General features: G+C 67.8%; 98 protein-coding genes, 1 tRNA gene and 10 pseudogenes (1 of these 109 only partly in view). 72 read left to right on the plus strand and 37 right to left on the minus strand.

Annotated elements, in window-relative coordinates; translation table 11 throughout:
• The 5 genes from OG746_RS36910 to OG746_RS36930 all read left to right on the plus strand — a co-directional run.
• On the plus strand, positions 1-778 hold the 3' portion of the coding sequence (locus OG746_RS36910; protein WP_266722723.1) for an MFS transporter. The gene continues 512 nt to the left of window position 1, outside the view; 778 of the gene's 1,290 nt are visible here — the last part of the coding sequence; its start codon lies beyond the left edge, outside the window; its stop codon occupies positions 776-778.
• A 135-nt stretch (positions 779-913) separates the two neighbouring features.
• On the plus strand, positions 914-1,213 hold the full coding sequence (locus OG746_RS36915; protein ID WP_266722725.1) for a YciI family protein: 300 nt from the start codon (positions 914-916) through the stop codon (positions 1,211-1,213).
• 64 nt (positions 1,214-1,277) lie between these two features.
• Positions 1,278-2,318 carry a zinc-dependent alcohol dehydrogenase family protein gene (locus OG746_RS36920; RefSeq protein ID WP_266722726.1) on the plus strand — a complete coding sequence of 347 codons (1,041 nt, stop codon included), beginning with the start codon at positions 1,278-1,280 and terminating at the stop codon, positions 2,316-2,318.
• Positions 2,319-2,357: 39 nt separating this feature from the next.
• Positions 2,358-3,692, plus strand: a complete 1,335-nt coding sequence (locus OG746_RS36925; RefSeq protein WP_266722728.1) for an MFS transporter — start codon at positions 2,358-2,360, stop codon at positions 3,690-3,692.
• A gap of 61 nt (positions 3,693-3,753) precedes the next feature.
• The gene (locus OG746_RS36930) at positions 3,754-4,815 is read left to right on the plus strand and encodes an aldehyde dehydrogenase family protein (protein WP_266722730.1); all 1,062 of its coding nucleotides are present in this window, start codon (positions 3,754-3,756) and stop codon (positions 4,813-4,815) included.
• Here the strand turns inward: OG746_RS36930 and OG746_RS36935 are convergent.
• A protein-coding gene (locus OG746_RS36935; protein WP_524540550.1) for an IS5 family transposase occupies positions 4,812-5,629 on the minus strand; the annotation gives its coding sequence in 2 pieces (ribosomal slippage) (positions 4,812-5,297 and positions 5,300-5,629; 816 coding nt in all). The two genes, OG746_RS36930 and OG746_RS36935, sit on opposite strands and share 4 nt — an antisense overlap.
• A gap of 68 nt (positions 5,630-5,697) precedes the next feature.
• On the opposite strand from OG746_RS36935, the gene OG746_RS36940 reads away from it, so the two are divergent.
• Positions 5,698-6,108: an aldehyde dehydrogenase family protein gene (locus OG746_RS36940; protein WP_266722732.1), complete on the plus strand. Its 411-nt coding sequence runs from the start codon at positions 5,698-5,700 to the stop codon at positions 6,106-6,108.
• Positions 6,109-6,172: 64 nt separating this feature from the next.
• Entirely contained in the window at positions 6,173-7,564 is a 1,392-nt protein-coding gene (locus tag OG746_RS36945; protein ID WP_266722734.1) for an MmgE/PrpD family protein, read from the plus strand.
• Between the two features lie 370 nt (positions 7,565-7,934).
• Here OG746_RS36945 and OG746_RS36950 read toward each other — a convergent pair whose 3' ends face one another.
• From OG746_RS36950 to OG746_RS36960, 3 genes are all read right to left on the minus strand, one after another.
• Positions 7,935-9,098: a hypothetical protein gene (locus OG746_RS36950; RefSeq protein WP_266722736.1), complete on the minus strand. Its 1,164-nt coding sequence runs from the start codon at positions 9,096-9,098 to the stop codon at positions 7,935-7,937.
• Positions 9,099-9,416: 318 nt separating this feature from the next.
• Entirely contained in the window at positions 9,417-10,115 is a 699-nt protein-coding gene (locus tag OG746_RS36955) for a hypothetical protein (RefSeq protein ID WP_266722738.1), read from the minus strand.
• Between the two features lie 298 nt (positions 10,116-10,413).
• The gene (locus OG746_RS36960) at positions 10,414-10,623 is read right to left on the minus strand and encodes a hypothetical protein (RefSeq protein ID WP_266722740.1); all 210 of its coding nucleotides are present in this window, start codon (positions 10,621-10,623) and stop codon (positions 10,414-10,416) included.
• A gap of 166 nt (positions 10,624-10,789) precedes the next feature.
• On the opposite strand from OG746_RS36960, the gene OG746_RS36965 reads away from it, so the two are divergent.
• From OG746_RS36965 to OG746_RS36980, 4 genes are all read left to right on the plus strand, one after another.
• A complete protein-coding gene (locus tag OG746_RS36965) occupies positions 10,790-11,005 on the plus strand; it encodes a KTSC domain-containing protein (protein ID WP_266722741.1) in 216 nt (71 codons plus the stop codon).
• A gap of 53 nt (positions 11,006-11,058) precedes the next feature.
• Complete coding sequence (locus OG746_RS36970; RefSeq protein WP_266722742.1) at positions 11,059-12,912, plus strand: AAA family ATPase; 1,854 nt, start codon at positions 11,059-11,061, stop codon at positions 12,910-12,912.
• 528 nt (positions 12,913-13,440) lie between these two features.
• The gene (locus OG746_RS36975; protein WP_266722744.1) at positions 13,441-16,596 is read left to right on the plus strand and encodes a HEAT repeat domain-containing protein; all 3,156 of its coding nucleotides are present in this window, start codon (positions 13,441-13,443) and stop codon (positions 16,594-16,596) included.
• Positions 16,597-17,234: 638 nt separating this feature from the next.
• Complete coding sequence (locus OG746_RS36980; protein ID WP_266722746.1) at positions 17,235-17,696, plus strand: hypothetical protein; 462 nt, start codon at positions 17,235-17,237, stop codon at positions 17,694-17,696.
• A 205-nt stretch (positions 17,697-17,901) separates the two neighbouring features.
• On the opposite strand, the gene OG746_RS36985 is transcribed toward OG746_RS36980, so the two are convergent.
• Entirely contained in the window at positions 17,902-19,002 is a 1,101-nt protein-coding gene (locus tag OG746_RS36985) for an integrase core domain-containing protein (protein WP_266722748.1), read from the minus strand.
• A 233-nt stretch (positions 19,003-19,235) separates the two neighbouring features.
• Between OG746_RS36985 and OG746_RS36990 the strand changes: the two are divergent.
• Positions 19,236-19,913 (plus strand): annotated as a pseudogene (locus tag OG746_RS36990) (acyl-CoA thioester hydrolase/BAAT C-terminal domain-containing protein); the annotation flags it as partial.
• Between the two features lie 7 nt (positions 19,914-19,920).
• On the opposite strand, the pseudogene OG746_RS36995 reads toward OG746_RS36990, so the two are convergent.
• A pseudogene (locus OG746_RS36995) lies at positions 19,921-20,124 on the minus strand (hypothetical protein); the annotation flags it as partial.
• Between the two features lie 620 nt (positions 20,125-20,744).
• Here OG746_RS36995 and OG746_RS37000 point away from each other — a divergent pair.
• Complete coding sequence (locus tag OG746_RS37000) at positions 20,745-21,500, plus strand: DUF5131 family protein (RefSeq protein ID WP_266722750.1); 756 nt, start codon at positions 20,745-20,747, stop codon at positions 21,498-21,500.
• On the opposite strand, the gene tcmP is transcribed toward OG746_RS37000, so the two are convergent.
• On the minus strand, positions 21,497-22,609 hold the full coding sequence (tcmP, locus tag OG746_RS37005; RefSeq protein ID WP_266722752.1) for a three-Cys-motif partner protein TcmP: 1,113 nt from the start codon (positions 22,607-22,609) through the stop codon (positions 21,497-21,499). The genes OG746_RS37000 and tcmP overlap by 4 nt on opposite strands.
• A gap of 462 nt (positions 22,610-23,071) precedes the next feature.
• Between tcmP and OG746_RS37010 the strand changes: the two genes are divergently transcribed.
• Both OG746_RS37010 and OG746_RS37015 read left to right on the plus strand, forming a co-directional pair.
• Positions 23,072-23,644, plus strand: coding sequence for a pentapeptide repeat-containing protein (locus OG746_RS37010; protein WP_266722754.1), 573 nt, complete (start codon positions 23,072-23,074; stop codon positions 23,642-23,644).
• A 34-nt stretch (positions 23,645-23,678) separates the two neighbouring features.
• Positions 23,679-24,044 (plus strand): hypothetical protein, encoded by a 366-nt coding sequence (locus tag OG746_RS37015; protein ID WP_266722756.1) that lies wholly within the window; start codon positions 23,679-23,681, stop codon positions 24,042-24,044.
• Positions 24,045-24,272: 228 nt separating this feature from the next.
• On the opposite strand, the gene OG746_RS37020 is transcribed toward OG746_RS37015, so the two are convergent.
• A complete protein-coding gene (locus OG746_RS37020; RefSeq protein ID WP_266716961.1) occupies positions 24,273-25,361 on the minus strand; it encodes an IS630 family transposase in 1,089 nt (362 codons plus the stop codon).
• Positions 25,362-25,531: 170 nt separating this feature from the next.
• Between OG746_RS37020 and OG746_RS37025 the strand changes: the two genes are divergently transcribed.
• The 3 genes and pseudogenes from OG746_RS37025 to OG746_RS45580 form a co-directional block, all read left to right on the plus strand.
• The gene (locus tag OG746_RS37025) at positions 25,532-25,960 is read left to right on the plus strand and encodes a hypothetical protein (RefSeq protein ID WP_266722758.1); all 429 of its coding nucleotides are present in this window, start codon (positions 25,532-25,534) and stop codon (positions 25,958-25,960) included.
• 34 nt (positions 25,961-25,994) lie between these two features.
• On the plus strand, positions 25,995-26,444 hold the full coding sequence (locus OG746_RS37030; RefSeq protein ID WP_266722759.1) for a LacI family DNA-binding transcriptional regulator: 450 nt from the start codon (positions 25,995-25,997) through the stop codon (positions 26,442-26,444).
• A pseudogene (locus OG746_RS45580) lies at positions 26,387-26,818 on the plus strand (substrate-binding domain-containing protein); the annotation flags it as partial. The gene OG746_RS37030 and the pseudogene OG746_RS45580, both read left to right, overlap by 58 nt.
• A 564-nt stretch (positions 26,819-27,382) precedes the next feature.
• On the opposite strand, the gene OG746_RS37035 reads toward OG746_RS45580, so the two are convergent.
• The 3 genes from OG746_RS37035 to OG746_RS37045 form a co-directional block, all read right to left on the minus strand.
• The gene (locus OG746_RS37035) at positions 27,383-28,045 is read right to left on the minus strand and encodes a TetR/AcrR family transcriptional regulator (protein ID WP_266722760.1); all 663 of its coding nucleotides are present in this window, start codon (positions 28,043-28,045) and stop codon (positions 27,383-27,385) included.
• A gap of 120 nt (positions 28,046-28,165) precedes the next feature.
• Positions 28,166-29,113 carry an alpha/beta hydrolase fold domain-containing protein gene (locus OG746_RS37040; RefSeq protein WP_266722761.1) on the minus strand — a complete coding sequence of 316 codons (948 nt, stop codon included), beginning with the start codon at positions 29,111-29,113 and terminating at the stop codon, positions 28,166-28,168.
• A gap of 281 nt (positions 29,114-29,394) precedes the next feature.
• Positions 29,395-29,985, minus strand: a complete 591-nt coding sequence (locus OG746_RS37045; protein ID WP_266722762.1) for an NADPH-dependent FMN reductase — start codon at positions 29,983-29,985, stop codon at positions 29,395-29,397.
• 762 nt (positions 29,986-30,747) lie between these two features.
• Between OG746_RS37045 and OG746_RS37050 the strand changes: the two genes are divergently transcribed.
• Positions 30,748-33,237, plus strand: a complete 2,490-nt coding sequence (locus OG746_RS37050; protein WP_266722764.1) for a glycoside hydrolase family 3 protein — start codon at positions 30,748-30,750, stop codon at positions 33,235-33,237.
• A 378-nt stretch (positions 33,238-33,615) separates the two neighbouring features.
• On the opposite strand, the gene OG746_RS37055 is transcribed toward OG746_RS37050, so the two are convergent.
• Positions 33,616-34,938, minus strand: coding sequence for an MFS transporter (locus tag OG746_RS37055; RefSeq protein WP_266722766.1), 1,323 nt, complete (start codon positions 34,936-34,938; stop codon positions 33,616-33,618).
• Between the two features lie 389 nt (positions 34,939-35,327).
• On the opposite strand from OG746_RS37055, the gene OG746_RS37060 reads away from it, so the two are divergent.
• From OG746_RS37060 to OG746_RS37100, 10 genes and pseudogenes are all read left to right on the plus strand, one after another.
• Positions 35,328-36,794, plus strand: a complete 1,467-nt coding sequence (locus OG746_RS37060; RefSeq protein ID WP_266722768.1) for an MFS transporter — start codon at positions 35,328-35,330, stop codon at positions 36,792-36,794.
• A 126-nt stretch (positions 36,795-36,920) separates the two neighbouring features.
• On the plus strand, positions 36,921-38,087 hold the full coding sequence (locus OG746_RS37065; protein ID WP_266722770.1) for a flavin reductase: 1,167 nt from the start codon (positions 36,921-36,923) through the stop codon (positions 38,085-38,087).
• A 125-nt stretch (positions 38,088-38,212) separates the two neighbouring features.
• Complete coding sequence (locus OG746_RS37070; RefSeq protein WP_266722771.1) at positions 38,213-39,313, plus strand: LLM class flavin-dependent oxidoreductase; 1,101 nt, start codon at positions 38,213-38,215, stop codon at positions 39,311-39,313.
• Between the two features lie 181 nt (positions 39,314-39,494).
• Entirely contained in the window at positions 39,495-42,155 is a 2,661-nt protein-coding gene (locus tag OG746_RS37075) for a family 78 glycoside hydrolase catalytic domain (protein WP_266722772.1), read from the plus strand.
• Between the two features lie 105 nt (positions 42,156-42,260).
• Positions 42,261-43,751, plus strand: coding sequence for a glycoside hydrolase family 43 protein (locus tag OG746_RS37080; RefSeq protein ID WP_266722774.1), 1,491 nt, complete (start codon positions 42,261-42,263; stop codon positions 43,749-43,751).
• Between the two features lie 328 nt (positions 43,752-44,079).
• Positions 44,080-44,376 (plus strand): annotated as a pseudogene (locus OG746_RS37085) (ISAzo13-like element transposase-related protein); the annotation flags it as partial.
• 69 nt (positions 44,377-44,445) lie between these two features.
• Positions 44,446-44,637: pseudogene (locus OG746_RS45700) on the plus strand (ISAzo13 family transposase); the annotation flags it as partial.
• A gap of 71 nt (positions 44,638-44,708) precedes the next feature.
• Complete coding sequence (locus OG746_RS37090; RefSeq protein WP_524540519.1) at positions 44,709-45,446, plus strand: site-specific integrase; 738 nt, start codon at positions 44,709-44,711, stop codon at positions 45,444-45,446.
• 4 nt (positions 45,447-45,450) lie between these two features.
• Entirely contained in the window at positions 45,451-45,786 is a 336-nt protein-coding gene (locus OG746_RS37095; RefSeq protein WP_266722776.1) for a helix-turn-helix domain-containing protein, read from the plus strand.
• 11 nt (positions 45,787-45,797) lie between these two features.
• On the plus strand, positions 45,798-47,396 hold the full coding sequence (locus tag OG746_RS37100; RefSeq protein WP_266722777.1) for a site-specific integrase: 1,599 nt from the start codon (positions 45,798-45,800) through the stop codon (positions 47,394-47,396).
• A 121-nt stretch (positions 47,397-47,517) separates the two neighbouring features.
• On the opposite strand, the gene OG746_RS37105 is transcribed toward OG746_RS37100, so the two are convergent.
• Positions 47,518-48,555, minus strand: coding sequence for a LacI family DNA-binding transcriptional regulator (locus OG746_RS37105; RefSeq protein ID WP_266722778.1), 1,038 nt, complete (start codon positions 48,553-48,555; stop codon positions 47,518-47,520).
• 268 nt (positions 48,556-48,823) lie between these two features.
• On the opposite strand from OG746_RS37105, the gene OG746_RS37110 reads away from it, so the two are divergent.
• From OG746_RS37110 to OG746_RS37145, 8 genes are all read left to right on the plus strand, one after another.
• The gene (locus OG746_RS37110) at positions 48,824-49,783 is read left to right on the plus strand and encodes a carbohydrate ABC transporter permease (protein WP_266722779.1); all 960 of its coding nucleotides are present in this window, start codon (positions 48,824-48,826) and stop codon (positions 49,781-49,783) included.
• Positions 49,780-50,601, plus strand: coding sequence for a carbohydrate ABC transporter permease (locus OG746_RS37115; RefSeq protein ID WP_266722781.1), 822 nt, complete (start codon positions 49,780-49,782; stop codon positions 50,599-50,601). The genes OG746_RS37110 and OG746_RS37115 overlap by 4 nt, the downstream gene beginning before the upstream one ends.
• Before the next feature lie 47 nt (positions 50,602-50,648).
• Positions 50,649-51,926 carry an ABC transporter substrate-binding protein gene (locus OG746_RS37120; protein WP_266722783.1) on the plus strand — a complete coding sequence of 426 codons (1,278 nt, stop codon included), beginning with the start codon at positions 50,649-50,651 and terminating at the stop codon, positions 51,924-51,926.
• Between the two features lie 79 nt (positions 51,927-52,005).
• Positions 52,006-54,570, plus strand: coding sequence for an alpha-L-rhamnosidase C-terminal domain-containing protein (locus tag OG746_RS37125; protein WP_266722785.1), 2,565 nt, complete (start codon positions 52,006-52,008; stop codon positions 54,568-54,570).
• A 77-nt stretch (positions 54,571-54,647) separates the two neighbouring features.
• Positions 54,648-58,301, plus strand: a complete 3,654-nt coding sequence (locus OG746_RS37130; RefSeq protein ID WP_266722786.1) for a glycosyl hydrolase 115 family protein — start codon at positions 54,648-54,650, stop codon at positions 58,299-58,301.
• A gap of 66 nt (positions 58,302-58,367) precedes the next feature.
• Entirely contained in the window at positions 58,368-60,377 is a 2,010-nt protein-coding gene (locus tag OG746_RS37135) for a beta-galactosidase (protein WP_266722788.1), read from the plus strand.
• A 46-nt stretch (positions 60,378-60,423) separates the two neighbouring features.
• The gene (locus OG746_RS37140) at positions 60,424-62,442 is read left to right on the plus strand and encodes a family 43 glycosylhydrolase (RefSeq protein WP_266722789.1); all 2,019 of its coding nucleotides are present in this window, start codon (positions 60,424-60,426) and stop codon (positions 62,440-62,442) included.
• 115 nt (positions 62,443-62,557) lie between these two features.
• Positions 62,558-64,939, plus strand: coding sequence for a glycoside hydrolase family 28 protein (locus tag OG746_RS37145; RefSeq protein WP_266722791.1), 2,382 nt, complete (start codon positions 62,558-62,560; stop codon positions 64,937-64,939).
• A gap of 117 nt (positions 64,940-65,056) precedes the next feature.
• Here OG746_RS37145 and OG746_RS37150 read toward each other — a convergent pair whose 3' ends face one another.
• From OG746_RS37150 to OG746_RS37170, 5 genes are all read right to left on the minus strand, one after another.
• Positions 65,057-66,397, minus strand: a complete 1,341-nt coding sequence (locus OG746_RS37150; protein ID WP_266722793.1) for a 7-cyano-7-deazaguanine synthase — start codon at positions 66,395-66,397, stop codon at positions 65,057-65,059.
• A complete protein-coding gene (locus OG746_RS37155; RefSeq protein ID WP_266722794.1) occupies positions 66,394-67,170 on the minus strand; it encodes a hypothetical protein in 777 nt (258 codons plus the stop codon). The genes OG746_RS37150 and OG746_RS37155 overlap by 4 nt, the downstream gene beginning before the upstream one ends.
• Before the next feature lie 453 nt (positions 67,171-67,623).
• A complete protein-coding gene (locus OG746_RS37160; RefSeq protein ID WP_266722796.1) occupies positions 67,624-67,767 on the minus strand; it encodes a hypothetical protein in 144 nt (47 codons plus the stop codon).
• 417 nt (positions 67,768-68,184) lie between these two features.
• On the minus strand, positions 68,185-68,673 hold the full coding sequence (locus tag OG746_RS37165) for a hypothetical protein (RefSeq protein ID WP_266722798.1): 489 nt from the start codon (positions 68,671-68,673) through the stop codon (positions 68,185-68,187).
• Between the two features lie 355 nt (positions 68,674-69,028).
• On the minus strand, positions 69,029-69,562 hold the full coding sequence (locus OG746_RS37170) for a DinB family protein (RefSeq protein WP_266722800.1): 534 nt from the start codon (positions 69,560-69,562) through the stop codon (positions 69,029-69,031).
• Between the two features lie 56 nt (positions 69,563-69,618).
• On the opposite strand from OG746_RS37170, the gene OG746_RS37175 reads away from it, so the two are divergent.
• The gene (locus tag OG746_RS37175) at positions 69,619-70,386 is read left to right on the plus strand and encodes a transposase (protein WP_266722801.1); all 768 of its coding nucleotides are present in this window, start codon (positions 69,619-69,621) and stop codon (positions 70,384-70,386) included.
• 128 nt (positions 70,387-70,514) lie between these two features.
• On the opposite strand, the pseudogene OG746_RS37180 reads toward OG746_RS37175, so the two are convergent.
• A pseudogene (locus OG746_RS37180) lies at positions 70,515-70,736 on the minus strand (hypothetical protein); the annotation flags it as partial.
• A 339-nt stretch (positions 70,737-71,075) separates the two neighbouring features.
• Here OG746_RS37180 and OG746_RS37185 point away from each other — a divergent pair.
• From OG746_RS37185 to OG746_RS37200, 4 genes are all read left to right on the plus strand, one after another.
• Entirely contained in the window at positions 71,076-72,212 is a 1,137-nt protein-coding gene (locus OG746_RS37185; protein ID WP_266722803.1) for a nucleoid-associated protein, read from the plus strand.
• A gap of 43 nt (positions 72,213-72,255) precedes the next feature.
• Positions 72,256-73,248 carry a RelA/SpoT domain-containing protein gene (locus OG746_RS37190; RefSeq protein WP_266722805.1) on the plus strand — a complete coding sequence of 331 codons (993 nt, stop codon included), beginning with the start codon at positions 72,256-72,258 and terminating at the stop codon, positions 73,246-73,248.
• Positions 73,245-73,871 (plus strand): hypothetical protein, encoded by a 627-nt coding sequence (locus tag OG746_RS37195; RefSeq protein ID WP_266722807.1) that lies wholly within the window; start codon positions 73,245-73,247, stop codon positions 73,869-73,871. The genes OG746_RS37190 and OG746_RS37195 overlap by 4 nt, the downstream gene beginning before the upstream one ends.
• Before the next feature lie 349 nt (positions 73,872-74,220).
• Positions 74,221-74,302: transfer RNA gene (locus OG746_RS37200), tRNA-Pro, on the plus strand.
• 694 nt (positions 74,303-74,996) lie between these two features.
• Here OG746_RS37200 and OG746_RS37205 read toward each other — a convergent pair.
• From OG746_RS37205 to OG746_RS37225, 5 genes are all read right to left on the minus strand, one after another.
• On the minus strand, positions 74,997-75,926 hold the full coding sequence (locus OG746_RS37205; RefSeq protein ID WP_266722809.1) for a DUF4429 domain-containing protein: 930 nt from the start codon (positions 75,924-75,926) through the stop codon (positions 74,997-74,999).
• Between the two features lie 367 nt (positions 75,927-76,293).
• Positions 76,294-77,442 (minus strand): ATP-grasp peptide maturase system methyltransferase, encoded by a 1,149-nt coding sequence (gene tgmC, locus OG746_RS37210; protein WP_266722811.1) that lies wholly within the window; start codon positions 77,440-77,442, stop codon positions 76,294-76,296.
• On the minus strand, positions 77,439-78,419 hold the full coding sequence (tgmB, locus tag OG746_RS37215; RefSeq protein ID WP_266722813.1) for an ATP-grasp ribosomal peptide maturase: 981 nt from the start codon (positions 78,417-78,419) through the stop codon (positions 77,439-77,441). Before tgmB ends, tgmC begins: the two co-directional genes overlap by 4 nt.
• Positions 78,403-79,260: a putative ATP-grasp-modified RiPP gene (gene tgmA / locus OG746_RS37220; protein WP_266722815.1), complete on the minus strand. Its 858-nt coding sequence runs from the start codon at positions 79,258-79,260 to the stop codon at positions 78,403-78,405. The genes tgmB and tgmA overlap by 17 nt, the downstream gene beginning before the upstream one ends.
• A 4-nt stretch (positions 79,261-79,264) precedes the next feature.
• Positions 79,265-79,954, minus strand: coding sequence for an ATP-binding protein (locus tag OG746_RS37225; RefSeq protein ID WP_266722817.1), 690 nt, complete (start codon positions 79,952-79,954; stop codon positions 79,265-79,267).
• 65 nt (positions 79,955-80,019) lie between these two features.
• Here OG746_RS37225 and OG746_RS37230 point away from each other — a divergent pair, with 65 nt between their 5' ends.
• Together OG746_RS37230 and OG746_RS37235 are read left to right on the plus strand one after the other, a co-directional pair.
• Positions 80,020-80,478 carry a DNA-processing protein DprA gene (locus OG746_RS37230; protein ID WP_266722819.1) on the plus strand — a complete coding sequence of 153 codons (459 nt, stop codon included), beginning with the start codon at positions 80,020-80,022 and terminating at the stop codon, positions 80,476-80,478.
• Between the two features lie 25 nt (positions 80,479-80,503).
• The gene (locus OG746_RS37235; protein ID WP_266722821.1) at positions 80,504-81,844 is read left to right on the plus strand and encodes an NsdA family TPR-like regulatory protein; all 1,341 of its coding nucleotides are present in this window, start codon (positions 80,504-80,506) and stop codon (positions 81,842-81,844) included.
• Positions 81,845-81,855: 11 nt separating this feature from the next.
• On the opposite strand, the gene OG746_RS37240 is transcribed toward OG746_RS37235, so the two are convergent.
• Positions 81,856-81,996, minus strand: a complete 141-nt coding sequence (locus tag OG746_RS37240; protein ID WP_266722823.1) for a hypothetical protein — start codon at positions 81,994-81,996, stop codon at positions 81,856-81,858.
• A gap of 554 nt (positions 81,997-82,550) precedes the next feature.
• Here OG746_RS37240 and OG746_RS37245 point away from each other — a divergent pair.
• Positions 82,551-82,916 (plus strand): site-specific integrase, encoded by a 366-nt coding sequence (locus OG746_RS37245; protein ID WP_266722825.1) that lies wholly within the window; start codon positions 82,551-82,553, stop codon positions 82,914-82,916.
• A 623-nt stretch (positions 82,917-83,539) separates the two neighbouring features.
• On the opposite strand, the gene OG746_RS37250 is transcribed toward OG746_RS37245, so the two are convergent.
• On the minus strand, positions 83,540-85,501 hold the full coding sequence (locus tag OG746_RS37250) for a CocE/NonD family hydrolase (protein ID WP_266722826.1): 1,962 nt from the start codon (positions 85,499-85,501) through the stop codon (positions 83,540-83,542).
• A 116-nt stretch (positions 85,502-85,617) separates the two neighbouring features.
• Here OG746_RS37250 and OG746_RS37255 point away from each other — a divergent pair, with 116 nt between their 5' ends.
• From OG746_RS37255 to OG746_RS37265, 3 genes are read left to right on the plus strand one after another with little or no spacing between them, the layout of a single operon-like run.
• Positions 85,618-86,883 carry an MFS transporter gene (locus tag OG746_RS37255; protein ID WP_266722828.1) on the plus strand — a complete coding sequence of 422 codons (1,266 nt, stop codon included), beginning with the start codon at positions 85,618-85,620 and terminating at the stop codon, positions 86,881-86,883.
• 24 nt (positions 86,884-86,907) lie between these two features.
• The gene (locus OG746_RS37260; RefSeq protein ID WP_266722829.1) at positions 86,908-87,732 is read left to right on the plus strand and encodes an alpha/beta fold hydrolase; all 825 of its coding nucleotides are present in this window, start codon (positions 86,908-86,910) and stop codon (positions 87,730-87,732) included.
• Between the two features lie 46 nt (positions 87,733-87,778).
• Positions 87,779-88,387 (plus strand): TetR/AcrR family transcriptional regulator, encoded by a 609-nt coding sequence (locus OG746_RS37265; protein ID WP_266722830.1) that lies wholly within the window; start codon positions 87,779-87,781, stop codon positions 88,385-88,387.
• Between the two features lie 29 nt (positions 88,388-88,416).
• Here OG746_RS37265 and OG746_RS37270 read toward each other — a convergent pair whose 3' ends face one another.
• The 3 genes and pseudogenes from OG746_RS37270 to OG746_RS37280 all read right to left on the minus strand — a co-directional run.
• The gene (locus OG746_RS37270) at positions 88,417-89,574 is read right to left on the minus strand and encodes an acyl-CoA dehydrogenase family protein (protein WP_266722831.1); all 1,158 of its coding nucleotides are present in this window, start codon (positions 89,572-89,574) and stop codon (positions 88,417-88,419) included.
• A gap of 70 nt (positions 89,575-89,644) precedes the next feature.
• A complete protein-coding gene (locus tag OG746_RS37275) occupies positions 89,645-90,937 on the minus strand; it encodes an AMP-binding protein (RefSeq protein ID WP_323179732.1) in 1,293 nt (430 codons plus the stop codon).
• Positions 90,850-91,158, minus strand: a pseudogene (locus OG746_RS37280) (AMP-binding protein); the annotation flags it as partial. The pseudogene OG746_RS37280 and the gene OG746_RS37275, both read right to left, overlap by 88 nt.
• Positions 91,159-91,344: 186 nt before the next feature.
• Between OG746_RS37280 and OG746_RS37285 the strand changes: the two are divergent.
• From OG746_RS37285 to OG746_RS37305, 5 genes are read left to right on the plus strand one after another with little or no spacing between them, the layout of a single operon-like run.
• Positions 91,345-92,529 (plus strand): lipid-transfer protein, encoded by a 1,185-nt coding sequence (locus OG746_RS37285; protein WP_266722833.1) that lies wholly within the window; start codon positions 91,345-91,347, stop codon positions 92,527-92,529.
• 2 nt (positions 92,530-92,531) lie between these two features.
• Positions 92,532-92,984: an FAS1-like dehydratase domain-containing protein gene (locus tag OG746_RS37290; RefSeq protein WP_266722835.1), complete on the plus strand. Its 453-nt coding sequence runs from the start codon at positions 92,532-92,534 to the stop codon at positions 92,982-92,984.
• Positions 92,981-93,382: a MaoC/PaaZ C-terminal domain-containing protein gene (locus tag OG746_RS37295; protein ID WP_266722836.1), complete on the plus strand. Its 402-nt coding sequence runs from the start codon at positions 92,981-92,983 to the stop codon at positions 93,380-93,382. The genes OG746_RS37290 and OG746_RS37295 overlap by 4 nt, the downstream gene beginning before the upstream one ends.
• A 36-nt stretch (positions 93,383-93,418) precedes the next feature.
• Positions 93,419-94,246 carry an SDR family NAD(P)-dependent oxidoreductase gene (locus OG746_RS37300; protein WP_266722837.1) on the plus strand — a complete coding sequence of 276 codons (828 nt, stop codon included), beginning with the start codon at positions 93,419-93,421 and terminating at the stop codon, positions 94,244-94,246.
• Between the two features lie 50 nt (positions 94,247-94,296).
• The gene (locus tag OG746_RS37305) at positions 94,297-95,529 is read left to right on the plus strand and encodes a TetR/AcrR family transcriptional regulator (protein ID WP_266722839.1); all 1,233 of its coding nucleotides are present in this window, start codon (positions 94,297-94,299) and stop codon (positions 95,527-95,529) included.
• A 15-nt stretch (positions 95,530-95,544) separates the two neighbouring features.
• Here OG746_RS37305 and OG746_RS37310 read toward each other — a convergent pair.
• Both OG746_RS37310 and OG746_RS37315 read right to left on the minus strand, forming a co-directional pair.
• Positions 95,545-96,414, minus strand: a pseudogene (locus tag OG746_RS37310) (helix-turn-helix domain-containing protein); the annotation flags it as partial.
• Positions 96,415-96,518: 104 nt separating this feature from the next.
• Positions 96,519-97,400: an SDR family oxidoreductase gene (locus OG746_RS37315; protein WP_266722841.1), complete on the minus strand. Its 882-nt coding sequence runs from the start codon at positions 97,398-97,400 to the stop codon at positions 96,519-96,521.
• A gap of 48 nt (positions 97,401-97,448) precedes the next feature.
• Here OG746_RS37315 and OG746_RS37320 point away from each other — a divergent pair, with 48 nt between their 5' ends.
• Complete coding sequence (locus OG746_RS37320; protein WP_266722843.1) at positions 97,449-97,820, plus strand: MerR family transcriptional regulator; 372 nt, start codon at positions 97,449-97,451, stop codon at positions 97,818-97,820.
• A 297-nt stretch (positions 97,821-98,117) separates the two neighbouring features.
• On the opposite strand, the gene OG746_RS37325 is transcribed toward OG746_RS37320, so the two are convergent.
• Together OG746_RS37325 and OG746_RS37330 are read right to left on the minus strand one after the other, a co-directional pair.
• Complete coding sequence (locus OG746_RS37325; RefSeq protein WP_266722845.1) at positions 98,118-98,309, minus strand: DUF5958 family protein; 192 nt, start codon at positions 98,307-98,309, stop codon at positions 98,118-98,120.
• Positions 98,309-98,776: a winged helix DNA-binding protein gene (locus OG746_RS37330; protein ID WP_266722847.1), complete on the minus strand. Its 468-nt coding sequence runs from the start codon at positions 98,774-98,776 to the stop codon at positions 98,309-98,311. The genes OG746_RS37325 and OG746_RS37330 overlap by 1 nt, the downstream gene beginning before the upstream one ends.
• A 246-nt stretch (positions 98,777-99,022) precedes the next feature.
• On the opposite strand from OG746_RS37330, the gene OG746_RS37335 reads away from it, so the two are divergent.
• Positions 99,023-99,790: a transposase gene (locus OG746_RS37335; protein ID WP_266722849.1), complete on the plus strand. Its 768-nt coding sequence runs from the start codon at positions 99,023-99,025 to the stop codon at positions 99,788-99,790.
• Here the strand turns inward: OG746_RS37335 and OG746_RS45585 are convergent.
• Positions 99,764-100,153, minus strand: coding sequence for a DUF5958 family protein (locus tag OG746_RS45585; RefSeq protein WP_353962432.1), 390 nt, complete (start codon positions 100,151-100,153; stop codon positions 99,764-99,766). The two genes, OG746_RS37335 and OG746_RS45585, sit on opposite strands and share 27 nt — an antisense overlap.
• Positions 100,154-100,372: 219 nt before the next feature.
• On the opposite strand from OG746_RS45585, the gene OG746_RS37340 reads away from it, so the two are divergent.
• The gene (locus tag OG746_RS37340; RefSeq protein ID WP_266722851.1) at positions 100,373-100,831 is read left to right on the plus strand and encodes a hypothetical protein; all 459 of its coding nucleotides are present in this window, start codon (positions 100,373-100,375) and stop codon (positions 100,829-100,831) included.
• Between the two features lie 80 nt (positions 100,832-100,911).
• On the opposite strand, the gene OG746_RS37345 is transcribed toward OG746_RS37340, so the two are convergent.
• Positions 100,912-101,130 carry a hypothetical protein gene (locus OG746_RS37345; protein WP_266722853.1) on the minus strand — a complete coding sequence of 73 codons (219 nt, stop codon included), beginning with the start codon at positions 101,128-101,130 and terminating at the stop codon, positions 100,912-100,914.
• A 165-nt stretch (positions 101,131-101,295) separates the two neighbouring features.
• On the opposite strand from OG746_RS37345, the gene OG746_RS37350 reads away from it, so the two are divergent.
• The 8 genes from OG746_RS37350 (at position 101,296) to OG746_RS37385 (ending at position 103,403) form a co-directional block, all read left to right on the plus strand.
• Positions 101,296-101,418: a hypothetical protein gene (locus tag OG746_RS37350; protein WP_266722855.1), complete on the plus strand. Its 123-nt coding sequence runs from the start codon at positions 101,296-101,298 to the stop codon at positions 101,416-101,418.
• A gap of 142 nt (positions 101,419-101,560) precedes the next feature.
• Positions 101,561-101,722: a hypothetical protein gene (locus OG746_RS37355; RefSeq protein WP_266722857.1), complete on the plus strand. Its 162-nt coding sequence runs from the start codon at positions 101,561-101,563 to the stop codon at positions 101,720-101,722.
• On the plus strand, positions 101,719-101,937 hold the full coding sequence (locus OG746_RS37360; RefSeq protein WP_266722859.1) for a hypothetical protein: 219 nt from the start codon (positions 101,719-101,721) through the stop codon (positions 101,935-101,937). The genes OG746_RS37355 and OG746_RS37360 overlap by 4 nt, the downstream gene beginning before the upstream one ends.
• Positions 101,938-102,138: 201 nt before the next feature.
• The gene (locus tag OG746_RS37365) at positions 102,139-102,369 is read left to right on the plus strand and encodes a hypothetical protein (protein WP_266722860.1); all 231 of its coding nucleotides are present in this window, start codon (positions 102,139-102,141) and stop codon (positions 102,367-102,369) included.
• Positions 102,366-102,623: a hypothetical protein gene (locus tag OG746_RS37370; RefSeq protein WP_266722862.1), complete on the plus strand. Its 258-nt coding sequence runs from the start codon at positions 102,366-102,368 to the stop codon at positions 102,621-102,623. The genes OG746_RS37365 and OG746_RS37370 overlap by 4 nt, the downstream gene beginning before the upstream one ends.
• Positions 102,616-102,798 carry a hypothetical protein gene (locus tag OG746_RS37375; protein ID WP_266722863.1) on the plus strand — a complete coding sequence of 61 codons (183 nt, stop codon included), beginning with the start codon at positions 102,616-102,618 and terminating at the stop codon, positions 102,796-102,798. Before OG746_RS37370 ends, OG746_RS37375 begins: the two co-directional genes overlap by 8 nt.
• Positions 102,791-103,063 (plus strand): hypothetical protein, encoded by a 273-nt coding sequence (locus OG746_RS37380; RefSeq protein WP_266722865.1) that lies wholly within the window; start codon positions 102,791-102,793, stop codon positions 103,061-103,063. The genes OG746_RS37375 and OG746_RS37380 overlap by 8 nt, the downstream gene beginning before the upstream one ends.
• Entirely contained in the window at positions 103,053-103,403 is a 351-nt protein-coding gene (locus OG746_RS37385; RefSeq protein ID WP_266722867.1) for a hypothetical protein, read from the plus strand. Before OG746_RS37380 ends, OG746_RS37385 begins: the two co-directional genes overlap by 11 nt.
• Positions 103,404-103,503: 100 nt before the next feature.
• On the opposite strand, the gene OG746_RS37390 is transcribed toward OG746_RS37385, so the two are convergent.
• Positions 103,504-104,229, minus strand: a complete 726-nt coding sequence (locus tag OG746_RS37390) for a transporter substrate-binding domain-containing protein (protein WP_266722869.1) — start codon at positions 104,227-104,229, stop codon at positions 103,504-103,506.
• Positions 104,230-104,342: 113 nt separating this feature from the next.
• On the opposite strand from OG746_RS37390, the gene OG746_RS37395 reads away from it, so the two are divergent.
• Both OG746_RS37395 and OG746_RS37400 read left to right on the plus strand, forming a co-directional pair.
• On the plus strand, positions 104,343-105,053 hold the full coding sequence (locus OG746_RS37395) for a transposase family protein (RefSeq protein ID WP_266722871.1): 711 nt from the start codon (positions 104,343-104,345) through the stop codon (positions 105,051-105,053).
• Between the two features lie 172 nt (positions 105,054-105,225).
• Positions 105,226-105,428 (plus strand): annotated as a pseudogene (locus tag OG746_RS37400) (NF041680 family putative transposase); the annotation flags it as partial.
• A gap of 142 nt (positions 105,429-105,570) precedes the next feature.
• On the opposite strand, the gene OG746_RS37405 reads toward OG746_RS37400, so the two are convergent.
• Positions 105,571-107,004 (minus strand): MFS transporter, encoded by a 1,434-nt coding sequence (locus tag OG746_RS37405; RefSeq protein WP_266722873.1) that lies wholly within the window; start codon positions 107,002-107,004, stop codon positions 105,571-105,573.
• 472 nt (positions 107,005-107,476) lie between these two features.
• Here OG746_RS37405 and OG746_RS37410 point away from each other — a divergent pair, with 472 nt between their 5' ends.
• The 6 genes and pseudogenes from OG746_RS37410 to OG746_RS37435 all read left to right on the plus strand — a co-directional run bounded on the left by OG746_RS37410 (position 107,477) and on the right by OG746_RS37435 (position 114,328).
• Complete coding sequence (locus tag OG746_RS37410) at positions 107,477-108,112, plus strand: TetR/AcrR family transcriptional regulator (protein ID WP_266722875.1); 636 nt, start codon at positions 107,477-107,479, stop codon at positions 108,110-108,112.
• Positions 108,113-109,679: 1,567 nt separating this feature from the next.
• A pseudogene (locus OG746_RS37415) lies at positions 109,680-110,740 on the plus strand (AAA family ATPase).
• A gap of 86 nt (positions 110,741-110,826) precedes the next feature.
• Positions 110,827-112,659, plus strand: coding sequence for a hypothetical protein (locus tag OG746_RS37420; RefSeq protein WP_266722876.1), 1,833 nt, complete (start codon positions 110,827-110,829; stop codon positions 112,657-112,659).
• Between the two features lie 96 nt (positions 112,660-112,755).
• Positions 112,756-113,229, plus strand: a complete 474-nt coding sequence (locus OG746_RS37425; RefSeq protein ID WP_266722878.1) for a hypothetical protein — start codon at positions 112,756-112,758, stop codon at positions 113,227-113,229.
• Positions 113,230-113,348: 119 nt separating this feature from the next.
• On the plus strand, positions 113,349-113,753 hold the full coding sequence (locus OG746_RS37430; RefSeq protein ID WP_266722880.1) for a hypothetical protein: 405 nt from the start codon (positions 113,349-113,351) through the stop codon (positions 113,751-113,753).
• A 104-nt stretch (positions 113,754-113,857) separates the two neighbouring features.
• The gene (locus OG746_RS37435) at positions 113,858-114,328 is read left to right on the plus strand and encodes a hypothetical protein (protein WP_266722882.1); all 471 of its coding nucleotides are present in this window, start codon (positions 113,858-113,860) and stop codon (positions 114,326-114,328) included.
• Positions 114,329-114,389: the final 61 nt, after the last annotated feature.

The following is a 114,389-nucleotide window of genomic DNA, read 5'->3' on the forward strand; positions in this document are numbered from 1 at the left end:
CCTGCCGCCGATCCTCCTGGGGCTGTGGACCTTCTTCCGCATGGCCGACCGCCCGGCCAAGGCCCGCTGGCTGAGCAGCGCCGAATCCACCTGGCTCGACAACGAGATCAACGCCGACTACCAGGCCAGGGACGGCGCCAACGCGGAAGGAGCCGGCCATCCCGAACTGCGCGCCATCAAGAACCCTCGGGTCCTCCACCTGGCCGTCGTGTCCTTCCTCGGTGGTGTCGGCACCTACGGCATGACCTTCTTCCTCCCGCAGATCGTCGCGCAGCTGGATTCCGGATACTCACCCACCAACATCGGCTTCATCGGGGCCCTGCCCTACGTGTGCGCGGCGCTGGCCATGCTGTTCGTCGCACGCTTCTCCGACCGCACCGGCCAACGCAAGGCCGCGGTCATCGGCTGCCTGCTCACCGCCGTCGCGGGACTCGTCCTGACCATGGTCTTCCGCAACGTTCCCGTGCCGGGACTCATCGGCCTGTGCCTGTTCGCCATCGGCATCGTCTCGTACATCCCGCCCTTCTTCGCCCTGGCCACTGAAGTGCTCAGCCGCGCTCAGAGCGCTGTCGGGTTCGCAGTCATCAACTCGGTGGCCTCCCTCGGCGGGTTCGTCGGGCCGCTGCTCATCGGAAAGGTGGCCAAGGAGGGCAACACCGCGTTCGGCCTCATCGTGCCGGCAGTGAGCCTGGCCGTCGCCATCGTGCTGATGGTGTGTCTGCGGCGGGGCGGCGCCTCTGTGCATGAGGCTCCCCAGATCTCGACGGTGACCGGCTGAGAGGGCGTTAAGCCCGCTTTTGATAGCGGCCTCGTCCGGATTGGGTGAGGAACCCCGCGGGGGGAGGCTTCCGCGTCCGGCCGGGGATCTTCGGATCCACCCAGAAAATTGTTGCCACGATGAAGGAGAGCATTCGTGCCGTTCGCAATCAGATTCACCGACCGTGACGGGGTTCGCGAAATGAAGAAAGCGCTCCGTGCGGAACATCTCGAATACGTCGAATCGAACAGGTCGCGCATTATCGTGAGTGGAGGCACGTTCCCTGACGGTGATGACTTTCCTGTCGGCGGGATCATCATCCTCGACGTCGACACCAGGGCGGAAGCCGTCGAATACATCGAGAACGATCCGTTCTTCGTGCACGGCATTTTCTCCGAGTATCTCGTCGAGCGTTTCGTCAAGTTCATATTCGACGGCAAGAGGGCTGCTGGCTAAGCACGGTTCCACCGGCTTCGCCGACTGGCGATTCCGTCCATCCCAACAACCCTACGGAGTAACAATGAAGGGCGCAGTTTTCCTGGGCGACCGCATCGTTGAGCTCAGGGACTTCCCCGACCCGCAGCCCGGCCCCGGTGAGGTCGTCGTCGCCATCAAGGCGTCCGGCATGTGTGGCAGCGACCTGCACGTGTACCGAGAACAGGCAGGTCGGGCCACCACGTCCGGGGAACACATCAACGGACACGAGCCGGCCGGAGTTGTCCACGCCGTGGGCCCTGGTGTGCCACCGGACGCCGCCCGCGTCGGTGACCGTGTCATGGTCCACCACTACATCGGCTGTACGCGGTGCGACCACTGCCGCTCCGGCTGGCCTCAGATGTGCACCGGGCAGCCGTTCCGTGCCTTCGGCACCCAAGAACACGGCGGACACGCGCCGTTCATGCGGGTGCCCGCCGCGACCCTGGTCCCGCTCGATGACACGCTGAGCTTCGAGGCGGGAGCCGCCATCGGCTGCGGCACCGGCACCGCCTGGGGAGGCCTGGAGCGCCTCGGCCACATCGGGGGCAGGAACCTCGCGGTGTTCGGCCAGGGCCCGGTCGGACTCTCCGCGACCATGCTCGCCACGGCACGCGGCGCCCGGGTCGTCGCGATCGACCCGGAGCCGGCGCGGCGCGCCCACGCCCAACGCTTCGGAGCGGTTGCCGCGATAGACCCGACGGCCGACCAAGCCCCGAAGGCGCTACGGGAGTTGACCGGGGGAGACGGCGTACCGCTTGTCCTGGAGACCTCGGGCGCCTCATCGGCGATCAGGGACGGAATCGCGGCCCTCGCCCCGTGGGGGAAGGTCTGCCTGGTCGGACTCGGCGGTGAGGCGCGCTTCGGCACGGTCGACGTGCACCGCAGCCAGATGACTCTCATGACCTCCTGGACGATGTCCATCGTGCAGCAGCGCCAGTGCGCCGCTTTCATCGCCCGCAACAAGCTCCCGGTCGACGACCTCTTCACCCACCGCTGGCGCCTCGATCAAGTCGTCGAGGCCTACCAGGAGTTCGACCGGCAGGCAGCCGGAAAGGCAGCCATCGTCTTCGACGACGCCGCGTAGCAGACACCCGTCTATAGGGCCTCAACGAGGAGAGTCCGCATGACAGACGCAAGCGCCCGACGAAGGATCATCGGTGGGTCCTTCGGCAACTTCGTGGAGCTGTACGACTTCTTCGTCTACGGCTTCTCGGTGCCCATCCTGGCCTCGCACTTCTTCCCGGCAGGTGACTCCACGGCAGGACTGCTCAGTACGTTCGCGGTCTACGCCGCCGCTTTCCTGATGCGCCCCGTCGGCGGCATCCTCTTCGGCCGGCTCGGCGACCGCCTCGGCCGGGTCAGGATGATGGTGGTCACCGTGGTGACCATGGGTGCCTGCACCATGGTCATCGGTCTGGTGCCGACCTACGAACACATCGGCATCGCAGCCACCGTGCTCCTGGTCGCCGCGCGCCTCGGCCAAGGCCTGTCCATGGGCGGAGAGACCAGCGGCGCCTACAGCTTCCTGCTCGAATCAGCGCCAGAGGGCCGACGTGCCAGGTGGCTCGGATACGGCGCCGCCATGGCCTTCGCGCCCGCCGCGATCGTCGGCCTGTTCATCGTGGGCCTGCGCAGTGCCATGGGCGACGACGTGTTCCAAGACTGGGGCTGGCGCATCCCCTTCATCCTCGGCGGTCTGCTCGGACTGATCGGAGTCCTGCTCCGCGCCCGCCTCAGCGACCCCGAGGAGTTCGTCGAGGCGCGGAAGACGGAACACGTCAAGGACCCGCTGCGGGCCGTCTTCAGGACCCAGCGGCGCACCATGCTCAACGCCGGACTGCTCTCCTCGGTCAACGGCCTTGTCACCTACGCACTCAACGGCTACCTGTACACGTATCTGCTCACCGTCGTCGGCCTGGACGAGATCCCCGCGCTGCTCGTCACCTCAGCGGGGATCGCGGGCGGCGCGATCCTGTATCCCGTGACCGGCGCCATGGCCGACCGCTACGGTCGCAAACCGCTGCTCATCGCTGGCACCCTCTGGACAGTGGCAGGCATCTACCCCGCCTTCGCGCTCGCTTCCAGCGGCTCCGTCGCGGCCGCCTGCGGCGCCGCCGCCATCCTGATGATCGGCACGGCGCTCACCACCACACCACAATTCGCCGTCCAGACAGAGCTGTTCCCGACGTCGATGCGCTACTCCGGGCATGCGATTGCCACCAACCTCGGCAACGCACTCTTCGGTGGCACCGTCGCACTCATCTCGGGAGTACTGGTGAGTGCGACCGGATCCTCCGTGGCGCCCGCCTTCTACATCATGGGCGTGAGCGTGTTCGCCTTCGTCGTCGTGCTGTTCACACCAGAGACGAAGGACTTCGACCTCCGGCACTCGCGCGTCAGGGCCCCCGGTGCGTGCCACGAGGACCGCTCGGCAAAGGAGCCGACTCAAGCTGGCTGACACCACACTCGGCCCCAACTGGTCAGGAACCAAACCCCACACCGCACCATGGAGGAACTCGATGCACCGGCACACCCGCTACGACCGTCTCTTCATCGGAGGTGAGTGGGTCGAGCCCGCGACCGCAGAGCGGATCGATGTGATCTCCCCGGTCACTGAGGAGCCGGTCGCTTCCATTCCGTCAGGCTCGCCGGCCGACATGGATCGCGCGGTGGCGGCAGCCCGCGCCGCGTTCGACGGCGGCTGGGCGACCAGCCCGATCGAGGAACGTATCGGCGTCCTGCAGCGGTTGCGCAACGGGATCGAGGCGAACAGTGAGGAATTGGCGCAGCTGATCACCCAGGAGATGGGCTGCCCGATCACGCAGTCACGCACCATCCAGGTGGTCGCGCCGCTCGGCGTCCTCGACACCTACTTGAGCCTCGCGCGCGACTTCCGCTTCGACGAGGTGCGGCGATCCCTCAACGGTGCGGCCGCGCTGGTCACTCGGGAACCGGTGGGCGTGGTCGCCGCCGTCATTCCGTGGAACATGCCGTTGTCCATCGCTGTCCAGAAGATCGCGCCCGCGCTCCTGGCCGGTTGCACGGTGGTGCTGAAGCCCTCGCCCGAGGCGCCGCTCAGCTCCTACCGTCTCGTCGAGCTGCTCACCGAGGCCGGCCTACCGCCCGGTGTGGTGAACATGGTGCCCGCCGACCGCGAGGCCAGTGAGTACCTCGTCACCCACCTCGACGTGGACAAGGTGTCGTTCACCGGATCCTCTGTGGCCGGCCGCCGCATCGCCGCCCTGTGCGGCCAGGACCTGCGGCGCGTCAGCCTCGAACTGGGCGGCAAGTCAGCCGCGTTGATCCTCGACGACGCCGACTTGGACCAGGCCGTCGAAGCGCTGCGCCTCGGCTCCTTCCGCAACAGCGGGCAGATCTGCACCCTGAAGACACGCATCCTCGTCTCGCCGCGCCGCCACCAGGAACTGCTGGACCGACTGGTGGCCCTCGTCGAGTCCATGCCGCTCGGCGATCCTGGACGCCCCGAGACCCATATCGGCCCGCTGGTCAGCGCGCGCCAACGAGGGGTGGTCGAGAAGTACCTGGCCATCGCCCGCGACGAGGGCACTAAGAGCTCCTAACAGAGGCGTTGTACGTGGCGGTGGGTGATCAGACACACGGCCAGGCCGAGGAATGCTTCATGTATGTCATCGCGTCGCTCCCAGCGGATGCGCAGGCGACGAAAGCCGTGCAGCCAGGCGATCGTGCGCTCGACCACGTACCGGAAGGTGCCCAGTCCGGTGCCGTGCGGCTGGCCGCGTTCGGCGATCACCGGGCGGATGCCGCGCTGTCGTACCTGGCGGCGGTAGATGTCGTGGTCGTAGCCGCGGTCGGCGAACAGCAAGTCCGGCCGCTTGCGTGGCCGTCCGACCGTTCCCGCCACGGCGGGGACCTTGTCGAGCAGGGGCAGGAGCTGAGTGACGTCGTTGCGGTTCCCGCCGGTCAGCGACACTGCGAGCGGGATGCCCTGGCCGTCGGTGAGCACGTGGTGCTTGCTGCCCGGCCGTGCGCGGTCGACCGGGCTCGGCCCGCTTTTGGGCCCCGCCGAGCGGCCCGCACGTGCGAGGAATCGATCACCGCCCGGGACCAGTCCAGCTTGCCCGCCGACCGTAGCTTCTTCAGCAGCACCAGGTGCAGTTCGTCCCACACGCCCGCCTCGTTCCAGGCGGCGAGCCGGCGCCAGCAGGTCATGCCCGAGCCGAAGCCCAACTCCTGGGGCAGGTACTCCCATTGGATGCCGGTGTGCAGCACGAAGAGGATCCCGCACAGTGCCTGCCGGTCCGGGACCCGCGGTCTGCCCTCGACCTTCTTCGGGCCCGGCTTCGGCAGCAACGGCTCGATCATCGACCACAGTTCGTCCGACACGATCCATGGCCGCGACTGACGCTCTCCCATGACCAGACCTACGGACAGACAGACCGAAACACTCATGATCAGCAGCTTTTGTTAGAGCCTTTAAGGCGGTGGTCGGTGGCGGCCGTCCCCAGGACCTTTCGCGGGGCTGGTACGTCGAACCGACGGTGCTCACCGGGGTCGAGCCGGGCATGCGCATTGCGCAGGAAGAGATCTTTGGCCCGGTCGCCTCGGTCCTCACCTACGCCGACGAGGACGACGCTGTCGCGATCGCCAACCACTCCACGTACGGCCTGAGCGGCGCCGTCTTCACCTCCGACGTCGATCACGGCCTGGACATCGCGCGTCGGATCAGGACCGGCATGGTCGAGCTCAACGGCAACCCGTCCGGACCCGGAGCCCCGATGGGCGGCTTCAAGGGGAGCGGCCTCGGCCGGGAGAACGGACCCGAAGGCCTGGCAACGTACACCGAGTTGAAGTCGATCGGCCTGCCACAGGAAGTGGCGGACCGACTCGCGTAAGCCAGCGACGGTCGCCCGCATCAACAGCCCCTGAGCAACGAACCACCCCCACCGAGGTACCTACATGGCCTTCCCGACCAACGACATCGTCCACCACCTGGCGGCGTGCGCCGCCGAGACCCGGTACGAGGACCTTCCGCCCGAGGCCGCCGAAGCGGCCAAGAAGAGCATCCTGGACACACTCGGAGTGATCCTCGCGGCCAGCGGCACTGAGCCGGCCGTGCGCGGTGTCATCGACCTGGTCCGGGAGGGCGGCGGCCGCCCGGAGGCATCCGTCCTCGCCTTCGGCGGGAAGGTCCCGGCCATGGCGGCGGCGTTCGCCAACGGCGCCATGGCGCACTGCCTCGACTACGACGACCAGACCCCGTGGGGCCAGCACTGCTCCAGCTCGATCGTCCCGGCCGCGTTCGCGGTCGCGGAACGGCAGGGCGGTGTCCGTGGCGCCGACCTCATTGCCGCGGTCGCGGCCGGGCAGGACCTGTTCGCCCGTTTGCGCCGCAACGTCGGCTGGCGCAAGGACTGGAACCTGTCGACCGTGCTGGGAGTATTCGCCGCGACTGCGGCGGCAGGCCGCGTACTCGGCCTGTCCGGTGAGCGTCTGGCGGACGCCCTGGGCACCGCGAGCATGCAGTCCAGCGGCGTCATGGAGGTGGTCGCGGGAACAGGCAGCGACCTACGAGCCATGTACGCGGGTTTCTCCGCCAGGGGAGCGGTCACCGCAGCCCTCCTCGCCCAGAAGGGCATCACAGGTGTCCCGGATCTCTTCGAAGGCGAACACGGCGTTTTCCGCACGTACTTCGGGGGCGTCTACGACCGCGAAGCGATCCTCGCCGACCTGGGAACGGACTACCAGGGCGGCGGAACGCTCTACAAGCCCTGGCCGGCGGTCGGCACCGCCCACAGCCACATCCACGCCACCATCGGCCTCATGACCGACCACGGCCTGGCCACGGACGACATCGACGAGATCCGCGTCCACGTCGGTGACTACCACGACCTGATGTGCCGTCCCCTCGACGCCCGTAGAGCCCCGTCCACGCTCGTCGACGCAAAGTTCAGCCTCCCGTTCCTGGTGGCCGTTGCCGCCGTCCGCGGCACCGTCCGGGTGTCGGACTTCCTGCCTGAGGCGCTGCGGGACACCGAGGTACTGGACGTGGCTCGCAGGGTCGTCCCCGTACCCGACAAGAGCCTTGACTGGACGATGGAACTCCCGCCGGGGCGTGTGGAGTTGGTGCTGAGTGACGGCCGGCGTGTCAGCCGCACCGGCACCGGTGTTCCGGGTAGTACCGAGGCGCCGATGATGTGGGGCGACATCACCCGCAAGTTCGAGGACTGCGCGTCGGCGGCTGTGACTGCTCCGGGCTCGGACAAGGTCCGCAGCGCGGTGCGGCTGGTCCGTGACCTCGACGCGGTGGACGACGTCACGGAGGTGGTCCGGGCTCTCGCCGCGAACTGAGGCGAGGGCACGTCTCGACGCTGAACTCGTCCTGTGTATACGTTCGCCACGCTTCATGGCCCTGTGGGGGGCGAAACTTGTTGCTGCCGGTCAGGCTGTGTATCTGTACTCGCTGATGTCGCCGCCGAGGACTCGACTGTGCAGGAGTCGGCATTCTCCGCGAGGAACTCGGATTTGATGGCATTGCTGCAGCCGGATGCGTCCGGAGCGGTTTGTAGGAGCGCTTTCGGGGATCGCAGGTGGCTGGTACTGAGCTTGCAGCGCGGGTTGCCAGAGTTCTTGGAGGCGAGCGCCCACCGGCTGCCGTCGGGATAACGGCTCCCCTTGACATACGGATGCCAGCACCGACTGACATGACTCGATTGGGAGATCAACTCCGCTCGTGTTCCCCGCTGTCCGGTTCGCTTTCTCCGGTCAGGGTGTCCATCGCGTAGGGGTGGACGTAGCGGCCGTCGTTGAAGGGCTTGAACCAGTCGGCGAGCCCCATGGGTGCGATCCGCAGCATCTCGCCGACGGGGCTGTCCTCGATGCCGTCGGCGGCGTCGTCGTACAGCCATTCATGGTCCATGTCCTCGTACACGAGGTCGGCGAAGCAGTCGAGAGCCTGCTCGACACCGTCGTCGAGCAGGCCGAAGGTCTCCAGGCAGACCTTCGCCTCGTTCAGCAGGAGCCGCAGTGCCAGTTCCTCTGTGACACAGCTCAGCTGGGTGAAGGTGCCCTGCGTGAACCGGGTGGTCATGGCGATCATGGTGACCAGGAAGCGGCGGGCGAACTGTTCGTCGTAGCGCAGGGCGTAGCGGCGGGGCAGGTCCTCCAGGTGCCACAGCACGTCTTCGCACTCGGCGACGTTGGTGTCCGCTTCGGTGAGGGTGTGGACGTCCATGAACAGCTGGTCGATCATCACGTCTGTGGCCCAGATCAGGGCGCCGGCGGCCAGTTGAGCGTCTTCATCCGCGGTGCCCTCGTAGTCGCCGAATTCCTCATCTTCTTTGTCCTCTTCGGTGATCACGCCGAACATCTGCGGTCCGAAGGCTTTGAGCTGGGGTGCGAGGGCCAGCATCTGGCGGCGGGTCTTCTCGGAATCCGCCGCGATCTCCGCCTCACTCGGTGCGGATGTGTGGGTGGTCTGGGCCAGGTGGGCGCGTCGCGACGCTGGGTCAGGGGCGGGGGTTTCCGGGCCCGTTGCGGCGTCCAGGCTTTCCTGGGCAAGCTCCGGGTGGAGCTGAACTTCGCACTTCTCGACGGTCCACTCGGCAAGCAACTCCGTGCGTTCCAGGAGCTCTTGGACGAGGGCGCGGACTGCTTCCTCGGCGATCTCCAGCGTGGGGGCGTGCGCGAAGACCTTCAGTAGTGCGCCGCCGGGGTGGACGGCGACGAGGCTGTCGACGACCTCCACCTCCATGCCGTCCCGGCCCTCGATGCCTTCGACGGCGTCGAATCCTTGCTCCAGCAGCGCGATGGCCCCGACGCGCTGCAACTCGTCCATCTCCGGGGCGCCTTCGGAGGTCTGGGTGTCTACGGTCACGACATACATCACTCCGTCAGCTTTGCAGCACCGGGCAAGGCGGAGGGGCAGTTGTTCGGAACAGCGTGACTGATTCTCGGCGAGAGCCCGGTCCGGAACGAGCACCTGGGCGGGCCTCTTCTCCACCCGCCTCCGGATCCCGCCGCTCTGGAGGTTGGAACTGGTTTCTACCCCAGCCGAGGGCCGGGCTGTGGATCATCAACTCCAGGCCCTGGTTGAGCTTCTCGCGGTCAATGCCGGGCGACAGTTGGCGAACGGCCGCAGCCAGCCCTGCATCGTCTCGAGTTCCGGCCGCCCGTAGGTGTTCTTTCTGGTGCTCTCTCAACTTCAGAGGCCACGATGCCTTGAGTCATCTGGGATGTCGTACCCCTCAACGTCGCGGAGCCAGTAACGGGTCACGGCAGCCCTCCGCCCGATCTCCTGGGATTCAGCTACGTCCATCACTTCCCCGGAGTGCATCGCAAGCGTATGAGCGTCCTCCATGGGCTGCAGAACGGCGCGGGCCACGGCCTGTGCCGTGTCGACATCCAAAAGGCTCTCGGCCTGCCATCGTCGCAGCCGGACCTTGGCCTGCCGTGCAGCACTGCTTAGGGCTTGAGCCTCCAGCGTGCCGACTGCGTTCATTGCCTGCTCGTCCGCCGCGTTGACCTCCTGCGTGAGGTGCTTGGTGATGACTTCCTGGGCGAGGCGGGCACGCTCCTCTTCCGCATGCTGATAGTCAACCGCCACCTGTAGGGCCCGCAGGAGTTGGGCAACGCTGGGCGCCCCAGCTGGGCCGTTGGCAGAACGGTAGGTCCGGCAGGCGAGAGAGGGCACGGCACCGCTTTCGGCTAACGGATCACGGCCGTCGATCAGGACCGTTGGGGAGCCTTTGAACCAAGCTCTACGGGCCTCGGCCAGGTCGGTGATCACTCTCGTGGTGAAGTCCGTGGTGTTCAGCCCGCAGTCGTCAAGCGCCTGTCGCAGTCGCTCCTCGGTGAGCTGGCGGTGAGGACAAGCTGGCGCTACGAGGACCTCAATCTTCATGTTTCCAGGATCGCGCACCTCGGTGCCGTACGAGCCGACGGAAGTGAGGGTTTCCTGGACGTGGAGGCGGCGACCTTGGTGTCGAGGGTGGCGAGTTCGCCGTGCACCCTGCGGTAGCACCGCTACTGGTTCTCCCGCATCAGATGCAGGACCAGCGCGTGGGGCGAGCGGAGTTTGTGTGATCGGCCCGGTCCCGTCGGTCTGCAGGTGCGGGCATGGCGCCGTTTGATCAAGTCGAGACGCCGCCGCAACACGGTGTCGGGCCGGACGGACCAGTATCTGGAGCCGGTGCAGGACTTCACGGGGACACGGGCACCAGTAGAGCGGCAATGAAGGCCCAATCTTCCGGGGCGAACTTGAGCCGGCTCGCCCCGGGCTGTCCCTGAAGGACGGTGAACTGGTGGGGCAGGGCGAGGATCTCCGCGTCCTCGTCGCGGTCGCTCATCGGCAGCAACCGCAGCGCGGCGAACATGGTGGGGACGGCTAGGCAGGCGAGACAGAGTGGCACGAGTGCTCATCCTGCCGCAGCGTCGAAGCCCCTTCTGAGCCGTGCGGATGACATTTCCGGCAGCCGCACGGTCAGCAGGAGGCGGGTACTTTCTGCCAACTCCGCCCGGGCGACGCTACTATCGGTGAATCATGCAACGCCTGACACATTGGCCGCAGGAGGAGTCTTGTTGCACGAGCAGGTTCGCTCCTCGAATGTCCGGTCGGTGGGCTACAGCCCGCAGGATCAGGCGCTCGAAGTCGCCTTTCACAGCGGGGCGGTCTATCGCTACGACGGCGTGCCGACAGGCGTGCACGCGGCCTTGATGGCGGCTGCCAGCAAGGGCGGATTCCTGGCCCAGTTCGTCAAGGGCCGCTACGCCTACCGCCGCGTCTCGGGCTGACGCATACATCATTCCATCCAGGACCCGTCCACTGTCGTCGAGTTGAGGCACGCGTGCAGATCTGTTCCGTCTCCGTTGAGGGCTTTCGTTGCCTTGCGGACGTCGCCGAAGTTCCGGTTCTTTCCCAGACGGTTCTGACCGGTCAAAACGAGGGCGGGAAGACTGCTCTTCTTGACGCGCTGAACTTCTTGCTGCACGGCACAGTACTGAGCGAGAACGATCTCACCTACGTGGGCGACGGCGAGCTTCAGGAGTCAGCGGAGGATGCAGCTGCCCCGCACGCGCGCGTTCCTCAGACGGTCGTGACAGGCAGCTTCAGCCTCAGCGCCGATGAGCAGATCCGTCTCAAACTGCCCGAGCAGGTACGAGTCCGGCGACGTTACCGGCCAGAAGCGGGCATGTTCTTGGAGATCCATCGCCGTGTCTGCCAAGACCCCCAACTGCGTGACTTGGCGGAGGTGAAGCTTCCGCGGTTGAAGGAACTTGCGGCCGCACACGGGATCGATCCAGTCGGGCAGGCGAACGCCAGGGCCAGCTGGGAGCAGCCGCTTGGAGCGCTGGCCCAGCAGATGAAGCAGGTGGACGCGTGGGTGCTGGCACACTCCGAAGTGGCCGCGGCTCTGCCGACGATGGTGTATTTCAAGGGTGACTCCGTCCAGGCGCCCGAGGCCGTGATCCAGAGTCTGCTCAACTCCCGGCTGCGGGAGTACACGCGGGCCGATGAGGTATCCAAGCGAGTATCGGATCTTGAGGACTATCTCGCCGAGTCGCTGAAAGAAGACATCGACAGCATCCGCCGTCACATCGCGCAGCGCTGCACCCTGCCCTCGGTAGAGCTGGCTCCCCAAGTGCAGGTGCGCCCGGCGCTTGTAGGCGTCGAGTTGAACGTCATGGACTCCCATGGCCGCCGTTTTCCTTTGTCGTCCGCCGGCACCGGCCGCTCGCGCCGGATCTCGCTGGCCTTGTGGGAGAGCAGCAACGAACTCCTGGGGCAGCACGACGTCACGCAGGCACCCGAGTCGGATGTCCTGTTCGTCTACGACGAGCCCGACACCCATCTCGACTACGCCCATCAGCGGCGCATCATGGCGCTGCTTCAGCTACAGGCTTCGCGGCCCAACGCGCGCGTCATCGTGGCGACGCACTCGCTCAACCTGATCGACGGAGTCGACATCTCCTCCGTGGTGCACCTGCGTACCCAGGAAGGCCGGGTTCGGGCGGAGGTCCTGAACGATGACAGCGCGGACGAGGACGTGCGCCGACACCTGTCGACGATCGCGACAACGCTGGGCTTCCGCAACAGCGTCCTCCTGCACGAGCGGTTCTTCGTCGCTGTGGAGGGAGTATCGGAGACATCCGCGTTCCCCATCCTCTTTCGCAAGCACGCCAGCTTCCCGATCCAGTCTGCCGGGATCTGCCTGTGGGCCGGCGGCAGCAACGAAGGAGCGCTGCGATTCGCCCGTTTCCTCAAAGATCACGGCCGCGACGTCGCCTTTGTCGTCGACAAAGACAGCCGCACCAACCAGAGGCGCGCCTTCCGCGACGACAAGCTCAAGGAACACGGCTTCGACCTCGAGAAGGAGTGCTTCTACCTCGGCGCCCCCAATGAGCTTGAGGACCTGTTCACCGACGACGATTGGGCCGAGACGGCGAACGCACTGTGGAAGCCGAATCCCGAACGTGGCCCCTGGCAGCCCCAAGAGATCGTAGAGCTTCGGGCCGGCAAGTTCAGCTCGCAGCTGCTCGCCCTGCTCAAGGGCGGCTCTCCCGAAGGACCGCAGAACAAGGAAGACCTCATGGTCGGCATCGCAGCACACCTCGCTGCGGACCGCATCCCCGCCGCCCTGTCGACGATCTTCGACTCTCTCGTCAGTCGCGCGCAGAACGCGGGGCCGCATCTCTGGTAGCTGCGGTGGCCTGGCGCGCCGCGCGCCGTGCCTTCATGCGCATCAGTCGCTGCTGCGGCGTGGGTGCCTCCCACGTGTGTAGTCCGACCGACGCCACCCATTGGGAACCGTGGTGCCCCGGTTGGTCACCACACCAGCGGCAGCCGTCAGGGGACGGCAGCGCAGCGCTGTGCACGCGTATCACCCGACCACCCATGGAACACCGCCCGTGTACGTCGGAATACCCTCGATAAGAACACTTTCCCCGGAAAGTCATGCTCAAAGAGTGCCACCTGCCACTGACAATCGGACCAAGCCATTCCGTTTCTTGTGTCGACTGAGACTGTCGCCCGCATGACGGTTCGCTCCAGGCGCGCACGCCCCTCCCCATCTTCCAGTCATATCCATTTTTCGGTTGAAATGACCACTTAGGGTGACAGTGAATCCTCAATGCGGCATTGTAGGTCTGCAGTCCCCTCCCGATAGCATCCCCCGTGCCCGCCTGAGACAAGTGAGCGCCGCCGGTCGGTGGCGAGCAAGGAGTGCAGGATGGCTTCGGACTGGCCCGCGGAGGAAATCCGTCTCGGCGCGCTTGTCAGTCGGCGCAGTGAACGTCCCCTCACCCCGCCCCTCTCTGCCCCTGATGCACTGCCCTTCGGCGAGCTTTCCCCGCCCGTGTTCGAGCGCTTGGTTAGCGAGGTCATGTGGCTTGTCGATGGGATGAACGACATCCGCGGCTACGGGCGATCCGGACAAGATCAGGGCGGACTCGACCTCATTGGCAGGAAAAAGGGCAAGACGCACGTCTATCAAGTGCGCAGGATCGTCTCCTTGTCCGCACCCGCGCTCCGTGCAGCCGTTACAGACTTCGCCGGCCCACCCCGCACGACTACCCCCGAAGAGAAGTGGTCCGAGCGACGGTTCGACTCGGTGCGCTTTGTCCTGGCAGCCGGTTGTATCGTCGACGACACGCCGGTGGAGGACGAACTCGTCTCTCTAAAGGAGCGCTACCAGGGCGACATCGACATCGACCTGTACGATGCACGCGCCCTATCTGGGGCCTTGAGAGATCGTCCGTCCCTTGTCGCTGGCGTGTTCGGCCCGGAGTGGGCCAAGGCGTTCTGCGGGATAGAAGCGACACCAGTTTCGTCCCTACCGCATGGCTACGCGCTGTTGAATGACCCGCTCGAGCATTTGGACCTGGCCGACGCCCTGCACCGCGCTCAGCAGCTCGCGGAGACGGAAGAGCCTGGGCCGGCCGCCGAGCTCTTCGGAGAGCTGGCGGATGCACTTGAACAGGCCTCGTTTACCGGGCATGCCGCCCAGTTGCGCACTCGCCAGCGTGATCTGCTGGCGGCCGCTGGGCAGGCCGACACGGCATTCACCGTCGCGGTTCAGTTGCTGCTGGATCGGTATGACTCCGGCGACCGTATGTTTGTCGATGAGCGCTTGGAGCGGCTGGCTTCCAAAGCCGGTGGCACGGCTGCCGACATCTACAGCGTCTTGAAGGCTCTGGCCGACTGGTTCGAGCACGGCTATGCCCTACCGCCGGTGACCGCCGCACTTGAGGCTGTGGTGCGGGCCAGCGATCCACTAGCAGCCCGCTTGGTGCTGGCAGTCATCGAGCAGATCGTTGTCGACGAACATCCCGACGATCATCCGGCGAAGCTGTCGGACCTGGTTTCCCAGGTCGCCCCCGCACAGAAGGGGCTCTTGCGGTTGCGGCTGGAGTGTTGTCTGGCAGACCTGGCCGTCCGCGCCGGACAGGGCCCGGAAGACTCTTACGCCGACCTCAATCGGCGCGCTCTGGGCGGCCGCTTACAGGAACGGTTCGCAGTCTTGGTGCATATGCGCCGCGGACGAGCCCTGGCCCTGGCAGACCTCGGAGAAGAGGCCATCGAGGCCTACCGGCGCGCAGTACTGGTCGCTACCCGAGAGGGCCTGGGAGGCGATGCCCGGCACGCCCTTCGCGCCATTTCCTTTCTGTCCGACCAGTACAACCTTGGACTCAGGGAATCGTCCCAAGCCATGCTCTCGGCCCGTACGGTCGGCGCCAAAGGCGCGCGGCTCCTCGAACTCTCCTTCAGTCCAGCCGTCAGCGCGTTGGAAGGGCTGGTCGACAACAATCTTCCGGACGCCTCGCGAGCCGCGCATCAATGGTTGTGGCAAGACCGGCTCTCCGGTGCCCTGACCGACGAGAACCTCGCACACCAGCGATACGGGGAAGTCTTCAAACGCGCAGGAGAAGTGAAGCACGCCGTGCGTCAGTTCGTCCTTGCGGGCCGCAGGAAGGACGCTTGCTCCGCCGCCGAACCAGCATCCGAGTTCCTCGATGTAAGCACCCTCCTGCAGATGAGGGCTCGGTGGGTACGCAGCGCTGCCGCAGCGGTGACCGGCCAGCAAGCGGATCTCATTCCTGATGACGCTGTCGCAGGTATCGCCGCCCGCCTGACGGACATCGTCATCACGGGCTCGCAGTCGGCAGAAGGAGACATACGCACGGTCATACAGGCACTCGGAGCGCTTGCAGCGCTCGATGAGCGACTGCCGGAGGCATCAGGGCAACAGGTCCTTCCGCTGTTGGTCGGATGGATACCCAGAGAGCCGACCACTTCCCGGTTCGTAGACAAGCAGATGCTGGCTTTCCTCGGCGCCTGCATCAAGGCCGACCTGCCCTTGGCGGGCCAAGCCGCACAAGCCCTGCTGGATGCATGGAAGCTCGATATGAACGGAGCCGACGTGCTGTTGGCCGACCTTCATTCCCACCTGTCGTCAGTTGTACCAGTGGTCCGAGAGCGGGCGCAGCAGGGACACCGAGGGGCCGCAGCTCTCCTCGCACACTGGCGGGTAGACGACCCGTCGGTCGCCGAGACCGCACGGGAACTGGCCGACAGCGTGCTGGCCGAACCAGTGGGAACGGATCGCCCCTTGTATTCCGTGGGCACCACCGCGCGACAGTGCGCGGCGTTCCTCACGGTGTACTCCAACGATGAGGTCTCCGTGGGCACAGGCGAGGCGGCCGGCATCCTGCGTGAACGCGTCACAGCACACCTCCTGTTGTGGGCCGAAGACCGCACGGACACAGCTGACCGACGATCCGACGCTGTTCATGCACTGTCCATCCTCGCCGAAACCCTGCCTGCGGCCATGCGAGACACCATGTTCGAACGGATCATGTGCCTCTACGACGATCCTGGAGAGCACCCGTCCGACGCATTTGACCGACGCACCCAGCACCCCCTGAGCCGCCACAAGATCAATGAGGGAAGGGAGGGACGCCTTCCCTTAGAGGTCTTGCAGGCATCCGCCGCTCTCGCTACCACAGGCGCTCAGGCCGCCCGCGTCGAACAGCGCCTGCTGCCCCTACTGACCCGCCCCGCACAAGTGCGAGGCAATAGCCAGCTGCAGGCACAGGCCATGCTCGCACTCGACCGTTTGACGCCCGCCCCGGTGTCCCTGATGGCCACTCATGCCTCAGAGTCCATTCGGCACTCTGCCGTGGTTTGTTGGGGCCGCGCCGATCACCGAGACCCGTCCCTGGCGCGCGTGTTCGCCCAGGACGCCAACCCTGGAGTACGCCGCGCCCTGGCTCACTCCCTTGCCGACTTCTCCCCGGATGAACAGCGCAAGTACGAGGCCATTACCGAACAGCTCCGCATCGACACCAGTGCACGTGTCCGCCAAGCCGCAGCCCGTATCCCATGAGCATGGCCCTGGTAAGCGCTTGGGCTGATGCAGGGGCGAGTGGGAGAGGCGGAACGAAGCTTGCGTTGAGGGCCGGACGGGGCTGAAGAGCCTCCCACTGCTGGCAGCGTCAGGCGACAGAGCCGGGCGATACGTCCGGTGGCGTGGTGAGAGCGCGTGGTGACCACTTCCCTGCGCGTGGTGTGACGCCTGTGTCTTCAGGATGTTCCTGTCGCGCCTGAAGTTCCAGGCGAACGGCCACGCCACGACCACATCACGCTTTCGATGCCCAGTGAACTGCAGCGATCCCTTGACGAGGCGCACGGTGCGGCTGTGCGCGTTGGCTCAGTCTGGGGCGCAGCTGGTGCTCGCTGGGATGCCGTGCAGGATGCTCTTCGACCGTACGCCGGCCTGGATTACAGAGGTCCTCTGAGGGTCGGTTCGCCTGTTGCACGCAGCGGCGAGAGCCGTGAATAGCTTTGGGTGTAGCTCTTCCGCGGTGAGATCGTTCATGCCGTGAGGTCGTAGATCCGCGAGAGTATTCGCTCCCCCGGAAACCGGCCCTTTCCTCCAACGGCTTGACCTCAACCTCACTTGTGGTTTTAGCGTTCAAGGTGTTCAGCAAGCAGCACCTTCGACGCGAACTGTGAGACCCCGCGATGGAATTCACCGATGCCGAACTCCTCACCCAGCCCATGGGCTACTGGGCCGGAGCCGCCCAGCAGGCCATCGTCGGGCACATGAACGACTCCCTCGGACAGCTCGGCATCCGGCAGCCGCACGCCTGGTCCCTATTCCGGGTGGGCGAGAGCGAGGGTGAGTTCACCCGGGACGAGGTAGCCACGAAGATCGCCGAGACGCGGCCATACGTCGACGTGTCCGTCATCGAAGCAGCGATCGGGGACCTCGTCGAATGGGACTGGCTCACGGAGGACCAGCAGGGCCTGCTCATACGAACCGAAGCGGGGACCACGGCCTGGGAGCAGGTCACCGGCGAGGTCATCCCGGGCGCGCAAACGCGGCTGCGCGCGGGGGTCGGCGACGAGGAGTACGTCGCCGCGATCAAGGTGCTGCGGCGGATGATCACCAACGTTGGTGGCGATGCAGGGTTCGTCGCCTAGTCCCAGGCCGACCGGGGCCGGGATCGGGTCTGTACGGTGAGCGGTGTAACTCCCGTGTAGAGAGCGACAGTTGATGGCTGACGTGACGAGTGGCGTCGAGGCCGACAAGGCGGCCACGGTTGTTTCGGAGGCCGTGGACGATGCCCTGCTGAACGAGCTGATGGATCGGCCCCGGTGTGCGTGCCGATAATTGCGTCCATGCAGGTCAGGAAGCATGTTGGTACTCGTGGAGTACGCCGCCGAGACGATCGTGTCGGCGAACGCGAAGCGGCTTGAGCTGTGGTGGATTGAGCGGTTCCGGCACGACTCGGAGGGGTGCGGCAGCCTGCAGTGTGCGGTGGGTGCGGTGATGGTTGTAGTGCTGTTCGTACTCGCGGAGCGCTTGCCGCAGGTGGGCTTCGTTCCAGAGCAGGGTGCGGTCGAGGAGTTCACGGCGCAGGCTGCGAACCCAGCGTTCCATGATTGAGTTCATGCGTGGCGTGCGGACGGCGGTGAGCACGGTGCGGATCCCGGCGTGAGAGAGGATCTCGTCGATGACGGCGGGGTATTTTGCGTCGCGGTCGCGGATCATGAACTTGATGGCGGTGAGCTGTCCGGCGTCTTCGAGGTCCATGACCAGGTTTTTGATCGCCTGGGTGACCCAGGCGTGGGTGGGATGCGCGGTGGTGCCGAGCACACGGACGTTTCGGTGGGCGTGGTGGATGGCGGCGAGGATGTACTGACGCTGTCCGGTGAGGGTGACGGTCTCGATGAAGTCCATCGCGAGGATTGCCTCGGCCTGGGAGTGCAGGAATGTGGCCCAGGTGACGTTCGAGCGATGGGTTGAAGGATCGATGCCTTCGGTCTTGAGGATTTCCCAGACGGTGGAGGGTGCCAGTTTGATGCCGAGGAGTGTGAGTTCGCCGTGGATACGCCGGTAGCTCCAGGTGGGGTTTTTCTCGGCGAGGCGGAGTATGAGGCGGCGGACGGAAGTGACTGTGCGGGGGCGGCCGGGACGCGGGTTGCGGCTGAGATGGACGTGACGGCTATTCATGAAGTCGCGGTGCCAGCGCAGGACAGTGTCCGGGGAGACGATGAGTCGTAGCCGGCGCAGGGCGGTTCGTGGCAGCGGGGCGAGGAGAGCGGCCAGGAAGGCGCGGTCGGCCTCCTGAAAGCCGGGGCGTTGGCTGCCGAGCCGGCGTTGCAGGACGGCGAGCTGGTGACGCAGCGCGAGGATCTCGACGTCCTTGTCGTGGTCGCTCATAGGGATCAGCCGCAGGGCGGTGAAGGCGTGGGGGACGGCGATGCAGGCCAGGCGTACGAGCATGGGCAGTGATCATTGCCGACCGCTGTCGTCGGCGCGACAACAGGGCTGAACTGCGTCGACGTAATATTCGGCACCCACAGGGCCACGTGGATGTCATTGAGCGCGAGCTGACCGATCCCTGGGAAGGTGTTCTGGTCGCTCCCGTCTGCGGCAGTGGCATCGGCGTTCTGGTGCTGGCGGGTTCCAGCGGGCGCATCGAACGGGAGAGAGCGCGCATCCTCGCCGAGCAGGGCATGACGGCCTTGTCGGTCCGCTGGTTCGGCGGGCCGGGCCAGTCCCCGGGAATCTGCGAGATCCCCCTGGAGACCTTCACCACCGCAGTCGGCTTCCTCCAGAGGAACGGGGCAGAACGCATCGGCGTGCTGGGCAGCTCCAAGGGGGCCGAGGCGGCTCTGCTCACGGCCGTGCACGATCCGCGCGTGGACGTGGTCATCGCGCTGTCGCCCACGTCGCGCGTCTGGTGCAACGTCGGACCGGGGCGCGACGGAGCGCAGCGGCCGTACCGGTCGTCCTGGACCTGGCGGGAACAGGCGCTGCCTTTCGTCCCGCTGGATGATTCCTGGACTCCCGCCAAGCCGGGCAGCGGGCCGGTCGCCATCCGTGGTTGGTACGAACGCAGCGCGCTGACGTTCGCTCACCTGCTTTCTCCGGCGGAGATCGCCGTGGACCAGGCCCGGGCCGATCTCCTGCTGGTGGCAGGCGGAGACGATGCGATGTGGCCGTCCCTTCCCTTCGCCGAACAACTGGCCGGGCGCCGAAGCGTGGTTGGGGCCGCCGTGCGTGTGATCGCCCGCCACGATGCCGGCCACCGCCCGCGGCTTCCTGGTGAGAGTGCCGCGCCGGCATCCCCGCAATTCCTCTACGGAGGCACGCCCGAAGCCGACGCGGCCTTGGGAGCGGCAGCCTGGCCCCACATCCTCAACTCGCTCCGCGGCGGGGATGACCCCGTGTTGATCGCGTCCGAAGTTGAGGAAGGGTCTCTCGCTTCATCCCGTGGTGCTTGTCCGCTTTGGTTCGGGCCAGACGGTCGGATTCGGTGCCGGTCCCGATCAGGGTGGCGTTCAAGGTGAACCGGTCCACGATCGGCGCGCAGAGCCGTGGGTCGGTGAAGGTCTTGCTCCAACGTCTTCTTGTACGGCTCCATTCGCGGCGAGGTCCGCCCGGCAGCTTGCGTGGCTGCGGCACCGTCGAGGCCAGCGCCTGCCGCATCAGGCGCCGGTGTACGCCGTACTTCTTCGACAATGGCTGGATCGACAACTGCTGCTGCCAGCTGTCCCGGCGGATCTGGTCAAGCGACTCCTGCTTGGTCAAGGACATCTACAGCACCCATTGGCGGACTACAGCCACCGTGGCACCGCAAGACCCGAGGTGGGGCCACTTCGCCCCGCCACTACCGCTCGGCGCCCCGAACGCCCCTCTGCATGAGCCCAGTTGGGGTCGTCTGGGTGGAGTCGCAGAACGCCGTCCAGGTGCAGCGGCTGTCAGGCCTGGGGCATCTGAGCGTCGGCCTCACGTCCTGGGCCCTGGCGTGAACGTCCGCAGTTCCCGTCACTGGCTGGTTTTGCAGGGTCTACTACCACAAGGATGGGTACATGTGTTCGAATTGGGGAATGTCCGAGACGCCCTCGGTGCCGGATGGTTGGATGCCGGTGTCCGGTGGTGTGGGGGCTCGTTGGTCAGTCAGCGGTCCACGCACGTGCCGCCGGAGACGGGGCTCGGTTCGAGGGGATGGAGGGCCGGCCGTGAGTGATCGCAGCTCGATCGAATGGACCGAGGCGACGTGGAACCCCACGACGGGGTGCGACCGCGTCTCCAGCGGCTGTGACAACTGCTACGCGCTGGCACTGGCGAAGCGGCTGAAGGCGATGGGCTCGCCCAAGTACCAGGCCGACGGTGACCCGCGAACGTCCGGTCCGGGCTTCGGTTTGACGGTGCATCCGGACGCTTTGCGGGTGCCGTACGGCTGGAAGAGCCCGCGCACCGTGTTCGTGAACTCGATGAGCGATCTGTTCCATGCCCGGGTGCCGCTCGACTACGTACGGCGCGTGTTCGAGGTGATCGCGGACACGCCGCAGCACACCTATCAGGTGCTCACCAAGCGCGCGCGACGCCTGCGGCAGGTCGCCGACCGCCTGGAATGGCCCGAGAACCTGTGGATGGGCGTCTCCGTGGAGACGGCCAAGGAACTGGAACGCGTCGACGATCTGCGGCAGGTGCCGGCGGCCGTGAAGTTCTTGTCGTGTGAACCCCTGTTGGGGCCGCTGGACGGTCTGGAGCTGTCCGGGATCGACTGGGTCATCGCCGGCGGCGAGTCGGGGCCCGGGCACCGGCTCCTGGACGAGGAGTGGGTGGCGCAGATCCGCGACGCCTGCCAGGAAGTCCAGGTGGCATTCTTCTTCAAGCAGTGGGGCGGCCGCACTCCGAAGGCCGGTGGCCGGGAGCTGGACGGCCGCACCTGGGACGACATGCCGGATCGTCCGCTGCTTCCTGCGGGTTAGGAGGCTTCGTCGGCGACGTCGTCGGGGGCGTAGAACCGTACGGTGCTGCCTTCTGGCCAGGCGGTGCGAGCTTTGACCGGGTCGACCCGGATCGCCAACCCCTGGGCGGCCAGGTGGTCCAGGACCTTGCGCAGGTGCTTGTCCATGTGGTTCAGGCGGGCCGCCTCGCTGGACAGCGTCTCCCACCGCTGCTCGGTCCCGGCGTGCGCCCGCAGCGCGACGTCGAGGCGGTCCACGACCGAGGCCTCGTCGAACAGGGACGGTGCGTCTGCCGTGTCGGCAGAGGCACCCTGGCCGCTGTAGCTGTCCAGCTTCCACGTGACGGGCGCCCAGCACTTCAGGCCGGCTTCACTGTGGGTGGCAAGTATGAGGTGGTAGCGGGCGCTCTGGTTGCTGATCTTGATGCCGAAGCCGCCGGTGAACAGGCCCAGGTCCTGGAGGCCTTGCTGGTAGGCCGCTGCGAAGGCTTCCTTGCGGGTGCCGGCACGGCGCTCGGCTATCGCCGTCTGCCAGTGAGTGCCGCCGAAGTAGCCGGTCATCGTCTTGTCGAAGCCGTCGCGCTGGCAGAAGCGGTGCAGCTCATTGGTGAAGAGGGTGAACAGCACTTCGTCGCGGGGCCCGCCAAGGCACTGGCGGATCGAGGTGAACGGCGCGCTCTTCAGGTCGAAGGGGTCGATCAGCCACAGCACGGGGGTCTCGGGACGTCCTAGGTGGGCCAATGACGCCAGTCGGGCTTGCTGTTCGGCGAAGGCGCCAGGCGGCTGGATGCTGACCTTCAGCTGAGGCGACTGGGGGAGCTCGGTGAACTGCCGCTGGAGCTCTTCCACCCGGTCCGGTCGTTCTTCGAGACAGATCAGGTTGAGCCGGCCGAAGCGGCGGTGCGCGGTGTGTTCCAGGAACGTTTTGGCGACGACGATGGAGGAGCCGGCCGGGCCGTCGCTGTAGACGCCGGGCCCTGAGAAGGCGTCCACGATTGTGGCCTCGGGAAAGGTCTGGAGGATCTTGGCCATCCAGCACTGCAGGTAGTGCCGGTACACCAGGTGCTTGACCTGCGTGTGCGGATCGCTCTTCCAGACCGTCTGATCTCTCAGTTCCTCGACTCGCCCCATGGTCCCCTCCCAGCCCCGCAACCGTCGGACACCCAGCGTCATCTCCGGGGGACTGGTTGTCTACAACACCAACTCGGCCAAGTCCGTGGGGCATTGGCGTTGTGCCCCGTCCGCGGAGGCTGGCCTCCTCTCTCTCGGCGCTGCGCATACTCCCGCGGGCTGCCGGGGAACAGCAGATCCCGCGAACCGCTGGTGACTGCTGGGACGGGTGTTCTTGGATGGGCCCATGACGGCACTCCCATCGCCCGCCGACCCGCCCTTCGCGCAGTCACCGGAGGTGACATTCGACGACTGGAGCGAGGCATTGGAGTGCAGTGCCGCGGGCTGCTCCGGCCGGCGTCTGGCCACCTGGAGCCGGGCCAGGGGGGGGGGTGGGAGACGATCCGTACGGAGGGTAGGGATGCCGAGGTCTGCCTTCACCATGCTGCCCCCGACCAGCGCGCTGCCTACTGGGGCCGGCTCGTGCCCGGTGCCCCGGTCGACCTGCGGCGCACCCGTCTCACCGAGGCAACCCTGCACCAGCTGCGGGAATCTCTCCAAAACCGTTTCGGGGACGCGGACTTCCTTGAAGCGGAGTTCGCTCACTACGCGAACTTCCTCGGGGCAGGCTTCACCCGCAGTGCACGCTTCTCCTGGGCGAACTTCGCCGAGGGCGCCCGCTTCGGCCGGGCGGCATTCGTGCAGGGTGCGCACTTCCACGAGACGACGTTCGCTCAGGAAGCAGACTTCGCCAAAGCGACCTTTGCCCAGGATGCGGACTTCGCCGGAGCGACCTTCGCCAAGGACACGAACTTCTATCGGGCGAGGTTCGATGGTGGCGCGCACTTCAACTGGGCATTCTTCGCCCAAGAAGCCACCTTTATCGGGGTGACCTGCGCGCGGGAGGCGTACTTCGCCGGAGCGACCTTCAGGGAAGGCTGGGTGGTTACCGGCCTACGCTGCGCAACGGATCTGAGTCTGTTCCGTGCCAGGTTTGGTCTGAGACGCCATCCGCTTTCCGAACGTGATCGGCTGGTTTTGGCTGGTCAGGCATGAACTCGGGTGGCTGGCGGCAGAGTTGAGGAGGTGTGTGTTCGTCGCGCTCATGGAGGTGGCTGTGCCGTCGGTGCTCGGTCTGCTGGAGGCCCGGGAGAAGAGGGTCCGCGAAGAGGTTGCGCGGCTGCGCGAGGAGGCCGAGCGGGTGCAGACCGCGCTCGATGCGGCCCAGGCGGCATTGGACCGGCTGTCCGCGGCGCGGGAGACGGTGGCCGAGGTGGTGGCTGAACTACCGGCAGGTCAGGGTGAGTTCGTCCGGTCTGCGGTGGCCGGTTCGGTGGTGCCGCACCGGGGCGAGGGAGTCGGTGCGGCGGTGCTCGCGCCGGAGTATCAGCAGATTCTTCGTCTGCTGGTGGTACAGCGGCAGCAATTCACTGACCTGCGAATATGGCAGCCGTGAAGTCCTTAGCGTGACTCCTGGTCCGGGAATGGTCCGGATCTTGACCGATGCACACCCTGATGCGCGGAGAGCACGGCCAGCTGTGACAGGTTCACCAGCTCTCCCTCGGTTCACCTCCGCTCGAGCGGAGGTGAACCGGTATTTGGCGGTGCGGCCGGCGTCGTGCCGGTGTGCTCTCCGCGCGAGCGGAGGTGAACCGACCGTCCAGGCTGCTGAGTTCATGTCGTACTAGTGACCTGAGTCGTTAATGCGTGTGCAGTACGCGGCGAGGGTGTCGAGGATGTCGTCGGCGGTCTTCGTCCAGATGAACGGCTTGGGGTTCTTGTTCCACTCGTTGATCCAGCCGCGGATGTCCCGTTCGAGTTCGACGACGCTGCGGTGGGCCGAGCGGCGGAGTTTGCGGCAGGTCAGCTCGGCGAACCAGCGCTCGACGAGGTTGAGCCAGGACGCAGAGGTGGGGGTGAAGTGCAGGTGGAACCGGGGATGCCGCAGTAGCCACTTCTTGACCGGCTCGGTCTTGTGAGTGGCGTAGTTGTCCAGGACCAGGTGAAGGTCGAGGTCCTTGGGGACGGCGGCGTCGATGACCTTCAGGAAACGGAGGAACTCCTGGTGGCGGTGGCGGCGGTAATGCTGGGCTATGACCGACCCGGAGACGATGTCCAGGGCGGCGAACAGACTGGTCGTGCCGTGCCGGACGTAGTCGTGCGTCATCTTCGCCGGCACCGTCGGCGCCATCGGTAACACGGGCTGGGTTCGGTCCAGGGCCTGGATCTGCGACTTCTCGTCCACCGCCAGGACCAGGGCGTTCTCCGGTGGAGAGAGGTAAATGCCCACCACGTCACGGACCTTGGTCACAAACTGCGGGTCGGTCGACAGCTTCCACGTCTCCACGATGTGCGGCTTGAGGCCGAACGCCCGCCAGATCCGCGAGACAGCCGACTGCGACATCCCCGCCGCTTCGGCCATCGACCGCGTCGACCAGTGCGAATCACCCGCCGGCGGGGCCTGGTCAAGGGTTCTGGCCACCAGGGCTTCGACCTGCTCGTCCGTGATCTTCCGAGGCGCCCCCGAACGCGGCTGGTCCACCAGGGCATCCAGTCGGTCAGCGGTAAAACGTGCCCGCCACTTGCGCACCGTCTCCCGCGAGACGCCAAGGTCCTTCGCGACCTGCGCGTTCGGTCGTCCTTCCGCGCACGCCAGCACGACCCTCGACCGTAGCACCAGCGCCTGAGACGCGGTCTGCTTGCGCAACCAGCCCCGCAGCACGCGGCGTTCGTGGTCGGAGAGCTCCAGTGGCAACGGCGTCGGACCAGGCATTACCCCACCCTACAACCGCCCATGAACTTACGACTCAGGACACTAGGTCTTGCCTGATAAATGATCACCCGTGGGCTCAGAATGCCGGATGTTTGTTGACGGAGGGTGGCCACCGTCATAGGGCATCACGTCTCCCCCGTGGCGGTCCATGGCGACGAGGAGTGTCAGCGGTGTTGGAGACCTACCTGTCCTGGTACCGCGAGGGCCGGATGGACGAGTCTGAGTTCCGCTCGGTCACCGACCACTTGGCCCAGTCCGGGCTGACCGTCGAGCACCCAATGCTGGGCTGCGGGATGCTGTTGGACGTGGTGGGGGAACAGGTGAAGCTGCCCGTCGGGCGCATCCTGGAGCTTGTTGGCCTGTCGGTCGGGCCGCTCTGCATGCAGTTCTGGCTGTCGGCTGACACGGACGTGCTGCGCAATGTCAGGTACGTGGCGCCGGACACTCATGTCCTCACGTTCGTACTCGGCGGGTTGACTGCGAGTGAGCGTGAGCGGGCCACCGATGCGGTTCAGCGGCTGACCCAGTGGGAGTTGCACAGGACTGTCGCGCACATCGCACGCATCGCAGGGGTTTCCCACACGACGGTGTCGCGCTGAGCTCGGCTACCGCCCCAACCTGGCCGCCCGGGCGATGCGGACCCGCCGCACGGGGCGCCTGGCAATCCTCCTGCCCGCCGGGCAGGCCGCCGGCGCTGTGCGGATGCTCGTCGGCGCGACCGAGAAGGCCCACGCCCACGGCTATCAGATCGAAGGTGTCACCCTCGACGGGTCGGCAGAAACGCTTGCCGTCCGCATGCTCGAACTCGCCGAGTCAGGCATGTTCGAAGGAGTGCTCTCCTTGACCCCCCTCCTCGCCGACCCGCCCGGGACGGCCCCGTCGCCCACCCCCATCGTGGTGGCCGCCGAGTACGACGAAGAGCTGCGCGCCATGGGCGAGCTCGCTGACGCCACTCCCATTGCCGAGATCATCGAAGGGCTGGCCTCCGCAGGGCACCGGACGTTCCTGCACGTGGCCGGCGACCGCGACTACCCGACTGCAGGTCCCGCGAACGGGTTTACCTCGAAACCGTTCAACGCCTAGGCCTGCACTCGGCCGGCGTCGTCGGGGGTGACTGGTCACCGGAGACCAGTCGGCGCGCGATCCTCGACCTGCCCGCCGCTGAGAGAGTCACGGCGGTCATCGCTGCGAACGACATCCTGGCCGCCGCAGCGGTACGCGGGGCACACGAGCGTGGATGGCGCGTACCCGACGACATGGTGATCACCGGTTGGGACAACAACCCTGTCGGTGCCTGGCTGTTTCCGGCTCTGACTACCGTCGAGGTGGACTACGAGGAGCTCGGTCGCCGGGCCATGAACCGGCTCGTCGCGCTCCTGCGCGGCGAAGCACCCCCGAAACAGAACGGATTGGTCGCAACAGTTCTCTGGCGTCGGTCCACGGGCCATAGTGATTGAAGCCTCGTCAGCCTGCAGCGTGAGGGTGAGGGGGCGGAGTGATCGGGGCTGGTACAAGGTAAAGATCTTGGTGTTCGACTTCCCGCGGCCTTCTGCCGAGGCTGGGCGCGCCGGGAGTGGTGTCGGGCTCAGCGCCCGTGCCCACGATCATTGGGCTTGGCTGAACCGCAGCCCTTACCCGGGCAATTGTTCGCGCGGAGCAGTTAGGCCAGGCACATGTCGCTCTGGTCTTCGACCGGGTGGCCAGGCCACTGCTTTCGCCTGTCTCGGTGGAGGTGTCCAGAGTCAGGCGCGGGCAAGGGCGGCGCAGTCGGTCACAAAGCACGAGGCCCAGGGGTGTCCCGAGGGCGGTGGCTGATCTGTCTGCTTCGTGCAGTAGTCAGGTCCAGGCTGCCGGACATCGGCTGGGCCGGCGGGTTCTCCCGGCGTGGTGATGCCGCCGTTGCCATGTCATCACGTATCCGCCCGCAGCTGTCGAATCAGCGTGACCTGACCCTGACCGCCGGTACTCTCGGAGTTCCGTACTGTTCGGCACCGCCACGGCGGCCACCGAGAGTCCCGCGGTTACGCAGCGTCGGTGCGCAGGAAGGCCAGGGTCATCGCGCCGAGGTCCTCCAGCAGGGTGGACATGTCTGTGCCCTCCGCTGCCTCGACGGCCACGTCGAGGGCGAGGCCGCGAGCCAACGCGGCGTAGACCGTGGTGAAACACGAGCCCACTGCCCGCACCGGATCGGGGTGGCTGATCTCGTCCCGCCGTGACAGCAGGAGACCGATGAAACGGTCCCGGATGTCGAAGTACGACACTTTGCCCGCCCGAGCCACCTCTGGATCGACGGCCCCACGCTGGAGGAACGCTCCCAGTACCCGGCCCTGCCGTTCGAGCAATTCTGCGAACTCTGCGATCAACCGTGGCAGCAACTCTTCCAGGGGGACCCCCGCCCACCGGTCGGGCTCCGCAAGCGAGCGATGCTCTGCGAGCATCCGCTCTTGGAACCTGGACTGCGCCGCCCGCAGCAGGTCGTCCCTGCCGTCCACGCGCGTGTAGATGGAACCGATGGACACTCCCGACCGCTTGCTGACCTCCGTCAGGGCGAAGCCCGCGTAACCCTTCTCCGCCAGCAGCTCCAGCGTCGTGTCGAGGGCCAACTCGAACGAGCGCTGGCTCCGCTCCTGCTTGGGAGCTCGGATGCCGTGCGTTGCTGAGGACTGCTCGGAAGATGAAGACACGCTATGCAGTCTAGGCACCCCGCCAGCGGCCGGGGCGGGGGCGGCCCGCCCATCGTCGGCGGGCTATGCCGTCAGGGCCGCAGGGCGAGCGGGCCCCGACGCGGTGGCTGCGGGCCCCGTTCACTCGTCGAGGGCGGGCGGTCGGCCCAGCAGCGTGGCCACGAAGAAGTCGAGCGAACGGTCGACCTCTTCGAGTGACGGGCCACGGTTCAGGTGCCCGTGCATCATGCCCGTCGCGAGGTAGGTCCGGACCGGGACTCCTGATTCCTCCAGTTGTCGGGCGAGCAGGTCGCCGGACGGCCGGAGGTCGTCGTACTCGGAGAGGACGAGGCCGGTCGGGGGGAGACCGGCGAGATTCGCCGCCCCGGGCATCGCGTCAGGGGGCAGATCGGTCAGGCGGCCCGCATAGGTGTGCACCATGTGCTCGATGGACTCGGTGGTGAACCGCAGCAGCTGTGGTACGTCCCGCATTCTAGCCGCCGCCGTCTCGTCCAGGGCCGGTGCAGGAAAGTGGACGAAGGGATAGGCGAGCAGTAGGGCGGCTGGACGGAGTTCGTCCCGGTCGCGTAGCCGGATCGCCGTGGACAGGGCGAGCGCGGCTCCCGCGCTGGCACCTCCGAGGCAGATCGGGCCGGATCGAGCCGACCACTCCCCGGCGAGCCAGAGCCACGCGGCGTGCGCGTCGTCGACGGGAACCGGGTAGTGGGTGCCGTCAACGGCCAGTCGATAGTCGACGGACACCACCGATGTCCGGGCGCGGGCGGCGAGCTCGGCGGACACGAGGTGTGCCTCCGGCATGTCGAGATCCCCGCTCGAGAACCCACCACCGTGAAGCCAGAGCACCGCGCCGTGAGACGTGTCGCGTGGACTGTAGATGCGCACGGGTACTTCTCCGTGCGGGCCCGGCACCTTGCGGTCTTCGACCGAGATGTCCGGCATGGTCCACTGATCGGGATCGCGGAAGTACTCCGTGAAGCGGGCCATGGCTTCCGGGTCGGACTGAAGGTCCGCCCAGCCGAGTCCCTCCAGAAGGTGTGACTTCTTGGCGAGGAAGGGGTTGAGTGGCATAGCTGCTCCAGGCATGTCGATTGGTGGAAGGCTGACTGACATCCAGCAAAAAGCGCCAGCAAAGCGGCCTTTGTCTTCTCTCAGTACTGGCCCAAGGCGCCAGTGCCAGTGGGGAGGAGCCGGGCGCGCCACTCCACGCCTGCCGGTCGGCGAGACGTGGTGGGCACCTGCGCCGGTACATCACGAGGTGCTCCGGGGTAGTCGGCCGACTACCCCGGAGCACCGTCCACCGCGGCCCCGGTCAGGAGGGCCCGCGGAATCTGGGGAGTGCGCCTCGGTGCTCAGGCGGCCTGCACGGCCGGGGCCGGTGCGCTGAAGCGGGCGGCGAACTCGTGTACCTGGTGACCGAGGAGATCGAGCTGGGCCGCGGCGGTCTTGTCGGTACAGGTGCCGTCGGGAGTGAACAGAGGGCCCTGGCCTGAGTTGAGGGTGACTCCCAGCGGGGTGGGCCAGCCGCGCATGGCATGCACGACGTTGCGCAGGGCGGAGAGGGTGGTGCCGCATGCCTGCCAGCCGGCGGCGGTGACGACCAGGCCGACGGCTCGGCCGTCGAAGTAGACGCGGGTGTCGTCGCGGAGGTCCTCCAGGAGGTCGACGGCATTTTTGACCAGGCCGGAGATCCCGCCGTGGTAGCCAGGTGAGCCGATGACGATCCCGTCGGCTTGGCGCACCGCCTCGACCAACTGCCGCTGTTCCTTGCTGCGGTCGGGGCGTTCGGGGGCGTAGTGGGGGAGGGCTGCGAGGAAGTCGCCGCCGAAGTGCAGGGTGCGGGCGCCGCGCACCTCGGCGGCGGCCAGGGCGGTGCGGACGGCGAGTTCGCTGCTGGAGCCGACGCGGGTGGTGCCGCCGATGCCGACGACGAGGTGGCTCATGGCGATGTTCCGTTCTGGGTGGGGGCGGGGAAAGGGGGGCCTCGTGACCCGGATCGGGCAGCACCGGGCACTGTTGACTAATAACAGAATATTGATTCTGAAATCTAGGTGGGATTGGCTGCTGCGTCAAGCCGTTCGCTCTCAGCCTCTCGGAGTCGTTCCCGCTCTGCCCGAGGGTCAGGCCGCACCTGGCTCGCCGGGTCCTGGGGTCTCGCCGTTGTGCGCGGTGGACCTGCTCCTGGTGGCGGTGGGTGACGCCATCTCCTTCTGTGGATCGATCGCTGCGGGCCTGCCCCTGAAGATGAACGCCCTGGCTCCCGTGCTGCCGCGGTCATCGCGGATGTCTTGCTCGACGCCGTGGATCCGGTTGGCCGGAAGGCGGTCATCCTGGCTGGGCTCGGGGAAGGGGTCGATTTCCGGCTGTTGGCGGGCGCGACGCGGTGCGGTGCGGTGCCCCCGCGCCTCCGGTAGAGCGACCACGGTCGACTTCGCCCCCCGTGGTGAGCTGAGTTTCTGGGCGGCAGTCGAGGTCGAGCCGCACCTCCTGGTGGAACCGGGCGGCTCGTGCTGCATGCGGGACGTCATTGGGCTTCGCCCTCCCGCGCGATGTCTCCCTGCCCTCGCGCTGCCCAGGGGTGGAGGCGGGACGCCAAGTATAATAGAATTAGTATTCTAAATTTGATGTCTGCCATGCCCACTTCGCGGCGGACCGAGTCACAGGGGCGCGGAGGGCTCCGCCGCCCCGCACAGGAGGACCGCGCCATGACCGAGCCGGCATACCCCCCAAGAACCTGGGAAGCCACCCCGGAGACCGGCCGCGCCGGCCTGCCGTCAATCGGTGCTGTCGACCCTGCCGCCCGCGCTCGGCTCACCGCCGGTGCCTCAGGTTGGGCCACGCTCGCCGAACCCCGTCTCGGGTTGGAACCCGTCACGCTGGTCGATGGGCCGCTCGGCCTGGTCAGCCCAACCTTCGACGAACGCGATACCTCCCTGTTGCTGCCCAGCGGCATTGCCCTCGGTGCCACCTGGGACCCCGACGTCGTCCGCACAGTCGCCGCCGCGGAGGCGTCCGAGGCCCGCCGAAGGGGCTTCGACGCCGTCTACGGTCCCAACCTCAACCTCGCTCGCACCGGACTGTCCGGCCGTACCTTCGAGATGCTTTCCGAGGACCCGCTGCTGGCCGGGCTGCTCGGCGCTGCCTTCGTTCAAGGCATGCAGGGCCAAGGCGTGGCCTCGGTCCCGAAACACCTCGTCGCCAACGACACCGAGACCGAGCGGCAGCGCATGAGCAGCGAGGTGGACGACACCGCGCTGCGCGAGGTGTATCTGAGGCCCTTCGAACTTGCAGTCCAGGCCGGGGCCTGGGCCCTGATGGCGGCCTACAACCGGCTCAACGGGGTGCCCTGCGCCGCCAACGCCGACCTGCTGGACATCGTCAAGGCGGAGTGGGGCTTCGACGGCCTGGTCCTTTCCGACTACTTCGCCCTGCACGAGACCCCCGGCCCGGCTCTCGCCGGTTGTGACCTGGAGATGCCCGGCCCGGCTATCCACTTCGGCCACCGGCTCGCCGAGGCCGTCGAACGCGGGGAGGTGCCGCAGGAGCGGGTCGACGACGCGGTGACCCGACTGCTGCGCCTGGCCCGGCGCGTCGGCCGGCTCGACGGCGGCGCCGGACGCGCCGTAGTCCGCACCGAGGAGTACGTGCCCGCCGAACGTGCCCACGAGATCCTGGTACGCGCCGCCTCCGCCTCTTTCGTCCTGGTGCGCAACGAGGACAGCCTGCTACCCCTTGCCCCGCACGGTCTCACACGGCTCGCCGTCATCGGTCCCAACGCTGACCGCCCCTGTTACCAGGGCGCGACCTTCGGCCGGGTGCGCCCGGCCGACGGTGCCGCCACCCCCCTTGAAGCAATCCGTGCACGCTTCGGACCGACCTGCGAGATCGTCCACGAGCGCGGCGTCGACACCACGCCCGCGGCCTCCCTGGGCGCCTTGCCGGTCACCACACCTGACGGCGAACCAGGGGTCCTGCTGGAACACTTCCGGGGCGGCACCCGCGTACTCGCCGAGGCCCGCGGCGACAGCTCCTTCATCTGGTTCGGGCAGGTACCGGACGTAGGCCCGACCACCGAGCCGGGCAGGCTGCGCCTGACCGCCGTTCTCACACCGGACGAGAACGGCCCGTGGACGATCGGAGTGGGGGGATCCGGTGACACCGTGCTCACCGTCGAAGGCCGACGACTGGCCCGCCGGCCCGCCCCCGCGCCGGGCGACCTCATGGGCCAGATCGCCCGGGCCGAGACCGTCACCGGCACCGTGGACCTGCGGGCCGGGAAACCCGTCACCGTAGTTGCCGAGATGACTACCGAGGGCGGGCGGGTCCAGGCCCTCACCGTCAGCGCCGCGCCCCCGCGTACACCGGACGCGCTGGAGCGCGCCGTACGCACCGCGGAGGAGACCGACACCGTCGTCCTCGTCGTCGGCGACGAACTGAGCTCCTCCCGCGAAAGCCGCGACCTCGAGGACTCCTCCCTCCCCGCCGGGCAGCGGGAGCTGATCCGGCGGGTGGCGTGTGCCAACCCGCGCACCGTCGTCGTCGTCAACGCCGGCCGGCCCGTCGACGCCCCCTGGGCCGACGACGTCGCCGCCGTGTTGCAGACCTGGTTCGCCGGACAGGGATACGGTGAGGCGCTTGCCCGCGTCTTGGCTGGAGACGACGAGCCCGGCGGCCGTATGCCAGTTACCGTCCCCCGTACTGACGCCGACCGCTCCACCCATGGTGAGGCCCTCGACGTGAACCTCACCCGCAACTACACACCCGCCGAACCGACCGGTTACCGCCACCTCCTGGGCATCGGCACTTCCGCGCGCTTCGCCTTCGGCGCCGGTCAGGGCTACACCACCTGGCGTTATGCTCATGCCACGCTCATCAGGGCGGAGGGCGGTTCGGGGTCGTTGGCGGTGCACCTGAGGGTGGCCAACACGGGTGAGCGGACCGGTCGGGACGTCGTGCAAGTGTATGTTCGGGCGCCCGGTGAGACCGACGCCCGACTGGCCGGCTTCACCGGGGTTGCCCTGGCGGCGGGGGAGTCCGCCGAGGTGCGAGTGCGCCTCGACAGCCGTACCTGGTTGCGGTGGGACACGGAGTCGGCCGGCTGGCGGACTCCGGTGGGTGTCTATCAGGTCCTGATCGGCCGGTCCGCCGAGGATATCGAGCACACCCTCACTCGGATTGTCCCCGCGCCCCGCTGAGGCGCCGTCAGCCCGTTGCCCGCACGGATACCAGTGCATACGGGGCGGTCGCCATCCTGATCAGGATGGCGACCGCCCCGTATGCAGGCTCTCAGGGCCGAAGGCGCCGGGACATTGCCCGAGACCACGCGTCCTTGTGTAAGGCTGGGGGTGCGGTCTTTCACTGTGAGACCCGGCTGTCGGGCTGATCGTCGAGAGGTGGTTCTGCACGCGCTCGATGCGGCGGCGGGGATCCGTGCGGGGTTGAGGGCACCCTTACCCGGCAGAGAGCGGGGCTCGACTTCGACGACGAGCGAACCGCCCTTGAGGACGGTCCGCTGCCGCACCTGCACATCGCATCAGCGGCTGTCTTGTGATGCGTCCTCGATGTATGAGCGGTCAGGTGGTCTGCTCAGCCGTGGTGGGGTGCTCACGGGTGGCTTCTCCGACGCTGTGCCTCTCCATGGGCCCGGGGGCGAAGGCGGCGTCGATCTGCTCGATCGTGCGGCCCGAGTCGCGCGGTTGGAAGAGGAATCCGAGCCCCATGGCGACGGTGGTGGCCACCAGAAGAATCGTGAGCACGATCTTGGGGTCGTTGTGGAGCAGAGTGGGGGAGACGACGGTGAAGGCCGCGGCTCCTATGCGGGCGATGCCGAAGCTGATTCCCTGGGCCGTGCCGCGCAGTGAGGTCGGGAAGATCTCCTGGGACCAGACCTTGTAGTTGCCTTCGCCGGCGAAGCTGGCGCCCGCGATCACGACCATGAAACAGATGACAAAGACGGTCGCGTCCAGCGGGAGGACGACGAGGAGAAGCAGACCGGCGAGCTGCACTACGGCACCGACGGCGAACATGGCGGTCCGGGCTGTGCGATGGTCGACCAGGCGCATGAAGACGATGCCGCAGACGAGGCCGACGGGGCCGATCATGACCATGATCGACGTGACGGTGGGCAGGTCGAAGTGGAACAGGCTGATCATGGCGTACGGACCGAAGTTGCCGAAGAACTGCGTCATGACGGTGCTCAGTAGGTAGAACGCGGTGGTGAACGCAAGGCCGCCGAGGACGGGCCGGCGCATCAGCAGGGCCCAGGAGCGATCCTTCTTCCCGTTCCTACGTTCCCGCTCGGCGACCCAGACCTCGGACTCGGGCAGCCGTTGGCGCAGCGCCCAGGTGACCAAGGCGACCAAGAGCAACTGGCCGAACAGGATCCGGGGCATGAGCGTGCCGCTGAAGGCGGTGAGCTTGGCGACGACCTGCACCACGATGATGCCGAGACCCCACATCAACTGCGCGTAGGAGACCATGCGTCCGCGCTTGGCGGCCGGAGCGCTCTCCCCGACCAGGGCTAGCGAGGCGGGCAGGTCGGCGCCGGCCGCCAGGCCGGTCAGGACGACGCCGACGTAGAGCATCGGCTCATTGACCGCGAAAACCAGCCACAGGAGGCCGAAGGCGAAGACGATCAGGTCCGCGGAGTAGACCCGCTTGCGCCCGAAGCGGTCTCCGACGTGTCCGCCAACCAGCGACCCGATACCGATGGACACGGTGAGGGCGGCAGTGATCGCTCCGACCGACCACGCGCTCAGGCCGAACTGGCCCTGCCAGAGTGAGATGGACAGCGCGGTCGCGAAAAGCACGCCGCTGTCGAGATAGGAGGCGAGTCCTCCCAGTGTGGCCAGGTACCAGGGGCGTCCGGCTGCAGCGGGGGAAGGCGAGTGGGACATCGAGGCGGCTCCTCGTTGAGCGCTCTGGCCAGGCTGCCGTGTTTCGTGACAGAAGGATCCAGCCATCGGGCAATCAGAATGTTGATTCTTGATTGGGATGATGCATGGGGTCGCATCCTTTGGCTAGACCCCTGGCCAATGAAAAATCAGAAGATTGATTCTGATGGCAACGTTGGCGGCAGTGGAGAGCCAGGGTGTGCTTTGGGTGTCGGCTCGCCAGGTGAGCGCCAGCGCTCTGGGCGGGTCGGTGCGACCTGATATTCAGAATCAAAATTTTGTTATTTCGGTGAGGTGCGGCACGATGGGCCCGCACGGCGGGGTGAGCCACCCGTCGGGGAGCCGATCCCTCTCCGCACCTGATGTCGTCGTGCCGGTTATGGAGCGGATACGTGTCCTCAGCCCTGTCCGAAACGAGTCTGGTCCAGCGGCCCCGGAGGTTCTTCCTCTGCCTCATTCTGGTGACCGCCCTGGGTGCGCTCGACCACACAATCGTCGCCACGGCGCTGCCCGATATCGCCGAGGAGCTCGGCAGTCCGCAGCGCACCTCTTGGGTCGTGGCCGCGTACACACTGGCGATCACCGCAGCGATGCCCGCGGCCGGCGCGTTGGGCGACCGGTTCGGCCGCCGTCAGGTCCTGGCCGGCTCCGTTCTGGTATTCCTGATCGCCTCGGTCGCCTGCGGGCTTGCGACCGGCATCGAGATGCTCGCTCTGGCCCGGTTCTTCCAGGGGCTCGGCGGTGCCGGCCTCCTGGTGCTGCCGCAGGCCGTGGTGGCCGATGTCGTCCCGGTCCGGGAACGGGCCGCCTATCTAGGCCCGCTCGGAGCGGTCTTCGCCGTCGCCACTGTGGTCAGCCCCCTGCTGGGCGGCTGGCTCACCGACTTCGCGTCTTGGCGCTGGACCTTCTGGATCAACCTGCCGATCGGCGCGCTCGCCCTGCTGTTCGTTTTCGTCGCAGTGCCGGGCACCGGCGTGCCCGTCACCTCCGCCCGCCCCCGGTTCGACACGGTGGGCGCCGCGCTGATCGCGGTGTCGGCCGTGGGGTTCGTCCTGGTCGCCTCGGCGGCGGGGGAGACGGGTTGGACTCCCGGTGTCGCCGTCGGTGCCGCCCTTACCGCGGTCCTCACGGCGGTGACGCTGTGGTGGGAAAGTCGTTGCGCTCTCCCCGTACTGCCGGTGCGGACGCTCGTCCGGGGGGTGGTAGCCCAGTGCTGCGCGCTCGGACTGCTCGCCGGCCTCGGCCTGTTCGGCGCGCTTGCCTACGTGCCGATGTGGGTGGAAGGTATCCACGGCTCTTCCGCGACTGTGTCCGGACTCATGCTGCTGCCGGTGACGCTCGGGATCGTCGCAGGGATCAACGGTTCGGGACTGGCCGTTCGCAGGTGGGGCCTATGGCGGCCCTTTCCCGTGGCCGGCTGTGCGACGGCGATCGGCGCCGGGGCCGCCCTGGCCGTCCTCAGCAGCAGCCATCCGCCGCTCCCGGTCATCGCGCTCCTGCTGATGCTGCTCGGTCTGGGAGCCGGACTGTTCATGCAGGTCGTCGTGGTCGTCGCCCAGGACGCAGCCGGCCGGGAAGCCGCCGGTGCGGTGACGGCGGGGTTGAGCTTTCTGCGGGAGCTGGGCGTACTGGCCGGCGCCGTCGTGCTCGGGGCCGTCGCGGCGCACGGGCTGGGCGGCAGTACGGACGGCGCACGCACGGCAGCCGAGTACGGTGCGGCCTTCACGCCCGTCTTCGCGGTCACGACTGCCTGCTTTGCGGCCGGTCTGGTCGTTGCCCTCCTTCTTCCGAAAGGGCGCCTGGGGCGCCGGTCGGACGACCGGGCGTCGGGGGCCGCTGCCGCCACCCCCTCCGCGTGAGGGCTGCTCGGCGGCTTGTGAACTGGCCGCGCCAACACGAAGGCGCACGCGACCCTTTGACCGGTCAGGGCTCCCGCTCTAATCTAAAATCAGAGTTTGGATTCTGAAGTGAGGCAACGATTCGCCATGGACACGCCTACGACCGAGCCGATCGCGCCCGCCAAGTTCCGCAAGGCGCTCGGTCACTACCCGACAGGTGTCGCTCTGGTGGCATCCCGCGACGCGGCCGGCACACCGGTCGGGATGGTCGTGGGCACCTTCACCTCCGTCTCGCTCGCCCCGCCCCTCGTCGCTTTCCTTCCGGACCGCTCCAGCACCTCTTGGCCGCGCATCCGTGAGACCGGCCGGTTCTGCGTGAGTGTCCTCGGGGCCGGCCAGGAGGAGGTGTGCCGGTCGTTCTTCACCAAGGAGATGGACCGGTTCCAGCGTTACTGCGCCGACGACGCCCCGTCCGGTAGTCCCCGAGTGAGTGGAGCCGTCCTGTGGGTCGACTGTGCCGTCGAGTCGGTGATCGAAGCCGGTGACCACGACATCGTGCTCGGACGGGTCCAGGACATCGCGGTACCCGAATCACCCGCACTGCCCCTGCTGTTCCTGCGCGGCGGGTACGGCGCCCCGGCTCCCCTCTCCCTCCAGGCCGCGTCGCCGGAGCCGGGCGCACGGCTGCGGCTCGCCGACGCCGTTCGCCCGGAGGCCGAGGCCATCGCCCGCGGACTCGGCCTTGAATGCCTCGTCAGCGCGGCGGTGGACGATCACGTCGTCTCCCTCGTGGCGGCCGGTGTCGGATCCTCGCCCCACGGCAGTCCCACGCGGGTCGGCGCGGCCTTCCCGCTCGCGGCCCCCTTCGGACCGCTCTTCGCCGCCTGGGCCTCGCCGGCCGAGCAGGAGGCTTGGATCGCCAGGAACAGCCAGCTTCTGGGCGAACAGGGCGGACGCACCGCTCGTGAGGATCTCGAGGCCGTCCGGGCTCTGGGCTACCAGGTGACCACCGGCCGGGCGACCGCCGACCAGTTCGAGCGGGTGGTGGAGAACGGCGCGAGCGACACAGACCGGGCCGGAGACCTCCTCCGCCGGCTCGCCGAACGGGGCCCCGGCCCCGGCCTGCGGGTCCCGCTGCGCGAGCTGACGGACGTCACGTCCCTCGCGGCGGCGGTGCACACCGCCGACGGGCGTGTCGGGCTCTCCTTGCACCTCATCGGCTTCACCGGAAACGAGACACCCGACCGGCTGGTCGAGTGCCGCGACCGCCTGCTGGCCGGCGTCGAACGCGCTCGCGCGCTGATCGGTTCCTGACTCGGGACCTGGACTGCCCATATACCACTCACCTTGTTCCTCTGAGGTGGGCGACCGGGTGTCGCCCACCCCCTCGTTTTCCCCGACCACCCCCACGCTCGACGTGGGCAGACCAGGAGGCCACCGTGCGCTTCTCCGCATTTCTCACCACCCGCTCAGCAGGTCCGGACGAGGACCGGCGCATCACCAAGGCACTCGTCGACCATGCTGTCGACGTCGAACGCCTCGGCTTCGACGCAGTCTTCCTCCCCGACCACCACTTCACGGGCTACTGCCCGCCCGCCAGCGACCCGATGATGTTCGCCTCGTTCCTGGCCGCCCGGCTGCCCCGCCTGTACTACGGGTTCTCCGTGCAGACCATCGCGCTGCACCACCCCGTGCGCTTTGCCGAGCGCCTCAACCTCCTGGACCAGCTCACCGACGGCAAGCTCCTCGTCGGCACCGGCAGCGGCACCACCCCCGAGGAGATGATCGGCCTCGGCATCAACTTCAAGGACACGCCGGAACTGTCCAAGTCCCACCTCGCCCTGGTGCGGCAGCTGTGGGCCAAGAAGGCCGAGGACGAGCCGTTCGTGTTCGACAACGGTCACTACAAGGGCGCCGTGGTTTCCCGCATCGTCCCCGCCTCGTACACCGAAGGTGGCCCGCAGCTGATGTCGGTCGCCCTGCGCCCGTCGAGCGTCGAGCGGGCGGCAGCCGAGGCTCAGCCCGCATTCATCCCGGCCTTCACGCCACCCGCCCTGGACGATGGCGAGCCGCTGAAGCACCTGCGCACGCACTTTACGGCCTACCGCACGGCCCTGGAGGCCGCCGGACACCCGCAGGACAAGGTGGCCCGGGCGCTGGAGTGGACTACACACACGTACCAGCACGTCCACGTCGCCGAGACGGACGAGCAGGCCGAGGAGGAGTTCCAGATCCTCATGGGGCAGTACCAGGCGGCCGTCGAGCGCGAGCACGAGGCCAACCTGGAGGCCGAGAAGCTGTCCGGCGTCACCCTCAAGTCGCCGCCCAACGCCCTGGATTCCGGATGGCAGCGCACCTGGTGCGTCTGGGGCAGCCCAGCCACCGTGGCCGAGCACCTCCAGGAGGTGTCCGGGATCGGCATAGGCAACGTGCTCGGCGGATTCCTGGGCGGTCCGCTCACCCTGGAGCGTGCTGAGTTCGGCAAGAAGTCGCTCGAACTCTTCGCCACCGAGGTCATGCCCAAGTTCCGGTCGAACTGACCGTAAGGCGAAACCGACCCAGCCGACGCTTGCGCGCCGGCCCTTTCGCACCGCTCTCCCCTGTTCCCGCCCGGCACCGATCCGGAACAGCGGGACAGCGGGGACGCCCGACGCCCACACTCACTCTTGGTGACGTCGTATCACCTGCATCTCAGCAGGAAAGCACAAGGAAGGTAATCCCGTGAGCGCACCCACACGGCTTCGAGTCGAGCTCTTGGACGACGCACACGGCATCACGGAGCCCCGGCCGAGACTGTCCTGGCTGCTTCCGTCCGATTGCCGGGTGCAACACGCCTACCAGCTGCGCATGGGGGAGTGGGACTCGGGCAAGGTGGAGTCCGGTGAGAGCGTGCTGGTCGCCACCGGGGCACCGCCGCTGCGCTCGCGGGAACGCCGCGCCTGGCAGGTCCGCGTCTGGACGGACGCCGGTCGCAGCGATTGGTCGGCGCCGTCGTGGCTGGAGGCCGGCCTGTTGGAGCCGGAGGACTGGCAGGCGGCCTGGATCCGGCCCGCAGAGGAGACCGTGGCAGCCGCGGGGGAGCGGCCCGCCCATCTCCTGCGCGGGATACTGACCCTGCCCGGCGCGGTGACGACCGCGCGGGCGCACGTCACTGCCGAGGGCATCTACGAACTCTTCGTCAACGGTGTCCGGATCGGAGACGACGAACTCACCCCCGGCTTCACCGATTACCGCAGCACCCTCCAGGTGCAGACCTACGACGTCGGCTCCCTGCTCCGCCCCGGCGCCAACACCGTCGGTGCCGTCCTGTCCGACGGTTGGTTCCGCGGCGTCAACGGCATGTTCCGGGACGCCGACTGCTTCGGGACCCACACTGCCCTGCTCCTTCAGATGCATCTCACCCTGCATGACGGCACGGAGGACGTGTTCTGCACCGACGCGACCTGGACCAGCACCACAGGCGGAATCACCCGCGCAGACCTCCTGGGCGGGGTCACCGCAGACCTGCGGGCGGAACCGGTCGGATGGACCTCCGCCGTCTCCGACACCCGTACCTGGACACCCGTCACCGTGGCAGACACCGGGTACGACCGCCTGGCCGCGTCCCCCGCGCCCCCGGTCCGCAGGACCGGGTACCGCAGACCCCTGTCGGTCGTTCGCTCCCCCTCCGGCGCTCAGGTGGCCGACTTCGGCGAGAACGTCGTCGGATGGGTGCGCCTGTCCGAACTCGGCCCCCGGTGCACCCGGCTGACCCTCATTCATGGCGAGGCCCTGACCCCTGACGGGGAGGTTACCCGGCGCAATCTGCTCCCGGACCACATGCCGCCCGACTGGGAGGAAAAACTGAACCCCGGTCAGGTGGACGTGGTCGTCTCCGCCGGACGCGCAGGTGAGGTTTTCGAACCCCGGCACGCCACCAAGGGGTTCCGGTACGTGGCCGTGGAGGGCGACCTGCGTGACCTCACCCCCGACGACCTCACCGCCGTCGTCGTGCACACCGACCTGCGACCGACCGGAACCTTCCGATGCGCCGACGAACGCCTGAACCGGCTGCACGAGATCGCCGTACGCAGTTTCCTGGGCAACGCTGTCGACGTCCCCACCGACTGCCCGACCAGAGAGCGATCGGGGTGGACCGGCGACTGGGCTCTCTTCGTCCCGACGGCCGCCTTCCTCTTCGACGTGGCCGGCTTCTCCCGGAAATGGCTGCGAGATCTGGCCACGCAGCAGTTCGAAGACGGTGTCGTACCCAACTTCGTCCCCGACCAGCTGGGCCCCGCCACACGCGACCATCCCCTCATCGGGGAGAACCTGGGCTCGGCGGGCTGGGGGGATGCCGCGGTGATCGTGCCATGGGAGATCTTCCGGGCCTACGGAGACCGGGAGTTGCTGGAGCGGCAGTGGCCGTCGATGGTGGCGTGGGTCGAGCGGGCAATCCGGATGGCGCGAGAGGGACGGCATCCGAACCGCGCCGCGAACTTCCCTGAGCCCGCGCCGCACGAGGAGTACCTCTGGGACACCGGTTTCCACTTCGGCGAGTGGCTGGAACCAGGGGATCAGCCCGGCTGGGAGGAGCTGCGCGCCCTCGACCAGTCCGCGGTCGCCACCGCCTATCTGCGGCACTCCAGCTGTCTGCTGAGCCGCATCGCTGTTGTACTGGGGCGTGGGGTCGATGCTGAGCGCTTCCGTGAGATCAGCGAACACGCCCGCCTCGCCTGGCAGACCGAGTTCGTGGACGAGACGGGCCGAGTGCAGCCCGAGACCCAGGCCACCCTGGTCCGAGCGCTCGCCTTCGACCTTGTCGACCCGGACCTGCGGCCGTCCCTCGCCAATCGCCTGGCCGAACTGGTGAGAGCTGTTGGCACCCGCGTCGGGACCGGCTTCCTGGCCACGCCGCATCTTCTTCCCGTCCTCGCCGAGACGGGCTATGCCGACCTCGCCTACGAGTTGCTGCTGCAGAACACGCCGCCGTCATGGATGCACATGCTGGATAACGGGGCCACCACGGTCTGGGAGCTGTGGGAGGCCATAGACGCCGATGGTGTGGCGCACGAATCGCTGAACCACTACAGCAAGGGCGCGGTCATTTCCTTCCTGCACCGGTTCGTAGCAGGGCTGCGCGTCCTTGACGAGGGACCGGGCTACCGGCGTTTCAGGGTGCAACCGTGTCCGGGTAGCGGGCTGACCTGGGCGGAAGCCGTCCATGACAGTCCTTACGGCCGCATTGAAGTGGCTTGGCGGAACCACGGGGAAACCACCCGCATGCGCGTAGTGGTGCCCCAGGGCACCCAGGCCGAAGTCAGGCTTCCCGACGGCCGGCGTGCTGACATCGGCCCCGGGACGGCGCTCTTCGAATGGATGAGCCGTCAGGACGAAGCATGACCAGCGAGACGCACCGGCCTGAGCGGTAACCAACTCGCAACGGGGCCGACTTCTCGTTCGGCCTGATCGCAGATCAGGCGTGGCCCTTTCCCGACAGGAGAGACAATGCACCTGCCCACCCGGCCCGTCATCAGCGGCTTTCACCCCGATCCCACGATCTGCCGTGTCGACGGTACGTACTACATGGCCCACTCCAGCTTTGAGTACGCACCTGGAGTCCCGCTGTACCGGTCGGCCGACCTGCGGACCTGGGAGCACATCGGGCACGCGCTCGACAGGCCTTCGCAGCTGTCCCTCACCGGAGCGGCGGCGTCAGGAGGCATCTTCGCGCCGACGCTACGCCACCATGATGGCTTGTTCTGGCTCATCACCACGAACCTGACCGATGGCGGAGGCCACCTCCTGGTGACCGCCCAGGACCCGGCTGGGCCCTGGTCGGATCCGGTGCGGTTCCCCGACGCTCCGGGCATCGATCCAGACCTGGCCTGGGACAGGGACGGCACCTGCTACCTGACATGGTCGGGCTTCGACGACCACGGGCCCATGGGCCTGGTCCAAGCGGAGGTCGATCCCACGACGGGCAAGGTCCTCTCCGAGCCACGGCAGCTGTGGCAGGGCACCGGTGGCAAATTCCCGGAAGGGCCACACCTCTATCGCATCGGGGATTTCTGGTACCAGCTCATCGCCGAGGGCGGGACCGAGCGTGGGCACTCGATCACGATCGCTCGTGCTTCTTCCCCCGCCGGACCGTTCGAGCCGTGTCCGTGGAACCCGATCCTCACCGCTCGAGGCACCGATTCGCCGGTGCAGAACGCCGGCCACGGCGACCTCGTCGAGCGACCGGACGGGCAGTGGGCCCTGGTATACCACGGCGTCAGGACGCGGGGGACCAGTCCCGAGTGGCACGTTCTCGGGCGGGAGACCTTCGCCTCGCGGATCACTTGGGAGGACGGATGGCCCCAGGTCGGGGAGCCGGTGGAGGCGGCCTACCCGGCCATTGTGAACGAGGAACTGTCAGGCACCATCCTTCCTCCGTCCTGGGCCGCCCCCGGACGGTTTCCCGACGAGCTCCTGAAGCCGGCCGAGAACGGCTGGCGACTCACTCCCGCCGACTCCGGGGAGGCTGTTTTCGTGGGACGCCGTCAGGAGCACCTCTACGCCCGAATCCGTGCGGAGGTCCGTGTCGAGGACGGCGAGGGCGGATTGGAACTGCGCATCGACCCCCGGCACGCGGTGCGGCTGGAAGTGGCCGGCGGGCAGGTACGTGCCGTTGCCCGCATCGGCTCACTGGAGTCACTCCTCGGTGAGACCAACATCGACGGTCAAACCGACCTCACCTTGACACTCCGGATAGAGCCAGCCGACGGCCATATCTTCAGCACCGAACTGGGCCCCGACAAGCTTGTCGCCACAGTCACCGGCCGCGACGGCACCACCGAGATCGGGCGCGTCGACGGCCGGTACTTCTCGACGGAGGTCGCCGGAGGGATGACCGGTCGCTTGATTGGCCTTTTCTGTGACAGAGGTGACCTGATCGTCCGATCGTTCACCTACACGGGATCCGATGACCCCGATGCCTTGGACCGGGACGGCTGACCCGATTCGAGTATGCCCAGCGACTACCGCCGAGGAACTCTGGAGGACCACACGTCCTCGGTAGCCCGGCGGAGACGGCCGACAAGCCATATCTACCCTTGCCTCTTCCCTGGGGTGACGTATGACGTGAAGCTTCCCCTTGATCCAGGACACCTGGAGACTGGGACATGAGGTTCCAGAGGAAGTAGCTCACCAGGGGAAACAGCAGTTGGTGCGGCTCGCTGGAGGGGTCTGGTCCGGAAATGGTCCGGATCTTGGTCCGTCTCGGCTTGCGCAAGGTGTTGCTGCTGGGCGGGGCCTCCTCGGACCGGCGCTGTGATCGGCAGCGGGTCTGAACATCACGGTCTGCCACATGCCGCCAGGCACCTCGAAGTGGAACAAAATCGAGCACCGGCTGTTCTCCCACATCTCCATGAACTGGCGAGGCCGCCCACTGACCAGCCATGACGTCATCGTGAAGAGCATCGCGGCCACCACCACCCACACTGGGCTCACAGTCCACGCCGAACTCGACCCCGGTACCTACGACACCGGCATCAAGATCACTGACAGCGACATCGACGCCCTACCCATGCACCGGCACCGCTTCCACGGCGACTGGAATTACACCCTCCGCCCCTCACCCCGAAACACCGCCACAGCCAAGAACACACGATCAGTCGACAGCCGGTTCCCGCAGCCCTGCACCGGGTGTCTGTGTAACCCGGAGCTGACCGGGATGCCCGAACCGGAGCTGACCGAACTCGTCAACCAACTCGACCAGGAACTGGACGAGTTACGCGAGCAAGGGCGGCGACAGCAGCGAGGAGGCGAGCGCGTCCGGGCTCGCGGCGCAGGCGCCAAGGACAAACTGACCACCGCCGACAGAGTCCTGGCCACCGTGCTCAGATCGACGGGTTCTTCGCCTTTCTCGAGTAGCGGTACGCGGGCGAGATCCTGCGGCGTTTCGGTGCGGGGGTGGAGTCGCCGATCGATGCCTTCAACCGGCCTCGTCACCGCGGGGACTTCGGGCTGCGCATCCCGCCTTCGGCCCGTGCCACGAAGGAGTTCTTCGCTTCCTGGCGCGATGCCCTGCCCACGTCCCGGAAATACCCGGTGGCCGCCCGTAATTACGTCTTGAGCAAGATCACCTACATTTCGGGGGTCCGTGCCGCGGAGCTGTGTGGCGTGCGGATGGGCGACGTTCATTGGGAGAACGGCCAGTGGGGCCGCTTTCTCGTGCGGGGCAAGGGCTCGAAGGGGTCCGGTCCGCGCGAGCGCGAGGCGTTCCTCTTCCAGGAGGGCCGTGACCTGCTGTGGTGGTACGTCGAGGAGATCCGCGGGGAGTTCTTCGACGATCCCACCGACCCGTATGCGCCACTGTTCCCGTCCGAGCGGGTCCCCGGTGCCGTGGCCGCCCTCAATCTGCCCGTATCGCCTGCCTTGCTGCCGGACTCCTTCCGGAGGGTGCTGAAAGAGGCCTCGAAGCAGCACCTGCAGGGGCCTGTCCGGGAGCTGTTCCCGCACCTGTTGCGGCATGCCTGCGCGACACACAACTACGAAGCGGGGATGCCTCTTTGGGATGTCCAAGTCCTGCTTGGGCACACCTGGGCCTCGACGACGGTCGGCTATCTCGCCACCGCGAGGGGCGATCCCGAACGCCAGAGTCTGGAGTCTTCCCGGCGGGCGGTTCGCCGGTTGAGTGAGGAGTCGTGAACCGATGAAGTCGAACCTGCGTTGGGTCGCTGCCCGTCGCGACATCTGGCGCCCGACCCAGTTGCTCGCGGCCTTCCAGGAGGTCGGCTTCAACCCGTCGCTGAGTAAGGTGGCTGCGTTGTGGTCGAGCAAGCCGATCACGATTCGTCTGGACGACCTGGACATGATGTGCACCGCTTTGGACTGCACGGTTGCGGACTTGATGGAGGCCGAACCTGTCGCCACGGAGCTGCGGCCGGAAACCGAACAGCGCGCGGTCGGCGAGAGCGGGCCCGGGCAGCCGCGGCCGATCCCGAAGCCGGGCAGCGGGGGCCGGCGTCGTTCCATGCCGCCCAACTGACGGGACCGCACATGCCCCGCCGACAGGGAGACGGCAGCTGCGCCCATTGTCTGGCCTGGGCAAATGACCGGCTCACGCTCTGTCATGGCTGCTGCGGCTGGCGGCAGTTGCACCCCGAGGTCTCCGACTGCGAGCGCTGCGGCCGCCGCCTGCCACTCAGTAGTAGGAAGTGCCGCTTCTGCACACTGCTGCTGCGGGAGACTGCGGCAGACGTCAGCGGGATCGCCCTGACCGGCGGCGATCAGCTCTGGTTCGGCGGGGAATTCGCCCTGCGCATGAGCGATCGCTACTTGAGCGCGGGCGGATCAAGCAGGGGCCGCTTCCAGGTCAAGGAACGCCGGATGCGGGCCACCGTGCGCGACGAACGCCCCGTCTCGCCGCACCTCGTCGACCCCGCGCAGTTGGAACTGTTCCCCGCCCCGCCACGCACCTGGGCCCGGTTGAACCCGGAGGACGAGTACGCGCTCACCACGGAGGCCAAGGCCCTGCGTGATGACTTTGCCGACTATCTGCGCCGCAACGGCGTCGACCCCCGATTCGCCGGCGGCGGAAGCCTGCGCACGCTGCGGACCTTGACAGGCCGCCTCGGTGTCGCGGCACCCCTCCGCGAGGCCGATGTCAAGGCCATCGCAACTCTCAGCGAAAATCACAACGGGCGCCGCGTCATCTGCTTTCTACGCCTCCACGGCCTCCTGGAGCCCGAGCCGATCAGGAAGGCGGAACTGATCCGAGCTCGGACACTGGCCAGTTCGCTCTCCGCACCATTCGCCGCGGCCGTCCACCTGTGGATCGACGTGCTGCTCGGCCAAGGCCACCAGCCCAGCCCCGCCCTCGCGCCGGTGACGATCTACGGCGACGTCTGGAACGTTGTCCCCACGCTGAAGCTCTGGGCCATATCCGGCATCACCGACCTCAAGGAAGTGACCACCGACGACATCACCGCAGCCCTCACGGACATGCCCCCAGCCCGGCGCCGCGCTGCTCACGTCCCGCTTCGGTCCCTGTTCCGCGCCCTGCGACGCGAACGCAGAATCTTTCGAGACCCGGCACGCGGAGTCTCCCTGCCCCAGGCCGTGAAACTCCCAACCCCGCTCCCCTCGGACACCCTCAAGGGCCTGCTGGGCAAGGCCGGAGACGCCAGAAGCAAGTTCATCGTCGCCCTCGTCGCCGTTCACGCCCTCACGCACGCCGACATGCTGCCCCTGCTGCTCGAGGACCTCGACCGTGTACGCGGCCGGCTGCGCGTGCGCCGCCCAGGGCGCCGAGACCACATCGTCTATCTCGACGAGATCACCACCGAGCTGGCGACAGCATGGCTTCGCGAACGGCACCGGCGCTGGCCCCAAACCACCAGCCCGTACCTGCTGGTCAGCCGAGTGTCCGCAGCTGACGAAGCCGGGCCGATGATGACCAAGGAGGTCACCAAGGAGGTCTTCGCACGAGTCGGGATCACCGCCGGCAAGCTGCGCGAGGACCGCATCTATGACGAAGCCCGGTACACCGACGATCCTGTCCACCTGATGCGCACCTTCGGGCTGGCGACATCGACGGCGATGAAATACATCACGGCTGCTCACCCCGACAAGCACCCTGACCCGATTCAGGCTTGAACGGGCAACGAATCTGGCTGCACCGAACCGCCCCTTCCTTCACACAGTCCGGCACCACCGGCTGGGCCTCGCCACCGGTTCCGCAGGGGGCCACGCATGCCAGATGGCCTCGTAGCTCTCTCTAACCCGGCAGCGCCGACTGACGTGAGTCACTGTGGCCGGTGGAGTCGCGCCAGAGGACCGACGCGACCGGCCCACCCCTCTCTGGGGGGCTGCTGCCTTGCATGAGTGCGACGAGTCGTTGCATGGCCCGGCGGCCGAGCTCTTCATAGTCCACCTCGACCGTGGTCAGCGTGGGAGTGAGCCACGCGCCGAGCGGGTTGCTGTCCCAACCGGTAATGACGAGATCGTCGGGGACGTTCCAGCCTCGCTCCTGAGCTCCGTGTACTGCTGCGGCGGCGAGAAGATCGTTCGCTGCGACGATGGCCGTGACGTCGGTGTCGGCCGGCAGGTCGAGGACGGCCTGGCGGCTGGTCTCCGGTAGCCAGTCGCCGCCGACGACGCCGGCCGAGTGCAGGCCGAGGCGCTCGACGGTGTCGAGGTAGACCTGTTCGCGGGCGCGCACGGTCGGGTAAGTGCGGTCGCCGGCCACGTGCAGGAACGTGCGGTGTCCCGCGGCGGCGAGCCCTTCGATGATCTCGGCGATGGGGGTCGCGTCGGCGAGTTCACCGATGGCGCGCAGCTCTTCGTCGTACTCGGCCGCCACCACGATGGGCGTGGCGGGCTGCACGGCTCCGGGCGGGGAGTCGAGGAGCGGGGTCAGGGAGAGGACGCCCTCGAACATGCCGGACTCGGCGAGTTCGACGACACGCGCGGCGAGGGTGGCCGCAGGACCGTCGAGGGTGACGCCTTCGATCTGGTAGCCGTGCGTGTGGGCGTTCTCGGTCGCGCCAGCGAGCATGCGGATGGCGCCGACGGCCTGTCCGGCGGGCAGCAGGATCGCGAGGCGTCCGGTGCGCCGCGTGCGCATCGCGCGGGCGGCCAGGTTGGGCCGGTAGCCGAGTTCGTCGATGGCAGCGCTGATGCGTTCCTTGATGGAGTCACGCACCCCCTGGCCGTCGAAGCGCAGGTAGCGCGAGACCGTCGTGTGCGACACCCCTGCGGTGCGCGCGATGTCGTAGATCGTCGTTCGCCGGGGCGGGGGTGTGGAAGTGGGCACGTCCCGATGATGGCATCCAGGCGCCGGGGGCGAGGACCCCTCGCGGTCATCCATATGAACACGGTTCAAAGTCTTGACGGCTTTCGTTATCGATAACTAACGTCTCGTTATCGATAACTTTACCGCGGCTGGTAGAACGATCCCACCTCTTGGAAGGTGCTGCTGGCCTGCGGTGACGCCGGCATCGTCGTGCGTCTGGCCCTCGGGACACGCCATTGAAGGAGCTGAGCCTTGTGAGAGTCGCCTGCGCCCCACCGGACCGGTCACGATGACCGCACACCAGACGGCACCTGCCGCTTCCGTCGCGCGCACCGCGTCGCCGCCCCCGGATCGTCAGACAACCCAGGGCCCCCGGCGCCGTCGCGCCGGCCTGCGCCCGCCGGTGTGGTTCGTCGTGCCGGCCGTGCTGGTCTACGTGGCCGTGGTCATCGCGCCGAACGTCCAGGGATTCGCCTACTCCTTCACCGACTGGGACGGTTTCGGAGCCGCCGCGTCCTTCGTCGGCATCGACAACTACCGCCACGTGTTCGCCGACGACAACGCCACCGGTGCCATCGTCAACACGTTCCTGCTGACGCTTCTGGTCACCATTGGCCAGAACGTGATCGGCCTGCTCCTCGCCCTTGGGCTCAACACCAAGGTCAAGAGCCGCTACCTGTTGCGCCTGGTGTTCTTCCTGCCGGTCGTCCTCACGCCGATCGTCGCGGGCTATTTGTGGAAGTACCTGCTCATGCCGGAGGGGACGCTCAACTCCGTGCTGGGCTCACTGGGGTTGGGCAGCCTCCAGCAGGACTGGCTCGGCGACCCCGATCTGGTGCTGTATGCGGTCTGCGCGGCCGTCGTGTGGCAGGGCGCCGGATACTCCATGGTCATCTACCTGGCCGGTCTGCAGGCCGTGCCGAGCGAGGCGCTCGAAGCGGCCGCCATGGACGGTGCCGGACCGATCCGCCGCACCTGGTCGATCACCCTGCCGCTGATCAACGGCGCGATCGTGGTCAATCTGCTGCTGACCGTGCTGGGCAATCTCAAGCAGTTCGACACCGTCTTCTCGATGACCAGCGGCGGCCCGTCCGGAGCCAGCGAAACGATGGCGACGACCGTGTACAAGTCCGCGTTCCTGTACCTGCAGTACCCCAACGCCCTCGCACAGGGCGTGGTGTTGACCCTGGTGGTCGGGGTCATCGGCTTCTTCCAGTACCGCTTGACCCAACGGAAGGCCCTGGCATGAACCGATACACAGGGCGCACCTTCGCTCTCGAGCTGGTGCTGTTCGCCGTCGCGGCGATCTTCATGGTCCCGATCTTCGTGCTCATCTCGGTCGCGCTGCGCGACCCGAACAGCACGCCGGGCTTCCTCGGCTTCACCTGGCCGCTGCACTTCCAGAACCTGTCGACGGCCTGGACCGAGTCGGCCATGGGGCCGAGCCTCGTCAACAGCATTGTGATCACCGCGGTGTCGGTCGCGCTGATCATCGTCATCGCCTCCGCCGCGAGCTACACCATCACCCGGCGCACCCAGCGCTGGTCGCGCGGCGTCTTCTACCTCTTCCTGACCGGGTTCCTCTTCCCCGGGCAGCTCGCGATGCTGCCGCTGTACCTGGCGTTCTCCAAGGCAGGCCTCGTCGGCAACCCGGTGACGGTGATCCTGATCTACGTCGCCGGCCACATGCCGTTCACGGTCTTCCTGTACTCCGCTTTCCTGCGCGACCTGCCGCGCGACTACGAGGAGGCGGCGACCATCGACGGCGCCGGCCACCTGCGGATGTTCTGGACCGTTGTCTTCCCGCTGGCCCGCCCGGTCACCGGCACCGTGGCCATCCTCACCGCCCTGGGTGTGTGGAACGACTTCCTCAACCCGCTGCTGTACCTGACCGGTGGCAACACCCGCACCGCACCGCTGTCGGTCTACACCTTCGTCGGGGAGTACAGCGCCAACTGGCCGCTGGTGTTCTCGGCCCTGATCACCTCGGTGATCCCGATCCTGGTCGCCTACTTCCTCATGCAGCGCTTCATCATGCGCGGCTTCGCCTCCGGGCTCAAAGGCTGAACCACACCTCTCGCGCCCGCGCCCCTCATCCCCTGAAAGGCCGCACGATGTCATCGACGACAAAGTGCTCCACCCTGCGCACCCTTGGTGCCGCGCTGACGATGGCAGCAGCTCTGACCGCCTGCTCCACCGCCAACACCCCGTCCACCGAGGGCGGCAAGCAGATCCTGACCGTCGCCGCCAACGGCGGGACCGCGCTCAAGAGCCTGCTGCCCGCCTTCGAGAAGCAGAACCCCGGCATCAAGGTCGTGGTCAAGGACTACCCGCAGAACTACCGGGAGGTCATCGGCCCCCAGCTGGCCGGAGGCAACGCACCCGACGTCATCCAGGTGCCGCCCGGCGGAGGCAACAACGTCAGCGCCAAGCTCGCCGGCAAGCGCGGCTACTACGCCGACCTCTCCGATGCCTCCTGGGCCTCGGAAGTACCCGCCAGCGCGCGGGAACAGCTGAGCACCGACGACGGCACCCTCGTCGGAGTTCCGATGACCCTGTCGTCCATCGGCGGGATCTACAACCAGGGCGCCCTCGACAAGGCCGGGCTGAGCGTGCCGCAGACCTGGAGCCAGGTCCTTAAGCTGTGCGCGGACGCCCGCAAGGCCGGGAAGACGGCCTACGGTCTTGGCCTGTCCGACACCTGGACCACACAGATGATCCCCTACGCCCTGACCTCCTCGCTGGTCTACGGGCCCAAGCCCAAGTTCATCGACCAACAGCTCGCGGACAAGGCAAGCTTCGCCAAGTCGGGCTGGTCCACCGCCCTGGACAAATACCTGCAGATGGAGCGCGCGGGCTGCTTCAACAAGAGCCCCAACGGCACGCCCTACTCCCAGGTGCAGGACGCCATCCGCGCCGGCGACACCCTCGCCACCGTGAGCGTGGCCGCGGAGACCGGCTCCATCGCCTCCACCGGCCCCAAGGACCTGAAGCTCACCTACGCGGCGTTCCCCGCGACCGACGATCCGAAGCAGACGTTCCTGCCGACCTCGGTCGGCCCGGCGTACGGGATCAACGCCAAGAGCAGCCACAAGGACCTGGCGCAGAAGTTCCTGAAGTTCCTGGCGAAGCCCAAGACGCAGTTGGCGCACGCCAAGGCCTTCGGTGACGCCGCCGCGATGCCCGGCGACCAGCCGCAGGACAGCGAAGTGGCCAAGGTGGTCGAGCACTTCACCACAGTGAAACGAACCACGACCTGGCCGGACCGGCTGTGGCCGAGCACGACCACCCAACCGGCGCTGTTCGACGGCGTGCAGGGGCTGTTCAGCAAGCAGGACTCCGTCGGTGACGTCCTGAGCAACATGGACGGCGCCTTCCAACAGGCCCGCTAAGGGTGTGCTGCCGCAATGTCACCTGCGGCACCCGCCCCCGTCTCCACCTTCCCCACCTCTTTGAAGGACTGGCTTGAGCATGCTTCCGACCGAGGACACCCCCGGGACCGACTGGCGGCGCTACGTCCGCGGCCCCGGGCAGCCGACCGTGCGGCCGGTCGCCGTCGTATCGGTGAGCGGTGACGTCATCGGCGCCGACACCCTGGTCACCCGCAGCGGCAGCGCCACGCTCACGATGGCCCCCGGCGGGCCCGAGGCGAGCCTGGTCCTGGACTACGGGCAGAACGTGGCCGGCATCCCGTTCACCGAGGTCACCTCGGCCACCGGCGGTCCCACCCTGCGCCTGTCGTACAGCGAGAGCGCCGCCTGGGCCGACGCCGCCGACGGTGACATCGAGGGCAGCCACAACGACACCGGCAACCACGACCGGGTGGAAACCTTCCACGTCGACGCCGAGGAGCCCACCACGCTCAGCTCGGGTCTTATCCAGGGCGGTCAGCGCTACCAGCGCATCGCCCTGACGTCCCCCGGAACCCTGGTCATCAGCGACATCGGCATGCGGTACACGGCCTACCGGGCCACCGCCGAGGACTACCAGGGCTGGTTCGCGTGCAGCTCCGACCTGCTCAACCAGGTCTGGTACGACGGCGCCTACACCGTGCAGCTCAACCAACTGCCCGCCCGTACGCTGCCGTTGCCCTGGAGTGTCAGTGACGGCTCGCTGCTCGCCCGCGGGGGACACCTGGCCGTGCTGAACGACGGTGCCGACTGGAGCGACGGCACCATCGCCTTCCGGACGCAGGTCGTGGACCGGTCCGCCGGGTGGATCGTGCGCGCCTCCGACGAGGGCCGGCACGGGTACCTGTTCGTCCTGCGCGCGGCCGACGGGCCGGACCACCCCGCCCACCTGGAGCAGCTGTACGTCGACGACGGCCACGAAGACCGCCCGCAGGACAACGTGCGCCGCTACACCCCGCTGGGCCGTATCCCGCTGGAGAAGGACCCCGGCGACGGGAACTGGCACGACGTGCGCACCACAATGGACGGCGCCCTCATCACCGTCGCGATCGACGGCCGCACCGTGTGCACCCTGGACACCGCCCAACTCCCGGACGGCGTCCCGGCACGGTCGACCGGCTCGTTCGGCTTCCACCAGGCCTGGGGCTTCAAGCACCGCGTCGAGCAGGCCCGCTTGCGCGACCTGCGCGTCACCGGCCCGGACGGCAGCATCCTGTACGAGGACCCGCTCGCGGACGCGACGGCCCTCGACGCCTTCAACGGCGACGCGGTGCGCCGCCCCAACCCGCTGCCGGTGATCCTGGACGGCGGCAAGCGGGACCGCACCGTGTGGAGCGGCGACCTGCTCGTCCAGATCCCCACCGTCTTCTGCACCACGGGCGCCGAGGACTACGTGCGGGGCTCGCTCGAACTGCTCAACAGCTACCAGGAGGCGTCCGGCCAGTCGGCGGCCCGCGTACCTCCGGTGCTGCGCCCTGCCACCGGCCCCCAGCACGGGCAGACGTACTCGGCCGTCTACTCCCTGCACCAGCTGGTCAACCTGGCCCTGCACCACCTCTACACCGCCGACCTCACTCTCGCGCGGGAACAATGGCCATGGGTCCGGCGAATGCTCGCCTGGTGCAAGACCCTGGTCGACGAGCGGGGCCTGTTCGTCACCGACGAGGACAACGGCCTGGACTGGGACTGGTACGACGGCCCCAAGACCGGGGCGGTGACCGCCTACAACGCCGCCTACCACCAGACGCTGATCTGCACCGCGAACCTGGCCCAGGCCCTCGACCTGCCCGACGAGGCCGACTCCTTGCGACAGCAGGCCGAGACACTGCGGGCCGCCGCCAACAGGCACCTGTACGACGCCGAACGGCACCTGTACCGGCTCTCCGACCAGATGCCGTCGGCGATCGCGCTGGACGGCAATGCCCTGGCGGTGGTCAGCGGCCTGGCCCCCGACGGCGAAGCGGAGGCGATCCTCGCCGCGTTGGACGGCGCGCTGCCCCAAACCCCTTACGGGCCTTCGCCGTTCAGTGAGGACACCGGATTCTGGCCACAGGTCAGCCCGTACGTCTGCGACATGTACCTGCGGGCCCTGTTCTCCGTCGGCGCCACTGAGAAGGCAGTGGACCTGATCCACCGGCTGTGGGGTCACATGGCCACGGCTGACCAGCATGCGGTGGGCACCGCCTGGGAGTTGGTCGGTACCGACGGCTCCCCGGGGTTCGGCGCCAAGACCAGCCTGGCCCACGGCTGGGCCGCCGGTGCCACTGCGGCCCTGTCCGCCCACGTCCTGGGCGTCGAGCCCGCCTCGCCCGGCTTCGCCATCTGGCGGATCCGCCCGCAGCCCGGCGAGCTGACCTGGGCGCACGGCCGGGTACCGACGCCCCACGGCGGCATCAAGGTCTCCTGGACGCGCGACGGCGACCGGCTGGTGCTGGACCTGACCGTGCCCGAGGGCACCCGCGGAACCGTGACCGTCCCTCTCGCCGACGAGAAGTCGCCCCTGGAGATCACCGCGGACGCGCAGCAGGGCCCGCCGCACCGCAGCGTGTACCGCCACGGCGTACGCGGCGCCGTCGCTGATGTCGCCATCACCGCCGGAGGCCGCTACCGCGTCATCGCCGGCTGAACACCCGTAGGGCTCCGCCCCCCTGCGGGAGAGCACCGGACCACAGCAACCCCCCATTCCCAGTGAGGTCGAAAGACATGACCTACCTCAGCGATGACACCGACACCGGAGTCGTCCTGGCCGCCGAAGGCACGCCCACATCCATCGCCGTCGCCGCCACTGAGTCCGCCGCCGTCCAACGCGCCGTACAGGACTTGGCACGGGACCTGATGAAGGTGTGCGGCGCCGTCACCTCCACGGTCGACGACCCGGGCCGAGCCCGGATCGTGGTCGCCACCGTCGGCGACAGCGGCTACCTCGACGAGACGGAGACGGAGACGGCGATCCCGGTCTCCCTCGACCTCAGCGCGCTCGAGGACGAGGCGGGCCAACTGCGCTGGGAGGGCTACCTGTTGCAGGAGCTCGAAGGTCAGCTGTGGATCGTGGGCGCCGACCGGCGCGGAACCATCTTCGGCGTCTACGACCTGTGCGAGACGATGGGCGTCTCGCCCTGGTACTGGTGGGCCGACGTTCCGGTCCGCCACCGCCCCCACGTGACTGTGCGCCGCGGCACGCGGGTCGCCGACCACCCCTCGGTGCGCTACCGCGGCATCTTCCTCAACGACGAGGAGGAACTCGACGCCTGGGCCCGCCGGCACACCGACGACACCACCATCGGCCCGCAGACCTACGAGCGGGTGTGCGAGCTGCTGCTGCGCCTGAAGGGTAACTACCTGTGGCCGGCGATGCACGTCAACGCCTTCAACGCCGAGCCCGACAACGGCGGCCTGGCCGACCGGATGGGCGTCGTCATCGGCACCAGCCACTGCGACATGCTGCTGCGCAGCAACCAGCACGAATGGGAGCCCTGGCTCGCCGAACGCGGCGGTCAGCACGTCGAGTACGACTACTCCCTCGACGGCCCCAACCGTGAGGCCCTGCACGAGTACTGGCACCAGAGCATCAAGCAGAACGGCAGCTACGAGGTCACCTGGACCCTCGGCATGCGCGGCATCCACGACTCCGGATTCCACACCCGCGCCATCGACGAGGACGACTCCCTGTCCGCCGAGGACAAGCACCGCGCCCGCGTGAACCTGCTCGGCCAGGTGATCGCCGACCAGCGCCGCCTCCTGAGCGACGAACTCGGCACGGAGCAGGCCGGCAGAGCACCGCAGATCTTCGTTCCTTACAAGGAAGTGCTGCCGCTCTACGCAGACGGCCTGGACCTGCCCGAGGACATCACGCTCGTGTGGTCCGACGACAGCTACGGCCACCTGCGCCGCTTCCCCGACGAGCAGGAGCTGCGCCGCTCCGGCGGCCATGGCCTGTACTACCACTCCTCCTACTGGTCGCCGCCCTCGCGCAGCTATCTGTGGGTCTCCTCCACCCCGCCCGCCCAGATGCGCAGCGAACTGCGCAAGGCGTGGGAGCGCGGCATCCGCACCCTGTGGGTCAACAACGTCGGCCCGCTCAAGCCGCTGGAGCAGGACGTCGAACTGTTCCTGCGCTGCGCCTGGGAAGCCGGCGAGGAGACCACCACCGCCGACACCACCGTCTACCTGGAACAGTGGATCGACCGCACCTTCAGCGGCGGCCACGGGCCCCGCGTGGCCGCGATCCTGCAGGACTACGCCCAGCTGAACAATGTACGCAAGGTCGAGCAGCTGACCTCGCGGGTGTTCTCGCAGACCGCGTACGGCGACGAGGGCGGGCGGCGGCTGGCGCAGTTGCGCCGACTGTACGACGACGCGAACGCTGTCATGGCCGCCCTGCCCGAGCGTGAACGCGACGCTTTCATGCAGCTGGTCGCCTTCAAGGTGCACGCCGCGTATCTGGCGAACGCCCAGTTCTACTTCGCCGATCGCAGCACGTTGGCCTTCGAGCAGGGCAAGTTCCCGGCCGCCGATCACTGGCTGGCCGTCTCTCGCAGGTTCGACGCACTGCGCCGCGCCCTCATCGCGCACTACAACACCGTGATGGCGGAAGGCCGTTGGCAGGACATCATGACGCCCGACGCCTTCCCGCCCCCGGCCACGGCCCAGTACCCGGCGGCTCGCCCGGCCCTGACGCTCGGGGAACCCGGCCTCGGTGTCGTCGTTTGGGGAGAGACGACTCCGTGCGATCACCCGCAGCTGACGTTCTCCCCGCACGGCGCCACCGCCAAGTGGATCGAGGTGTTCAACACCGGCGCCGGAGCCGTCGAGTACACCGTCAGCAGCGACATTGACTGGATCGTCCTGCCCGAGGCAGGTGGCAGTGTGCGGACCGAACGCCGGCTTGAAGTCCAGGTCTTGGACCCGTCGCATGTCGCGGGGCGCACCGGTCATCTCGCGGTCCACAGCCCCACGGACGGGCGCAACGTGGTCGTGACCGTCCACGTCGAGGCCTCCGCCGCGCCGCGAGCGGAGCCTGACCGCCCCTGCCACCTGGAAGCCGACGGATACGTCTGCCTACCGGCCACGGCCACCGCCGCCCGCCGGGACGGAACGGCCCTGACGTGGACGGAGGTCGACCGGCTCGGACACGGGAGCGGCAGCCTTCTCGAAGCCCGTGATGTGGACGACCTGCTCGAGCGGGACGGCGACCACCGAAGTGCCGTGCTGGAGTACGAAGTTCACCTCGACACGGCCGGTGCCCACCTCCTCGAGGTGCACCGCGTTCCCACTCTCAACTCCACCGGGCGGCTGCGTCTCGCCGTCCAACTCGACGACCTGCCCGCAGCTGTGCTGGAGTCCCCGACCACCGACGAGTACCGGGGTGCCTGGACCGAGGCCGTCGTCGAGGACGTCGAGCGACTGCACCTCCGCCTGCCGTGGGCGGCCCAGGGCACGCACACCCTGAGCCTGCATGCCGTCGACTCCGATGTGGCGCTCAGCCGCCTCGTCCTCTACATCGCGCCGGCACGACACACCGCGCTTGGCCCGCCGCCCAGCCGCCGGGCTGGCGAGGAACGCCGAGACATCCCCGACCCGGCCCCCGACACCCACGACCTCACCGGGCCGGAGCAGGTGTGCCACGACCTCTACCGCATCGACCCGGACACCCTGCCGTTGCCGCCCGTCCTCCACGCGCCCCGCTCCTACTGGGACGCAGACACCGTCTTCACGCCCCACCTCGCCACGGAGCAGCAGGCATTGGGCCCTGCCCGGCACCCGGCCCGGCCCAACGGAACGAAGGACCTCCTCGCCGATCTCGCACCGGGCCCCGTCCGTGAACACGGCGGCGTGCTGGCGATCGACGTTGAAAGAGCACTCCTCGACAGCGCGGACGGATGGCTGACCCCCAGCCTCGACGAACCCGCCGTGAGCTGGACGCACACCCAGGCCGAGACCGGCGGCGGCACCGGCCTGGCCCTGCACGTCGACACACCCGGCCGCAGGTGGGACGACCCGGGCACCGCCCCAGGGCTCCACCTCGCCGTGCACATCGACACGCCGGGCACCTACCGCGTGTGGGCGCTCGTGAAGTTCGACGGTGCCGACGACGACTCCTGCGTACTGGCCGTGGACGGCACCCCGCAGCCGGTGAGCGAACAGTTCGGCGGGGGAGACCTGTTCACCTTCGCCTCCGCACAGGCGTGGGTGTGGGCCGAGCTCGCTGAACTGCCCCTGACCGCTGGCCGCCACACGCTGTCGGTGCTGGCCCGCAAGGCCCGCCTGCGCATCGACCGCCTCCACCTGAGCCGGGGCGAGGAACTCCCGCCCGGCGACGCCCAATGGCCCAGCGGAACGCACCCCAGCGTGCGATGAAGCCCCACCCCATGGCCACACCGGGCTCCACCCCGGATCACCTCTGACCGACGAAGGAAGCAGAGCATGCCGACCGACCGCACCTGGCCACTGAACATCCCCGGTCTCGCCTACGGAGGGGACTACAACCCCGAACAGTGGCCGCTGGAGACGCAGGTCGAGGACGTCCGGCTGATGCAGGAGGCCGGGGTGAACCTGGTCAGCGTCGCCATCTTCTCCTGGGCCCAGCTCGAACCCCGCGAGGGCGTCTACGACTTCGCCTGGCTCGACGCGGTCCTCGACCGCCTGCACGCGGGCGGCATACGGGTCGCCCTGGCCACGGCCACCGCCTCCCCGCCGCCATGGCTGACCCGCAAGCACCCCGAAATCCTGCCCGAACTCGCCGACGGCACCGTCCTGAACCAGGGCGCCCGCCAGTCCTACGCGGTGGCCTCACCTCTCTTCCGTACGTACGCCGTGTGCATGACCCGTAAGGTCGCCGAGCGTTACCGCGACCACCCCTCGCTGGCCCTGTGGCACGTCGACAACGAACTCGGCTGCCACGTCCCGCACGACTACTCGGAGAAGGCCGCCGCAGCGTTCCGCACCTGGCTCGAGCAGCGCTACGGCACCGTCGAGGCCCTCAACTCTGCCTGGGGAACCGCCTTCTGGTCCCAGCGCTACGACTCCTTCGATGAAGTCCTGCCGCCGCGCGCGGCACCGACCTCCCTCAACCCGAGCCAGCAGCTGGACTTCGCCCGCTTCTCCTCCGACGAACACCGCGCGCACTACCGGGAGTTGAGGAACGTACTGCGTGAGATCACCCAGCACGTGCCGACCACGACGAACTTCATGATGAACACCCACAACAAGTGGGTCGACTACTTCTCCTGGGCCGGCGACATGGACGTCGTGGCCAACGACCACTACCTGACCGCGAGTGACCCCGAAGCGCACATCGGGCTCGCCTTCAGCGCCGACCTCAGCCGCGGCGTGGCCGGCGGCGAGCCGTGGATGCTGATGGAGCACTCCACCTCGGCCGTGAACTGGCAGCCCCGCAACCGCGCCAAGGGGCACGGGGAGATGCTGCGCAACTCCCTCACCCACGTGGCGCGCGGCGCCGACGCCGTCATGTTCTTCCAGTGGCGCCAGTCCCTCGCGGGCGCCGAGAAGTACCACTCGGCGATGGTGCCGCACGCCGGCCGGGGCACCGATGTGTGGCGCAACACCGTCGAACTCGGCCGCCGTCTCAAGGAACTGGCGCCGGTGCAGGGCAGCCGCGTCACCGCGGACGTGGCCCTCGTCTTCGACTACCCCTCCTGGTGGGGCGCCGAAATGGACTGCCACCCCACCGACGCCCTCCGCTACCCGGAAGAGATGCTGCGCTGGTACCGCGCCCTGTGGCGGTGCGGCATCACCGTCGACGTCGTGTCCCCGCAGGCCGAACTCGGCGGCTACCGGGCGGTGTTCATTCCCACCCTCTACACCGTCACCGACCGCGACGCCGCCCGCATCACCGAGGCCGCGCGCGCCGGTGCCCGCGTTCTGATCACCTTCTTCAGCGGCATCGTCGACGAGCACGACCACGTGCGGCCCGGCGGCTACCCCGGCGCCTTCCGTGACCTGCTCGGCGTACGGACCGAGGAGTTCCACCCCCTCCAGGACGGCGAGACCCTCACCCTGGACGACGGCAGCCGCGCCGACCTGTGGAGCGAGAAGACCCACCTCGACGGTGCCAAGGCGACCCGCACCTGGGCTGAAGGCCCCCTGGCAGGACTTCCCGCCGTCACCCAGCACAACGTCGGCCAGGGCAGCGCCTGGTACGTGGCCACCCGCCCCGACGACGCGGCAGTCGCCGCGATCGTCGACCAGGTCCTCACCGAGGCCGAGGTCGCGCCCGCCGTCGCCGGCCTGCCCCAGGGCGTCGAGGCCGTGCGCCGCCACGCCGCGGACGGCTCCCGGTTCCTCTTCGTCATCAACCACACCGACCACGGCGTCGACGTCCCCACGCGCGGGCGTGACCTGCTCAGCGGACACAACATCGCCGACACCCTCCACGTGCCCGCGCTGGACAGCGCCGTGATCCACGAGCACTGACTCCACTCACTCATCCGACTGACTCACTCGACAGGACGGAAAGCCCATGAATGCCCTGTGGAACAACGCCGTTTCACGCAGGACGCTCCTGGCCGGAGCAGCGACCGGCGCAGCCGCACTGACCCTGGGAGCAGGAGGTGGCACCGTCGCCGTCGCCGCCCCCGCGGGCGGCGACGACCTGGAAAGGCTCTACGACTCGCTGGTCGCCGAAGTCGCGAAGGACTACACCCCCGCCTCCTGGCGCGCCTTCGCCCCCATCCACGCCGCGACCGGAAAGCTCCTCGCCGGCTCACCGACCGCCCAACAGCGCCAGGAAGCACAGACGGCGCTCGCGGCCGCCGCCGACGGACTCGTCATGATCAGGGGACTGCGCCGCCTCGTCGCCGACTACCGGACCCGCAAGTACCCCGACTACACACGGCGTTCGTGGCACGACCTGCCCGCCGCGCTCGGAGCCGCGCAGAACATCCTCAAGAGAGACGACGCCTCTCGCGCGGACGTCGTGGATGCCAAGAACGCGCTCCAGAAGGCGGCAGCCGGGCTGTCGCCGACGGCGGCCCACGCCTTCGGCGAGATACGCAACGACTCCTTCTGGCACGACACCGACGGCAACCCGATCTACTCCCAGGGCGGTGGTGTCTTCCGCTTCGGTGACACCTACTACTGGTACGGCGTCCGCTACACCGGCGCGGAGCAGTACTACAACAGCCCGACCAAGACGTACGACTCGAAGTTCGTCGCGATCACCTGCTACTCGTCCCGGGACCTGACGAACTGGACGTTCGAGAAGAACATCGCGACCACCTCCACCCGGTTGTGGGTCCCGCCGGAGAAGGAGGTGAACGACTCCACGTTCGCGCGGATGACATCCCTCGCTGACACCTCCTGGCTGGGCCGCCTCGGCGTGGTCCACAACCCGAACACCGGCAAGTACGTGCTCCTCGCCCAGATGGGCAACGCGCTCGACACGGACGGCAACAACGGAGCCGTCCTCTTCCTTCAAGGCGACCACCCCGCCGACGACTTCACCTACGCCAACATCCAGCCGCAGATCGCGGGAGTGCCCACCCAGTCCACCAAGGACCAGACGGTCTTCGGCGACGACGACGGCACCGGCTACCTCGTCTTCTCCGGCGGCGACGGCCGCGTCTACTCCTACGTCAGCAAGCTCGCCGACGCCGACTCCCTGACCATCGAACCGGCCGTCCAGATCGGCTACGTCGCCAAGGGCCGTGAGGGCAACGCGATGTTCAAGTACGACGGCCACTACTACGTGGCCACATCCGACCTGCACGGCTGGAACTCCTCCCAGTCGTACGTCATCAAGTCCAAGACCGGCGACATCCAGGGCGAGTACACCGCCGAGTACGTGCTGCCCGGCACCGAGAAGGACTACAGCCACGTCACCCAGACCGGGTTCTTCATCACCGTGAAGGGACAGCGGCAGGACACCGTCGTCTTCGCCGGTGACCGCTGGGCCGACTTCGCCTGGAACGGCCTCGGCTACAACCAGTGGATGCCCCTGTCCGACACCGGCGAAGGCCTGGCCTTCGAGTCCCTGAGCCACTGGGAACTCAACGCCGTCACCGGAGCCTGGAAGACGGGCCGCGACAACAACTACCTGCTGAACCCGGAGTTCGCCGCCGACCGGGTCACGGTCACCGAACTCACCGGCTGGACCACGCACATCGACACCGACGTCGCCACGACGCCCTTCGTCGTCAATACCTCACCCGGCGCCAGCAACACGCGCTTCGCACTGAAACTGGGCGCCACAGCCCCCTTCTCGGGCTCCCTCACCCAAGAGGTCACCGTGCCCGCGGGAGGCTACCGGATCTCGGCCAAGGCCAAGACGGCCGGCGGTCTCGACCACGCCCGTATCCGGCTCACCAGCGGCACTCACGAGCACGTGCTCGACCTGAACAAGCCCGCCACCGACTGGCACACCCTCACCCGCGAGGGCCTACCGCTGCCCGCCGGCCCCGTCACGGTGTCCATCGAAGCCCGCAGCAGCACGGGCAACCAATGGATCACCCTCGATGCCCTGGCACTGACCCGCCGGTGACACCACGCGCACAGTGACACACCTCGGGCGGACGGACACGTCCGCACATCAGCTGTCCCGCCCGTCATCCGTCCAGCAGCAGCCGTCCGTCGTCCTTCAAGGAGCCGCCTTGAACATGAAACGTCGCACGTTCGTCATCGCCAGTCTCTCCCTCGCCGGGCCCGCCGCGGTGGCGGCACCCGCCCGCGCGACCACTTCCCCTGCCGTCCGTTCCAGCGGGACGGTGGTCGTGGCCAAACACGGATCCACTCCCGCCCTGCACAACGTCGGAACCTCGACCGTCACGGTCCAACCAGGCGCCACCGTGCGCCAAGTGCTGGCACAGCTGACCTCCTCCGACTCCTCGCGACAGGCGCACAAGGTCCTCGACTCGACCGGGGCAGCCCGCTCCGACGGCAGAGTGAAGGCAGGCGACCGCCTTGTCGTACAGGCCGAGGACGGCAGATCAACACGCACCTACAAGTTCGCCCTCCACGACCCCAACGCCCCACAACGGGACGGCGTTTACTGGAACGCGGCGCTGTACGAGGAGATCGACCGGACCGTCAACACGAACACCCCGGTCTTCCCCGACCGCCGCTTCGACATCACGGCGCCCCCGTACCGGTCCCTGATACGACAGGCCACCGAGACCTACGCCGTGGGCAACGAGGCAGGCGACCCGGCAGCCACCAAGTCACCGCTGGTCTACACATCGCGCGACGTGTGGTTCTACGGCGACGCCCTCCGCGCCGCTATCCAGGACTGCCACCGAGCCGGCGGCGGCATCGTCGTCATCCCGGCGGACGCGTCCCGCAACGATGACGGCGCGTACTACACGGGCGCCATCACCCTGCTCAGCGGCGTGAACCTGCACGTGTCCGAGGGCGCAGTCGTGAAGTTCATGCGCAACAGGACCAACGAGTACTACCCGGTCGTCCGCACCAGCTACGAGGGCACCGACATGTACGGGTTCTCACCGCTGATCTACGCCCTGCACCAGCGCGACATCGCGGTCACGGGCGGCGGGACGCTGGACGGCCAGGAGGACATGTGGAACTGGCGTCCCTGGAAGAAGGGTTACTGGGGCGAGCCCTCGGTCGAGGACAAGACCACCACGGCCTCGTACGGGCAGAACGGCATCCTCAACCAGATGAACTTCGAGGACACGCCCATCGAAACACGCGTCTTCTCCGACGACGGCCACCGGCCGGCCGCGATCCCGGTGGTCCGCGACGGGCGTGTGCGCCAGGTACCGCCGCCCGCCGACGCACGACCCATGAGGTCGTCGTTCCGTCCCTCGTTCATCCAGCCCAACGACTCGACCAACGTGCTGATCGAGGGCGTACGGATCCGCAACATCCCCTTCTGGACCGTGCATCCCCTCAGCTGCACGAACGTCCTGATCCGCGACCTCAACATCTACAGCGACAAGACCCGCGACTTCGAGCTGAACTGGAACAACGACGACGGCATCGACCCCGAGTCCTGCCGCAACGTCGTCATGGAGAACAACCACGTCACCACCAGCGACGACGGTGCCGCGGTCAAGGCCGGCCGTAACGTGAACGGACGCGAGCACCGGGCCCCCAGCGAACGCATCATCATCCGCGACTCCGTCTACCGCAACGACGGAGGGGACGGCGCGGCCATCTCCATGGGCAGCGAGATGTCGGGCAGCATCCGTGACGTCTTCATCCACGACAGCGTCTTCGGCGGGCCCGACCTGTCCCTGATCCTCAAGATCAAGACCAACTCCAGCCGCGGCGGCCTCGTCGAACGCGTCTACGTGCGCGACTGCCTCCTCGAGCAGTCCAATCACGGCATGGTGCAACTCGACGCGAACTACCGGGAAACCGTGCCGTTCCCAAACGCGGACGTCTTCGACCCGACCATCCGCGACATCTACGTGGACCGGGTGAACACCGCTCCCACCATGTCCCGGGGCAAGACGACCTTCGCCCTCTCCAGCTCCGCTTCCCGGAGTCCTGTGGAGGGTGTCCACTACCGCGACTCGACCTTCCACACCACCAGCGACCTGGCGGCGGGCTTCGCCAGCGTAAAGATCATCAAGAACTTCGTGGTCGACAACGTCACCTACGTCAACCCCGACACCGGCGCCACCACCCGGTACAACACCAAGCCTCTCGATCTCCTCGACCGGACCCGAGCCGTCACCGGCACCTCGACCGACGCCGGCGTCCACCTGACCCCCGTCAGCATCGACCGGCCGGACATCATCACCCCCGTACCCGCCGACACCTTCACGCTCAGCGGCGCCGTGGACCTGACCTCCCACCCCCGCTTCCCGCAGACCGGCACCATCCGCGCCTTCCTCGACCGCAACACGACCCCCATCACCGTGCACCTCAGCGCGGACGGCACCTTCCACAGCGACCCGATCACCCTGAACGACGACCAGCCCTGGTACCGCGACCGCCACTACGTGGCCATCAACTTCTACGACGGCATCGACATCAACACGGAGGTGTACCAGGTGACACGGCACAGCCGATAGCCCGGCCAGTACGCCCACGGCCTCCCTGCGTTCCGGCACACCAGGGCATCCGGGCTCGGCAGGAATGTGCGACGGAATATCACCCCGATGTGCGCGCGTGCATGTTTCAGTCAGTGGTCAGGATGCTTGCCGGGCCCTCCTTTGGTCCGCCCAGGTCACCAGGGCCCGTAGTTCCTCTCGCCCCTTTGTCACCACTTCGAGAAGGTGCTCTGGCCGGACCTGCTGGGGTAGCGGCATGTCGGCTGCCAGGTCCTGGGCGGTGCACTCAGTGTCCAGCCAGCGCCGCAGCGCGTGCCAGTTGGTGAGTTGGGACGGGCGGACACTTGGGTTCCAGGGGTCGGCGGCGTAGGGGGTTCGGTCTTCGCCGAATGCGTGATGCAGTCCTGATCGGCGGACGATGCACGGGAAGCAGAGTCCGCAGTGTGCCAGGGGAGGGCCGCCGGCGCGGCGTGCCGGCGGGGTGCCGCAGCTGAGTGTCGCCTCCAGGACATGCTGGGGGAGGCCTGCGTCTCGCGCCTCGGCGCACACTTCACCCTTGGTGAGTGTCGCGAACGGGTTCTCCACCCGGACGGTGAAGTGGGTGTTCTGCGCGGCTTCTGTTCTTGAGATCTCGGCGATCACGCGGTTCAGGTGGTGCAGCGTCCAGGGGTGCACTGAGCGGGTCGAGCAGGATGCTGAACGGGCGGCGGTGAGCGGCGGGTTGAGGGCGAGCTGGCCGTTTTCCGGTAGGTGGACGACTGGGACGCGTTCGGCCGCTGCCGCGTGGACGGCGGTCGCCGCGTAGAGGAAGCCGCGCGAACGGGTGGAGCGTTCCAAACGGAGTCTCGCACCCTCGGGGCCCCGGGTGGTCTGGCTCTGGACCAGGCGGCGCAGGGGACGTTGGCTCACGGAGGACACGGCGTCGTACACGTGGTCCTGCAGTGTGCCGAAGTTCCGCTCTTCGAACATGGTGAGGAGCAGGGCGTGGGGGCTGTGGACCGTTGCCCGCTGTACGGCCCAGCCGAGGGAGTCGAGCCCGCCGGAGAACAGGGCGACTTCGTGGGCAAAGTGATCGGCCGGGAAGGATATCGGTCCTCCGCGGATCAACTCGCCGTCCGCAGGCCGGAAGCAGACCTCCCATCGGTCGCCGGTAACGGTCTCGAGCATGGCAGTGAGGGAGGGGAGGGCACATTGCCAGGCTGCAGGATCTGCTACGGGCACGGACAGGACGATGTGCCGGGTCCAACGGTCGAAGCTGTCCTGTCGGTTGGCGTAGCGATCAGCGGCGAAGACCGCACGAGCCACCCGCTGGAGGTCGTCCGCCCAATCGGGGGCCGGTGCGAACAGCACCCGACGGTCCGGGGCGCGTGATGGGCGCTCCCAGTAGATGGCATCGCTGAGCGGTATCCACGGCTCTGGCGGAGCCTGGGCGCCGGGACGGGCCAGCCAATGGAATCGCGTGTGGGCCTGTGGTGTCATGCGGCAGGCTCCCCCCGGTGCGATGTGTCGGCCGTCGTCCCGCCTTCGGAGTCATCCGGGTCCGTGAGCAGGCCCAGCGCCCTGCCCGCCATCTGCGGCACGAGTCTTTCCGCTGCCAGACGGAGCGCCCCGAGCGGATCCTCTGCGGTGGATGCCACTGCTTGGGCTGTGTCCACTGCCTCTTGTAGCTCTGCAGCTTCCTCGCATGGATTCGGCAGCAGACTCATCACGTGCTCTGCTACCCAGTCGGCGATGTGGTCCTCAGGGTCGACCGCAGGCAGGAACGGAACGACGAGCTTGACCTTCTCGGCAATCGCCGAGCGAAGGAACTCGGCCACCACATCTGCGAAAAACCACTGGTAGACCATGCAGAACATATCCCCGGACAGGCCGCCTGGGTGCGGAGGGGCGCCAGCCTGGGATTGCTGGTCGAGCGCCTGCACAAGCTTGCGGGCAGAGACGGCTGCGGCCCGGCGCACGGCGGCATCAGCCATGGTGCCGCCGTCGCCGCCCACGGCCCTCGTGAACCGCGTGATGAACTCGTCCCCGTTTTGGCTCAGTTCCCAGATGCTCGGCATGCTGGCGGTCAATCGTTGGCCGCCTGCACGCGCGGCCTCGTACAGGCCGAAGGCCGTCGGGTTCTCGCGGAGGGTGCGGTGGAGCACGCCTACGTAGTCGGCAGCGATGTCGTCGAGCCGTGCGATCGAGTCGGGTGTGTCGCTCTGTCGCCAGGTCGATGCTCGCTTTCCGACGCGGGTCCATTCGGCTGCCATCCCGGTACGGCCGCCCGGCCCTCGCCAGCGTGATGATGTGCCCATGCCCCACCCCTCCCGTTGGGACGAGGCATGGCCCGCCGAGCCATGGGCGTCCCGTCCTTCCAGGGGAGCAGCAACCAGCTTTCCCAGACAGGGCGCGAGTCAGCCAGATCGTGGCTGTTTCAACGGACTTGACAGCAGGAGAGGGGAACCGGTGTGCGCTTGCTGAATTCAGGAGTGTGACGCGGGCCGCCAGTGCAGTGCGGGTTCAGATCGATTTCCACGCTCAGGGCTGGGGGCGCAGATCTGGCGGAGGCCTACGTGGCCGCCGCGCGAGCTTGTGGGGTTCGAAGAGTCATCGCTGTTGCTCAGCGCGTACAACCGCTTCCCCAGCACGGTGTCCAGATGGAAGAAGCGTTTGGGCTGGGAGGCGGCACGCGTGGCGTGGCGGCGGACGTGCTTCCGGGGCGCTCAGTCGGCCCGGGCCTTGCCGTACGCGCCGCCCAGTGGCCCCGCAGCCTGGCAGTCGACCTCGATCCACATGACTGGGCTGTGGACGCGCAGGTAGAAGGCGTCGTCGTCGGTGGCGCCGATCCACGCGTGTGCCGTACGCACGGTAGGTGGCTAGCAGTTCAAGGTCGCTCACTGGGTACCTACTGGTTGCTGATCGTCTGGGTGATGTCGAGTTGTCATTGATCAGCCGGGCTGTCATGTGCGGCGGGTTGGGCGGATCGCCTCAACGAGCCTGCGGCGTACGTCGCGACCCTTGAGCCCGCCGAAAGAGGCCAGCGATGTGTGACGGAGCTGTCTTTTCGCGCCAGCCTTGGGCCCCTTGCGCGGGGTGCGGTGGGCGGTGCGGCCGCCGGACGGAGCGATGATGTCGTACATCCGGCGCAGAGCAGGATCTGCGCCATGGGCGACGGTCAGCGTCGTGGCCATCCGCGTGCGGCAATCTTCTCGTCGGCGGACAACTGGGGGCGGAACGTGCGCGTCGCTGGTTCGACTTCCAACTCTTGAGCGCCACGGGCCGGCTCAGCCGTCGGGTGACAGGAACTCGTTGTCCTCGAGCTTGCGGCTGATGATGCTCTCGCCGTTGGACAACAGTACGTGGAACCTCAGGTGTTTGCGTTCTTCTCGGTCCGTCAGACGTCCTGTAGGCAGGTAGAACGGGTGCGTTATGCCATCAAGGGCGGGCACAACGGGAGGTTCGTCGTGATCGGCATAGAATCTCTTACCCTTGATTAGTTTCGGCTTCTTGGACTTGTGCCACCTGGGATACGACACTAGCTCGATGCGCTCGACCTTCACAGAGGTGGTGCCGAGGTTGCGGAACCGCAAGATGAACAGGTAGTCGCTTGCCTCGGGGTTCCGTTCGGTGCCTGTTCGCACGCCGGCACGGAAGAGAGAGACCCCCACTTTGGGGCGAACTCGGCGGTATGTAAGAGCTGTGAAGATGACGTTGGAAGCCGCAGCACTCGCCGCACCGATGGCGATTCCTCGGGCCCACCAATCAACATCCATTGCTACGAGCCTTCCCCCAATAGATCGCCGAAGGTGAGCTGTCGGGAGTCAGCAGAGCCAGCTCCCTTGGGCTGAACGTTCTCCCTGTCCAGGGTTCCACTTGATCTGAGCGGTCTTGAGGAACTGGTGAGTGGTTGTTGCCGCTGCGATCGAGCGCCAGGTCAGGGTGCGGTCGACGGCGGTGTGCAGTTCGGCAGGGCTGGTGTAGGCGCGAACTGGCGTCCGGTCAACCCGCACCCAGACTCGCAGCAGCCCAACTTCCCCGATGCCAGCGCGCAATGTCAGGTGCGTGCCGCATCATCGCGTCCATTACCACTAAGGGTTGTCCCGCAATGCCTCAGCAGCCACAGGTGACTCACTCGCCGGTCTGGCCGTCGATGAGCTCGCGCGCGACGTCGAGGTGACCGACGTGGCGGGCGTACTCCTGAAGCAGGTGAAAGAGGATCCGCCCGAGCGAGGGGGCTTGGTCGGGTGTCTTGAAGCGGCCTCCGAGACGTGCCTTGTCGCCCAGCAGGGCAGGTGCCGTCAGCGAGTTCGCGACGGCCACTTCTGCTTGGTAGTCGGCGATGACCTGGGCGGTGGAGGTGTTGGCGGCGACCGTCCACTCCTCGGCATCTCCGCCGGGCGGATAGGCGACGATGCCCTCGGCGCCGAACCCCCAGCGCACCCATCGGCGTTCAACCCAGCCGAGGTGCTGGACCAGGCCGAGTGGCGACCAGCCGAGCGGTTCGACGGGCGTGCGCAGTTGGTCGTCGGAGAGTCCGTCGAGCTTGCGCATCAGGGCGTCGCGATACCACTCCAGGTAGCCGAGGAGCAGTTCATGGGCGTCGGAGACATCAACGGCAGGGCCATCGAGGAGTGCGGGGACCTGTTCCGGAGGCTGCTGCATCCCGCGAACGTAACGCGGGCGCGGTGCCGACTGCACGACCCTGACACGATCTTGAGGTGACTGGTGTGATCACGGCGTCAAAGCCGTCCTGGATAGCTCCGTTCACCGGGCTGAGTCCGCGCAGCTTCGCCAAGTTGATGTCCGTGGTGCGGCGTGAGGTCGCGGACGAGCCGCGGCGCGGACGGCCGTGGAGCCTGCCGTTGGAGGACCGAGTACTGCTGGTCGCGGCGTACTGGCGCACCAACCTGACGCTGCGCCAACTCGCCCCGCTGTTCGGCGTCTCAAAGTCTGCCGCCAACCGGATCATCGACCACATCGGTACGTTGCTGGCGCTCCGGCCGAGGCAGCGGTTCGCGAAGGACACCGTGCTGATCGTGGACGGCACCCTGGTGCCCACCCGCGACCACACGGTGGCCGAGCAGTCGAAGAACTATCGCTATTCCACGAACCACCAGGTCGTCATCGATGCCGACACCCGGCTCGTCGTGGTTGTCGGCCGGCCACTGCCCGGCAACCGCAACGACTGCAAGGCGTGGGAGGAATCCGGGGCGAAGGACGCCGTCGGCAGGACGATGGCCATCGCGGACGGCGGATATCCGGGCACCGGCCTGGTCATGCCGCACCGCCGCCGCAAGGGCGAAGAACTGGCCGACTGGCAGAAGACGCACAACACCTCCCACAAACAGGTCCGCGCCCGCGTCGAGCACGTCTTCGCCCGCATGAAGTGCTGGAAGATCCTGCGCGACTGCCGCCTCAAAGGTGACGGCGTCCATCACGCCATGCTCGGCATCGCCCGCCTGCACAACCTCAACCTCGCCGGATAGAGGACGGACCCCACGGCAGCCGGACGCACCCTGACCACGCCGAAGATCATTTACGGGACAACCCTTAGGCATAGAGTTACAAACGGGGCCGAGGTGGCAGTGCGAGTTAACCGCAACCATTGGTGGGTTCAGATACGTATTGCGATGCGGCGGGATGGTGCCCCCACGAAGTGACGTAGTGAGTCCAGGTCATTGGGGTCCGTTTGCGCAGGAAGCCCTGGTGGCGGTGTCGGCTGGTCGGTGAAGAGCCCAGCCATGGAGCCTTCGGAGAGATAGCGGCGGTCGAAGACCTGCCATCCGTCGTGGAGTTCGGCCAGGACCGCGGCGGCGAGCCGGTCCAGAGCAGCGGGTCTGGATGGCTGCCCTGAACTGCGTACTCAGTGCCTGCGGAATTTCACCGTTGAAGTTCGGCCACTGTTGCAGGTCCTCGGGCCGGATGCGTGACCCGGCCCGTTACGATGAGCGGCAAGGATTCTTGGCATGTGACACGGACAAGCCGGCGTCGGGCTGATGTCAGGTTGCGGGCCAGGCAATACAGCACAGAAGCACGCTGCGGACGGTGGCTGACCACTGCCCGGGCGGCGCATGGACAGCGACGTCCGGCCTCGGGGGTGCGGGCGGGGATGTGTGGGTGGGAAGTGCGTGCCGACTTTGGGGACCTTGTCATTGACCAGGCCATCGTTCATGCGGTGCCACAGCGTACGAAGGACGAGGACCCTATTCCGCTCAAACTCAGCCAGACCGCGTGCAGGCTCGATGATGGTGGGCGTACGGCGCTGCAGGGAAAGCTCCGCGACGTTCTGGACCGTCTGGGCCGTGAGGTCGTGGAGGACCCTGAGCTCAAGTCCGGTCTGCCCGACGCTGTCCGGTCGTTTCTGGGCGGTGAGCAGGAACTGGTCGAAGTCTCTGGAGAGTTGGCTCACGCGCTGCGCGACAGCCAGAACGGGACCAGCTCCTCTGGCCTCCTTCTGGTGGCCGCCGCCCGTCTCAACAACCGGCGTGCGCTACTGATGGTCAAACTGGAACACGAGACCGGCATGCAGGCCAATGAGATCGTGGCCGGTGGACTGCGCACATTCGACATGCAGTTCTTCGCCAACCTGCTGTTCACTGAGAGATCCAAGGTCTACAAGGTTGCACTTTTTTCCGAGGAGGGGCTGGCCGATTCCGGTCTTCACGGGTGGGCTGCGGATCCGCAGAAATCTGGCAAGGACGTGGCCCGGTTCTTCCTTGAGAAGTTCCTGGGATGTCGGCATCAAAACGACCCCCGCGAGCTCACTCGCCGCTTCCATGACGTGGCCATGGACTGGGTCAACAGCCGCTTCACGCACTCCGATGTGCGAGTGGACTACGTCATGGCCGTCATGGTCGCACTTCAGAACTCCACTCCCACCTTGGACCCTGCAGAGTTCATCGAGACAAATCTGCAGGAACCGCATCAAGACGACTTCTTCGAGTTCCTCGAGGAGAATGACGTCCCGTGGCGCCCCTTCGATAAAGACACTGAGCTCATCAGTAACCGACTGCAGAAGATGCGTGTGGACCTGTCCAACGGTGCATTCCTGGTGGCCCCGCTGGAAGCCGTCCAGGACGGCACGGTCGTGGTGGAGGATCTCGAAGACGGTCGCACCACAGTGACGATCACCTCAAAGCTCACCAATACCAGCAGCGGTGCTGCCATGGGCCGCCGCCCCAAGCCACCCACCCAGCCCGCAGAATTGCCCGCCCAGAACGAAATGATTCCGGGACTCGAGAGAGTGACGGCCATCCCCGCTCAAGGTACCCCGGCTCCCGTCAGCAACGAACTCCCGCCAGCGCAGGCATGAACTCCACCACCATCACGCCCCCGACGCCAGTGGCGGCCATCCCATGCCCTTGACCGCTGGAGAGGCCTTTCAGCGCTACCGGGAAGAGCGGCCGTGTATCGAGCGGGCAGCTGAGGCAACCAAAGCTCACCTTGAACACCACATCGCCCGCAGGGGCATCGATTGCCAGGTGACCGCCAGGGCCAAAGAGCTCACCAGCTTCAACGCCAAGGCTCGTTCGCCACGCAAGAACTATGCCGATCCGTGGAAAGAGATCACCGATAAGGCAGGTGTGCGCGTCATCGTGCCGCACAGCGGCTTGCTCAATCCGGCTCTGGACGTGATCAAAGACAACCTCACAGTCGTCGAGGTGCAGGACTATCGCGACGACGTCGGCAAGGAAGACCTGCTTCGCTACCCGCGTCTGCACGTCCAAGCCGTCGTGGTGGGTGGGATACAAGATCCCGACGGTGCCCCCTACGAGTGTGAGATCCAACTGCGCACCGAGGCCATCGACTTGTGGTCGCGCATGTCGCACAAGCTCTTGTACAAGCCGGGCGTCTCTCCGCCTGCTGATGTCAGTCGCTCGCTGTACCGTCTGATTGCCCTGGTCGAACTGTTCGACCTTGAGGTCGAACGGGGGTGGGACGCCTTGGCACAGCAGGATCCCGAACTCGCCCGCGGCAACCGGCTCCTCAAGATCGCCGAACATACCTATCGTACGTTCACTGACCATCCCTACAGCCGTGACCTGTCGCAGGACGTCATCGAGGTCCTGTCACAGACCATCGATGACGCCGCCGCCTACAGTGATCAACTGGCCGAGTTCACCGAACGCTTCCGTGAGCGCATCCAGCGCAACTACGCCGACTACGGTCCCACCAGCGCCCACTTTCTTCAGCATGGCCGCTACCTACTGGCCAGCCAGCCGGAGAGCTTGATCATCTTTGAGCGGCTGGCCAACGCCCGATTCCGCCTCAAGAGCACATGGAAGAAGAGCGAGCTACCGGAGACGATGCTCACCGACATGGCACAGATCTGGGGAACAGCACTATGAGCAGCTCACCACAACCGGAACCTCCGGCTCTCGCGGCCGCGACTGCAATGTTCGTAGAGGTCCTCGTGGTCGGAATCGGCGCGCTCACCGCAGCAGTGCTGCTCCTCATCGCGATCATCGGTCCTGCCACCACGGTCAAACTCGCTCCCGTAGCGGGCTCATCTGCGGCTGCCGGCGCAGGCCTTGCCGCTGCCTATGCCCTTGGTATTCTCGTCGACCGGGCAGCCGACGCCGCCCTGACACCGCACCGTCGCCGGCTGCGCAGCCGCTTCTTCCCGTCCAACACCGCCTACGCACAGGCGCGCTTGCGCCTGGCAGACTTCCCGGTCCTGGCCGCCCGCGCGGACTACGCGCGCTCCCGCATGCGGATCTGCCGCGGATGGACCCTCAACGCCCTGGCCCTGACCCTCACCGCGGACCTGGTCATATTGCGCTACTCCCTCGAGCACCGCCCGCTCGTCCTGGCAGCCACCACCACCTTCGGCGTGTCCGCTGCTTTCGGCTTCTACCGCGCCTGGCGCGCGCTTACGGTGACTGGCTACCGCAAACTCGTTGAACAGACCACGCCCACAGTCAACCAGCCACTGCCCGCCCAACCTCAGCCCAGCCCTGCATCGCCGTGAGGGATCGGCTCCCCCGGTCATTTGGGGCTGACGCAGGCTTTAGTGCCAGCGGCGGGCACGAAGCTTGTGCGGACGGTGTAACCAGCGCAGTCGGATGGGACTCAAGAGCCTCCAACCGTTGGCAGCTTCAGGCAACAGCGCCTGGCGTGAGGCAGCGGCGCCCAACGGATGCGATGCCGGCCCACACTCCATGGCGCCTTCGGAATGAGAAGAGAATTGACGGCTCGCTAAAGGCGCGTACCGTAGGAAGTAGCCAGCAACCTCCGTCGAGAGCCTCGAACGATGAACATCGCTCACGTAGTTCCGTGAACTTCCGCTCAGGCGCCAAGAGCATCTCGCAATGGCGCAATGGGGCGTTCAGGAATTCGCCTGGGAGCGCCCGCACTTGACTGGGGGTCAAGGGGTCGCAGGTTCAAATCCTGTCGTCCCGACAAGTTCGAACGATCGAACGTCGCAGGTGAAGGGCCGTTTTCGAACGGCCCTTTTTCTGTTGCTCCCACTCTCCCAGTGGGAGCGCGGCGAGTGGGAGCACGCTCCCACTGTCCCCTTACCCGGTTACTCCCACTCTGGCCGATGCGCACATATTCGATTCCTTGCGCGTGCGTTCACATCTGAGCCCGGTTTGTTACCCGCGGCTCCCCGTCCTATGGGTGGCTTTCCGGGTAAGGGCTTGCGCTCTTCGCGCTGGTGGGGGTCGCTCCCAGTGGGAGTGGGGTCGGGAGCGGCGTCCCCTTGGCCGGAATCCGGGTTATGGGGCCATGCGAAATTTTGACCCCAGTTCCGATTTAGGGTGGGCGGTATGCGGCTTTTCGGTGGTGGCCGTTGGGGGCTGCATCGAGAGGTTGAATGTGGGTGGGAGCGGTTCGGCGAGTTTCGCGCACGTTTGGGGGCTCTTGGGAGCGTGATGTCGCTGTCGCGTCAGCTCCCATTACGGAGTCTTCTCGTACCTGGACCTGATGGTCGACTTCATCGCCGTCGTCCACATGACGAGCGCGCTCCCAGGGCCCTCGTTCTCGACGCCGAGTCTGAGTTCTCGCTCGCCGGCGGGGCGACATTGGTGCGCCCGGAGCTGGCGCACCGAGGTCAGCCATCCCCCCTTTATGTCTCTGCGTAGATCACTGCAGGTCAGATACGTGCGAGCAGTTCGGCCTTCTTCGACTCGAACTCCGCATCACTCAGCACACCGGTGGCGTGCAGTTCGGACAGCTTCGTGATCTGGTCCAGTGCATCCGGCTGCGGGGGAGTCGAAGGTGAGGGGCCATGCATGGCGGCACGAATTGCGTCGGCAAGCGGCGGGAGGTCGCTGCTTCGCACACGAGTGATCCGCGACTCGTTACCTGAGACGTGGATCTTCAAGGTACCCAGGCCGAGCGACTCGCTGGTGTGCACGGAGCTGATGCGGTCCAGGGGGAAGTCGACGATCTGGCTTCCGGTGTAGCCGTTGCGGAGGAAGAGCACACACCGGTCGGTCAGGGCCACGATTCCCATGGCGTCGTCGTATTGGCCGGCCGCAAGCAACTGGACCACTTCGCCTGCGGCCAGGTACTCGGGGAGCTTCTTGATCTCGCGCTTGCTGCCCATGGTCCAGCCCAAGCGTGCCGCAGCAGCCACGATGTCTTCGCGCTCGCCGGCCGTGCCGATCTTCGCCGCCAGCTTCGCCCCCTTGGCTGCTCGCGCGTCGAGGAGTGCGTCGCCTGCTGCGGCGTAAGCGGCGGCCGAGTCGACCTGCGACGTCTTGTTCGTTTCGACTACTCCACGGAGGTATTCGTAGAGCTGCTCGAAATCCCGTCGTTGCTGGTGGGTGAACAGGACGGTGTTGGGGTCGTTGGCGGCGTCGCCGCCGCTCAGGGCGGACAGCGGCTCGCCGCCGAGCCCGAGACGCAGGCGGCCATTCTTGATCATGTTCGACGCGACGATGTCGACACCGGTTAGCGCGGCGAGTGGGATGACACGGGTCCGAACCGACTGCCTGGAGAGCTTTGCTCCCATGCCCGTTCGGGACACAACGAGATTCTCTCCTTGAATTTCGATCTTTCCGTTGTGCCCCTTGACCATCTCTACTCCTACGCCGATGAGATTCGCTGACTCGCATGCCCCACGGGGCGCCCATAGGCCAGTTCGGTGTCGATGCCGTCCGTGCGTGCGGTCGGGCGGGGTGAAGGGCGATGCCTCGTCAACTTTATGGACATGTTCTTGGTGAATTGGACGGGCGAAGGTCCTGATCCGGCACGGCGTTCGTCCTCGTTGCAGCGTGTTCGACGCCGACTGGTTGGCCTCGGGCGTGGGGCTGGCCAGGAGGCGGTCGTCGTAGCGGAAGATCGAGTCGCTCAGCGGTGTGTCGGGAAGGTCGATCTCGCGGCTTGTACTACTGAGAGTAGGGCGGCCGGGGGACTTCCTATGTGTGATGCGCCTGCGTCGTGCTTCACACGGGGAGCAGCCAGCTGGGCCCGTCGGGAGTGCCGAGCCATACGCGTTGTCGCACTCGCGTAATCGTGAGTCCGAATTCTCGGAGGTGGGGGGAGCCGGCCGCTGTCCAGACCTCGATGGCGTCCTCGATCGCGTCCCACAACTTGAGTGGTCCGCGCTGTTCGACGATCCACCCTTCGTGCTCGGCGGGACGTGTTCGTGCTTGGGAGCCGGTGGCGACGTCGAAGAGGATCTGTTCGGCGCCCGCTCCGAACCGTTCGGCCGAGGGGGCTGCGAGCTGTCCGACGAACCGGCCCGTCCAGTCGTCGAGCAGCGTCGGGTCGATGCGGCTGGGGCGTTGTTCGCCGGGCAGGAACTCGAGCCTGCCGCGCGGCGGGTGGTCGTGCGGCCGGGCCAGCATGAACGAGGTGTAGCCGGGGAGGAAGCGGCCGGTGGCCTCGCCGTTGGCGTCGACGGTCAGGCGCACGAGACCGTGTCCGAAGGACCAGCCGCCCAGGGTGACGAGGATGGTGCCGCCCGGCTTGATCTGGCGCAGCCATGGGTACGGGACGAACCGCACCGAGCATGCGGCGATCAGCCGGTCGTAGGGGGCGCCGTCGGGTGCACCGAGCAGCCCGTCATTGGTGATCAGCGTGGGGTGGTGCCCTGCGGTGTCGAGGGCGTTGCGGGCGCGCTCGGCCGCGTCCGGGTCGATCTCGACCGAGGTCACGTTCCGGGCGCCGAGCACGTTGCTGAGCAGCGCTGTGGAGTATCCGGTGCCGGTGCCGATCTCTAGGACGCGGTCGCCGGGCGTGGTTCCGGCGCGTTCGATCATCTGCACGACGAGGCCCGGCAGTGTCGAGGACGACGACGGGCTGCCTTCCACGGGGCCGGTGGCTTCCTCGGCGAGCACGCCATCGACTTGCGTCACCCACGAGTCGTTGCGGTAGGTGAGGTTGAGCCATTCCTGGGTGGGGACGCTGTCCCGGCGCAGCGCCGTCCATGCGGTCGATTCCGGGAGTCCGGTCTGCTGGAAGAGGGCGGGGCCGAGGAAGAGTTCGCGGGGCTCGGTCTCGATCGCGGCCCGCCAGGTGTTGTCGTGCAGCCAGTCGTCCTCGGTGAGGGTGGCGGCGAGTCGGTGCCGCAGGGCCTGGGCGGTGCTCATGTGCGGCCTTTCTGCAAGGTGTCGGCGAGTGCTTCGGTGATGGCCTGTCGGGTGGGGGCGTCGACGAAGGCCCATTGCCCGTTGGGGTTGCATTCCAGGAACCACCATCGGCCGTCCGCGTCGAGTGCGAAGTCGAAAGCGCTGAAGGTGAGCCCGAAAGCGTCGAGGAAGGCGCGGACGGCGGTTCGGATGGTGCCTGGGACCGGTACCGGGGTGTACGAGAGGCGGTGGTAGTCCTCGCGCCAGTCCAGGTGACCGCCGTCGATGTCGATCCGGGTCGCGAACAGTTCGTCACCGACGGCTGCGAGGCGTACGTCGGCGACCTTGTCGACGCAGGACTGAAAGAAGTGGGGGCACACGCCGATGCGTTCGTCGATCTCGGCCGGGTCGACGACACGTACCCACACGGTTCGCCCCTTGCCGTCGTCACCGGGGAGGTGAACGAGGCGAAGCGGCTTGTAGACGGCCGGGCCGCGCCGGGTGATGAACCGGCGGGCGTCGTCAGGGCTGGTCGTGATGAGGCTCTCGGGTACGTGCATGCCCACGCAGGCTGCGGCCGTGAGCTGCGCGTTCTTGTATTCGGCGTCGCGGTTGCGCCACGGGTGGTTGACGTAGAGGGTGCCGGGAAGGTTGGCGAGCACTCCCGCATACCCGGCCCGCGATTGGGAGTTGGTGAACTGTTCCTCCACGGTGACGCCGGGGCCGGTGCCGCCGTAGGGGGTGGGGCGTCGCCAGTAGACCGAGCGCACGGCGGCGAGATCGATCTGGCGCGTCGGGGTGTGAATGGCTCCGGAAAGCCCTCGGTCGGTCAGGAGCGCGCTCATCCGGGCGTCGGAGTCGAAGTCGACACCCGGGTCGAGCCGCACGACCGGGACGCCCCGGCCATGCAGCTCGTCGAGCACTAGATCCGCTGTGGTGTCCCCGAGGAAGGTCAGGGTAAGGATCGGCGACTCGCACATGTCAGTCCGACTGCTCATCCGGAATGGAGTCGGAGTCGGCGGGCGGTGGCGGCTTGCCTCCGCCCCCGTCGGAACCGGTCTGCGTCGACTGCGACGTCGCGGTGATGTTGCCCAGGGTGGGCCGGTCGATGAGCTGTCCTCTGTCGTCGCGATAGACGGTCGTCTGGCTCTCGGGGTCGAGCGTCGGTTGCGCGTACGGCAGATCGACAGTGTTCCGGTAGGGGGCAAGACGGGTCATGCCCCAGGGGATCTGTGTGTGACTCACGTGGGTCGCTCCTTGTGTGATGGGGAGATGCGGGCTTGCGGTTGCCTGGCCGCTGGCTCGTTGAGTGAGTAGCGGGAGTCGGGGGGGAGGGCTGATGATCCGGATCGGCGAGGGGGACTCTGTCGTGCGTGCCATGCCGAACAGGAGTCGGCCGCGGGGCAGCCCGGTGTCGACGTACTGGTCGGCGGCCGCCTGTGCAGCGCCCCGCAAGAGAGGGTCGAGTCCGAGGGCGACAGCGAGTTCGTTACGTTCCCTCAGCAGCCGGACGAGCCGCGGATGTGCGGGAATCTCGATGCCGAAGCGAGAGCCGGCGGGGTGAATGAGCAATCGGGTGCCGGCGTGTCTGGTGACCTTCGGTCCCGAGCCGCTCAGAGGTTTGTCGGGCGCGACAAGGCCGAGTGCGTCAGCGAGTTGACGCATGTCCTGTTCGATCGACTCGGCGGACTCATGAGGCCACCGGCCGGGCGGATGAGCAAGCAGCACGATTCCCAGCGGGTGGCCGGTGCGGTCGGCGCCGATCCATGTCCAGGCGCCGAGCGAGGCGAGCAGGCCCGGTGAGATCGCGCGGACGTCGGCCCGGGAGGGCGTCACCATGAGGTCAACGCTCCCTGTCGGTGGCGAGGGAAACTTTGAACTCCGCCCAGACCGCCTTCTCGTCGGGTCCGCCATGGGTGACGCCCCAGTCGTCGGCGATCGCCTCGAGGAGGAAGAGGCCGCGACCGTCGACGGCGTCGGCCTCAGGCTGCCGCAGGTCGGGCAGCCCTGTGGCCTGGTCGCGGACCTCGACACGTACGCGGGCGTCGTCGAGGGCGACGCGGACAACGAAGCTGAGCGCCGCCGGGTCGGCGTGTCGCACCGCATTGGTCGACAGTTCCGAGACGCAGAGCCGAACGTCGTCGTGCCGCCCGGACAGCCGCCAGGCGGACATGGCAGCGGTGACGAAGGCACGCGCTTGGGCCACCGATGCCGGGTGGGTGAGGAATTCTCGTTCGCGGGGTTGCTGCACGGCGGCCGCCTTACCTGCGCATGTCGGCGCCGCGTCCGGGCGACTGCCGTTCGGGATGCCCAACAGGAACGCGAGGCGCTGTGCGGTGCCGGCTTCGTCGCCGGTCGCTCCGAGCTCGTAGCCCCACCCGGTGACGTAGTGTCCGCCGGCGGTTCCGACGGCCTCTACCAGGTACGGGTTAAGGGGGTTGGTCACGCTTACGATGCTGTCGTCGTCATTTGTGACGGACAGTCCCCGTGCCTTGAGGTGCTCGGACAGAATGACCGAGGCGTTCGCGTCCATGAGCCGATCCCACCGCAGCAGTGGGTACCGGCGGGATACGACAACCTATGACACGGAGATGATCAATGCCTCTAGCTGTGACGATCACCGGAACCCGGACAACCGATCATCGCGAACTCACGTGGTTCAACGACGTGTTCGCCACCTACCTGGGTGCGTTCGCGGACGACGAGGCTCACTTCTACGTCGGTGGCGCCGTGGGCATCGACAGTCTCTCGCTGCTGTGGCTCGCCGGAAACGCCAAGTCGACGATCACGGTGGTCGCCCCTGGCACCGTGGCACAGCAACCGTCCGACGCACGGCAAGCGATCAGCCGATGCCGCAACCGGATCGCCGACGTCGTCGAGTTGGGCGCCGACGAACTGCACACCCCCGCCTATCACGCACGCAACCGCTGGATGGCGGACCACTCGGACATGGTGATCGGGTTCCCCCTCGAAGGACCCGAGACACCCTCGGGAACCTGGCAAACCCTCAACTACGCCTCCCAGAAGGGGAAACCTCGCCTAATCGTGCCCGTCTGACCAGTCCGAAGCGCATCATGAAGCCATGAACGCGCGGAGACACCTTGGCGCCGCCACGATGCGGAAGCTGCGGCAGTCGCGCGGCTGGTCGCTCGCAGACACCGCGCGGGCCCTCATCACTACCGCCGCACGGCTACACCAGCCCCTCGACGCCGGCGTCACCAGTGTGCAGCGATCCGTCGCCCGATGGGAAAGCATGAGCGCACCGATCGCGCCGAGCGAGCGCTACCAACTCCTCCTCGCCCACCTCTACGCCCGAGACGCCGACGGGCAGCACAGACTCGGCCGCGGCTCGGATTTCGCCGAACTCCTCGACGCACTGGCCCACCTGGGCGAAAGCGACAACCGGCTCTTCGAGCTCCGATCACTGCTCATCCGGACCAGCACCGACGCGGGCGGAGGCATGCTCGCGCTGCTCGGCCCCGCCACACAGCGCGCCATGACCGAAACCCTCCACGACCCCGCACAGCTCGACGAGGGGCTGCTCGCCGAACTGCGCGACGCCCTCGGCGAAGTGAACCGACAAGTCGGCAGCGTGCCGTTCGTGCGCCTGCAACTGCTGCTCTCACCCGTCGTCGAATCCTGCCGCCGTCTCCTCGAAGGCGCGACGCCCGAACCGCTGCGGCCCCAACTGAACGAGATCGCCGCGCAGTCGTACACGCTCGCCGCCCGCCTTGCTTTCGAAACCCGCGACGACGGCGCCTCCCGATCCCTCTACACCAGTGCCACACACGCAGCCGGAGCTCTCAGCGACCCGTGGCGCCGCGCCGTCGTGCACATGAGTCACTCCCTGGTGACCTTGTACTCGACCCCCGGGATCGACGCCGCTCGAGCGCTCGTCGACGCCGCAGTGCGTGACGCCCGTGCGGGAGCGAGCGTCACCGTACGCGCCCGTGCGCATGCGCTCCAGGCGGAACTAGCAGCACGTGCGGGGGCGGAACGGCACGCCCAAGCCGCCCTGTCCCTCGCGTGGTACGACATGGAAGGACCTCCTGAGAACGACCCGGCAACGAGCAGCTTCTCGCCCGCCCACCTACGGGGGTTCGAAGGGCTCTGCGAGCTCTACGTCGGCGACCCGGCCACGGCACACGACTACTTCGCCCGCTCGGCCGACGCGCTCGCCGCACCACGCGAGCGAGTGCAACGGGCCATCGTGTCGACCGACCAGGCGCTCGCGCGCATCAAACTCGACGAGCCGCACGCAGCAGCCGGCTTGCTCCACGAATGCATCGACACGGCAACGGAGACGGGCGGGCGAGTCGCGGCGATCCGGCTGCGTCGGGCCCGCCGTGAACTGCGCCCATGGCGCGGCGAGACCTTCGTCGCCGATCTCGACGACCATCTGATCGAGTCCCTTGGAGCGTGACCGGACAAAGACTAGGGAAGCAGTCCACCGCTCCTCCGCGCCCCTTCGCAGAGGAAGCGCTCGTGGGCGGCTTGGATCTCGTGGAGGCCGAACGTGTAGTGCGCCCGCAGACGCAGCGAGCCGGAGTCGACGAGCTTGACGAGTTCACTCAATCCCGCGCCGTCCTCTGGACTTGGCTGACGGTGGCACGGATCCCGTGAGCGGACACATCCGGTACGGGCCCGGCTTGGGTGGCGATCGACGCGTATGGCTCGCCGTCCGCCACCGCCTCGGTCACGAAAGCCCCGAAAGTGTCGAAGACCGCGTCGTGGCCTCGCACTTGAAGGTCACCGGGGTCGGTAGTGACAAAGGCGGCACCGTGCTCTTGGGCGAATGCGACCTGTGCGTCGGCAGGCCTGCTCGCCGCCCTCGCGGTAGGTAACTGAGTGCCGAGCGACTCATTCTGATGGCCCGTCACCAGGTCTCCGTACCGACCTCGGCGTCGAGTTCGGTGTGACCGACGTGATCCCGGAGCGCGGCGAGGAAGGGCATTGCGAAGGTCCGCGAGCTGACCGGAGGCGTTGCGGTTGCCGCGCGCCCGCGCTGTGCCCATGTCCGCCCCGCCCGCGTCGTACACCGCGGCCCCGCGCCGACCGGACCCGCCCGCCGCGGCGCGAAGCCGCCCGCCGTCCCCGTCGCCGCGATCGACGACCCGGCGCTGCCCGAGGTGCTGGCCGAGCTGGCGGCGGCGCGGGCCGACGAGATGGACGCCGACACCGTCAACCGGGAGCTGTCCATCGCGCGCAAGGCGATCGGCTGGTGGCAGCGCCAGGGCTGGATCCAATGCGATCCGACGATCGGCATCGAGCGGCGGCCGGCACCGCCCGACCGCACCAAGGCTCTCGCGGAGAACCAGATCGCTGCCCTGTGGCGCCTCGACGTCGCGCTGCGGGAGAAGACGCAGTGGAAGATGCTCTACGAGTCCGCCGCACGGGCCGACGAGGTGCTGTGCCTGAACGTGGAAGACCTGTACCCGCAAGACAAGCGGGGGAAGATCACCGCCAAGGGCGGGGCGATCGAATGGATTCGCTGACAGTCCGGCACCGCCCAGCTCCTGCCCCGCCTCATCGCCCGCCGCACCCGCGGCCCGCTGTTCCTCACCGACCGCAAGGCGCCGGCCGGAACACCGACGCTCGACGTATGTCCGGAGACCGGCCGGGCCCGGCTCTCCTACCGCCGCGCTGAGGAGATCTTCGAGGAGAACACCCGGCTGCCGGCCAACCCCCTCGCCTCACCCGACTACATCGAGGACCTGGACGGCTGGACACTGCACCGGCTACGTCACAGTGCCCTCACGCACGACGCGGAAGACGGCACCTCCACCCCGATGCTGCTGGCCCGCTCCCGCCACGCATCCGTCCGCTCCCTGGAGCGATACGCACGGCCCGGCGTCGACTCGGTCGCTCGGCACGTCGCCGAACGCGACCCCGCTACACGTCGCCGCACGTAGATCCGAGCGGTCGGGGCTTCAAGATCATCCCGTTGCCCCCTTGGCGCGTATCTCGGTCACACCCCCTCCTTGCCCGCTTGCCTGCCCTGAGCGACCAGCCACGCAACCGACGCAACGCCGTCCGTGTCTGGATCGCTGCCCTCTATCCGACCGCCACTCCCGACCGTCCCTGTGATCGTGCGGTGGGTGGCGGAGTTCCGCCCCGGTCAGGGGCACATGACCGCGTCGGTGCACGGGGCCCCGGTCGCGCCGGGGGCCGCGAGCGGCACCTGTACGTACGAGGCGTCGCCGCCGCCGCGCCGGATCCGGTAGACACCGCCAGCCAGGTTCACTGTCTGGGCGGCGGACGGGAGGAGAGCGGGAGAGTCGTTGGTGCCGATGGTCACGCGGATGCGGTGGCCGGCCGCGATGGTCGCCTGCGTGGGGAACACCTCGACGTCGTAACTGTTGACCGTGCCCCGCGGTGCCTGGTCGGCCGATGCGCGCGTGTGCGGGTGATACGGCACGAGCGGCGTGCCGTCCGGCGCGGACCAGGTGCGGCGGGAGTCGAGGGCGCGGTGCGAACCGAGCAGCGCGCCGCGGCTCAGCGGTGTGGAGGTGCCGTCGGGTGCGACGTCCTCGAGCCGCACCACCCACTCGCTGTCCTTGGTGTTGACCTTCGCGCTGATGTGCGCGCTGATCGGCCCGGCGATCACGCGGGGGTGCTTCAGCGGCGCCGTGGTGTAGGTCTGCGCGTACGGAGCCTTCTGGGTGGCGCGGTCGTCGGTGTTGCACGGCGAGGGCGGCAGTCCTGCCTTGTCCAGTGCGTTCTGGTCGCTGCCGAGCAGGAGGAACTGGGTGATGGACGGTGTGCACAGCGGTGTGTTGGACCATGTGATCGCGTCGGTGCCGGAGTCCGTGGGTGCTGTGGTGCTGAGCGTGTTCCCCGCGCCGAGATACATGCGCGTCGGCGCGGCTCCGGCGAACGGGTAGGTCGCGCCCTGGGTCCATGCCCCCGTCGCCCTGTCGACGGTGCGCAAGGGGGTCCTGGTCGCGGTGACGCCGTTGTCCACGCCCTTGAGCCAGTGGTCGAACCACCGGAGTGCGACGGCGTTGACCTGGATCCGGTCGGGCGAGGACGGCAGCCCCAGTTGATTGTGGTACCAGTCGCCGTAGATCAGCTGGAATCGCGGATCGGCCTTCTGGCCCGCGTCCATCGGCGCGGAGACCGACCGTCCGGCGGCGGCGTTCTGTAGGCCGGCGTAGAGGTGGGGACCGCCGCGCTGGAAGGCGTCCCGCCAGCCGCCCAGGATCATCGTGGGGACGTCGTTGGCGACGATGTCCCCGAGCACGTTGTGGGGGCTGCGGTCCTGCCAGTACGGCTCGTCGTACACGGCCGGTCCGCCCAGGGCCACTTCCGCGACCGGGAGCGCGCCGAGACCGCCGAGATGGCCGATCATCACCGAGAGGAGGCGGGTGACGTCTGCCGGGGTGCGGGCGGTCTTCAGGGCCTCCGTGAGGGCGTTCTGTTCGCTCAACGGGAGGTTCGCGAGGACGAATTCGGCCAGCAGGAGCGGGTTGGTGACTCCGCCCGGGGCCGCTACGTCCCGGTAGACGTCATCGGAGGGCACGATCGGCATGATCGCCTTGAGGGGCGATTTCGCTCCTATGCGGCCGGCCAGCAGCAACTGGTTGATGCCCGCGTACGACTCCCCGATCATGCCGACGGAGCCGGTCGAATGCGGCAGCTTCGAGGCCCAGTTGACGACGCGCGCGCCGTCGGCCGACTCCTGCGGCTGCTCGAACGACCATGTCCCGCCCGACAATCCGGTCCCCCGGACGTCGACGGTGGCGTGGATGTAGCCGTGCTCGATGAGGTCCTTGTCCATCCCCATCCCGACGTCCCCGCGTTCGGGGTCCGACTCGCCCTGGTCCTTGCCGTACGGCGTGAGCGTGAGCACGACGGGGAACGGGCCGCGGGCGGGCTTCCCGGTCGAGGGATCCGTCGGCGCGTAGACGTTCGCCTCCAGCACCACCCCGTCGCTCATGGTGATCGGGACGTTGTGGGTGATGCCGACGCCGTAGGCCGGCGGGTCGGGGAGCGCCGTCGAGGGGGGAGCGAGCGCGAGGCTGCCCGCCGCGGTGATCGATGCGATGAACAGGGCTGCGGAGCGGATGCGGCGCGGCATGGAAACCTCCTGGGCACAACTGACTAGTCAGCGCTGACTAGTTCAAGTTAGTGTGGCGCCGCCCCAACCCGCCAGGGTCGTGCAGCACTTGGCCCGAGGCTCCATCGGAGGAGCACATGACGCGCACCGAGCTCACCGCGCAGGCACATCACTCCGTTCCAGCGGTGCGACTGCGCCGCCTGCTCCCTTTCCTCCTTGCGGCGGTCGCGGCCATGACCGCCGTGTTCAACGGCGTCCAGCAGGTGCTCGTCCCCACTCAGGTCGAAGCGCTGGACTCCGCGCACAAGGTGGGAAACCTGGCCCTGCTCACGACGTTCGCCGCCCTCGCCTCGCTGGTGGGGCTTCCGTTGGGCGGCGCGCTCTCGGACCGGACCCGCTCGCGTTTCGGCCGGCGCACTCCCTGGATCGTGGTGCTCTCCGGCATCTCGGGAGTGCTGATGATCGCGATGTCCAAGAGCGCGAACCTGCTTCTGCTCGGCATCTTCTACGCGCTGTTGTGGCTCGCGTCGAACATGTATCAGGGCGCCTTGATCGCGATCCTGCCGGACCGCGTCCCCGAACAACGGCGCGGCGTCGCCTCGGCGGTCGTCGGACTCGGCACTCCTGTCGGCGTGCTGATCGGCGTGAACGTCGCCAGCCGTGTGGGGCAGTTCTGGGGCTATGCGATCACCGCTGTCGTGCTCGTCGCCGCGAGCCTGGCGCTCGTGCTGGGGGCACGGGAGGAGTCCTCGCGGGGTTTCGAGACGCAGCGCGAGGACATCGCCGCGGACCACCGCGGGTTCCGCGGCTTCTTCGAGGCGTTCCGCAGCCGGGACTTCACGTGGGCCTTCGTGAGCCGCCTCGCGCTGTTCCTCTCGTACTTCACGGTCAGCGGATACCTCTACTACACGCTGACCGACTACATCGGAGAGGACAACGTGCCGGACGGCGACGTCGGGGTCGCGGTCAGCTCCCTGCTCACGATCACCACCGTGGCCTGGGTCGTGGTGGCCACCTTCCTCGGTTGGCTCGCGGACAGGATCGACCGCCGCAGGCTGTTCGTGTGCGTCTCGGCCCTCGGGCTCGCGGCCACCTTCTGCATCCCGGTGATCAGCCCCACCTGGACCGGCATGGTCGTCTACTCGGTCTTCCTCGGCATCTTCATCGGCACCTACTACGGGGTCGATCTCGCCGTCATGTCCCTCGTCCTGCCGCACAACGACCGCGTCGGGCGGGACTTCGGCCTCCTGGCCGTCGCGACCGGCCTTCCGCAGATCGTGTCGGGCGTGCTGGCGGGCGGCCTGCTCACCTTCTTCGGCGGATACACCGCCCTCTACGTGTTCGGAATCGTCGCCGCCCTGGTCTCCGGGGTCGCGATCTCCTTCGTCAAGACGGTCCGCTGAGCGCGGGCCGGGAGAGGACACCACATGTCGTTCGTGGTCACACCGAACGGATCCCGTATCGCCTGGGACGCCTTCGGCTCCGAGGACCTGCCGCCGCTGGTGCTCATCCAGGGGTACGGCGCTCAACTCCTGGGCTGGCGACCGGAGTTCTGTGAGCTATTGGTCCAGGAAGGTTTCCGCGTCATCCGCTTCGACAACCGCGACGTCGGGCAGTCCCAGCGCTACCCGGAGGGAGGGTACGAGCTGAGCGACCTTGCGGACGACACCGCGGCCCTGCTCGACGGGCTCCGTCTCGACTCGGCCCACATCGTCGGGCAGTCGATGGGCGGCATGGTCGCGCAGGAACTCGCCCTGCGTCATCCGGACAGGGTGCGCTCACTGGGACTCGTCTACACGGCGCCGTCGCTGCGGTACTTCTGGGGGCGGGACGCGATCGAGGGGCGCCTCGACGCGGCCGCACCGGCGAGCCGGGACGAATTCGTCGCGCACTACCGGGCCGCTGAGGCGGTCTGCCGGTCGGCTGCGTACCCCCAGGACGTCGAGTGGCTCACCGACGTCGGGGCTCAGATCTGGGAGCGAGGATGGGAGCCCGACGGACCCGAACGCCAGCTGCGGGCCGTGCTCGCCACGGTCGATCGCGACGAGGTGCTGCGCTCGCTGCGGGTGCCCGCGACGATCCTGGCGGGCGACAGTGACCAGCTGATCGATCCGGCCGCGTCCGTTCGGCTGCGGGAAGTGATCCCGGAGTCGACCCTCACGATCTTCCCCGGCATGGGCCACGAACTGCCGGAGCCGCTCTGGGGCGAGATCACCGCCCTCCTGGCCGCCGGTGCGCGGCGCAGCCAGTAGGCCCGCACTGGTCGGTCACGACAGACGCCACGGTAAATTTGGTGGCATGGCACCCTCTCACTCCGCTGCGCTGCCGGTACAGAAGCGGGCATGGAACACGCGCGAGCGCATTCTGGCAGCGGCGGTCGCCTGTCTTGCCGAGGACGGATACGCCGCGACCACGACGTCGCGCATCCAGGAACGCGCGGGCGTCTCACGCGGCAGCATGCTGCACCAGTTCCCCTCGCGCGACGACCTGCTGATCGCGGCGGTCCAGCACCTGGCTCTGCAGCGCACCGGTGAGATCGATGTTCCCAAGGCCGCCGGCACCATCGACGACGCCGTCGAGCAGATCTGGCTGAGCTTCCACGGCGCCCTGTTCCGCGCCGCGCTGCAACTGTGGGCCGCGGCTCAGCACAACCCCCAACTCGCGGATGCGCTCAGGCCGCAGGAGCACGAACTGGGGCGCCACATCCGCCGTCTGGTCATCGCCCTGTTCGGACCGGAACTCGCCGCGCACCCGGGTTTCGCCGATCTCGCGCCCGTGCTCCTGTCGAGCATGCGGGGCGTCGCTCTGACCTACACCTTCGAACCACGGGATCACAGCAGCGATCCGAACCTCGCGGTGTGGAAGCGCCTGGCCCACCGCATCCTGGACGCACCGGCCCAGGGCTGACGCAGGCGCTTCCGGGGCCGCGTGCCCGTCTACAACCCCAGATCCTTGGCGATGATCGCTTTCATCACCTCGCTGGTGCCGCCGTAGATCCGGCTGACCCGGATGTCGGCGTACAAGCGGGCGATGGGGTACTCCTGCATGTAGCCGTATCCGCCGTGCAGTTGCAGACATGCGTCGATGACCCGGCCGGCCGTCTCGGTGCAGAACAGCTTGATGCGCGCCGCGTCCGCGGCCGTGAGGCTCCCGGCGTCGTCCGCGGCGATGCCCCGGTCGGCGAGGGACTGTGCCGCCTCCACCTGCGTGGCACAGTCAGCGAGCGTGAACTTGGTGTTCTGGAACTCCGCCACCGGCCTGCCGAAGACGTTTCGGTCGCGTACATAAGCCCGGGTGAAGTCGACGGCAGCGGCCGCGGAGGCGACTGCCGCGACGCCGATCGCCAGGCGCTCGCGCGGGAGGTGCGCACCGAGGTGGGCGAAGCCGTGGTCCACGCGGCCGAGCATGTCGCCGACCGGAACGCGGACGTCCGCGAAGGACAGTTCGCTGGTGTCCGAGGTGTGCATGCCGATCTTGTCCAGCTGCCGCCCGATGGAGAAGCCCTCGCTGGAGGTGTCGACGACGAGCAGGCTCAGGCCGTGGCGGCGGTCGTCCGCGGCGGGCGGCGAGGTGCGGGCGACGACCACGCACAGCTCGGAGTTGCGGGCGCCGGTGATGAACGTCTTGGAGCCGTTGAGCACGTAGTGCTGTCCGTCGTCGGACAGCCGTGCCGTGGTGCGGATGCCGGCGAGGTCGGAGCCAGTGCCGGGTTCGGTCATCGCAATGCACAGGGTGGTGGCGCCCGAGGCGATGCCCGGCAGCCAGCGCGACTTCTGCTCGTCGGTGGCCAGCCGCAGCAGATAGGGGAGGACGACGCCGGTCGACACGAAGTGGTGCCCGAGGACGACAGCCGCCCGGGCCGCCTCTTCGGCGATGACGGCCTGGAACTTGTAGCTGGTGGGACCGGGACCGCCGTACTCCTCGGGGATGTCGAAGCCGGTCACACCCAGGACGCCGAGTTTGTGGAACAGCTCGCGCGGCACGCGCTGCGCCGCGAGCCACTCGTCGTACACGGGCGTGACTTCCTTCGCGAGGAAGTCCCGGACGACACCCCGGAAGGCCTCGTGCTCGTCGTCGTAGATGGTGCGCTTCATGATCTGTTGCTCCTTGTCGGGCCGAGTGGGTCAACAGCCTTGTCGGCATGGGCGGTTGATGTGCGGCCGGTCAGAGATGGCCCGCCCGACGGGCCCCGCGCAGTACGCGCTTGAGGACCTTGCCGGCGCCGGAGACCGGGAGGGCGTCGATGAACTCGACGCTGCGGGGCACCTTGTAGTTGGCTATGTGGGTCCGGCAGAAATCGGTCAACTCCCCAGGGAGGGCGGCGGCCCCGGGGTGCAGCACCACGACGGCGTGCACGCGCTCGCCGTACGTCGGATCGGGGACACCGATCACGGCGCAGGAAGCGACGGCCGGGTGCCGGGCGAGGGCCTTCTCGACCTCGACGGAGTACACGTTCTCGCCCCCGGTGACGATCATGTCCTTGATCCGGTCGACGACGAACAGATAACCGGCGTCGTCCATGCGCCCCGCGTCACCGGTGTGCATCCATCCGCCGCGCAGCGCCTGGGCGGTTTCCTCGGGGCGGTTCCAGTAGCCGAGCATGACGTTGTCGCCGCGCACGACGATCTCTCCGACCGTGCCGGGGGGAACCTCACGGTCCTCGGCGTCCACGACGCGTACGTCGACGGCGACCGCCGAGCGGCCGGCCGAACGGCGGAGCCCCGCGACGAGGTGGTCGTCCGGCAGCAGAAGCGTTGCCACCGGCCCCAGTTCGGTCATCCCGTACGCCTGCACGAAGTCGGCGTGGGGGAAACGCTGCATCGAGCGTTCGAGGACGGCCTCGGACATCGGGGACGCACCGTAGATCACGTTGCGGACGCTGCTCAGGTCGACGGTGTCGGCGTCCGGGTGGTCGCACAGCAACTGGAGCATCGTGGGCACGAGCAGGGTGTCGGTGATCCGGTGCCGCTCGATGGCGGCCAGCACGGCCGTCGGCTCGAATGCGGGGACCATCACATGGGTGGTCTCGCGGAGCGTGCCCATCACCCAGGCGGCGAGATCGGCGAGATGGAACATCGGCGCGGCGTGCAGGAACCGGCCGCGTGTGGTGGCCACGGGATGCGTGGCCAGGGTGCCGACCGCGTTGCCGAGGAGGTTGTCGTGGCTGAGCTCAATTCCTTTGGCCCGGCCGGTCGTTCCGCCCGTGTAGAAGATCCCGAACAGGTCGGAGCCGCCGCGGTGCGCGTCCTCGGCGGGGCGTGCGCCGGCGAGGAGGTCCTCGTAGGACAGCCAGCCAGCCAGCCGGCGGGCGTGGCGCCCTCGCCCCAGTGGACGACGGTGGTCAGTGCCGGGCAGCGGTCCCTGAGGTCGTGTGCCGCCGCGGCGAAGGCGTCGTCGACGAGGAGGAGGCGGATGCCCGCGTCGTCCACGGCGAAGGCGTTCTCGGCCAGGGCCCACCGCGTGTTGAGCGGTACGGCCACCAGTCCGGCCCACGCGCAGGCGAACAGCGCTTCGTGGTAGCGGTCGGAGTTCATCGCGAGGATGCCGACCCGGTCGCCCGCCTCCAGCCCGTGGGCCCGTAGCGCTCCCGCGAGCCGGGCGACGCGATCGGCGGACTGCGCCACGGTGGTCGTGCGGTCGCCGCAGATGGTCAGCGGGCGGTCCGGTTCGCGCTGCACGACGCGGTGCAGGCAATGAGTGATGCGCAAGGCGGCCCCTTCCCTAGATGTGAATCACCATGAGTTCGTCCTGACTCACTGTGCGGTCAGTGTATTGAGGTTTGGGCGTCTCGCAAGAGCATAAGTGAATCTCCAATAGTTTTGCTGTTATGGTCCACGGCAGGCATCGAGCTCCGGGAGGACCGTATGACCGATCGTGTCTTCGTCGCGGGAGTGGGCATGGCGCCCTTCGCGACACCGCGCACCAGCGCCCCCTACGACCGCATGGCACAGGAAGCCGCTCTGCGGGCGCTCGCCGACGCGGGCGTCGCCTACGGCGACGTCCAGCAGGCCTACGCCGGTTATGTGTACGGCGATTCGGCCGGCGGGCAGAACGCCCTCTACCGCGTCGGGATGTCCGGCATCCCGATCGTCAACGTCAACAACAACTGCTCCACCGGCTCATCGGCGCTGTGGCTGGCACGCCAGGCGATCCTCGGCGGCGGCGCCGACTGTGTGCTGGTCGTCGGATTCGAGCAGATGCAGCGCGGGGCACTCGTCTCCCACTGGGAGGACCGGCCCGCACCGCTGGCCCGCTTCGAGGAGATCGCGGCCGAGGTCCAGGGCGAACACCCCGATGTCCCGTCCGCGGCACGCCTGTTCGGCGGGGCGGGGCGGGAGTACATGGAGCGCTACGGCGTCGGGCCCGAGCTGTTCGCCCGGATCGCGGTCAAGGCCCGCAGGCACGCGCGGCACAACCCCAACGCCGTCTTCCGTGACCAGGTGACCCTCGACGAGGTGCTGCAGTCGTCCATGATCTTCGATCCGCTCACCCGGCTCCAGTGCTGTCCGCCCACCTGCGGAGCCGCCGCGGCAGTCCTGGTCACCGAGGGCTTCGCGCGCTCGCGAGGCCTGCGCACCGGCGTGGCGATCTCCGCCCAGGCACTGACGACCGACACCCCGCAGTCGCACTCCGGCGACCGGATGAGCCTGGTCGGCTACGAAATGGCGCGCGCCGCCGCCGACCAGGTCTACGAGCAGGCGGGCGTCGCACCCGAGGACATCCCGGTCGTCGAACTCCACGACTGCTTCACCACGAACGAGGTGCTCAGCTACGAGGCGTTGCGGCTGACGCCCGAGGGCACGGCGGAGAAGTTCGTGCGCGACGGCGATCACACCTACGGCGGACGCGTGGTCACCAACCCCTCGGGCGGGCTGCTCTCCAAGGGGCACCCGCTCGGAGCCACCGGAGTCGCCCAATGCGCCGAACTGACCTGGCAGTTGCGCGGCGAGGCCGAAGCCCGGCAGGTCCAGGGAGCCTCGCTCGCCCTCCAGCACAACATCGGGCTCGGCGGCGCGGCCGTCGTCACCCTGTACGAGAAGGTGGGCTGAGCATGCCGATCGACGAACAGAAGGCGCTGGCCCTGGAGTTCGCGCCCTTCGAGGTCACTGTCGAGCGCGGACGGCTGAGGATGTTCGCCGCCGCCATCGGCGAGAGCGACCCCGTCCACACCGACGTCACCGCGGCCCGTGACGCCGGGCACCCCGATCTGCTCATGCCGCCCACCTTCCTGTTCTCCGTGGAGTTGGCGGCGCCGCGCCCATTCGGACACCTCGACGACCTGGGCATCGATCTGGCAACCGTGCTGCACGGAGAGCAGAGCTTCACCTACCACCGGCTCGTGCACGCGGGGGACACCCTGCGCGTGGAGCAGCGGATCGTCGGCGCGACGGCCAAGACCCCTGCCATGGACTTCCTGGTCAGGCGCAGCGAGTTCCGGCGAGGCGACGAACTGGTGGCCACCGCCGAGACCTTGACCATCGTGCGGCACGGAGGACTCGGATGACTCTCAGCACACCCCTCGTCGCGGGCACCGTCCTGGAACCGCTCCACCTGCCGCCGATCAGCCGCACCACCCTCGCCCTGTTCGCGGGCGCCTCCGGCGACGACAACCCGATCCACATCGACCTCGACGCGGCGCGCACCGCCGGTCTGGACGACGTGTTCGCCCACGGCATGCTCTCGATGGCTTATCTCGGCCGTCTGCTGACCGGCTGGGCACCGCAAGAACGCATCCGGTCCTTCGACGTCCGGTTCGTGGCCATCACGCCGCTGCACGCCCGGCCCACCTGCCGGGGCACCGTCCGCGCCGTCGAAGACGGCATCGCCGCCATCGACCTCGACGTACGCCTGGCCGACGGCACCACCACGCTGACCGGCACGGCACGCGTCGTTGCGTCCTGAGTCCGACCCATCACTCGCCCTCCGGGAGGCAGATCCATGTCCCACCTCGCGCACAAGACCGCCCTCATCACCGGATCCGGCCGCGGCATCGGCCGCGCCATAGCCCTCAAACTCGCCGCACAGGGCGCCGACGTCGTCGTCAACGACCTCGACGAGGCACCGGCCGCCGAGACCGTGGCCGCCGTCGAAGCAGCCGGCGGCCGGGCGGTCGCCTACGTCGGCAGCGTCACCGACGACGGCTTCGCCGACGCCTTCGTCAAGACGGCGGTCAGCACCTTCGGCGGCGTCGACATCATCATCAACAACGCCGGCTACACCTGGGACAACGTCATCCAGAAGATGGACGACGAGCAGTGGGACGCCATCATGGACGTCCACCTCAAGGCCCCGTTCCGACTCCTGCGGGCCGCCCAGCCGGTGCTGCGCCAACAGGCCCGCAAGGATGCCGAAGCCGGAACACCGGTGGTGCGCAAGGTCGTCAACATCTCCTCCGTCGCCGGGCTCGGTGGCAACGCAGGGCAGGCCAACTACGCCGCGGCCAAAGCGGGAGTCACCGGGCTGACCAAGACGCTGGCCAAGGAGTGGGGCCGCTACAACGTGACGGTGAACACCGTCGCCTTCGGCCTGATCGCCACGCGGCTCACCGAGGCATCCGCCGACGGCCCCGGCACCATCGACATCTCCGGCCGCCGGATCGCGGTCGGCGTGAACCCGGCGCTCCTCGCCGCCGCGGAGCAGATGATCCCGCTGGGTCGCGCAGGCACGGTCGAGGAGGCGGCGGGCGCCGTCTACCTGCTGTGCACCCCGGAATCGGACTACGTCAGCGGCCAGACCCTGGTCTGCGGCGGAGGCTGGAACAACTGACCTGCCGATAGTCTGGGCACATAAACTCGCGGTACACAGAAAGGCCCCCAGTGACGGCGCAGCAAGCCGGTACCGGTACCGACCAGCCCCTGCGCCGCACGCGCCCCTCGAACCGGCGCCAGCTGATCCTCGCCGCGGCCCGCGACCTGATCGGCGCGCGCGGGTACGAGCAGGTCGCCATGGGGGACATCGCCGAAGCGGTGACGATCAGCCCGTCCGCCCTGTACCGGCACTTCAGCAGCAAGCAGGACCTGCTCTTCGAGGTCCTGTCCTCCTCCGTCACGCCCCTCACCACGCGGCTGGAGGAGATGAGTTCGCCCTTCCGCACCGACTGGGTGGGCGAACTCGTCACCGTCGCCACCGAGCACGCCCAATCGGGCATGCTGTGGCAGCGGGAGACGATGCACCTGCCCGAGCCCCAACAGGCCCTGGTGCACGCCGAGATCCGCACCGTGGGACAGCTCGTCACCGGGTTGATCCAGCAGACACGGCCCGAGCTGGCACCCGAACGGGCCGACTACCTGGCCTGGGCCACGCTCGCCGTGCTGCTGAGCCCCGGGTCCCACCGTTCCGGCGAGACGGTGAGCCGCCCGCTGCTAACGTCGATGGTGCACACCGTGGTCCATTCCCCCGCACCGGCCCCGGCCGAGGGGACGCGCCGCGCGCCGTTGGGCCTCAAGCCGCAGTCGCGGCGTGAGAATCTGCTCGCCGAGTCCATCCGGCTGTTCTCCGAGCGCGGCTACACGCGCGTGGCCATTGAGGACATCGGTGCCGCCCTGGGCATCGCGGGCCCCAGCGTCTACAACCACTTCGCCACCAAGGGCGACATCCTCGTCACCGCCCTGACCCGTGGCTGGTCCTACCTGCTGATGGACCTCGCCGACGTCCTTGCCACTGCCCCCGACGCCGAAGAGGCCCTGAGCGGTGTGGTCGGCTCGTACGTGAAGATGTCCGTCCGGCATCCGGCGATCATCGGCCTGCTGCTGACCGAGGCACGGCATCTGCCCGAGGAGTCGCGGACGATGCTGCTTCAGGCGCAGCGCGAGTATCTGGCCGAGTGGACTGCTCTGGTGCGTGCGGTGTCGCCAACCGTCTCTTCCACCGAGGGGCGTCATCGCGTGGCGGCGGCCGTGGCCCTGGTCAACAACCTGATGCGCACCCCTCACCTCCGGGACCGCTTCGAGCTGGACCAGGTGCTCCCGCAGCTGTGCCTGTCCCTGCTCGTCCCCGGCAGCGAGGACACTCCGGCAATGGATCTTGTGGATCACGAGGGAAGTGCCTAGACGTACGAGGGCTGGACGTTGGTGGCACCTGCCCGAAAGCGGCAGACCGACGGCGCCACTGTGTGGCCGGTGGTAGCCGTAGTGGATGTTCCACACGCTGATCGCCGCAGAGCGGGCGTGCTCGCTTGTGAACTCGTGAGCGTAGAGAACTTCCTCGGCCAGGATGCGCTGATACCGCTCCACCTTGCCGTTGTGGCGAGGGGGGCACGGCTTGGTCTGCTGATAGACCTTCGCTCGCGCGAGGAACGCGGCGGCGGTCGCGCCCTTCTCATCGGCGAGGGGCTCTGTGTATGCGACTCGGGAGAAGCCGTCAATCGCCGAGTGCAGGTAGACGTAGCCACGCTTCGCGCCTGCCGACTTCGCCCGGCCTGTGGCCTTCGCCTGCTCGCTGTCGTGGCCGTGGATGCGCCAGCCTCCGCCATCCGGAATCCGACCGGCCTTCTTCACATCCAGATGCACCATATGGCCCGGCCAGCGAGCGGTGATCTTCCCCGGCTTGCGGTTGTTCTCGCCGCCGGAGTCGATGAACCTGCGTTTGCCGAGGCCGAGTCGGGTCAGGTGCCGGGTGACGGTGCGGCGGTTGACGGGGAAGCCGATGTCGGCCAACTCGTGGGTGATCCGTTGTGCGGGCCACTTGTGCTCGCGCCGCCAGATCTCGATCTTGTCGATCACCCACGCGGGCGACGCATTCGGACTCCGGCGCGGGGCCGAGGGTCGGTCTTGCAGGCCAGACTCACCGTGACTCCGCCAGCGGTTGACCCACTTCGATGCACACGCGCGGGATATCCCCAATTCGGCGGCACCGTTTGCGATCGGCCGAGTCTGGCAGCGCTCGACCAGGCGTCGGCGCCCTTCGATGGACAACGGAGCGTTGGCGTGCGCCATGGATGCCTTCCTGCCGGAAAACGAACGACGATTGCCGAACCGAGACCCCATTCAGGTCATCGAGCACGTTCGTCATGGTCTGGTGGGGCGTTCCGCCGTTCTCGTCAGTTGAACTCGGCCGCGTGGTCGATGGCCCATCTCGCGAAGGTGCCGGCCGGGCGACCAGCGAGGCGCTCAACATGATCGGTGACGCGATGGGATTCTGGTCGCCACACCGAGGCGGCGATCAGCGCCTCCACCAGTGGCTCGGGACGACCGTCGGCGAGCATCCGTGATCGCGCGAGATCAGCGGGAAGCGCCTGGAATCGCAGATCGCGTCGGAGTGCAGCACCGAGGTGAGCGATCTGGTCGGCGCGACTGAGTACCTCGGGGCCGGTCAACACGTGTGGGCCGTGGGCCAATTGATCGTGGTGTGCGAGCAATTCAGATACGGCCACATCAGCGACATCGCGCTCGTCTACGACAGCTGTGCGCGCCGTCTCCGGGCCTGAGACGACATCGCCCGCCCGCACCTGTTGCACCCAGCCACGGGCGTTGGAGGCCAGCGTGTCGCTACGCAGCACCACGGGTCGCAGACCGGCCTCGTGGAGCAGGGCTTCCATATCCGCGTGCACTTGAACGATGGGATCACTCTGACGAGCGGCTTCGTCGTCAATGGCGGTCGAGGACAGGTAGACGACACGCGGCGCCGCCGTGGTGAGTTCTACGATCAGGTCGTGGGCAGCGGCGGAATCGAGCAGTGGCCAGATCAGAAAGACCGCGTCGATGTCCACGAGCGCCTCGCGCATGGCACCGGGGTCTGTGAGGTCGCCGACCACCCACTCGACTCCTGGGCGCGCGTCGGCCTGTTCGCGCACAAGGCAGCGTACGCGCGCGCCGTGTGCTTGGAGACGGTCAACGATCTCTCGGCCGAGGTTGCCAGTCGCGCCGGTGACCAGGATCGATCGACGGTGCGGGGAGCTCGTGGGGTTGGTGGTGTCAGGCATGATCGTGACGCTATGGGTTCAGGTCGACATGAAGGCAAGGCGTGTGTGATGAAGACGATCGGGGAAGTGGCCGCAGAGCTCGGCGTTGAGGCTCACGTGCTGCGGCACTGGGAAGACGTCGGCGCACTCACCGTGCGTCGCGATGGCAACGGCTACCGCATCTATGACGACAGCGCGCTGGAACAGGCGCATACCGTGCTGAAACTGCGACGCATCGGGCTCTCATTGCCTGAGGTCGCTGCCGCGATGGCACCGACGAAGTCGGCGGCACAGGCCGTCGTGAAGGCGAAGATCGCAGCGCTCGAAAATGAAGTCGTCCACAGACAGGAGGCAATCACCTTCCTGCAACACACCGTTGAGTGTCGGCACCGATACCTCGACGACTGTCCGGACTGCGCGACCTTCGTCCGCGGCGCTTAAACCGCACTCCCGCTGGTATCGACAGCCCCGATGGTGCCCACGCCACCGTCATGAACGTCACGCCCCGCAATACCTAGATACATCTTGGTGATCGTCTTCGCGGAATGTGTGCCTGATCCCACGAGTCGTGCATCAAGCCAGTGGAGTCGACCGCGACAACCCAGTCCAAGTGGCCCGCTGTACCCGCCTGCGCCAGCAAGGCGGTGAACACTCTCTCCAGGGTGCCGTCGGCGGCCCAGGCCTGCAGCCGGTTGTGAACACCCTTCTGCGATCCAAATGTGCTGGGACCACGGCACCTCACCGGGGAGGCAAGTTGTGCCATGTGTGTCCGCAAGTGCCTTTGCAGTACGTCCGCCTGCGGCGAGTGTCGGCGACGGAGAACACTGAGACGAGGACACGGAATGCCTTGACGTGTTCATTAAGGCTTGTCCCGCAAAGATCGGTTTGAGTATCCGGCCCGGGGCACTTTGCCCCGGGCTTGCGGCTCATCAGGCGACCGTCCCACCCGCGTTGCGGATCAGCCGCTGGAGCACCTTCACCGTGGTGACGTAGTCCGCGTCGTCGATGCCCTCGTGGAGGGCGGCTCGGATCGCGGGGGCGTTGCGGGCCAGGTCGACGCGGGCCTGTTCCCCTTCCGGGGTGAGCCACAGCCGGTCCTTGGTGTCCTGGGTCAGCCAGCCACGTTCGAGGAGCCCCTCGGCCTCCGCCGCCAGGTCGTCCTCGGGACGGATGTAGGAGGATATGGCCTCCCGCAACTCGGGCAAGATCATCCCCTCGCCGTCGGGCGAGATGTCATTCACCGACAGGTTGCGCAGCAGCCAGAACTGGGGCTGGGTGTAGCCCTTTTCGGCTTGCTGGGCCCGGGTGAACGCGATGAGCGCCTCGTAGGCGACACCGGTCCAGTACGCGGCGGGCTGTCCGGCGAGTTCGGTGTCGGAGATCTGCTGGGTCGTCATGGGGTATCCCCTCCAGGTGCTTCAGCGTGGAGCCCGCACACCGTGCAGGTCATGGGGGGACCGTATGACCTCAAGTGCGGTTGAGGGCAAGCAGGTGATCTTCCGGGCGACTGTGGGGGCGGGAAAGGGCCCTGCCTCTGGTCCGCAACCTAGAAGTACTTGAGGCGTCGGCCCTTGCCATGGTCCGATCACGGGGTCGCCCGAGACTTTCCTGTAACGCCTGGTCGTAGATGGGATGATCTTGCGATGGCTGGCGTGATCACGGCACCGGAACCGTCCTGGATAGCCCCGTTTGCTGGGCTGAGCCCGCGCTGCTTCGGCAAGTTGGTGACTAACGTTCGGCGCGAGGGCGTGGCCGACAGGCACCGCGGCCGACCGTGGAGCCTGTCTCTGGAGGACCGGGTCCTGCTGGTCGCTATGTACTGGCGCACGAACTTGACGATGCGCCAGATCGCCCCGCTGTTCGGCGTCTCCAAGTCGGCGGCTGACCGGATCATCGACCACCTCGGACCGCTTCTCGCACTCCATCCAAGAAAGCGGTTCGCGAAGGACACCGTGCTCATCGTCGACGGCACCCTGGTGCCCACCCGTGACCACACGATCGCAGAGCAATCGAAAAACTACCGTTACTCAACGGCCCATCAAGTGGTCATCGACGCCGACACCCGCCTGGTCGTCGTGGTCGGCCGGCCCCTGCCGGGCAACCGGCACGACTCCCGCGGCTGGGAGGAATCCGGCGCCAAGGCCGCCGTCGGCAAGACGATGACCATCGCCGACGGCGGCTACCAAGGCACCGGGCTGGTCATCCCGCACCGCCGCCGCAAGGGCGAAGAACTCCCGGATTGGAAGGAGGAGCACAACCGCTCGCACAAACAGGTGAGGGCCCGCGTCGAGCACACCTTCGCCCGCATGAAGGACTGGAAGATCCTGCGCGACTGCCGACTCAAAGGCGACGGCGTCCACCACGCCATCCTCGGCATCGCTCGCCTACACAACCTCGCCCTCGACGGATAGGCCAACGAGCGGCACACCGCAATCGACCTTTCCCTCACCAGACCCATCAGTTACGGGACAAGCCTTAGCCGGGAGTGCTGCGAACCCGTAGCGAGGTGGATCCATGCAAATCATCGCTGAAGGGTTGGCCGTGGGCTTTACGCCGGACCGGGCGACTCCTTCACGTCCGTCTGCCGCCGTGATGTGGGCCTGCATCACGTAGCCGACCACTTCTTGCAGTACGGCCTGCCGTCCTACCGAGGAAAGGGCGGAGAACCAGGATGTCCCGTCGTCCAGAGTGCGAAGTTCTTGGGCGACCTCGTTGACGACTCGCTCGGCTTCACGCCGCAGCGCTTGCCCGACCTCACTGCTGGTCCCCGCCATCTGCCGATCATTCCACGACGTCTGGGCCGGGAACGAGCCAGCGGCGGGCAGCGTGAATCCTCCACTGATTCACGCCATGACCCACGGGAATCGGCCTAGCGGCTTCACATCGTCCGGTACTTGTGCGCCCGCCCCACCAGTGGATGAGCGGCGAGTCCTCGAGCGCCAGGGCCGGAGGTGTGTTCCGTTGGCCGAAAACGGAACGTTAGGCTCCGGTCCATGTCTGACGCAGTACCCCGTCGCCGCTACAGCACGATCACGATCACCATCCCCGGCGAGTTCACGGACCCCGACGAAGCCGCCATGGTCTACAACAAGCTCGAATACGCCATGGAGCGGGCCGGGCACCCCCACGCGCAGATCACCCTCCCGCCGGTGTTCATCACCGAACCCAAGGCGCGCGGCTACGACGGGCTCATACTCCACCGCGACACTGAATTCGGCAGCTCCTCACGTGAGTGCCGCAGCCTCGATCCGAACCGGCCCGGCGTCACCTGGGGGTCGCCGCGCCAGCTCCTGCGCGGGCTCGCATCGGGCATGGACTTCCCCACGCCCTGCCCGTTCTGCAATCCATTCGGATACAAGGTGAGCGCCGCGCTGAAGCAGGAGGACGCGTACAAAGTCGGCATCGTGCGCAGCTACTTTCTCTCCGAGGGCTGGATCCACGAGAACGACTGACGCGTCTCTCCAGCACCTTCGTCGGCCTCGGCACGCGGCAGCCACCGGCCGCGCAGGTCAGGCACGGTAACCGACCGTAGTCAGTGGGCCCAGTGGTCCGGGCCACCGCCGCGCCAGTCGATGAGCGAGGTCCGCACGACGTCCATCTCGTCCCACTCCTGAAGCCCGGCCTCCTGCATGAACGCCGCCACGTCCCGCACGGTGAAAGCGCGGCCGAGGATCGTGCCGTCCACGCGTACACGCCGCCCGCCGTCCTCGTCGGGCGGGTAGATCACTATCGGCCTCTCGGACGTCGCCATGACATCAGCCTCGCGGCCGGCCTCACGTGCCGCACGCTGACCTCTCCCACCCGGTGTGAGACCCGTAACGAACGTCATGATCAATTTCCGCTGCGCACGGCCCGCCACCTAGCGTCCTCCGGACACGTCGACAGCCGGGGGGCTAATTCGAGCGGAGCACGGCAGATGTACACGTACGCCCTGAGAGGCGTCCACTACGGCGGCGAGCCGGTCTCGAACTGGGTGGGCATACCGCTGCTCGTCCTGATAGCCGGTGTCTGCATCTGGGCCCTCTGGCCGCGCAAGTGAACGGCGGGCAGATCCCGACAGACCTGCCGTACGACATCGGCCTGGTGGTTCTGATCATGGGGTACGCCATCGTGGCCGGGGTCGCCATCCACCTGTTCCGGCGGGGGCGCAAGTGAGGCCGCGTACACGGATCACAGGGTTCGTGACCTCGGTATCCCTGACCCTCGTTTTGGGCCTCAGCTCCCTGACGGACCACGAGGTGTCGGCCTGGGAGTACGTGACGGTCATCATCGGTATGACGCTCATGGTCGTCGGGCTCGCCTTGGCCCTGCGCGCCTACCGCCGCGAGGTGAAGCGCAAGTGAAGACGCGCTCGGATACGTGGGTGGACATCCTTGCGTGGGGCGTGGCGATCGTCGTCACTGGCGGTGTCATGACGGATCCGAGGTACTCGGTCTGGGGCCGCTGGTGGGGGCTTGCCGTCGGCGTCTACATCCTCGGATGCCTGTCCTGGAGGCTCTACGTGAAGCGCCGCAAGCGCCTCGCCCGCCTCCTGCGCGACGAGGTGAAGAGCCGATGAAGTCGATCCCGCCCATCGGGCCACCGCGCAGCCGGAGGTTCCGCGCCGTCCAGATCGGGCTGTTCGCTGGCTACTGCATCGCGGGCGGCATCGAGGTTCCCGCATGGCGTTACCCGGTGCAGGGGCCTTCATCGGCGCGCTGATTGCCTCGTCCGTCTGGAACTGGTGGCGCATGCGCCGTACATGGAAGAAGGGCCCCAAGTGATCAAGCGCCTGAAGAAGCTCGCAGCGATGCCCGCTGCCAGCACGGCCAGCGGTACCGCCGCAGCGGGCGGCCTCGGCGGCAGCGCTTGGAGCGGATCCGGGTCCGACGTCGCCGTGGTCATGCCGTGGTGGCTGTGGGCCCTCTTGGGTGCTGTCCTCGGCGCGCTGATCGTGGCCACCGTCAAGAACATCCGTGACGCACTCCGTCTGGCGAAGGCGAACCGATGAAGCTGCGCCTGAAGTACCGGCTGAAGTTGATGGGGGCGCAGCCGGACCCGCCGAAGCAGCTCAACGTCCGAGAGATTGTGGTCTACCTCGCCCTCGCCGTCGTCATCTACGGCGCCATGGGGCTCATCATGGGCGACTGGCAGATGGCGATCGGCCTGGGGATCAGCGTCACCGGATCCCAGGTCATCTACCAGTGGTGGTGGCGCCGCACCGCGCAGCCCGAGTACGAAGACGTGGACGGTGGAGATGAGTAGATACCTGCGCCGCCTCGCCCTCGCCGTGGCCGTCGTCATGGCCGTGGTCCTCGTCGGCGGCCTGCTGCCGCTGTCATGGGTGAAGATCGGCGGCGGCTGGGTGTCCTTCGGCATCGTCGCCGTCCTGCTCCTCGTCCTTCAGCGGTACGTGGACAAGGGGGACGGCGATGAGTAGCCCCATCGGGCCGATAAGGCCTTTCCAGACGGAAGACCGTGACGAAGCCATGGGCTGTGCCAGCGGCTGCTTCATCGTCGTGTTCGGCGCCGTTCTCGCGTTCGTCGTCGGGATCGTCGTACAGGCGGCGTGGCAGATGCCCTTGCTGAGCCTCGTGGTCGGGGTTCTAGTCCTGGTCGGTGGGTTCTGGCTCGGCTCCCGGATCTGGCCGCGCGTGGAGCGCTATATGCCCGACCCGTACCCAGAGGACGAAGATGATCATTAACGTCCTGGTTCGGAGCATGTACGCGCTGATCTTCGGCGGCATGGTCGCCTACGTCGCCCAGGGCCTCTTCCACGACGGCTGGGTGTCCGCGGCTTTCGGTGCCGTCACCGTCGCCGTCTGCGCTGTCTGGAACCTGCGCCGGGCCACGGTGCAGCGCGACCGGCGCCTCGGCCGCACCGGCACATGTATCAGTCGGTTCCTGCTCACCCGTACCGGCCTGGTGGTCGTCCTCGTCGTACTGGCGCTGTGCGCGGCGCTCGTCATCGCGGTCGGCGACGACGACTGCCCCTCGATGGACTCCGCCGGGAAGTGCCGCATGCCCCGGCACATGAACTGGTAGCCGCACAGGCAAGAGCCGTGGGCGGGGTACATGGGACGGCGTCACTGAGCCCACGGCGCAGACCCCAAGTGGCGCAGGGTGGCGTGGCTTCCAGGCTCCGTCAAACTGCGGTGGGTGCAGCGAGCGTCGGGTCTTGGCCGGAGTGGCGCAGCGCCTTGGAGACGAAACCGGATGCCACCAGCTCGGTCACGAGTTCGTTGAGGAACCGTGTGGTCTTCGGGCTTCGCCCCCTTGTGGTGCCCACGGCCTGCCGGATCGTCATGAACGCGGGCTCCAGCAGACGCAGTTCGGCCGTCTGGGAAACGTGCACGGTCAGTGGTTGGCGGATGCCGGCCGCTACGTCCAGGTCCTCGGCATGGAAGATGTCGACCCCCTCGTCACCGCGTACCACGGTGGCGTGGTGCAGGGTGCGACTCAGGTAGAGGTCGTACGCGGACCCCTTCTTGACGCCGATGCGTACTCCGTCGCGGTCGACGTCGGCGGCAGAGGTGAATGCTGCGTCCACTGGTGCCGCGTACACCCCCTCGATGTGCACGTACGGCGTGCTGAATGCGACGTCCTTCTCGCGGTCCGGATCGACGGCCAGGAAGCACAGGTCGGCGTGACCCTCGGACATCGCGGCGTATGACTTGCGGGCCGCATCGAAGCAGTTGAACTGCACGGGCAGTTCCAGACGTGCGGCAACCTCGCGGGCGAGGTCGACAGTGACCCCGGACGGCTCGTCTGGCGTGCCCTGGGCGAGGACTGGATTGCCGAGGTTGATGGAGGCGCGCAACACCCCGGTGGGAGCGAGGTCGCGGGCAATCTCTGCATCTGTGGGCGTCATGCTCCGAGCCTAAAGCGTGTTGCACAAGGCTGTGAATTGGGCATCTCGGGTGTATGGCTGGGGTGTTGAGGGCCGAGCAGGTGTGGATAGAGACGTTCACCGGGTTGTAAGTGATGCAGTTTGCGCGGCTGCTGAGGGCGGTGCATGAACGGGGCGGTAACGGCACTCTGCGGGGTCGGCCGTGGAGTCTGCCGCTGGCCGAGCGGGTGCTGATCGTCGCGGTGTACTACCGGACGAACCTGACCATGCGGCAGCTGGGCCCGTTGTTCGGCATCTCCTCGTCGACGGTGTGCCGGGTGATCCAGCGGCTCGGTCCGCTGCTGGCACTGGAGCCCGCCTCCCGCCCGGCCGACGCGGCGAACCGGTTGTGGATCGTGGACGGCACCCTCATCCCGGTCCGGGACCGGCACGTCGGATCGTCCTCGCGCAACTACCGGTTCTCGGCGAACGTGCAGGTCATCGTGGACGCCGACACCCGCCTCGTGATCGCAACAGCACGGCCGGTGCCGGGCACCACCGCGGACGCCCACGCCTGGCGCGCCTCCGGGCTGGCCGAGCACTGCCACGGTGTGACCGTCCTCGGCGACGGCGCCTACCTCCACTGCGGGATGGTCGTGCCGCACCGCAAACGCCCCCGCCGGCCCCTCCTGCCGGGCGAGGAGGACGACAACGCGGCCCACCGCACGGTCCGCGCCCGAGTGGAACACGTCATCGGCCGGATGAAGAACTACAAGATCCTCCGCGACTGCCGGCAGCACGGCGACGGCCTCCATCACGCCGTCCAGGCCGTCGCCCACATGCACAACCTCGCCCTCACATCATGACCAGAAGACCGCGCCCACGTGCTCTGACCTGCCCGAACACGGCCTTGTGCAACACGCTTTAGGGAGTGTGCCGAAAGTGGGAGCCGGGTGCCGGTCGGCGCTACGGGCCGGTGCTCAGCGAGGTCCAAGTCCCGTTCGGCCATCAAGGAGTTCGCGGACGACGTCCAGATGGCCAGCCCGGGTCCGCCGAGGGTTCAGGAACCTCCGCCATCACCTGCACAGCCCAGCCCGTGCGCCCAAACCCGCACACCCGGCCCAGGACGCCCAATCGGCTCGAAGAACCAACGACCGGCCACCCGCTACGACGAGGGCAAATCAACTAGACGCCCTGAAAGCATCGCCGAACGTAATCAACTCAAAGCTCGCAAACCATAAGAAACAAGCTCAGCACCCGTCCGTTCTCACTTCGGTCCGCGTGTTGCCGCGGTCCGCTGGGCATCGGTCCGCAGCGGATCAGTTGTGGCGCAATAGCTGTGTCCCTGCCCTCGCGAGGGCAGGGACACAGCGTCGAGGACACTCAGGTACGTTCGGCCGTCACTGTTATGGCCTCTTCCTCCTCAGCGGCGGGCGTTGCCAGAGCGCTCGCCCTGGGGAACTTGGTGAGCAGAACAGTCAGTGCGCCCAGGAGGCCGATGGCGGCCGCCACCCAGTACGCGGCGTGGAAGCCTGCCAACTGATCGGCGGGGCTTGTTCCGCCGCCGCTTACGCCGGTCGAGACGGCGACCAGAATCGCCACCCCGATGCTGCTGCCGATCTGCTGTGCCGTCACATTGACCGCGCCGGCGACTCCGTGCTGATGGTGCGGCAGACCCTCGAGCGTGGCGGCCGTCATCGAGCCGAAGCCCACGCCTTGGCCAATGCTCATGACGACGATGCCGGGCAGCATGTGCGTCCAGTACGAGCCGTTCTCGGGCGTGCCCACCCACAGGGCGATGCCGGTGCCGATGAGGAGCAGGCTGGCGGTCATGAGGGGCTTGTAGGCGGCGGGCGACATGAAGCGTCCGGCAATCTGCGAGCTGATGATCACGACGATGCCCATCGGGACAACCGCCAGGGACGACTCGAACGCCGAATAGCCCAGCATCCCTTGCATGTACAGGGGTGAGAAGAAGAGCAGACCGCTGACGCCGGTGTAGAAGACGGCACCGGTCAGCGAGGCGGCCCTCACTGGCCTGCTGTGGAAGATACTCAGCGGCAGGAGCGGCTCGGTGCGCCCCTTCTCCCATGCGACGAAGCTCGCGAGTCCGATCAGGGCCAGCACGAGGGAGACCAGGACTTGGACTGATCCCCAGCCGGCTTCGCTGCCCTCACTCACGCCGTACACGACCAGGCCGATGCTCAGTGTCACCAGGACCGCGCCTGGGATGTCCAGTGAATGCGGCTGTCGTCGGCCTGCGGGAAGCAGCGCCCGGACCCCCGCCAGGATCAGTACGCCGACGATGACGCTGAAGGCGAACACCGAGCGCCAGCCAAGGAGGTCGGTGAGGACCCCGCCGGCGACGAGCCCGGCGCTGAAGCTCGATGCGCCGGTCGCCGCGTAGACGGCCAGCGCACGGTGCCGCTGGGGTCCTTCTGGGAAGATCTGGCTCAGGAGGGCGAGCGATGCGGGGCCTGACAGGGCCGCGCCGATCCCCTGGAGCGCGCGAGCTGCGATCAGCACCCCGACGTTCGGAGCGAGCGCGGCGCCGAGCGAGGCCAGGGCGAAGAGCCCGATGCCCACTGCGAAGATCTTCCTTCGGCCCAGGACGTCGGCGACCCGGCCTCCGAACAGGAGGAAACCGGCGAAAGCGATGGCATAGGCCGTCATGGTCCACTGCAGCGTGGTGCCTACGATGTTGTACTCATCGCCGATGGAGGGCAACGCGGCGTTGATGACCGCGACTCCGCTGACGTCCAGAGCCAGCGCCCCGGCGAGCAGGACGAGCGCCCACCGGCGTCGGTTTTCCGGCACGCCAGTCTCTGGGGCTCCTGGCTCTGGTCCGGTGTCGTGAAGTGTCACTGCGTACTCCGATGGTTGTTCGGGGACTATGGGAGTCCTGTGTGGTGAGTCGTGCGGGTGCGCCCCGAGACCGCCGCCGGAGCAGGCTCACTGGGTGAGTGGAGTCACCGACATCTGGGGCACGTTGACGTGGGATGGCAGCGCCACGACGTATGCGATGGCGTCGGCGACCTCCCAACCGCGTCGCCAAGGACCACAGACACCTGCCGTGCAGCCTCCAGCGCCGCATGAGCAGTCCCACCCGGCCGCCACGCCAGGGTGTCCCGCGTGACGTCGGCGGAACGTGGGTGCCCGGCGAGGTCTCAGTCTCCAGTGCCCTGACGTAACGCGCCGTTTCGTCATGGCACGGAAGTCTGATGCCACCTGCATCAACCTGTCAACACGATACGTAACGTCACGTCAAGCGATCGCGTACCATGGCGCCATGACGCCAGAAGCCAGCCGCCCCCCCGACCCGACCCGGCGCAACCAGCGCTCGCATCGGGCGATCCTCGATGCGACCTTCAAGCTGATCGCCCGGAACGGGTACGCGAAGGTGACCATCGAAGCCATCGCGTCCGCCGCCAAAGTCGGCAAACCGACCATCTACCGGTGGTGGCCCTCCAAGGGCGCCCTGGCCCTGGACGCCATCAACGACCGGATCGGCCACGTACTGGACTTCCCCGACACCGGCAACATCGCCGGCGACCTCGTCCACCAGATCAACGAGGTGATCGCCCTGTTCAACAGTGATGTGGGGACCGCGTTCCAAGGCGTGATCGCCGAAGGCCAGGGCGACCGGTCGGTCGCGGCCAGCTTCCGCGACACCGTCGTCGAACCCCGCATCCGGGCCTGCCAGGACCGCTTGGCCAAGGCCGTTGCCGCCGGACAGCTGCGCAACGACGTGCCCACGCGCGCCATGACGGAGATGCTCTACGCCCCGCTGTACTACCGGCTCCTTCTGGGCACCGATCCGCTCACCACCGCTGACAGCGCCGCACTGGTCGAACGCGCGCTGGAGGGCCTCCGTCCCACCTCCGCGCCATCGCCCGCTTCGGACCCGCTGGCCGCGTCGCCCTAAAGCTCACCCCATACGGGACACGCTTTAGGCGGCAGTTGCTCGATCGTTCAAGGTCGAAGGTTCAAGGGTCGGCAAGGAAGATCGCGTCCGCATTCCGCATGAGTGCGCCTTGTTGAAGCCCTTGAGGGCCCGGCTCAGCCCACCACTCAACCCCGGTTCCCATCCCTTCCGCGGTCGACCCACACGTATGTGGAGCGGGCGTGGTTCATGGCGTCCAGCCAATAGGCGTGTGGGATGCCGCCGGTGCCCGCCGAGCTCCAGGGTCAGATGGCGTGGCAAACACCGGCGAAGGGCTCGTCTTCGCGCCGGCCCGACGCCGGGGTGCTGGGTGGTCCTGCGTTGATTGAGTTCGGATCAGTGGACCTTGCCGACCCGTTGAGAGTCGAAGTCCTGCAGTACGTCGAGTCCGTCGTCCTTCCATGGGGCTCGAACCCGGCGTCCTGCTTGCACAGGAGCACCCTGCGGTGCACGTACGGGCTGGTCACGGCGCGGTCTGCCACGGCGGGCCGGGCCAGCCTGCATATCGGTGGATGAACCTGTCCCGATCTGCTGCCAACACCCCTCCGCCTCTCGCTTCGTGTCTCACTTTCCGCTCACTTCCCCTACGGCTTCCGCTCCACCTCCTTTCCCTTCCCCCTTCCCCTTCTCCTCTCTTCCTCCTCCTTCCTCTTCTCCTCCTGTACCGGTCGGCCCCCAGGAGGTCTGGGATGCCTGGGAGGCGGCACGAGGCGGAGCCGCAGGTGCCGCCGTGCCGGGCCGCCGTGCCGGGCCGGTGGTTCGGACGCGTGCTCGAATTGCGGGTTTGCCGGCGCCCGCAGGCCGCCTGGCAATCGGTCGCCCCGCGTGCCGCGCACGACGCAAAGCGTCGCCGCCTCCCGAATTCCCCGGAATTCCGGTCGTGAATTCACGAGAATTCCAGCATTACCAAGCCGGAATCCCGCTTCAGGTCGGGCCCGAGTCGAGCTATATTTAAATTGTTCCCGAAAGGCGGGAACGGGAAATGCGAAAGCAGCCCGGCGGGGGGAATTTCCGAACGGGCGGCCGAATTCAGAAAAAGGGGTGATTCGGTTGGACGGGCGGAAAGTGAACGCGGTCGAGCTGCGGCAGGCGGACGCGTTGCACTGGATCGAGTCCGGGTGAGCGTCACCGCCCCCAACACCCGCCGCAGGACCGACATCGAGTCGGTGCTCGGCGCGCACGTCACGGTCACCCTGACCGACCTCGACGGCTGACCCTCCGGCCCGGCACGGGCCCGCCGCACACCCGGCGGGCCCACCCTGCCCCCAGCCGTTCGACCGCCGCCCGAGCGCGGCAACCCCCCCCTGAGCCAGACCCCGCACCGAGACCGCATGAGGCCGGTGCCACGGCACCCCCATGCCCGAACCGGCCGCCACCACGACGGCGCGGCGGGTGGCAGGAACCCCCACCGAATTTCTCCTTTACCCAGTGAGAGGAAGGCTTCGCCATGGCCACACCCACCCCGCCGCCATCGCCTCAACCCGTCTCGACCGCCGCCCTGTTGCCCACCGCCTCGGGCAAGGCCCGCCCCGGTGAACTACGGGCCCGGGTGGCCGCGATCCTGGCCGTGAGCCCGCAGGGCCGTTACACGGTCACCGAGCTGGCCAAGCAGCTGGGGCACTCCGGGGGAGCGGTCGGCAACGCCTGCGAGACGCTGGTCACCCGGGGCGAGGCCGAACGGGTCGGCCACAAACCCCGCACCTACCAGGCGACTTCGACCACCGGGCCGCCGCCCAGCCGACCTCCAACCCCACCCCGCCCTCGGCGGCGGTGCCCCGCCCGCGCCCCGCACCCGCACCTGCGTCGGGCGGGCGCCCGGCCCCGATCACCCGCCCGAACGGGCAGACGTATCACCCGAGGGCGCTGGAGAACCTGCCCGATGTCGAGGCCCTGCAACGCCTGCGCGAGGCGAGCGTCCCGGTGTTGTTGTACGGGCCGCCGGGCACGGGCAAGACCTCCCTGATCGAGGCGGCCTTCCCCGACCTGATCACGGTGGCGGGCGACGGGGACACCACGGTCGGGGACCTGGTCGGCGAGTACACCCAAACCGATGCGGGCGGCTACGAGTTCATCTACGGACCCCTGGTGGCCGCGATGATGGAGGGTCGCGCCCTCCTCCTGGATGACGCCACCCTGATCTCCCCGAAGGTCCTGGCCGCCCTCTACCCGGCCCTGGACGGGCGCCGCCAGATCCAGGTCAAGGCGCACAAGGGCGAGACGATCGAGGCGGCCGACGGCTTCTACGTGATCGCCGGACACAACCCCGGCGTGCACGGCGCGGTCCTCACCGAGGCGCTCGCCTCACGGTTCAGCATGCAGATCCAGGTGGCCTCCGACTACGACCTCGCCAAAGCCCTGAAGATCAACGCGACGGCGGTACGGATCGCCCGCAACATCGCCACCCGGCAGGCGGGCGGCGAACTCGGCTGGGCCCCGCAACTACGCGAACTGATCGCCTTCCAGAAGATCGCCGACGTACTCGGCGCGGACGTCGCCTTCGCCAACCTGGTCGGCATCGCACCCCTCGAGGACCGGGACACGGTCGCCGAGATCGTCACCAAGGCCATCGGCCGCCCCATCACCGCCCTCGCCCTGGGCCGCCAACTCTGATCGCCCCCGGCCGGGCCGGGCACCCCTCACACCGCCCGGCCCCTGCGCACCCCGAACTCGCCTCCCCTGGAAGGGAATGACACGCCATGCCCGCATCGACGACGCTCCTGAACAGTCACCTCCAGCACACCCCGCCCGCCGTGACCGACGACGAACTGGCCGCTGCCTGCTGGGAGGACGACGGCGGCCCCGCCGCCCTGCCCCGGCGCGGCCCGCAGGCCGGGCACTGGCTGCGGATCTCGGCCGCGCTGACCGAGCGGCTGCCCGAACTCGCCGACCGCGACGACGTGATCGTCACCTGCGAACCGGGCACCCGCTCCGGCGCCCCGGCCGCCTTCATGCCCACCCTGGCCGCCCTGGAGATCGACGCCGCCCTCTTCGCCCCGCACCCCGCACACACCATCGACCCCCTCGAACCCGGCGACGAGGAGAACTACCCGGCCGCCTGGGGTGCCTTCGTCCACGAGGCCGCCCACGCCGCCCACTCCCACTGGTCCACCCCACCCGAACTGCGCGGCACCGCCCTGGGCGCCGCCTCCGCCCTGCTGGAGGAATCCCGCGCCGAGGCCGCCCACCTCAGGCGCCGCCCGCATGACCGACGCTGGCTGCGCGCCGCCGTCCACGCCCTGATCCTGGATGAGTTCACCACCCAGGCCCCGGCCGCAGGTGATGTGTGGCAGGCCGCGCACGCCGCTGGTCTCCTCCTCGCCCGCCGCGACGCAGGCATCCTCGATGAGGCGGAGACCGACCCGGTCGCCCACCTCCTCACCGCCCGCCTCGGCCGCGACCTCCTGGCCACCCTCGCCGACATCTGGAGTGCCGCACACACTACGGCCGACGACGACGAACAGGCGATGCTCGCCCACGGCCGCGCCTGGTGCCAGGCCCTGACCGCCGACCCCGACCGGCCCGCCCCCACCCCACCATTGCAAGCTGCCCCGGACACCGAACTCGCCGAAGCGATCAGCCAGTCCGTCGACGCCGTACACGCCACCGAACACGCCGCCACCCAGGCCCGTGAGCAGGCGAGCGCCGCCCAGCGCGCCCGCACCCAAGCCCGCACGTCCCAGGCCGAACACGCCCGCACCTCGGCCGCGTTGGCCAAGAAGATCTTCGCCCCCGGCGCCCGCCCCTTCGACCCGCACGACCCCGACGGGCCCGCCTGGTCCCCGCTGCGCGGCACCCGCACCCCCACCACCCAAGAGAAGGCGGCAGCAGGGCGTCTGGCCCGGGGCCTGCGGGCCGCTTCCTACCGTGAACGCACCCAGACGACGGTGGCCTCGCAGGCCCCGCCGGGACGGCTGAACATGCGTCAGGCCCTGGCCCGCGATGCCCAGCGGGCGGCCGGGGCCACCCCGACCGCGACCCCGTTCACCCGCACCGTGCACCACCACACCCCGACCCCGCCGCTGCGGGTCGGCATCGCGGTCGACGTTTCCGGCTCCATGGGCGAGGCCGAAGGACCGATCGCCTCGGCCGCCTGGATCGTGGCCCGCGCCACCTCCCTGAGCGACCCCGACTCGCGCGCCGCGACCATCGCGTACGACTGCTGCCTGACCGCGATCACCGCACCGGGCCGCACCCCGGCCCAGGTGCCGCGCTTCCACGCGAACGGCTTCGGCCACAACCTCGCCGAAGCCCTCGACGCCCTGGACGCCGCCCTCGGCCTCAGCCGCCCGGGCGCCGGACGCCTGGTGGTCATCGCCTCCGACGGCGCCTACGCCGAAGACGAACACACCGCCGCCACCACCCGCATCCAGGCCCTGCGCGCCAGCGGCTGCGCGGCCCTGTGGCTCGCCTTCGAACCCGACCCCACCCCCTGCCCTGGCACCACCCTCCTCCAACTCACCGACCCCGCCCAGGCCGCCGCCCAGATCAGTACCGCCGCCCAGGCCGCCCTCGCCACCACCCACACCTGACACACCCACACCCGGCGGGACACACCACGCCCCGCCGGGCCCCACCCCCAACCGAACAACACACCAACCTGCACCGCACCGAACGGAGAACACGTCATGACCAGCATCGCCGAACGCGCCCAGGCCGCCGCCGTCTACATCCGCCACCACACCGCCCTCAGCCCCCACGGCCAGTACCGGGGCGCCGAGCACGCCCGCACCGCCGTCCGCCTCGCCGCCGCCCTCGGCCTACCCCTCGACCAGATCACCACCACCCCCGACCACCTGCGCCGCCGCACCACGATCGGCGAGCCGGTCCTCGCGACCGCCACCTGCCCCGAGTCCGGCGACACGTACACCTTCTTGGCCCGCTTCCCTCTCTACGACGAGGACGCCTTCGAACTCCTCGGCCCCTGCCCCGAATGCGCCGCCCCGGTCCCGCTCGCCGAGATCCGCCACCTCGCCGACCTCGGCACCCACCTCACCCGCACCCTCACCCGCGAAGACTGCGACCGCCAGAACGCCCTTCCGGCCACCTTCGACGACGACCCCGCACACACCAACACCTGCCGCTTCGGCCCCTGCACCTGACACACCCCACGGCGGGCGCGGCACCACACACCGCGCCCGCCACCCGGACCCACGAACACACCACACCGACTCCGGCCCGCCGCACATCACCGGTCCAGGACACAAGGAGAGACACCGCCATGCGCGTCACCGACCGAGACATCCTCACCATGATCCTCAACGCCACGCGCGCCGACTCCGCAACGGACTGGCACCTCATCGGTGACGCCCTCTACGCCCCGGGTTCCCCGACGAATCCCCAACTCGTCATCAGCGCCGCGATCTTGCGGACCGACCGCACCAAGACCGCGATCGCCCTCACCCTCCACGCCCTGCACCACGAACACGGCGAACTGGACCGCACCCGCCTCAACTTCGACCAGGATGGCGACCCCTTCGAGGTCGTCATGCTCAACCACACCAACGGCACCGTCCGCCCGGGGCCGAGGCTGGCCACCTGGTGGCAGCAGGCGGAGGCATACCTACACCTGTGGCAGCAGGCCCCAGGAACGCAGCCCAGCCCGGCCAGCGGCCCCCGCGAGTGAATTCGCGCGCTGAACGTCCCGTGAAGGGCTGGTCGTGCCCACCCAGCCCTGCGCCACCGCACCAATGCACACCAGCCTGCCTTCACCCCGCCACGGAGGCCGCCATGACCGAACACCCCACCAGTAGCATCAAGGGCACCGCCGCCCGCAGTAAAGGCCCTGCCCCGCGCCCCAGTTCACCGCCAACCCCTGGCATCGAGAGTGAGTCACCCTCGGGTCCGGGCAGTGCCCTCCTGCACACCGTGCTCGGTCCGCACGGCTACCGGAGGCTCATCCAGCACCGCCGCCACCAGCACACCGCACTGGGCGCACTCGCCGACCTCATCTGCACCACTGCCCAGGAAGCCGACCGCCTCCACGCACAACTGCGCCGCCACGCGGCCCATGCCCACGACCGATACCGCGACGCCCTTGCAGCTCGGGGCGGGTACATCGAGAACGCAGAGATCACCGCGATCCAGCAGCACCCCGGTCACGCCGCCACCCTCTACGCGGCCCGACTCGGCCAGCAACTGCGCCAGCTGGAAAGCGTCCTGGACGCCTACCGCACTATCGAGCCCTCAACCGGCATCTGACACCTACGTGGGGTGAGCCACCGGCTCGCCCCACGCACACGCCCGCACGCGCAACTCGTCA

Source organism: Streptomyces sp. NBC_01016, assembly GCF_026341035.1.
Classification (GTDB): domain Bacteria; phylum Actinomycetota; class Actinomycetes; order Streptomycetales; family Streptomycetaceae; genus Streptomyces.

Bases quoted from the DNA above. Each gene is read 5' to 3' on its own strand.
- OG746_RS36920 (WP_266722726.1), top strand. From the start codon at position 1,278: ATGAAGGGCGCAGTTTTCCTGGGCGACCGCATCGTTGAGCTCAGGGAC.
- OG746_RS36925 (WP_266722728.1), top strand. From the start codon at position 2,358: ATGACAGACGCAAGCGCCCGACGAAGGATCATCGGTGGGTCCTTCGGC.
- OG746_RS36930 (WP_266722730.1), top strand. From the start codon at position 3,754: ATGCACCGGCACACCCGCTACGACCGTCTCTTCATCGGAGGTGAGTGG.
- OG746_RS36945 (WP_266722734.1), top strand. From the start codon at position 6,173: ATGGCCTTCCCGACCAACGACATCGTCCACCACCTGGCGGCGTGCGCC.
- OG746_RS36950 (WP_266722736.1), bottom strand. From the start codon at position 9,098: ATGTATGTCGTGACCGTAGACACCCAGACCTCCGAAGGCGCCCCGGAG.
- OG746_RS36955 (WP_266722738.1), bottom strand. From the start codon at position 10,115: ATGAAGATTGAGGTCCTCGTAGCGCCAGCTTGTCCTCACCGCCAGCTC.
- OG746_RS36975 (WP_266722744.1), top strand. From the start codon at position 13,441: ATGGCTTCGGACTGGCCCGCGGAGGAAATCCGTCTCGGCGCGCTTGTC.
- OG746_RS36980 (WP_266722746.1), top strand. From the start codon at position 17,235: ATGGAATTCACCGATGCCGAACTCCTCACCCAGCCCATGGGCTACTGG.
- OG746_RS36985 (WP_266722748.1), bottom strand. From the start codon at position 19,002: ATGCTCGTACGCCTGGCCTGCATCGCCGTCCCCCACGCCTTCACCGCC.
- tcmP (WP_266722752.1), bottom strand. From the start codon at position 22,609: ATGGGGCGAGTCGAGGAACTGAGAGATCAGACGGTCTGGAAGAGCGAT.
- OG746_RS37020 (WP_266716961.1), bottom strand. From the start codon at position 25,361: ATGCCTGGTCCGACGCCGTTGCCACTGGAGCTCTCCGACCACGAACGC.
- OG746_RS37030 (WP_266722759.1), top strand. From the start codon at position 25,995: ATGCGGACCCGCCGCACGGGGCGCCTGGCAATCCTCCTGCCCGCCGGG.
- OG746_RS37040 (WP_266722761.1), bottom strand. From the start codon at position 29,113: ATGCCACTCAACCCCTTCCTCGCCAAGAAGTCACACCTTCTGGAGGGA.
- OG746_RS37045 (WP_266722762.1), bottom strand. From the start codon at position 29,985: ATGAGCCACCTCGTCGTCGGCATCGGCGGCACCACCCGCGTCGGCTCC.
- OG746_RS37050 (WP_266722764.1), top strand. From the start codon at position 30,748: ATGACCGAGCCGGCATACCCCCCAAGAACCTGGGAAGCCACCCCGGAG.
- OG746_RS37055 (WP_266722766.1), bottom strand. From the start codon at position 34,938: ATGTCCCACTCGCCTTCCCCCGCTGCAGCCGGACGCCCCTGGTACCTG.
- OG746_RS37065 (WP_266722770.1), top strand. From the start codon at position 36,921: ATGGACACGCCTACGACCGAGCCGATCGCGCCCGCCAAGTTCCGCAAG.
- OG746_RS37080 (WP_266722774.1), top strand. From the start codon at position 42,261: ATGCACCTGCCCACCCGGCCCGTCATCAGCGGCTTTCACCCCGATCCC.
- OG746_RS37095 (WP_266722776.1), top strand. From the start codon at position 45,451: ATGAAGTCGAACCTGCGTTGGGTCGCTGCCCGTCGCGACATCTGGCGC.
- OG746_RS37100 (WP_266722777.1), top strand. From the start codon at position 45,798: ATGCCCCGCCGACAGGGAGACGGCAGCTGCGCCCATTGTCTGGCCTGG.
- OG746_RS37110 (WP_266722779.1), top strand. From the start codon at position 48,824: ATGACCGCACACCAGACGGCACCTGCCGCTTCCGTCGCGCGCACCGCG.
- OG746_RS37115 (WP_266722781.1), top strand. From the start codon at position 49,780: ATGAACCGATACACAGGGCGCACCTTCGCTCTCGAGCTGGTGCTGTTC.
- OG746_RS37120 (WP_266722783.1), top strand. From the start codon at position 50,649: ATGTCATCGACGACAAAGTGCTCCACCCTGCGCACCCTTGGTGCCGCG.
- OG746_RS37125 (WP_266722785.1), top strand. From the start codon at position 52,006: ATGCTTCCGACCGAGGACACCCCCGGGACCGACTGGCGGCGCTACGTC.
- OG746_RS37130 (WP_266722786.1), top strand. From the start codon at position 54,648: ATGACCTACCTCAGCGATGACACCGACACCGGAGTCGTCCTGGCCGCC.
- OG746_RS37135 (WP_266722788.1), top strand. From the start codon at position 58,368: ATGCCGACCGACCGCACCTGGCCACTGAACATCCCCGGTCTCGCCTAC.
- OG746_RS37140 (WP_266722789.1), top strand. From the start codon at position 60,424: ATGAATGCCCTGTGGAACAACGCCGTTTCACGCAGGACGCTCCTGGCC.
- OG746_RS37145 (WP_266722791.1), top strand. From the start codon at position 62,558: ATGAAACGTCGCACGTTCGTCATCGCCAGTCTCTCCCTCGCCGGGCCC.
- OG746_RS37150 (WP_266722793.1), bottom strand. From the start codon at position 66,397: ATGACACCACAGGCCCACACGCGATTCCATTGGCTGGCCCGTCCCGGC.
- OG746_RS37155 (WP_266722794.1), bottom strand. From the start codon at position 67,170: ATGGCAGCCGAATGGACCCGCGTCGGAAAGCGAGCATCGACCTGGCGA.
- OG746_RS37165 (WP_266722798.1), bottom strand. From the start codon at position 68,673: ATGGATGTTGATTGGTGGGCCCGAGGAATCGCCATCGGTGCGGCGAGT.
- OG746_RS37170 (WP_266722800.1), bottom strand. From the start codon at position 69,562: ATGCAGCAGCCTCCGGAACAGGTCCCCGCACTCCTCGATGGCCCTGCC.
- OG746_RS37190 (WP_266722805.1), top strand. From the start codon at position 72,256: ATGCCCTTGACCGCTGGAGAGGCCTTTCAGCGCTACCGGGAAGAGCGG.
- OG746_RS37195 (WP_266722807.1), top strand. From the start codon at position 73,245: ATGAGCAGCTCACCACAACCGGAACCTCCGGCTCTCGCGGCCGCGACT.
- OG746_RS37205 (WP_266722809.1), bottom strand. From the start codon at position 75,926: ATGGTCAAGGGGCACAACGGAAAGATCGAAATTCAAGGAGAGAATCTC.
- tgmC (WP_266722811.1), bottom strand. From the start codon at position 77,442: ATGAGCACCGCCCAGGCCCTGCGGCACCGACTCGCCGCCACCCTCACC.
- tgmB (WP_266722813.1), bottom strand. From the start codon at position 78,419: ATGAGCAGTCGGACTGACATGTGCGAGTCGCCGATCCTTACCCTGACC.
- tgmA (WP_266722815.1), bottom strand. From the start codon at position 79,260: ATGGTGACGCCCTCCCGGGCCGACGTCCGCGCGATCTCACCGGGCCTG.
- OG746_RS37225 (WP_266722817.1), bottom strand. From the start codon at position 79,954: ATGGACGCGAACGCCTCGGTCATTCTGTCCGAGCACCTCAAGGCACGG.
- OG746_RS37230 (WP_266722819.1), top strand. From the start codon at position 80,020: ATGCCTCTAGCTGTGACGATCACCGGAACCCGGACAACCGATCATCGC.
- OG746_RS37235 (WP_266722821.1), top strand. From the start codon at position 80,504: ATGAACGCGCGGAGACACCTTGGCGCCGCCACGATGCGGAAGCTGCGG.
- OG746_RS37250 (WP_266722826.1), bottom strand. From the start codon at position 85,501: ATGCCGCGCCGCATCCGCTCCGCAGCCCTGTTCATCGCATCGATCACC.
- OG746_RS37255 (WP_266722828.1), top strand. From the start codon at position 85,618: ATGACGCGCACCGAGCTCACCGCGCAGGCACATCACTCCGTTCCAGCG.
- OG746_RS37260 (WP_266722829.1), top strand. From the start codon at position 86,908: ATGTCGTTCGTGGTCACACCGAACGGATCCCGTATCGCCTGGGACGCC.
- OG746_RS37265 (WP_266722830.1), top strand. From the start codon at position 87,779: ATGGCACCCTCTCACTCCGCTGCGCTGCCGGTACAGAAGCGGGCATGG.
- OG746_RS37270 (WP_266722831.1), bottom strand. From the start codon at position 89,574: ATGAAGCGCACCATCTACGACGACGAGCACGAGGCCTTCCGGGGTGTC.
- OG746_RS37285 (WP_266722833.1), top strand. From the start codon at position 91,345: ATGACCGATCGTGTCTTCGTCGCGGGAGTGGGCATGGCGCCCTTCGCG.
- OG746_RS37290 (WP_266722835.1), top strand. From the start codon at position 92,532: ATGCCGATCGACGAACAGAAGGCGCTGGCCCTGGAGTTCGCGCCCTTC.
- OG746_RS37295 (WP_266722836.1), top strand. From the start codon at position 92,981: ATGACTCTCAGCACACCCCTCGTCGCGGGCACCGTCCTGGAACCGCTC.
- OG746_RS37300 (WP_266722837.1), top strand. From the start codon at position 93,419: ATGTCCCACCTCGCGCACAAGACCGCCCTCATCACCGGATCCGGCCGC.
- OG746_RS37315 (WP_266722841.1), bottom strand. From the start codon at position 97,400: ATGCCTGACACCACCAACCCCACGAGCTCCCCGCACCGTCGATCGATC.
- OG746_RS37320 (WP_266722843.1), top strand. From the start codon at position 97,449: ATGAAGACGATCGGGGAAGTGGCCGCAGAGCTCGGCGTTGAGGCTCAC.
- OG746_RS37325 (WP_266722845.1), bottom strand. From the start codon at position 98,309: ATGAGCCGCAAGCCCGGGGCAAAGTGCCCCGGGCCGGATACTCAAACC.
- OG746_RS37330 (WP_266722847.1), bottom strand. From the start codon at position 98,776: ATGACGACCCAGCAGATCTCCGACACCGAACTCGCCGGACAGCCCGCC.
- OG746_RS37335 (WP_266722849.1), top strand. From the start codon at position 99,023: ATGGCTGGCGTGATCACGGCACCGGAACCGTCCTGGATAGCCCCGTTT.
- OG746_RS45585 (WP_353962432.1), bottom strand. From the start codon at position 100,153: ATGGCGGGGACCAGCAGTGAGGTCGGGCAAGCGCTGCGGCGTGAAGCC.
- OG746_RS37340 (WP_266722851.1), top strand. From the start codon at position 100,373: ATGTCTGACGCAGTACCCCGTCGCCGCTACAGCACGATCACGATCACC.
- OG746_RS37345 (WP_266722853.1), bottom strand. From the start codon at position 101,130: ATGGCGACGTCCGAGAGGCCGATAGTGATCTACCCGCCCGACGAGGAC.
- OG746_RS37350 (WP_266722855.1), top strand. From the start codon at position 101,296: ATGTACACGTACGCCCTGAGAGGCGTCCACTACGGCGGCGAGCCGGTC.
- OG746_RS37370 (WP_266722862.1), top strand. From the start codon at position 102,366: ATGAAGCTGCGCCTGAAGTACCGGCTGAAGTTGATGGGGGCGCAGCCG.
- OG746_RS37375 (WP_266722863.1), top strand. From the start codon at position 102,616: ATGAGTAGATACCTGCGCCGCCTCGCCCTCGCCGTGGCCGTCGTCATG.
- OG746_RS37380 (WP_266722865.1), top strand. From the start codon at position 102,791: ATGAGTAGCCCCATCGGGCCGATAAGGCCTTTCCAGACGGAAGACCGT.
- OG746_RS37385 (WP_266722867.1), top strand. From the start codon at position 103,053: ATGATCATTAACGTCCTGGTTCGGAGCATGTACGCGCTGATCTTCGGC.
- OG746_RS37390 (WP_266722869.1), bottom strand. From the start codon at position 104,229: ATGACGCCCACAGATGCAGAGATTGCCCGCGACCTCGCTCCCACCGGG.
- OG746_RS37395 (WP_266722871.1), top strand. From the start codon at position 104,343: ATGCAGTTTGCGCGGCTGCTGAGGGCGGTGCATGAACGGGGCGGTAAC.
- OG746_RS37410 (WP_266722875.1), top strand. From the start codon at position 107,477: ATGACGCCAGAAGCCAGCCGCCCCCCCGACCCGACCCGGCGCAACCAG.
- OG746_RS37420 (WP_266722876.1), top strand. From the start codon at position 110,827: ATGCCCGCATCGACGACGCTCCTGAACAGTCACCTCCAGCACACCCCG.
- OG746_RS37425 (WP_266722878.1), top strand. From the start codon at position 112,756: ATGACCAGCATCGCCGAACGCGCCCAGGCCGCCGCCGTCTACATCCGC.
- OG746_RS37430 (WP_266722880.1), top strand. From the start codon at position 113,349: ATGCGCGTCACCGACCGAGACATCCTCACCATGATCCTCAACGCCACG.
- OG746_RS37435 (WP_266722882.1), top strand. From the start codon at position 113,858: ATGACCGAACACCCCACCAGTAGCATCAAGGGCACCGCCGCCCGCAGT.